General features: G+C 50.4%; 106 protein-coding genes, 3 pseudogenes, 1 riboswitch and 1 other annotated feature (2 of these 111 running past the window's edge). Of the genes and pseudogenes, 71 read left to right on the forward strand and 38 right to left on the reverse strand.

What is annotated here, in order from left to right; genetic code table 11:
* Positions 1-1,001, reverse strand: partial view of an MdtB/MuxB family multidrug efflux RND transporter permease subunit gene (locus tag HV311_RS08670; protein WP_155574504.1) — the 5' end (the start) only. The gene continues 2,122 nt to the left of window position 1, outside the view; 1,001 of the gene's 3,123 nt are visible here — the first part of the coding sequence; its start codon is at positions 999-1,001; its stop codon lies beyond the left edge, outside the window.
* Positions 1,001-2,248 carry an MdtA/MuxA family multidrug efflux RND transporter periplasmic adaptor subunit gene (locus HV311_RS08675; RefSeq protein WP_191220974.1) on the reverse strand — a complete coding sequence of 416 codons (1,248 nt, stop codon included), beginning with the start codon at positions 2,246-2,248 and terminating at the stop codon, positions 1,001-1,003. The genes HV311_RS08670 and HV311_RS08675 overlap by 1 nt, the downstream gene beginning before the upstream one ends.
* Positions 2,249-2,527: 279 nt before the next feature.
* Here HV311_RS08675 and HV311_RS08680 point away from each other — a divergent pair, with 279 nt between their 5' ends.
* The gene (locus HV311_RS08680) at positions 2,528-2,587 is read left to right on the forward strand and encodes a type I toxin-antitoxin system Ibs family toxin (RefSeq protein ID WP_109017525.1); all 60 of its coding nucleotides are present in this window, start codon (positions 2,528-2,530) and stop codon (positions 2,585-2,587) included.
* A gap of 99 nt (positions 2,588-2,686) precedes the next feature.
* Here the strand turns inward: HV311_RS08680 and yegD (HV311_RS08685) are convergent.
* The 3 genes and pseudogenes from yegD (HV311_RS08685) to yegD (HV311_RS08695) form a co-directional block, all read right to left on the reverse strand.
* Positions 2,687-3,433, reverse strand: a pseudogene (gene yegD / locus HV311_RS08685) (molecular chaperone); the annotation flags it as partial.
* A gap of 96 nt (positions 3,434-3,529) precedes the next feature.
* Entirely contained in the window at positions 3,530-5,203 is a 1,674-nt protein-coding gene (ltrA, locus tag HV311_RS08690; RefSeq protein ID WP_191220975.1) for a group II intron reverse transcriptase/maturase, read from the reverse strand.
* A 589-nt stretch (positions 5,204-5,792) separates the two neighbouring features.
* A pseudogene (gene yegD / locus HV311_RS08695) lies at positions 5,793-6,398 on the reverse strand (molecular chaperone); the annotation flags it as partial.
* 136 nt (positions 6,399-6,534) lie between these two features.
* On the opposite strand from yegD (HV311_RS08695), the gene alkA reads away from it, so the two are divergent.
* A complete protein-coding gene (alkA, locus tag HV311_RS08700; protein ID WP_191220976.1) occupies positions 6,535-7,404 on the forward strand; it encodes a DNA-3-methyladenine glycosylase 2 in 870 nt (289 codons plus the stop codon).
* On the opposite strand, the gene HV311_RS08705 is transcribed toward alkA, so the two are convergent.
* On the reverse strand, positions 7,372-10,701 hold the full coding sequence (locus HV311_RS08705; protein ID WP_075848513.1) for a diguanylate cyclase: 3,330 nt from the start codon (positions 10,699-10,701) through the stop codon (positions 7,372-7,374). The two genes, alkA and HV311_RS08705, sit on opposite strands and share 33 nt — an antisense overlap.
* A 315-nt stretch (positions 10,702-11,016) precedes the next feature.
* On the opposite strand from HV311_RS08705, the gene udk reads away from it, so the two are divergent.
* The 3 genes from udk to asmA all read left to right on the forward strand — a co-directional run bounded on the left by udk (position 11,017) and on the right by asmA (position 14,207).
* Positions 11,017-11,658, forward strand: coding sequence for a uridine kinase (gene udk / locus HV311_RS08710; protein WP_003036776.1), 642 nt, complete (start codon positions 11,017-11,019; stop codon positions 11,656-11,658).
* Positions 11,659-11,749: 91 nt separating this feature from the next.
* Positions 11,750-12,331, forward strand: a complete 582-nt coding sequence (gene dcd, locus HV311_RS08715) for a dCTP deaminase (protein WP_016153598.1) — start codon at positions 11,750-11,752, stop codon at positions 12,329-12,331.
* Between the two features lie 25 nt (positions 12,332-12,356).
* Positions 12,357-14,207, forward strand: a complete 1,851-nt coding sequence (gene asmA, locus HV311_RS08720; protein ID WP_191220977.1) for an outer membrane assembly protein AsmA — start codon at positions 12,357-12,359, stop codon at positions 14,205-14,207.
* Between the two features lie 44 nt (positions 14,208-14,251).
* On the opposite strand, the gene HV311_RS08725 is transcribed toward asmA, so the two are convergent.
* Positions 14,252-15,835 carry a TerC family protein gene (locus HV311_RS08725; RefSeq protein WP_019077138.1) on the reverse strand — a complete coding sequence of 528 codons (1,584 nt, stop codon included), beginning with the start codon at positions 15,833-15,835 and terminating at the stop codon, positions 14,252-14,254.
* Between the two features lie 653 nt (positions 15,836-16,488).
* On the opposite strand from HV311_RS08725, the gene HV311_RS08730 reads away from it, so the two are divergent.
* From HV311_RS08730 to ugd, 39 genes are all read left to right on the forward strand, one after another.
* Positions 16,489-17,628, forward strand: a complete 1,140-nt coding sequence (locus HV311_RS08730; RefSeq protein WP_191220978.1) for a polysaccharide export protein — start codon at positions 16,489-16,491, stop codon at positions 17,626-17,628.
* A 5-nt stretch (positions 17,629-17,633) separates the two neighbouring features.
* The gene (gene wzb / locus HV311_RS08735) at positions 17,634-18,083 is read left to right on the forward strand and encodes a low molecular weight protein-tyrosine-phosphatase Wzb (RefSeq protein ID WP_016156925.1); all 450 of its coding nucleotides are present in this window, start codon (positions 17,634-17,636) and stop codon (positions 18,081-18,083) included.
* Positions 18,080-20,242 carry a tyrosine-protein kinase Wzc gene (gene wzc, locus HV311_RS08740; RefSeq protein WP_191220979.1) on the forward strand — a complete coding sequence of 721 codons (2,163 nt, stop codon included), beginning with the start codon at positions 18,080-18,082 and terminating at the stop codon, positions 20,240-20,242. Before wzb ends, wzc begins: the two co-directional genes overlap by 4 nt.
* 120 nt (positions 20,243-20,362) lie before the next feature.
* A complete protein-coding gene (gene wcaA / locus HV311_RS08745) occupies positions 20,363-21,205 on the forward strand; it encodes a colanic acid biosynthesis glycosyltransferase WcaA (RefSeq protein WP_016153592.1) in 843 nt (280 codons plus the stop codon).
* Positions 21,206-21,207: 2 nt separating this feature from the next.
* Positions 21,208-21,696: a colanic acid biosynthesis acetyltransferase WcaB gene (wcaB, locus tag HV311_RS08750; protein ID WP_191220980.1), complete on the forward strand. Its 489-nt coding sequence runs from the start codon at positions 21,208-21,210 to the stop codon at positions 21,694-21,696.
* Positions 21,693-22,910, forward strand: a complete 1,218-nt coding sequence (gene wcaC / locus HV311_RS08755) for a colanic acid biosynthesis glycosyltransferase WcaC (RefSeq protein WP_191220981.1) — start codon at positions 21,693-21,695, stop codon at positions 22,908-22,910. Before wcaB ends, wcaC begins: the two co-directional genes overlap by 4 nt.
* A complete protein-coding gene (gene wcaD / locus HV311_RS08760; protein ID WP_016153589.1) occupies positions 22,885-24,102 on the forward strand; it encodes a colanic acid polymerase WcaD in 1,218 nt (405 codons plus the stop codon). Before wcaC ends, wcaD begins: the two co-directional genes overlap by 26 nt.
* Before the next feature lie 5 nt (positions 24,103-24,107).
* Positions 24,108-24,854 (forward strand): colanic acid biosynthesis glycosyltransferase WcaE, encoded by a 747-nt coding sequence (gene wcaE / locus HV311_RS08765; protein WP_049270706.1) that lies wholly within the window; start codon positions 24,108-24,110, stop codon positions 24,852-24,854.
* A gap of 9 nt (positions 24,855-24,863) precedes the next feature.
* A complete protein-coding gene (gene wcaF / locus HV311_RS08770) occupies positions 24,864-25,418 on the forward strand; it encodes a colanic acid biosynthesis acetyltransferase WcaF (RefSeq protein WP_016153587.1) in 555 nt (184 codons plus the stop codon).
* Positions 25,419-25,442: 24 nt separating this feature from the next.
* The gene (gmd, locus tag HV311_RS08775) at positions 25,443-26,564 is read left to right on the forward strand and encodes a GDP-mannose 4,6-dehydratase (RefSeq protein ID WP_016156920.1); all 1,122 of its coding nucleotides are present in this window, start codon (positions 25,443-25,445) and stop codon (positions 26,562-26,564) included.
* 2 nt (positions 26,565-26,566) lie between these two features.
* Positions 26,567-27,532, forward strand: a complete 966-nt coding sequence (gene fcl, locus HV311_RS08780; RefSeq protein WP_016156919.1) for a GDP-L-fucose synthase — start codon at positions 26,567-26,569, stop codon at positions 27,530-27,532.
* A 2-nt stretch (positions 27,533-27,534) separates the two neighbouring features.
* Positions 27,535-28,014 carry a GDP-mannose mannosyl hydrolase gene (locus HV311_RS08785; RefSeq protein ID WP_019077132.1) on the forward strand — a complete coding sequence of 160 codons (480 nt, stop codon included), beginning with the start codon at positions 27,535-27,537 and terminating at the stop codon, positions 28,012-28,014.
* On the forward strand, positions 28,011-29,237 hold the full coding sequence (gene wcaI / locus HV311_RS08790) for a colanic acid biosynthesis fucosyltransferase WcaI (protein ID WP_109017420.1): 1,227 nt from the start codon (positions 28,011-28,013) through the stop codon (positions 29,235-29,237). The genes HV311_RS08785 and wcaI overlap by 4 nt, the downstream gene beginning before the upstream one ends.
* Complete coding sequence (cpsB, locus tag HV311_RS08795) at positions 29,237-30,673, forward strand: mannose-1-phosphate guanyltransferase (RefSeq protein WP_191221185.1); 1,437 nt, start codon at positions 29,237-29,239, stop codon at positions 30,671-30,673. The genes wcaI and cpsB overlap by 1 nt, the downstream gene beginning before the upstream one ends.
* Before the next feature lie 127 nt (positions 30,674-30,800).
* The gene (cpsG, locus tag HV311_RS08800; RefSeq protein ID WP_181633506.1) at positions 30,801-32,171 is read left to right on the forward strand and encodes a colanic acid biosynthesis phosphomannomutase CpsG; all 1,371 of its coding nucleotides are present in this window, start codon (positions 30,801-30,803) and stop codon (positions 32,169-32,171) included.
* A 54-nt stretch (positions 32,172-32,225) separates the two neighbouring features.
* A complete protein-coding gene (wcaJ, locus tag HV311_RS08805) occupies positions 32,226-33,620 on the forward strand; it encodes an undecaprenyl-phosphate glucose phosphotransferase (RefSeq protein WP_191220982.1) in 1,395 nt (464 codons plus the stop codon).
* A gap of 1 nt (position 33,621) precedes the next feature.
* Positions 33,622-35,100: a colanic acid undecaprenyl disphosphate flippase WzxC gene (gene wzxC / locus HV311_RS08810; RefSeq protein WP_019077129.1), complete on the forward strand. Its 1,479-nt coding sequence runs from the start codon at positions 33,622-33,624 to the stop codon at positions 35,098-35,100.
* Between the two features lie 23 nt (positions 35,101-35,123).
* Positions 35,124-36,404, forward strand: a complete 1,281-nt coding sequence (wcaK, locus tag HV311_RS08815) for a colanic acid biosynthesis pyruvyl transferase WcaK (RefSeq protein ID WP_101700040.1) — start codon at positions 35,124-35,126, stop codon at positions 36,402-36,404.
* Positions 36,401-37,621 (forward strand): colanic acid biosynthesis glycosyltransferase WcaL, encoded by a 1,221-nt coding sequence (wcaL, locus tag HV311_RS08820; RefSeq protein WP_191220983.1) that lies wholly within the window; start codon positions 36,401-36,403, stop codon positions 37,619-37,621. The genes wcaK and wcaL overlap by 4 nt, the downstream gene beginning before the upstream one ends.
* 11 nt (positions 37,622-37,632) lie before the next feature.
* Positions 37,633-39,027, forward strand: a complete 1,395-nt coding sequence (gene wcaM / locus HV311_RS08825; protein WP_191220984.1) for a colanic acid biosynthesis protein WcaM — start codon at positions 37,633-37,635, stop codon at positions 39,025-39,027.
* A gap of 165 nt (positions 39,028-39,192) precedes the next feature.
* A complete protein-coding gene (gene galF / locus HV311_RS08830; protein ID WP_103283994.1) occupies positions 39,193-40,086 on the forward strand; it encodes a GalU regulator GalF in 894 nt (297 codons plus the stop codon).
* A gap of 399 nt (positions 40,087-40,485) precedes the next feature.
* Positions 40,486-41,574, forward strand: coding sequence for a dTDP-glucose 4,6-dehydratase (rfbB, locus tag HV311_RS08835; RefSeq protein WP_181599280.1), 1,089 nt, complete (start codon positions 40,486-40,488; stop codon positions 41,572-41,574).
* A gap of 18 nt (positions 41,575-41,592) precedes the next feature.
* Positions 41,593-42,459 carry a glucose-1-phosphate thymidylyltransferase RfbA gene (rfbA, locus tag HV311_RS08840; RefSeq protein WP_181633686.1) on the forward strand — a complete coding sequence of 289 codons (867 nt, stop codon included), beginning with the start codon at positions 41,593-41,595 and terminating at the stop codon, positions 42,457-42,459.
* A gap of 28 nt (positions 42,460-42,487) precedes the next feature.
* Positions 42,488-43,378: a dTDP-4-dehydrorhamnose reductase gene (gene rfbD, locus HV311_RS08845; RefSeq protein WP_191220985.1), complete on the forward strand. Its 891-nt coding sequence runs from the start codon at positions 42,488-42,490 to the stop codon at positions 43,376-43,378.
* A 4-nt stretch (positions 43,379-43,382) separates the two neighbouring features.
* Positions 43,383-43,931: a dTDP-4-dehydrorhamnose 3,5-epimerase gene (gene rfbC, locus HV311_RS08850; RefSeq protein ID WP_181633511.1), complete on the forward strand. Its 549-nt coding sequence runs from the start codon at positions 43,383-43,385 to the stop codon at positions 43,929-43,931.
* Positions 43,932-43,933: 2 nt separating this feature from the next.
* On the forward strand, positions 43,934-44,863 hold the full coding sequence (locus HV311_RS08855; RefSeq protein WP_191220986.1) for a glycosyltransferase family 2 protein: 930 nt from the start codon (positions 43,934-43,936) through the stop codon (positions 44,861-44,863).
* A 33-nt stretch (positions 44,864-44,896) separates the two neighbouring features.
* On the forward strand, positions 44,897-45,727 hold the full coding sequence (locus HV311_RS08860; protein WP_317985460.1) for an ABC transporter permease: 831 nt from the start codon (positions 44,897-44,899) through the stop codon (positions 45,725-45,727).
* Positions 45,717-47,078: an ABC transporter ATP-binding protein gene (locus HV311_RS08865; protein WP_181633513.1), complete on the forward strand. Its 1,362-nt coding sequence runs from the start codon at positions 45,717-45,719 to the stop codon at positions 47,076-47,078. The genes HV311_RS08860 and HV311_RS08865 overlap by 11 nt, the downstream gene beginning before the upstream one ends.
* A gap of 43 nt (positions 47,079-47,121) precedes the next feature.
* The gene (locus HV311_RS08870) at positions 47,122-51,462 is read left to right on the forward strand and encodes a glycosyltransferase (protein ID WP_191220987.1); all 4,341 of its coding nucleotides are present in this window, start codon (positions 47,122-47,124) and stop codon (positions 51,460-51,462) included.
* On the forward strand, positions 51,462-53,285 hold the full coding sequence (locus HV311_RS08875) for an HAD family hydrolase (RefSeq protein ID WP_191220988.1): 1,824 nt from the start codon (positions 51,462-51,464) through the stop codon (positions 53,283-53,285). Before HV311_RS08870 ends, HV311_RS08875 begins: the two co-directional genes overlap by 1 nt.
* Positions 53,286-53,716: 431 nt before the next feature.
* On the forward strand, positions 53,717-55,123 hold the full coding sequence (gene gndA, locus HV311_RS08880) for an NADP-dependent phosphogluconate dehydrogenase (protein WP_191220989.1): 1,407 nt from the start codon (positions 53,717-53,719) through the stop codon (positions 55,121-55,123).
* A gap of 155 nt (positions 55,124-55,278) precedes the next feature.
* On the forward strand, positions 55,279-56,394 hold the full coding sequence (locus tag HV311_RS08885) for an FAD-dependent oxidoreductase (RefSeq protein WP_191220990.1): 1,116 nt from the start codon (positions 55,279-55,281) through the stop codon (positions 56,392-56,394).
* A 19-nt stretch (positions 56,395-56,413) separates the two neighbouring features.
* On the forward strand, positions 56,414-57,424 hold the full coding sequence (locus HV311_RS08890) for a glycosyl transferase family 2 (protein WP_191220991.1): 1,011 nt from the start codon (positions 56,414-56,416) through the stop codon (positions 57,422-57,424).
* A gap of 14 nt (positions 57,425-57,438) precedes the next feature.
* Positions 57,439-58,224 (forward strand): NAD(P)-dependent oxidoreductase, encoded by a 786-nt coding sequence (locus tag HV311_RS08895; RefSeq protein WP_191220992.1) that lies wholly within the window; start codon positions 57,439-57,441, stop codon positions 58,222-58,224.
* Positions 58,221-59,033, forward strand: coding sequence for a sugar phosphate isomerase/epimerase family protein (locus HV311_RS08900; protein ID WP_191220993.1), 813 nt, complete (start codon positions 58,221-58,223; stop codon positions 59,031-59,033). The genes HV311_RS08895 and HV311_RS08900 overlap by 4 nt, the downstream gene beginning before the upstream one ends.
* 15 nt (positions 59,034-59,048) lie before the next feature.
* Positions 59,049-59,405, forward strand: a complete 357-nt coding sequence (locus tag HV311_RS08905) for an EamA family transporter (protein ID WP_181633519.1) — start codon at positions 59,049-59,051, stop codon at positions 59,403-59,405.
* 14 nt (positions 59,406-59,419) lie between these two features.
* Entirely contained in the window at positions 59,420-60,220 is an 801-nt protein-coding gene (locus tag HV311_RS08910; protein WP_191220994.1) for a glycosyltransferase family 2 protein, read from the forward strand.
* Positions 60,217-62,565, forward strand: coding sequence for a hypothetical protein (locus HV311_RS08915; protein WP_191220995.1), 2,349 nt, complete (start codon positions 60,217-60,219; stop codon positions 62,563-62,565). The genes HV311_RS08910 and HV311_RS08915 overlap by 4 nt, the downstream gene beginning before the upstream one ends.
* 840 nt (positions 62,566-63,405) lie before the next feature.
* Positions 63,406-64,572 (forward strand): UDP-glucose 6-dehydrogenase, encoded by a 1,167-nt coding sequence (ugd, locus tag HV311_RS08920; RefSeq protein ID WP_191220996.1) that lies wholly within the window; start codon positions 63,406-63,408, stop codon positions 64,570-64,572.
* A gap of 46 nt (positions 64,573-64,618) precedes the next feature.
* Here the strand turns inward: ugd and hisIE are convergent, their stop codons facing one another.
* The 9 genes from hisIE to hisL all read right to left on the reverse strand — a co-directional run bounded on the left by hisIE (position 64,619) and on the right by hisL (position 71,849).
* Positions 64,619-65,230 carry a bifunctional phosphoribosyl-AMP cyclohydrolase/phosphoribosyl-ATP diphosphatase HisIE gene (hisIE, locus tag HV311_RS08925; protein WP_191220997.1) on the reverse strand — a complete coding sequence of 204 codons (612 nt, stop codon included), beginning with the start codon at positions 65,228-65,230 and terminating at the stop codon, positions 64,619-64,621.
* On the reverse strand, positions 65,224-66,000 hold the full coding sequence (gene hisF, locus HV311_RS08930; RefSeq protein ID WP_019077116.1) for an imidazole glycerol phosphate synthase subunit HisF: 777 nt from the start codon (positions 65,998-66,000) through the stop codon (positions 65,224-65,226). The genes hisIE and hisF overlap by 7 nt, the downstream gene beginning before the upstream one ends.
* A complete protein-coding gene (hisA, locus tag HV311_RS08935; protein ID WP_191220998.1) occupies positions 65,982-66,719 on the reverse strand; it encodes a 1-(5-phosphoribosyl)-5-[(5-phosphoribosylamino)methylideneamino]imidazole-4-carboxamide isomerase in 738 nt (245 codons plus the stop codon). The genes hisF and hisA overlap by 19 nt, the downstream gene beginning before the upstream one ends.
* Entirely contained in the window at positions 66,719-67,309 is a 591-nt protein-coding gene (gene hisH, locus HV311_RS08940) for an imidazole glycerol phosphate synthase subunit HisH (protein WP_003030129.1), read from the reverse strand. The genes hisA and hisH overlap by 1 nt, the downstream gene beginning before the upstream one ends.
* Positions 67,309-68,376: a bifunctional histidinol-phosphatase/imidazoleglycerol-phosphate dehydratase HisB gene (gene hisB / locus HV311_RS08945; RefSeq protein ID WP_016153556.1), complete on the reverse strand. Its 1,068-nt coding sequence runs from the start codon at positions 68,374-68,376 to the stop codon at positions 67,309-67,311. The genes hisH and hisB overlap by 1 nt, the downstream gene beginning before the upstream one ends.
* Entirely contained in the window at positions 68,373-69,452 is a 1,080-nt protein-coding gene (gene hisC / locus HV311_RS08950; protein ID WP_016156893.1) for a histidinol-phosphate transaminase, read from the reverse strand. Before hisC ends, hisB begins: the two co-directional genes overlap by 4 nt.
* Entirely contained in the window at positions 69,449-70,753 is a 1,305-nt protein-coding gene (gene hisD, locus HV311_RS08955) for a histidinol dehydrogenase (RefSeq protein WP_191220999.1), read from the reverse strand. The genes hisC and hisD overlap by 4 nt, the downstream gene beginning before the upstream one ends.
* Before the next feature lie 5 nt (positions 70,754-70,758).
* Positions 70,759-71,658, reverse strand: coding sequence for an ATP phosphoribosyltransferase (gene hisG, locus HV311_RS08960; protein ID WP_003834191.1), 900 nt, complete (start codon positions 71,656-71,658; stop codon positions 70,759-70,761).
* A gap of 45 nt (positions 71,659-71,703) precedes the next feature.
* Positions 71,704-71,826 (reverse strand) — a sequence feature (His leader region).
* Positions 71,802-71,849: a his operon leader peptide gene (gene hisL / locus HV311_RS08965; RefSeq protein ID WP_100250077.1), complete on the reverse strand. Its 48-nt coding sequence runs from the start codon at positions 71,847-71,849 to the stop codon at positions 71,802-71,804. (Overlaps the previous feature by 25 nt.)
* A 174-nt stretch (positions 71,850-72,023) precedes the next feature.
* Between hisL and HV311_RS08970 the strand changes: the two genes are divergently transcribed.
* The 4 genes and pseudogenes from HV311_RS08970 to plaP all read left to right on the forward strand — a co-directional run bounded on the left by HV311_RS08970 (position 72,024) and on the right by plaP (position 75,449).
* A complete protein-coding gene (locus tag HV311_RS08970) occupies positions 72,024-72,848 on the forward strand; it encodes an SDR family oxidoreductase (RefSeq protein WP_016156891.1) in 825 nt (274 codons plus the stop codon).
* Positions 72,849-72,888: 40 nt separating this feature from the next.
* Positions 72,889-73,873: pseudogene (locus HV311_RS08975) on the forward strand (LysR substrate-binding domain-containing protein).
* A 162-nt stretch (positions 73,874-74,035) separates the two neighbouring features.
* Positions 74,036-74,098 carry a membrane protein YoeI gene (gene yoeI, locus HV311_RS28220; protein ID WP_099045591.1) on the forward strand — a complete coding sequence of 21 codons (63 nt, stop codon included), beginning with the start codon at positions 74,036-74,038 and terminating at the stop codon, positions 74,096-74,098.
* Positions 74,088-75,449 (forward strand): putrescine/proton symporter PlaP, encoded by a 1,362-nt coding sequence (gene plaP, locus HV311_RS08985; protein ID WP_016153551.1) that lies wholly within the window; start codon positions 74,088-74,090, stop codon positions 75,447-75,449. The genes yoeI and plaP overlap by 11 nt, the downstream gene beginning before the upstream one ends.
* A 60-nt stretch (positions 75,450-75,509) precedes the next feature.
* On the opposite strand, the gene sbcB is transcribed toward plaP, so the two are convergent.
* A complete protein-coding gene (gene sbcB / locus HV311_RS08990; RefSeq protein WP_019077110.1) occupies positions 75,510-76,934 on the reverse strand; it encodes an exodeoxyribonuclease I in 1,425 nt (474 codons plus the stop codon).
* Positions 76,935-77,331: 397 nt separating this feature from the next.
* Between sbcB and phsA the strand changes: the two genes are divergently transcribed.
* The 7 genes from phsA (at position 77,332) to HV311_RS09025 (ending at position 84,583) form a co-directional block, all read left to right on the forward strand.
* Positions 77,332-79,605: a thiosulfate reductase PhsA gene (phsA, locus tag HV311_RS08995; RefSeq protein ID WP_191221000.1), complete on the forward strand. Its 2,274-nt coding sequence runs from the start codon at positions 77,332-77,334 to the stop codon at positions 79,603-79,605.
* Between the two features lie 14 nt (positions 79,606-79,619).
* Positions 79,620-80,198: a thiosulfate reductase electron transport protein PhsB gene (gene phsB / locus HV311_RS09000; RefSeq protein ID WP_016153548.1), complete on the forward strand. Its 579-nt coding sequence runs from the start codon at positions 79,620-79,622 to the stop codon at positions 80,196-80,198.
* On the forward strand, positions 80,195-80,962 hold the full coding sequence (gene phsC, locus HV311_RS09005; protein ID WP_032319018.1) for a thiosulfate reductase cytochrome B subunit: 768 nt from the start codon (positions 80,195-80,197) through the stop codon (positions 80,960-80,962). The genes phsB and phsC overlap by 4 nt, the downstream gene beginning before the upstream one ends.
* A 138-nt stretch (positions 80,963-81,100) precedes the next feature.
* The gene (dacD, locus tag HV311_RS09010; RefSeq protein ID WP_032931656.1) at positions 81,101-82,273 is read left to right on the forward strand and encodes a serine-type D-Ala-D-Ala carboxypeptidase DacD; all 1,173 of its coding nucleotides are present in this window, start codon (positions 81,101-81,103) and stop codon (positions 82,271-82,273) included.
* A 123-nt stretch (positions 82,274-82,396) separates the two neighbouring features.
* Positions 82,397-82,864, forward strand: a complete 468-nt coding sequence (gene sbmC, locus HV311_RS09015; protein WP_049270736.1) for a DNA gyrase inhibitor SbmC — start codon at positions 82,397-82,399, stop codon at positions 82,862-82,864.
* Between the two features lie 86 nt (positions 82,865-82,950).
* A complete protein-coding gene (locus tag HV311_RS09020) occupies positions 82,951-84,009 on the forward strand; it encodes an FUSC family protein (protein WP_016156885.1) in 1,059 nt (352 codons plus the stop codon).
* A 238-nt stretch (positions 84,010-84,247) separates the two neighbouring features.
* Positions 84,248-84,583 carry a DUF496 family protein gene (locus HV311_RS09025; protein WP_003834176.1) on the forward strand — a complete coding sequence of 112 codons (336 nt, stop codon included), beginning with the start codon at positions 84,248-84,250 and terminating at the stop codon, positions 84,581-84,583.
* A 40-nt stretch (positions 84,584-84,623) separates the two neighbouring features.
* Here the strand turns inward: HV311_RS09025 and HV311_RS09030 are convergent, their stop codons facing one another.
* The 21 genes from HV311_RS09030 to pduA form a co-directional block, all read right to left on the reverse strand.
* Positions 84,624-85,490, reverse strand: a complete 867-nt coding sequence (locus tag HV311_RS09030; RefSeq protein WP_101700018.1) for a GHMP family kinase ATP-binding protein — start codon at positions 85,488-85,490, stop codon at positions 84,624-84,626.
* A gap of 92 nt (positions 85,491-85,582) precedes the next feature.
* Positions 85,583-86,797 carry an acetate/propionate family kinase gene (locus tag HV311_RS09035; RefSeq protein WP_191221001.1) on the reverse strand — a complete coding sequence of 405 codons (1,215 nt, stop codon included), beginning with the start codon at positions 86,795-86,797 and terminating at the stop codon, positions 85,583-85,585.
* A complete protein-coding gene (gene pduV / locus HV311_RS09040) occupies positions 86,782-87,234 on the reverse strand; it encodes a propanediol utilization protein PduV (RefSeq protein ID WP_191221002.1) in 453 nt (150 codons plus the stop codon). Before pduV ends, HV311_RS09035 begins: the two co-directional genes overlap by 16 nt.
* 4 nt (positions 87,235-87,238) lie before the next feature.
* Positions 87,239-87,589, reverse strand: a complete 351-nt coding sequence (gene pduU / locus HV311_RS09045) for a propanediol utilization microcompartment protein PduU (RefSeq protein WP_016156881.1) — start codon at positions 87,587-87,589, stop codon at positions 87,239-87,241.
* A complete protein-coding gene (gene pduT, locus HV311_RS09050; protein WP_046275683.1) occupies positions 87,589-88,143 on the reverse strand; it encodes a propanediol utilization microcompartment protein PduT in 555 nt (184 codons plus the stop codon). Before pduT ends, pduU begins: the two co-directional genes overlap by 1 nt.
* 2 nt (positions 88,144-88,145) lie before the next feature.
* The gene (pduS, locus tag HV311_RS09055; protein WP_191221003.1) at positions 88,146-89,501 is read right to left on the reverse strand and encodes a cobalamin reductase PduS; all 1,356 of its coding nucleotides are present in this window, start codon (positions 89,499-89,501) and stop codon (positions 88,146-88,148) included.
* Complete coding sequence (locus HV311_RS09060) at positions 89,498-90,610, reverse strand: 1-propanol dehydrogenase PduQ (RefSeq protein WP_049281920.1); 1,113 nt, start codon at positions 90,608-90,610, stop codon at positions 89,498-89,500. Before HV311_RS09060 ends, pduS begins: the two co-directional genes overlap by 4 nt.
* A 10-nt stretch (positions 90,611-90,620) precedes the next feature.
* On the reverse strand, positions 90,621-92,006 hold the full coding sequence (gene pduP, locus HV311_RS09065) for a CoA-acylating propionaldehyde dehydrogenase PduP (protein ID WP_046275686.1): 1,386 nt from the start codon (positions 92,004-92,006) through the stop codon (positions 90,621-90,623).
* Positions 92,003-93,010 (reverse strand): two-domain cob(I)yrinic acid a,c-diamide adenosyltransferase PduO, encoded by a 1,008-nt coding sequence (pduO, locus tag HV311_RS09070; RefSeq protein ID WP_191221004.1) that lies wholly within the window; start codon positions 93,008-93,010, stop codon positions 92,003-92,005. The genes pduP and pduO overlap by 4 nt, the downstream gene beginning before the upstream one ends.
* 8 nt (positions 93,011-93,018) lie before the next feature.
* A complete protein-coding gene (locus HV311_RS09075; RefSeq protein ID WP_003030211.1) occupies positions 93,019-93,294 on the reverse strand; it encodes a EutN/CcmL family microcompartment protein in 276 nt (91 codons plus the stop codon).
* 3 nt (positions 93,295-93,297) lie between these two features.
* Complete coding sequence (gene pduM, locus HV311_RS09080) at positions 93,298-93,789, reverse strand: microcompartment protein PduM (RefSeq protein WP_016156875.1); 492 nt, start codon at positions 93,787-93,789, stop codon at positions 93,298-93,300.
* Entirely contained in the window at positions 93,786-94,418 is a 633-nt protein-coding gene (locus HV311_RS09085) for a phosphate propanoyltransferase (RefSeq protein ID WP_016153533.1), read from the reverse strand. The genes pduM and HV311_RS09085 overlap by 4 nt, the downstream gene beginning before the upstream one ends.
* Positions 94,418-94,882, reverse strand: coding sequence for a BMC domain-containing protein (locus HV311_RS09090; protein ID WP_016153532.1), 465 nt, complete (start codon positions 94,880-94,882; stop codon positions 94,418-94,420). The genes HV311_RS09085 and HV311_RS09090 overlap by 1 nt, the downstream gene beginning before the upstream one ends.
* A gap of 24 nt (positions 94,883-94,906) precedes the next feature.
* Complete coding sequence (pduJ, locus tag HV311_RS09095) at positions 94,907-95,182, reverse strand: propanediol utilization microcompartment protein PduJ (RefSeq protein WP_001057752.1); 276 nt, start codon at positions 95,180-95,182, stop codon at positions 94,907-94,909.
* 19 nt (positions 95,183-95,201) lie between these two features.
* Positions 95,202-95,552 carry a glycerol dehydratase reactivase beta/small subunit family protein gene (locus HV311_RS09100; protein ID WP_191221005.1) on the reverse strand — a complete coding sequence of 117 codons (351 nt, stop codon included), beginning with the start codon at positions 95,550-95,552 and terminating at the stop codon, positions 95,202-95,204.
* Positions 95,542-97,374, reverse strand: a complete 1,833-nt coding sequence (locus tag HV311_RS09105) for a diol dehydratase reactivase subunit alpha (protein ID WP_019077098.1) — start codon at positions 97,372-97,374, stop codon at positions 95,542-95,544. Before HV311_RS09105 ends, HV311_RS09100 begins: the two co-directional genes overlap by 11 nt.
* A 15-nt stretch (positions 97,375-97,389) precedes the next feature.
* Positions 97,390-97,908 carry a propanediol dehydratase small subunit PduE gene (pduE, locus tag HV311_RS09110; protein WP_049040279.1) on the reverse strand — a complete coding sequence of 173 codons (519 nt, stop codon included), beginning with the start codon at positions 97,906-97,908 and terminating at the stop codon, positions 97,390-97,392.
* Between the two features lie 14 nt (positions 97,909-97,922).
* Complete coding sequence (gene pduD / locus HV311_RS09115; RefSeq protein WP_003844241.1) at positions 97,923-98,597, reverse strand: propanediol dehydratase medium subunit PduD; 675 nt, start codon at positions 98,595-98,597, stop codon at positions 97,923-97,925.
* Between the two features lie 10 nt (positions 98,598-98,607).
* Positions 98,608-100,272 carry a propanediol dehydratase large subunit PduC gene (pduC, locus tag HV311_RS09120; RefSeq protein WP_003030249.1) on the reverse strand — a complete coding sequence of 555 codons (1,665 nt, stop codon included), beginning with the start codon at positions 100,270-100,272 and terminating at the stop codon, positions 98,608-98,610.
* Positions 100,273-100,290: 18 nt separating this feature from the next.
* Positions 100,291-101,103 carry a propanediol utilization microcompartment protein PduB gene (gene pduB, locus HV311_RS09125; RefSeq protein ID WP_016153528.1) on the reverse strand — a complete coding sequence of 271 codons (813 nt, stop codon included), beginning with the start codon at positions 101,101-101,103 and terminating at the stop codon, positions 100,291-100,293.
* Positions 101,103-101,384, reverse strand: coding sequence for a propanediol utilization microcompartment protein PduA (gene pduA / locus HV311_RS09130; RefSeq protein ID WP_003030255.1), 282 nt, complete (start codon positions 101,382-101,384; stop codon positions 101,103-101,105). The genes pduB and pduA overlap by 1 nt, the downstream gene beginning before the upstream one ends.
* Before the next feature lie 525 nt (positions 101,385-101,909).
* On the opposite strand from pduA, the gene pduF reads away from it, so the two are divergent.
* The 16 genes from pduF to HV311_RS09210 all read left to right on the forward strand — a co-directional run.
* Complete coding sequence (gene pduF, locus HV311_RS09135) at positions 101,910-102,719, forward strand: propanediol diffusion facilitator PduF (protein ID WP_016153527.1); 810 nt, start codon at positions 101,910-101,912, stop codon at positions 102,717-102,719.
* Positions 102,720-102,920: 201 nt separating this feature from the next.
* Complete coding sequence (gene pocR / locus HV311_RS09140) at positions 102,921-103,832, forward strand: transcriptional regulator PocR (RefSeq protein ID WP_016153526.1); 912 nt, start codon at positions 102,921-102,923, stop codon at positions 103,830-103,832.
* 332 nt (positions 103,833-104,164) lie between these two features.
* Positions 104,165-104,339, forward strand: a riboswitch (cobalamin riboswitch).
* An 88-nt stretch (positions 104,340-104,427) separates the two neighbouring features.
* Positions 104,428-105,807: a cobyrinate a,c-diamide synthase gene (locus tag HV311_RS09145; protein WP_181630394.1), complete on the forward strand. Its 1,380-nt coding sequence runs from the start codon at positions 104,428-104,430 to the stop codon at positions 105,805-105,807.
* Entirely contained in the window at positions 105,804-106,763 is a 960-nt protein-coding gene (gene cbiB / locus HV311_RS09150; protein ID WP_047357938.1) for an adenosylcobinamide-phosphate synthase CbiB, read from the forward strand. The genes HV311_RS09145 and cbiB overlap by 4 nt, the downstream gene beginning before the upstream one ends.
* 10 nt (positions 106,764-106,773) lie before the next feature.
* Entirely contained in the window at positions 106,774-107,406 is a 633-nt protein-coding gene (locus tag HV311_RS09155; protein ID WP_008785140.1) for a cobalt-precorrin-8 methylmutase, read from the forward strand.
* Complete coding sequence (gene cbiD, locus HV311_RS09160; protein WP_016153523.1) at positions 107,403-108,539, forward strand: cobalt-precorrin-5B (C(1))-methyltransferase CbiD; 1,137 nt, start codon at positions 107,403-107,405, stop codon at positions 108,537-108,539. Before HV311_RS09155 ends, cbiD begins: the two co-directional genes overlap by 4 nt.
* The gene (locus HV311_RS09165) at positions 108,533-109,138 is read left to right on the forward strand and encodes a cobalt-precorrin-7 (C(5))-methyltransferase (RefSeq protein ID WP_191221006.1); all 606 of its coding nucleotides are present in this window, start codon (positions 108,533-108,535) and stop codon (positions 109,136-109,138) included. Before cbiD ends, HV311_RS09165 begins: the two co-directional genes overlap by 7 nt.
* Positions 109,128-109,697 (forward strand): decarboxylating cobalt-precorrin-6B (C(15))-methyltransferase, encoded by a 570-nt coding sequence (locus tag HV311_RS09170; RefSeq protein WP_016153521.1) that lies wholly within the window; start codon positions 109,128-109,130, stop codon positions 109,695-109,697. Before HV311_RS09165 ends, HV311_RS09170 begins: the two co-directional genes overlap by 11 nt.
* The gene (locus HV311_RS09175) at positions 109,690-110,463 is read left to right on the forward strand and encodes a cobalt-precorrin-4 methyltransferase (RefSeq protein ID WP_003030275.1); all 774 of its coding nucleotides are present in this window, start codon (positions 109,690-109,692) and stop codon (positions 110,461-110,463) included. Before HV311_RS09170 ends, HV311_RS09175 begins: the two co-directional genes overlap by 8 nt.
* A complete protein-coding gene (gene cbiG / locus HV311_RS09180) occupies positions 110,444-111,499 on the forward strand; it encodes a cobalt-precorrin 5A hydrolase (protein ID WP_016156866.1) in 1,056 nt (351 codons plus the stop codon). The genes HV311_RS09175 and cbiG overlap by 20 nt, the downstream gene beginning before the upstream one ends.
* Entirely contained in the window at positions 111,499-112,224 is a 726-nt protein-coding gene (locus tag HV311_RS09185) for a precorrin-3B C(17)-methyltransferase (RefSeq protein WP_003030278.1), read from the forward strand. The genes cbiG and HV311_RS09185 overlap by 1 nt, the downstream gene beginning before the upstream one ends.
* Complete coding sequence (locus HV311_RS09190; RefSeq protein ID WP_047357942.1) at positions 112,221-113,006, forward strand: cobalt-precorrin-6A reductase; 786 nt, start codon at positions 112,221-112,223, stop codon at positions 113,004-113,006. The genes HV311_RS09185 and HV311_RS09190 overlap by 4 nt, the downstream gene beginning before the upstream one ends.
* A gap of 10 nt (positions 113,007-113,016) precedes the next feature.
* Complete coding sequence (gene cbiK / locus HV311_RS09195) at positions 113,017-113,811, forward strand: sirohydrochlorin cobaltochelatase (RefSeq protein ID WP_019077091.1); 795 nt, start codon at positions 113,017-113,019, stop codon at positions 113,809-113,811.
* The gene (locus tag HV311_RS09200) at positions 113,808-114,521 is read left to right on the forward strand and encodes a cobalt-factor II C(20)-methyltransferase (RefSeq protein ID WP_016156863.1); all 714 of its coding nucleotides are present in this window, start codon (positions 113,808-113,810) and stop codon (positions 114,519-114,521) included. Before cbiK ends, HV311_RS09200 begins: the two co-directional genes overlap by 4 nt.
* Positions 114,518-115,255, forward strand: coding sequence for a cobalt ECF transporter S component CbiM (cbiM, locus tag HV311_RS09205; protein ID WP_016153516.1), 738 nt, complete (start codon positions 114,518-114,520; stop codon positions 115,253-115,255). The genes HV311_RS09200 and cbiM overlap by 4 nt, the downstream gene beginning before the upstream one ends.
* 2 nt (positions 115,256-115,257) lie before the next feature.
* Positions 115,258-115,343, forward strand: partial view of an energy-coupling factor ABC transporter substrate-binding protein gene (locus tag HV311_RS09210; protein ID WP_006683999.1) — the 5' portion only. The gene runs 196 nt beyond the window's last position; the window shows 86 of its 282 coding nt (coding positions 1-86); it begins with the start codon at positions 115,258-115,260; its stop codon lies off the right edge, out of view.

The raw sequence follows: 115,343 nt of genomic DNA on the forward strand, positions 1-115,343 counted from the left end.
GTCGTACGATCCGAAAGCACGCTGACCTTAACTGATTTGGGCAGGCTTTCGGTGAGCTGCGGCAGCATTTGACGGATACTGTCTGCCGTGGAGATGATGTTCGCCCCAGGCTGGCGCTGAACATTCATTACAATGGCTTGTTGCTTATTGGCCCATGCACCCAGCCAGCTATTTTCTGCCCCTTGTTCGACGGTGGCGACATCGCCCAGACGAACCGGCGCACCGTTTTTATAGGCCACGATGAGCTGGCGATATTCGTCTGCGGACTGCATCTGGTCGTTGGCGGAAAGGGTGACAGCACGCGTTGGGCCATCAAGACTCCCTTTTGCCGAATTGACGTTAGCCCCGGTAATGGCTGTACGGATGGTTTCGCTGGTCAGACCGAGTGCGGCAATAGCCTGTGCGTTAAGCTTCACGCGGACCGCCGGCCGTTGCCCGCCGGAAAGTGTTACCAGACCGACACCGGAAACCTGAGAGATTTTCTGCGCGACGCGGGTTTCGACCATATCTTCCACCTGCGTCATCGGCATGGCGCTGGACGTGACCGCCAGCGTCATGATCGGTGGATCTGCCGGGTTTACCTTGCTGTAGACCGGCGGATTGGGCAGATCGCCCGGTAATAAATTGGTGGCGGCGTTAATCGCAGCCTGAACTTCCTGCTCGGCAACATCCAGCGGGAGTGTCAGTTGAAACTGCAACGTGACGACCGATGCGCCGCCGGAACTTTGCGAGGACATCTGTTTTAAGCCGGACATCTGTCCGAACTGACGCTCAAGTGGCGCGGTTACCGCCGAGGTCATGACGTCCGGGCTGGCGCCCGGGTACAGCGTAACGACCTGAATCGTAGGGTAATCGACTTCAGGTAAGGCAGCGATCGGCAGGAAACGATAACCGATAATACCGGCAAGCAAAATCGCGACCATCAGCAGCGTGGTGGCGACAGGTCGCAGAATAAACAGGCGTGATGGCCCGCCTGTGTTGTGCGGAGGTAACACCTGCATCAGGAGTTAGCTCCTTTTTTGCCGTATCCGCGGGGCGCTGTTTTCTCGTCCTGAGCAGAGGCGTCATGCGCCTCTACGACTTCTACTTTTGCGCCTTCCGTCAGGCGGTCAATACCGTCGGTTACGACCCGATCGCCTGCGGACAACCCGGCGGCGATCACTACTTTTTGGCTATCCTGAATACCTGGTTTAACCAGATGTTTGCTCACTTTATTCTCGCTGTTTAGCACCCAGACAAAATGGCCCTCATTGCCCATCTGCAGGGCGGCCGTTGGGATCACCACGGCATTTTGTTCCGTGTCGACCAGCATGCGGGCGTTAACGAACTGGTTAGGGAATAAAGCATCATCCTGATTGTTAAAACGGGCTTTAACTTTGATGGTTCCGGTCGTGGCATCAATCTGATTGTCGAGACTGAGCAGGACGCCTTCGCTCAGTTTTTGCGAATTGGTTCGGTCCCAGGCTTCGACCTTTAACGGAGTCCCCGATTTTTGCGCCCGCAACACGGTGGCAATGTCGTTTTCAGGCAAGGTGAATATCAGGTCGATAGGATGGGTTTGCGTAATGACGACGATTCCGGTGGTATCGCCGCTGGAAATTTGGTTACCGACATCGACCTGTTTCAGACCGACACGCCCCTCTACAGGCGCGGTTATCCGGCTCCAGTCAAGCTGCAATTGGGCGCTGGCGACGCTGGCTTCATCGGCTTTGATTGTCCCTAATGTTTCATTTACCAGCGCCTGCTGGGCATCCAGCTCCTGGCGGGAGACCAGATTAGTTTTCACCAGCTGTTGATAGCGGGCAAGGTCGCGACGGGCATTTGCCAGCGTGGCTTTATCTTTTGCCAGTTGGCCCTGCGCCTGAGCCAGAGCAACTTTGAACTGGCTGGGATCTATCTCTGCCAGCAGGTCGCCGGCTTTTACCTGCTGTCCTTCCTCGAAGTGTAAGGCAATGAGCTGACCATCCACCCGGCTACGTACCGTGGCGGTATTTGCGGCAGTAATGGTACCCAGTCCTGTCAGGTAACGCGGAACGGCTTCCATGGCGGCGGTGGCAGCCTGAACGGGAGCCAACGGCCCGGAGCGCATTCCACGCCGTCCCGAACCTGGCGTGTGCTGCGCTGGTTTGGTCGCGCCCGGTGCGTTTTCCTGGGCGTTGTTACGGCTTTGCCAGAACCAGATGGCGGCGACGGTGGCCACAACGATCGCGATTGCTATCACCCAGCGGGATTTTTTACTGCCTTTCATTGTTATAAGTTTCTCATCCTGAAACGATTCGCGGAATGATACTAGTTTAGCCAGCGAACAAGGGAGAAAAATGGAGGAATTATGAAACACTGTCGGGATTCGTCTGAATGCCGATGCGGCTTTGCGAAGCGTTACGCAACAATCGGTGGTGAAGATAGCGAATACGTGATTGTGCGTTAGAGTGCTGACAAGGCAAAAAGGAGGAGAGCCAGAGATTCCAGCGGGACGCTGGAACGGAAAAGCCCCTCCCGAGGAAGGGGCCAAAATAGGGAAAGGGTTATGATGAAGCAGGTCATCATCCTGGTGATACTCTTAGTGATTAGCTTACCGGCTTACTAAGACACCAGGAGGAGGGGAAGCCCTCCCTAACCCTCATTCCTGTAAATAAACCACAGCAATGGTGATGTCAATACGCGTACTTTTCAGCATGCGAGCCGCTTAGCGGAAAACAACGTCAGCCCAGCGGGCCAGTCCGGCAGTAACGGAACCGAAATCATCGCCCCCCGCGATCGGAATCCCGGGAAGTTGCTGGGCGAGGGCTTTTTTAATCAGCGGCGAACGCGCGCTACCGCCGGTCAGGTAAATCACGTCCGGTTTTTCCTGCGCGTTTTCAAGCGCCAGTTGAACCTGCTCCAGAATGCGCGCCAGGGGCTGATTGAGCGCAGCTTCCAGCCCGTGTTGACTGATATCGGTTGCCAGCGTGTTGCTGATAAACGGTATCGCCGCCGTCACAATGGTCTGATCGGAAAGCGCGATTTTGCTCTCTTCAGCGCTGCGCACCAGGCGATAGCTCAGACGCTCGCGCCAGACTTTAAGCAGTAGGGCGACTTTATCGGCTTCTTTCGCGTCGCGGACAAGATCGTTGAGCAAGCGACCGTTGGCGCTACTGTAGAAGTCACTTTGCGCGGGAACATCGTTGATCGCGACCGCGTTCCACCAGGGCAGAATAGGTAAGGCGATCCCTTTTTCCGTTTCTCCCCCCATACCGAGCAGCGGCATCAGATGTTTAAACGCCAGCGCAATATCCAGATCGTTCCCGCCAACGCGGCAGCCGCTATGCCCCAGCAGGCTGTTTTCGCGATCGGCGCGCTGATGCCATTGCGGCCCCATCAGCAGCAGTGAACAGTCGGTTGTACCCCCGCCAATATCCACCACCAGCACGCGTTTTTCTTCCTGCAGCGTGGCTGTCGGGTAGCAGCAGCACATTACTATGCCACCGCCCCCTAAGAACGGTACGTGCGAGTTTCCCCGCATACCGCTCAAGCCTTTGAAAGCCCTCTTTCAACTGGGGCCGACTTCATTACTGTGTAGTTGTCGATGGCAATTTGGATGCAGCAGGACTAGGTTTTCCAGATTGTCACTTCCGCCAAGAGATTTCTTGAGGATGTGATGTATGTTCCATCCAGTCTTTCGAGTTATAGGTTGTTCACACAGAGGGCAGCGTGATCCTTGTTTTCTCCATATTACGAGGATCTTCTTCTGACCTTGTCGGGATTCTCTCCAAGAGTAGTCTAGTCTCTTTTCGAAATATTCTTCCCATTCAGGATCATACGAATTTGCAGCACCCTTGATTTTCACATGGTGGTACATATTCACGGCGCCTGCCCGTTGGAGAACGTATTTTCGTCCATCAGGGTCGACGCCATAAAACATCCCGTTCCGCCTTTTGATAGTCGTATGGTATTTACGAAATATCCATCGGCGGCTTCGTCCGGGATGCCTTCTCGCGCACCATTGCCATATTTTCCGCCAGATTTGATGATCAGCATTGTTGAACGCTTTTGCCGAGGCCACATGTCGATGATAATTCGCCCACCCTCTAATCAAAGGGTTTAGCTTATAGATCAGCAACCATGCAGGAACGGTTTTATTATCTTCAATAATACCTCTGACCTTACCGAGGAAGGATTTCACGTTTTTCTTCGCTGGTCTGATAATAAGCTTCCTATCAAAGCGTCGAATGTGTTGCCCCAGAAAATCAAATCCATCAGTGATATGCGTGATGACTGTTTTCTCATCCGATAGTGTCAGTCCTCGCTTACGCAGGAAGGATTGCACTAAAGGAAGCACCTCATTTTCCAGAATTTCTTTTGAACATCCGGAAATGATGAAGTCGTCCGCATAACGAACCAGGTGGACTTTATTCTTCCATGATTTCTTGGAGCGTTTCTTTCCAAAACGAATTTGAAGTTCTCCCTCCAGCCCATCCAGGGCCATATTTGCCAGCACCGGAGATATAATCCCTCCCTGTGGCGTTCCGGAGAGCGTTTCGCTGAAAGTACCTTTCTCGATGGTTCCGGCTTTCAACCACTTACGAAGTATGCGCTTGTCCATAGGGATATGTTCAAGTAGCCATTCGTGATTGATGTGATCGAAGCAACCTTTAATGTCACCTTCCAGCACCCATTTCGATGCGTATCGGGAGCTGTACATATTGCATACCTGTTGAATGGCGTCAGCCGTGCATCGCGCAGGTCTGAAACCATAACTGTTGTGGTCTGCAAGTGTCTCCGATACGGGTTCGAGTCCGGATAGGTGTAAGGCCTGCATTGCCCTGTCCAGCATTACGGGAATTCCTAATGGCCTTGTTTTGCCATTAGGTTTTGGTATATGGACTCTCTTGAGTGGTCGGGGTCTGTACCCCTTACTTTCGAGTCTAAACACCGCAGCCCATTTTGCTTCCGGGGTGTTCCAGATTTGTCCGTCAACTCCGGGTGTATTACGCCCGTTGTTTTCAGTAACTCTTTTCACTGCCAAAGCTCTGGCACTGAAGGAGCGAACCAACAATCGCTGCAATCTTTTGACTGTGCGCCATTGCTGGTTACATGTTGCCTTCGCGATCCTTGACTGAATAGTCTTAACGTGTCGGTGGGCTTGTTTCCAGTTGATGGAATGCCATCCGGTATCGTTGATGGCCGCAGTTACGCTTTTCGTCGTAATTTCCTTACCTGCCATCCCTGAAGACCTTCTCAGATGTCACGCGAACAAAGACCCGATGGAAGTCTGCCCGGTTTCCCGATGAGGCAAATTTTGAACCTCTATCCACACGATTACAGTATGGCATTCGCTTTCTCCATCCTCCTTTACCTGCATCCACATCAGGTTATCTTACGATTTCCCTGCCCATAGGGCGTAAATACAGGCTTACCAAGTTCCGAACAACATATAAACGAACGGGTTAGATTCTGTCTATCCGCCGGGGGAGTTATAGTCCATGTATTCCCACTACGAACAGGAATAACCATACCCCTTACCTTTTGGTGCAAGCCTGACAGCATCTTTGGCTTGTTTCATGTCACGACGTTTAAACGACAGTTCACTGTGTTAATCGTACCGTTCAGCCTAGCGCCTTCGCCGCACGATGCTAGCAGCGATCAGTTCCTCTCGCGATTTACTGAAGCAATGTTTGCTAAGCTACATTGTTCCAAGGGCTTCAGACAGAGCCGTTGCCAGCTTTTCCTGCCTCGGTAGGCTACAACTAATGGAATAGTTGGTTTTGTATAAATATCTATCAAAACAATATGTTGAACGACTTCTTGTCGCACTCGTAATCCAGACCAGCCGCTACCGGCTCGTACTGGAAGACGACATCCTGAAAACCGGCGCGTTTGGCCGCACGTTCAAGAATACCCTGCGCCTGGGCGTTGGCATCATCGCCCCCTAACCCCTGGAAGTTGATGGGACGACCAATAACGGCCTGGGTGATGGCTTCCGGCAACTGATTTTGTGCCTGGTTGCGGATGTGCAGCATCATCGCGCAGACCAGATCTTCAAACAGCGCAACCTGCTGCGGCTTCAGACCGCTGGCACCCAAAAATGATTTTGGCGATTTAACGAAGTACACCTCTTCCGGGTCTTCAATATATTGACCCAGCGATGCCAGACCGAACTGCACGCTGTTGGCGTTAACGTCGATGTCTTCTTCGCGGTTATAGCGCATCGCGCGGCGAAGCAGCGCCTGCGTTTCGTCGTCCGTGGTTGGGATGTCGTGATGGCGATACAGCCACTCGCTGACCGCTTCGCGCGTTGGCGCGCACAGCATTGAAGGCAGAAGCGTGCTGTTATTTTCCATTTTGAGCAGGTGAGGCTGCCCGTCACGCATAACGGCCACTGAACAGTTTGCCGTACCGTAGTCAAAACCAATAAACACCGTAAAAATCCCCATGCCAGTGAAGAAGGGGCGTGACTTTAACGAAATGTTGACGCTCCGACAACTGGAATGTGAAAGCAAGGCGCATCGATTGAATACCGTTTATGCTGTAGGTTTGCATAAAAAGGAAAACTGAATGTTCACGCTGAGCTGGCAACCGCCTTATGACTGGCCCTGGATGCTGGGATTTCTTGCCGCCCGTGCGGTTGACGGTGTCGAAACGGTGGAGGAACTGAGTTATACCAGAAGCCTGTCCGTAGGGGAGCATCGGGGTCTGGTGCGCGTCGTACTGGATTTGCACGCCAATGTGCTACACGTGACGTTAAGTTCGGGATTACAACCCGCCGCCCCCGAGTGCCTGGCGAAAATAACCCGTTTGTTTGATCTTACCTGTTGCCCGCAGCAAATTGTCAGCGCGCTGGGAAGCCTTGGTGCGGCGCGTCCGGGACTGCGCCTGCCGGGATGTGTCGATGCTTTTGAGCAAGGGGTACGGGCGATTTTAGGGCAGTTAGTCAGCGTGGCTATGGCGGCAAAACTGACGGCGAAAGTCGCGCATGCTTATGGCGACACGCTGGAGGATGCGCCAGGGTATGTTTCTTTTCCCACGCCTGAAGCGCTTGCTGACGCCGAACCGTTGCACCTGAAAGCGTTAGGGATGCCGCTCAAACGCGCTGAAGCGTTGATTCACCTGGCGCGTGCAACGCTTGAAGGAACGCTTGCGACAGTAGCGCCTGACGATATTGAGCAAGGCGTTAAGCAACTACAAACGTTTCCCGGAATAGGGCGCTGGACCGCCAACTATTTTGCGCTGCGTGGTTGGCAGGCGAAGGATGTTTTTCTACCGGATGATTATCTGATTAAACAGCGTTTTCCCGGCATGACGCCAGCCCAGATCCGGCGCTATGCAGAGCGTTGGAAACCCTGGCGCTCCTATGCACTCTTGCATATCTGGTACACGGATGGCTGGCAACCGTCAGTTGATGGCGAAATTACTGGTATTCAGTAGCAGATCCAGCGGTTGGGCGTTGGCAATAATGTCGCCATAAATCATATCAATACCGATGCCGGAAAGCGCATCCATAATAAGCGGCAACTGCACCGGACCGGCGATGCTTTTAATGTCCAGACGCTGGGCATGGCCCTGGATAATGGACACCCACATCTCGTCAATCAGGTCTCCGTGAGCGCTGGCGCTTAGCTCGCTGTCAAGCAACAGGTAATCGACAATGTGGTATTTCAGATTGTCAAAAAGCTCTAAATCACGACCGACCTGACTTAACACAATTCGACAACCGAACTGACGTAGCCGATGCAGGGCGGATATCGCCTGCGTTGGATTCGTTTTGATGACGCTGGCCGGAACGGTCAGGTGCAGCAGCCGTGGCGGTAACGGGCTATGTTGCAATTGTTCCAGCAGCTCATCAACAAGTTCTGAATTGAGCAGCCCGGCGGCGGAAAGGGGGAGCGCAACACTGAGACCCTTGCTGGCGACTGCCGGGGCAGCATTCTGGAAGAATTCGCTGAATACCCGACGGTCGAGCGCTTGATTCAATGTGGGATCGACCAGCCCGGTACGGAATGTTTGCTCTTCAATCACTTCGCCTTCAGCGGTCCCTAAGCGTAGCGATATAAGCCAGAAGCTAAACGTCTCAGGTATACGTGGAGAAGCCACGCCTCTGGCGATCATCAGCATGGGGCTGTGCATAATGGTATGCTTTTGTTCGTCCAATGACAGTTGGCTACGCGCGGCATGCGCCTGGCTTTGCTGGGGTTCATAGACGCAGACACGCCCACGTCCGCTGTTTTTCGCCGCGTAGCAGGCGATATCCGCCTGAGACATGACGTCAGTCGCAACATGGTTTTTGTCATCAATCAGCGTAATTCCCGCACTGGCGCCAATGCGGTGCAAGCGGCCATCCCACATGAAGTGGTAATCGTTAATAGCACTGATGATGCGACCTGAGATGAAGCGGGCGCTTTCGATATTACAATCCGGCAGCAACAGACCAAACTCGTCGCCGCCAAGGCGCGCCAGCATATCGCTGGACCGCAGCATGCTTAGCATCAGTGAAGAGAGTTCGCGCAGCAGGGCATCGCCTGCGGCATGACCTGCGCTATCGTTCACCGCTTTAAAACGATCAAGATCGATAAAAACAAGCACATGACTCTGGTGCGCGTCGTGCACCGTATGCAGCAACTGTTTGAGATGGTTTTCAAAGCTGACCCGATTGGCCAACTGCGTCAGGTCGTCATGCGAAGCGCTGTAGCTAAGCTGGCGCAGCATCTTACGTGACTCGGTGACATCCTGAATGACCAGCACCGAGCCAATGCTGCCGCCATCAAGGGTGCTGAGGGGCGTGATGCTGTACTGAATGTCATAACTGTTGCCGTTGCGACAATGCAGGACGACTTCTTGTTCCATTGCCTTACGCGACATGTCGGCGCTGTAGATATTTTCCATCAGCGGACCGTTATCGCCGAAAGTAATACGCAGTACCGTCAGGAGCGGAATGCCAATTGCGTTTTCCTGCTGCCAGCCGCTCATTTTCTCAGCGACCGGATTCATAAAGGTCACATTCATGTCGACATCAATACAAATCACCGCCTCGCCGATGGAGTCCAGTGTAATATGCAAACGCTCTTTTTCTTGAAACAGCGCTTCGTTGAGCTGCTTCACCTCGGTCATATCCATATTGATGCCAAGTAAGCGTTCAACTTCACCGTCTTTATTCAGTACCCGGTTGGCCAACGAGCGGATATGCCGTATGCCACCTTTTACTGCGATACGAAACTCAAGCTTAAACGGGGCTCGTGCGGCCAGCGAATCGCGAATCACATTTTCGGCGTGTTCGCGATCTTCAGGCACAACGCATTCATACCAGACTTGCCAGCTGGGCTTGATATGTGCCGGGACTTCGTAGAGATCGAACATACGCTTATCCCAGCTGATCACATCAGGCTGCAGTTCCCATTCCCAAATGCCGATCCCCCCGGCTTCATTAGCGAGCGTAATGCGCTCCATCAGCCGTTTGTTCATCCACTCGGTGTGCTTCAGATCGTTAATATCCTCAATCTGCGCAATAAAGTAGAGTGGGGTGGTGTCGCTATGGCGCACCAGCGAAACGGCCAGCAAAGCCCATACCACCTCGCCCGCGCGCGTGTAATAGCGTTTCTCCATGGAATAGCTGTTAATTTCCCCGCGCGCCAGCATGTTTAACTGTTCGAGGTCATTGTTCAAATCTTCCGGCCAGGTTAATTGCTGGAAGGTGAGCGAACGTAGCTCCTCCTGGCTATAGCCCAGAAACTGGCACAAGGCTTTATTGGCCTGTAGCCATTGCCCCTCGGTCCCGACCAGCGCCATGCCAATTGCGGAATATTCCATAGCATTGCGAAAGCGCGCTTCGCTTTCTGAGATGTGTTTGCGTTCTGCCCGAAACGCGTACATCACCATGGTCATCATATTGGCTGGCAACAGGATCATCAAAAACGGCAGCCACGGTATGCTGGTCATCATGTTCTGTTTGGGGGTGTAGAGCAGCGAAGGGTCAGCGGCCAACATCAGCGAAACCATCATCACGGTGCTGAGGAAAATTAAAAACGCCTCCATACGCGGCAGACGGACAGCGCTCCACATCAACAGGACAATAACGCAAGTAAACGGCCATGGAATGAACATCATCGACAGCCAACTGAACGTTAACGTCACCAGAAGCGTAATCAGAGTTTCAAGCAGTAATCGCGGATTGCGGTGGCGCAGCAGATAATGTGGCTTAAACAGTAAACCTAATGGTACCAGCGCCAGCGCGCCGATGGATTCTGACAGCACCCAAATGAGGAAGGTATTTAACGACGTTTCTTGCGGTAATAATAACCAGAGTAATACGCCGCCCAGCAGCGGAGGGACCACTGCGCTGCCGAATGCCAGGCGCGCCCAGTCGTTGAGATTTTGTAAAGGATTGTACCAGGGCAGCAGTTTGCGCAATAACATTGCCCCCACGACAGCCTCAATAATGTTGATGGCCGTGTAGGTAAAGCTAAGCGACTCGCCGGGGAAGAAGAGCAAAGAACCCGCGATGTTACCCAATGAGCACGCCAGCGCGATCCCCGGCCACATTTTTCCCGCATGACGGTAAAAAGCCACCATCATGATTGAGGTCGGAAACCACAGCGGCGCCAGCTGCGCACCGAAACGAGACAGTTCCAGCGAGAACAGCGTAAAGATGAAAGCCACCAGACCTAAACTGGCCAGGCGCAGTAGAGGATGAGGTAAGGTAACTAAAACATGTTGGGATTGTTTACTCATTACCACTCTACCCAAATAGCCGTTGTCGCCCAGTAGAGATGCCGGACGCATCACATTTAATCTGGGTTTATGCTAGTACAAATAATTTACAATTTATACGCCAGCTGCTCATAAATTAACACTCTCAAGCTATTAATTACTAAGGCTGGCGAATAAATGTAGCGCATGCTTTAAATATGACCGTTTTAATTTGCGACAGGGAAGGCATTGGTGCAGCCTGGGCTGGCGTCGCGCCGCTGAAATCCCTATAATTGCCGCGTTTGGCGTTTCGGCGCCGCCCTTCCTAACATCCAGGTTAATCAGGTCGCTAAATTTATGACTGATCAGTCCCATCAGTGCGTCATTATCGGCATTGCCGGCGCATCGGCTTCCGGCAAGAGTCTTATTGCCAGTACTCTTTATCGCGAATTGCGTGAACAAGTCGGTGACGAACATATTGGCGTTATTCCCGAAGACAGCTATTACAAAGATCAAAGCCATCTATCGATGGAAGAGCGTGTAAAAACCAACTACGACCATCCGAACGCGATGGATCACAGCCTGCTGTTCCAACATCTGCAAACGCTGAAACGCGGTAGTGCCATTGAGCTGCCGGTGTACAGCTACGTTGAGCACACGCGCACGCAAGACACTATTCATATCGAACCCAAGAAAGTCATCATCCTGGAAGGCATTTTGCTGCTGACGGATGCGCGTTTGCGTGATGAGATGAACTTCTCTATTTTTGTTGATACCCCGCTGGATATTTGCCTGATGCGCCGTATCAAGCGCGATGTGAACGAACGTGGTCGTTCAATGGATTCAGTGATGGCGCAATATCAGAAAACCGTCCGTCCAATGTTCCTGCAATTTATTGAGCCTTCAAAACAATACGCCGACATCATTGTGCCGCGCGGGGGTAAAAACCGCATCGCCATCGATATTCTGAAGGCTAAAATCAGTCAGTTCTTTGAATAAGTTCAGCGAATTGTGTACCGTTCAGTGATAACCTGGTTCACCCTTAATGCACCTGGCATTAAGGGGTTGAAGCACGAAAGGAGAAAGTGCCATGCGTTTATGTGACCGAGATATTGAAGCCTGGTTGGATCAAGGTCGTCTGTCGATCAATCCACGCCCTCCTGTCGAGCGAATCAACGGCGCCACGGTAGATGTGCGCCTTGGCAACAAATTCCGTACGTTCCGCGGGCATACGGCGGCGTATATCGATCTGAGCGGACCGAAAGATGAAGTCAGCGCCGCGCTGGATCGCGTGATGAGTGATGAAATCGTCCTCAAAGACGGCGAGGCATTTTTCCTGCATCCGGGCGAACTGGCGCTGGCAGTGACGTTCGAATCCGTGACGCTGCCTTCCGATCTTGTGGGTTGGTTAGATGGCCGTTCTTCGCTGGCGCGTCTGGGACTGATGGTACACGTCACCGCACACCGTATCGATCCGGGCTGGTCTGGCTGCATCGTACTGGAGTTTTACAACTCCGGAAAACTACCGCTGGCCCTGCGTCCTGGCATGCCGATTGGCGCATTAAGCTTCGAACCGCTTTCCGGTCCGGCGGCGCGACCTTACAACCGTCGTCAGGATGCAAAGTATCGCGATCAGCAGGGCGCCGTTGCCAGCCGGATCGATAAAGACTGAGTATTTTCAGTCCATTGGGGATAGCATGAGACGATTTCTGACGACGCTGATGATCCTACTGGTCGTGCTGGTGGCCGGTTTTTCTGCGTTAGTACTGTTGGTTAATCCGAATGATTTCCGCGCATATATGGTCAAGCAGGTTGCTGCGCGTAGCGGATATCAGCTGCAGTTAGATGGCCCTCTGCGTTGGCACGTATGGCCACAGCTGAGTATCCTCTCGGGGCGCATGGTGTTAACGGCTGAAGGCGCCAGCGAACCCCTGATTCGTGCCGACAATATGCGTCTTGACGTCGCGTTGTGGCCGCTGTTGAGTCACCAGCTCAGTGTGAAGCAGGTGATGCTCAAAGGCGCGGTGATTCAACTGACCCCGCAAACTGAAGCGGTGCGCGGCGAAGATGCGCCCGTTGCCCCAAAAGACAATACCTTGCCCGACCTGGCTGAAGACAGAGGATGGTCGTTTGATATTGCCCGCCTGCGTGTTGCCGATAGCGTTCTGGTATTCCAGCATGAAGACGATGAACAGATCACGGTTCGCGATATTCGTCTGGACATGGAACAGGATAATCAGCACCGCGGCACGTTTGATTTCTCCGGGCGCGTTAACCGCGATCAGCGTGACCTCGCATTATCCTTCAACGGCAGCGTTGATGCCTCCGACTATCCGCATAACTTATCCGCGAATATTGAGCAGCTAAGCTGGCAACTGCAGGGGGCCGATCTACCGACGCAGGGGATCAAAGGTCAGGGACAGTTTCAGGCGCAGTGGCTGGAAGAGAAAAAACAGCTCGCGTTTAGCCAGATTCATTTGACCGCTAACGACAGCTCTCTCGCCGGGCAAGCTTATGTGACATTGTTGGATAAACCAGAATGGGCCGTCGACCTGAAGTTTGGTCAGCTCAATCTGGACAATCTGCTCGTACAGCGTGAGGCTGTGACGACGAACGGTGAGGTTCAGCAAGGTCAGAGTCAGTCAACGCTGGCGCGCCCCGTCATTGCTTCCCAGGTTGATGCCGTTTCGTATCAGGGACTGAAGGGATTTTCGGCAGACATCGCGTTGCAAGCTGACAAAGTGCTGTGGCGGAAAATGGCGTTTGACAATGTCTCGGCAAAAATTGACAACCAGTTCGGCTTGTTGAATGTTACGCAGTTGCAGGGGAAAAGTGACGGTGGGCTGGTGTCGCTTCCTGGTATGCTGGATGCCAGAAAAGGACAGCCGCGAGCGGTCTTCCATCCGCGCCTGGAAGGCGTAGAAATTGGTACTATCCTGAAAGCCTTCGACTACCCCATCGCCCTCACCGGTAAGCTGTCACTGGCAGGGGATTTCTCTGGCTCAGATATTGATGCCCAGGCGTTTCGTCATAGCTGGCAAGGGCAGGCCCATGTCGAAATGAGCGATACGCGAATGGAAGGAATGAACTTCCAGCAGATGATACAACAGGCCGTCGAACGTAGCGGTGGGGATGTTAAAGCTCAGCAAAACCTGGATAACGTGACCCGGTTGGATCATTTTGTAACCGATATGACGCTGGATAACGGCGAGGTTACGCTGGATAACATGGCGGGTGAGTCGGCGATGCTGGCGCTGACCGGCAAGGGAACGCTGGATCTGGTGAAGCTGAATTGCGACACGCTGTTTAACATTCGCGTGCTGGGCGGCTGGGATGGCGAAAGTAAGCTGATTAACTTCCTGAAGGCTACCCCGGTTCCTCTCAGAGTCTACGGACAGTGGCAGGCGCTAAACTACAGTCTGCAGGTCGACCAGATTTTGCGTAAGCATTTGCAGGATGAAGCGAAACGTCGCCTTAACGACTGGGCCGATCGCAATAAAGACTCCCGCAACGGTAAAGATGTTAAAAAGTTGCTGGATAAACTCTGATTCATATTGCCGGATGGCGGTTGATGCCGCCTCCGGCTCGTGATTTACACCTCGTAATCCATCTCTTCTTCACTGTGCAGCGGTATCAGTTGGACTTTTTGCACGCGATGATTTTCCACCTGCAGGGTTTTTAGTCGATAGTCGCCGACCTGAACTTCCTCCCCGGTTTTCGGGATGCGCTGCAAATACTCCATTAACAGTCCGGCAATGGTGTGATATTCACGCTTATCATCTAACGGGATAGGCACGTACTGCACCAGATCTTCCAGCGGCATGTGTCCGTTTGCGGTCCATGAACCATCCGCGTTTTTCTGAATGTCATGGCGGGCGTCAATCTCCTCTACCTCATTTGGCAGGTTACCGGCGATGGTTTCCATCACGTCACTGAGCGTTACAATCCCTTCAACTGACCCAAATTCATCGGCCACAAAAGCGAAGTGCGTCCGGGCGTTACGGAACTGTTCAAGCGCCGGAAGCAGCGGTAGAGTTTCCGGGAACACCAACGGCTGGCGAATCAAGACGCGTAAGTCGAGCGGCTCGCCGCGAAGAGATTGCTGCAACAGGTCGATGACATGCACCACGCCCAGCAAGTCTTCCTGCTCATCTTCGCCGGTGACCACCAGACGCGTATGCTGGTTTTTTTCCAGCAAAGCGCGGATTTCTGTTTCCGGCGCATTGAGGTCGATGTGCTCAATATCATGGCGCGAGGTCATGATACTGCTGACCGTACGCTGGTTAAGGTTCAGCACACGTTCAATCATCCGCCGTTCCTGAGGGGCAAAAATTTGGCCTTCATGATGGTCTGCCAGCATGGCCGCGGTTTCGGCATCCAGTTCGGCGTCTTCTTTTTGCCCGCTCAGCAGTCGCATTACCGCCTCGGCGGTGCGCTGGCGCAGGGTATGGTTGGCTGACAGGAAGCGACGACGGTTAAAGATAGCCAACTGGTTCAATGCTTCTATCATGACCGAGAAGCCGATGGCGGCGTACAGGTAACCTTTCGGAATATGGAAACCAAACCCATCGGCGACCAGACTGAAACCAATCATCAGCAAGAAGCTCAGGCACAGAATGACGATAGTGGGATGGCTGTTGACAAAGCGCGTCAGCGACTTGCTGGCAAGCACCATCAGGCTGATGGCAATAATCACCGCAGCCATCATTACCGCCAGGTGATCGACCATTCCCACGGCGGTAATGACGGAATCCAGGGAGAAGATAGCGTCCAGCACGACTATTTGCGCGACGACGCCCCAGAACTTAGCGCCTTTACGCTGGGTCGGGTTCTCGCTGTCTTTGCCTTCCAGCCGTTCGTTTAGCTCCATGGTGGCTTTAAACAGCAGGAAGAAACCGCCGAACAGCATGATCAGATCGCGCGCGCTGAAGCTCAGGCCGCGAATGCTGAACAGCGGCGTGGTCAGCGTTACCAGCCATGATATTGATGCCAACAGCAGCAGGCGCATGACCATCGCCAGCAGTAGCCCGGTAATACGCGCCTTATCCCGCTGGGCAGGAGGCAGTTTCTCCGCGAGGATGGCAATAAAAACAAGATTATCAATGCCAAGAACAAGTTCGATCACGATTAGCGTGACGAGTCCGGCCCAGATTGACGGATCGGCAATCCATTCCATAGTAAATGCTATACCCATAGTTGTATGACAATTGTCACAATTCGATCATGGGTAAAACTGGCGAAAAATGCAATGGCGAGGAGGGATTTCTCTGTAGCCTATTACAACCAGGTACGGGATATTAGCCTTAATGTAACTACAGGAAATAATATTATTAATCCAAAGCTCTTTAAGAAATATCGCAGGTGGGATATTTCTATATTAATGTTGTCAATATCAATAAAATCCTAAAAATATACAAATTCAACGCTTAATATTAATCTTAAAAGCAAGTTGTCGGTAACTTGTTACCTTGCCTGATATTCGCTTAGCTGCAACAATTCCTCCGGTAATAATCAAAAGATAAATATTTCCTTATCAACCAGCGGCGCTATTCCTGATGCGTTCCCGCTATGAATGTGATGAAAATAAAGGGGAAGATAAAATTTATATTAATCAGTGCATTGGTAGCTAATAAGCCAGGGGCGGTAGCGTGTCTGGTCGCCTGAGATGAGCCTAAATTATTCTGTCAAGAGACCGCAGATGAATTCATTTTTTTTTAGGATAGATGCCAGTTAAATTCCTTTTCAATTAACGGCAAGGTAAATGCGTACAGGCGAAGTCGCTATTTAGATCGCACGTGATAATTACTCTGCCAAAGTGATAAATAATCAATGATGAAATCCAAACTTAAATTGATGCCTGTATTGGTATCGGTAATCTTGATAAACGGTTGTACCGTGCTTCCGGGCAGCAATATGTCTACGATGGGCAAAGATGTGATTAAACAGCAGGACGCTGATTTTGATATCGATCGCATGGTGAATGTTTATCCACTCACCCCACGACTGGTCGAACAATTACGTCCCCGACCAAATGTTGCGCAGCCTAATATGTCTCTCGACCAGGAGATTGCCGGGTATCAGTACCGGGTCGGCCCGGGCGATGTCCTGAATGTCACCGTCTGGGATCATCCTGAACTCACCACGCCGGCCGGGCAGTATCGTAGCTCAAGTGATGCCGGCAACTGGGTGCAGCCTGATGGCACCATGTTTTACCCCTACATCGGCAAAGTTAGCGTGTCAGGGAAAAAGTTGGCCGAAATTCGTAGTGATATTACCGGGCGCTTAGCGAAGTACATTGCTGACCCGCAGGTGGACGTTAATATCGCCGCTTTCCGTTCGCAGAAGGCCTATGTCTCCGGGCAGGTGAACAAATCCGGCCAGCAGGCCATCACCAACGTGCCGCTTACCGTTCTCGATGCCATTAACGCCGCAGGCGGTCTCACCGAGGCGGCAGACTGGCGCAACGTTGTACTGACTCATAAAGGGCAGGAGCAACGTATTTCACTGCAAGCGCTAATGCAAAATGGCGACCTGAGCCAGAACCGTCTGCTCTATCCTGGCGACATCCTGTTTGTTCCGCGTAATGACGATTTGAAAGTCTTCGTGATGGGGGAAGTGAAAAAACAGAGCACCCTCAAAATGGACTTCAGCGGCATGACGCTCACCGAAGCGCTCGGCAACGCGGAAGGTATCGACCTGACCACCTCCAACGCCAGCGGCATTTTCGTTATTCGTCCATTGAAAGGCGAGGGCGGGAACAACGGCAAGATCGCCAATATCTATCAGCTTGATATGTCCGATGCGACATCGCTGGTGATGGCGACGTCATTCCGACTCCAGCCATACGATGTGGTGTACGTCACTACCGCGCCGGTTGCTCGCTGGAACCGTTTGATCAATCAGTTGCTGCCGACTATTAGCGGTGTTCGCTATATGACGGACACGGCCAGCGACCTTCACAACTGGTAATCGTCATGTTTAACAAAATCTTAGTTGTCTGTGTGGGGAACATTTGCCGCTCTCCGACGGCAGAGCGCTTGTTAAGGCAATTTCACCCGGCGCTGACGGTCTCTTCTGCCGGTCTCGGGGCGTTGGTAGGCAAAGGCGCGGACCCGTGCGCCATCAGCGTGGCGCAGGCGCACAACTTGTCACTGGAAAATCATTGTGCCCGGCAGATCTCGGGACGAATGTGCCGGGAGTATGACCTGATCCTGACCATGGAAAAACGCCATATCTCTGCCCTGTGTGAAATGGTGCCGGAGATGCGCGGCAAAGTGATGCTGTTTGGTCACTGGGACAGCGAGCGCGAAATTCCCGATCCGTATCGTAAAAGTCGTGATGCGTTTGACGCGGTGTACGCATTACTTGAACGGTCTGCACGCCAATGGGCTCAGGCATTGAACGCAGAGCAGGGAAAACAATGACAGAAAAAGTAAAACAGTCTGCTGCGCCGGTAACGGGCAATGATGAAATCGATATTGGTCGTCTGGTGGCAACGGTGGTGGAAGCCCGCTGGTGGGTGCTTGGTATTACTGCGGCATTTGCATTATGCGCAGCGGTCTACACGCTATTTGCCACTCCCATTTACAGTGCGGACGCGCTGGTGCAAATTGAGCAAAATACCGGAAATTCACTGGTGCAGGATATTGGCTCGGCGTTGTCGAACAAACCTCCGGCCTCTGAAGCGGAAATTCAGCTCATCCAGTCACGGCTGGTATTGGGGAAAACGGTAGACGATCTCAACCTGGATATCGCGGTTACCAAAGATACGTTCCCCATTTTTGGCGCGGGTTGGGATCGGTTGATGGGTCGCCAGAACGAAACGGTTAACGTGACGACTTTCACGCTGCCAAAGGCAATGAATGAACAGACCTTCACGCTAAGCGTGCTGAATGACAAAAGTTATCAGCTGGTGAGTGACGGAGGTTTTAGCGCCCAGGGGCAGGTTGGGCAGGTGCTGAAACATGACGGCGTGACGATGCTGGTCGAGGCGATCCATGCCAGCCCTGAGAGCCAATTTACCGTCAGCAAATTCTCCACGCTGGGCATGATCAACACCTTGCAAAATAACCTGATGGTGACGGAAACCGGCAAAGACACTGGCGTACTGAGCCTGACCTTTACCGGCGAAGACCGCGAGAAAATCCGCCAGATCCTTGACAGTATTACCCGCAACTACCTGCAACAAAACGTGGAGCGTAAATCTGAAGAGGCCGCCAAAAGTCTGGCGTTTCTGGCAAAGCAGTTGCCCGAGGTACGTAACCGGCTGGACGTTGCCGAAAACAAGCTGAATGCCTTTCGTCAGGACAAAGACTCCGTGGATTTGCCGCTGGAAGCCAAAGCGGTGCTGGATTCCATGGTGAATATTGATGCGCAGCTTAATGAGCTGACCTTCAAAGAAGCGGAGATTTCCAAGCTGTTCACCAAAGCGCACCCTGCGTACCGCACCTTGTTGGAAAAACGCCAGGCGCTGGAAGATGAGAAAAGCAAGCTGAATGGGCGCGTAACGGCGATGCCGAAAACGCAGCAGGAAATTGTCCGCCTGACGCGTGACGTGGAGTCCGGCCAGCAGGTCTATATGCAACTGCTGAACAAGCAGCAGGAGCTGAAGATTACCGAGGCCAGTACGGTCGGAGATGTACGCATCGTCGATCCCGCGATTGCCCAGCCAGGCGTGCTGAAGCCGAAAACGACGCTGATTATTCTCGGCAGCATCATTCTTGGTTTGATGCTTTCAGTGGTGGGCGTACTGTTGCGTTCCCTGTTTAATCGCGGCATTGAAAGCCCACAGGCGCTGGAAGAGCATGGTATCAGCGTGTATGCCAGCATTCCGCTATCAGAATGGCAAAAAGCACGCGATAACGTGCAAACCATTAAAGGCGTGAAACGCTACAAGCAAAGCCAGTTGCTGGCAGTGGGGAATCCGACGGATCTTGCGATAGAAGCGGTCCGCAGCCTGCGTACCAGCCTGCACTTTGCCATGATGCAGGCGCGCAACAACGTCTTGATGCTGACCGGCGTCAGCCCGTCAATTGGTAAAACGTTTGTCTGCGCCAACCTGGCGGCGGTCGTTAGTCAGACCAACAAACGCGTGCTGTTGATCGACTGCGACATGCGCAAAGGCTATACCCACGAGCTGCTGGGGACCAATAACGTTAACGGTCTGTCTGAGATCCTCATCGGCAAGGGGGATATCTCATCCAGCGCGAAACCGACATCGATTCCACATTTTGATCTGATCCCTCGCGGACAAATTCCCCCCAACCCCTCCGAACTGCTGATGAGTGAACGCTTTGGCGAACTGATTGCATGGGCCAGCTCGCACTATGACCTGGTGCTGATCGATACCCCGCCAATACTGGCGGTGACCGACGCGGCTATCGTGGGGCGTCACGTTGGAACCACGCTGATGGTGGCGCGTTACGCGGTCAACACGCTGAAAGAGGTGGAAACCAGCCTGAGTCGCTTTGAGCAAAACGGCATTCAGGTGAAAGGGGTGATCCTGAACTCGATCTTCCGCCGCGCCAGCGGGTATCAGGATTACGGTTACTACGAATACGAGTACACCTCGGATACGAAATAGGTTACGAACATTGCCGGATAGCGGCCCACAAAAACATATTTATACCCTAAATAATTCGAGTTGCAGGAAAGCCAACGCAGATGCAACTCGAAGTATGACGGGGATATCTGGGAAACGAAAATGACGACAGACAACCCGCTAATTTCAATTTATATGCCCACCTGGAACCGTCAGCAACTGGCCATCCGGGCGATTAAATCGGTACTGCGCCAGGACTATCCTCACTGGGAGATGATCATTGTGGATGATTGCTCTTCCTCGTATGAGCAACTGCAGCAATTTGTTGAAGAGCTCAACGATCCGCGTGTGTCGTATACGCGTAATCCCACTAACTCCGGAGCCTGTGCGGTGCGTAATCAGGCCATCATGCAGGCCAGTGGGCAATATATTACGGGTATTGATGATGATGATGAATGGACGCCGAACCGCCTGAGCGTATTTCTCAATTATCGCCATCATCTGGTGACGCGGGCGTTTCTGTATGCCAATGACTATGTCTGTGAAGGCGAAGTATATTCGCAGCCGACCAGTTTGCCGCTCTATCCGAAGGCCGTTTATTCACGCCGTAAATTTTATAAGCGCAATATTATTGGTAATCAGGTATTTACCTGGGCCTGGCGGTTTAAAGCATGCCTGTTCGACACCACGCTGAAAGCGGCGCAGGATTATGACATTTTCCTGCGCATGGTGGTGGCGTATGGCAAACCGTGGAAGGTAAAAGAGGCAACGCAGATCCTGCATGTGAATCACGGTGAAATGCGTATTACCTCATCCCCGCATAAATTCTCCGGCTACTTTCAGTTCTACCGTAAGCACAAAGGCAAATTTGACCGGGCCAGCAAGAAATATCAGCTGTTTACCCTCTACCAAATCCGCAATAAACGGATGAACTGGCGCACGTTGCTGACGCTGCTTTCTGTTCGCAATAGTAAGCGCCTGGCCGACGGACTGCGAGGACGCTAAGTATGCTGGAAGATTTACGCGCGAACGGCTGGAGTCTGCGACCCTGCTGCATGGTGGTGGCCTATCGGATTGCCCATTTTTGCTCCGTCTGGCGTAAAAAAAATGTCTTGAACAACCTGTGGGCGGCGCCGGTGCTGGTGATGTATCGCCTTATCACTGAATGCGTGTTTGGCTATGAAATCCAGGCCGCTGCATCTATTGGTCGTCGTTTCACCATCCATCATGGCTATGGGGTGGTGATCAATAAACACGTGGTGGCGGGGGATGATTTCACCCTGCGCCACGGCGTCACCATCGGCAATCTTGGCGGCAACGATCTGTCCTGTCCGGTCATCGGTAACGGCGTTGATCTGGGGGCCAATGTCACTCTGCTTGGCGGCGTTGCCATTGGCGATAACGTGACGATTGGCGCCGGGAGCGTCGTAGTGGATAGCATCCCGGACAATACGCTGGTCGTGGGCGAGAAGGCACGGGTGAAGGTAATAAAATGAAGATATTACAGTTTAATGTGCGGCTCGCAGAAGGCGGGGCGGCAGGCGTGGCGTTAGATTTGCATCTGAGGGCGCTGGAAAAAGGGCTGTCATCGCGTTTTGTCTACGGCTATGGCAAAGGCGGTAAGAAAAGCGTCAGCCATGCGAATTACCCGCAGGTTATCAAACATACGCCGCGTCTGACGTCGGCGGCGAACATTGCGCTGTTTCGTTTCGCGAACCGCGACATGTTTGGCAATCTCGACAAGTTGTACCGTACGGTAACCCGCACTTCCGGCCCGCTGGTACTGCATTTTCATGTGTTGCACAGCTACTGGTTGAATCTGGAAGAGGTGGTCGCCTTTTGCCAAAAAGTAAAGGCGCATAAACCGGATATCACCTTCGTCTGGACGCTGCACGATCACTGGAGCGTGACCGGGCGCTGTGCCTTTACCGATGGCTGCGAAAGCTGGAAAACGGGCTGTCAGAAATGTCCAACGCTCAGTAACTATCCGCCGGTAAAAATCGATAAAGCCCATCAACAGTTGCCTGGTAAACGGCAGATGTTTCGCGCCATGCTGGCGCTGGGCTGCCAGTTCATCTCGCCCAGTCAGCATGTGGCCGACGCATTCAACAGTCTGTATGGCGCCGGTCGTTGCCGCATTATTAACAACGGCATCGATGTGGCAACGGAAGCCATTCTTGCCGAACTTCCCGTTAAGCATGAGGAAAGCGGCAGACCGAAAATCGCCGTGGTGGCCCATGACCTGCGCTATGACGGAAAAACCAGTCAGCAACTGGTGCGAGCGATGATTGCGCTCGGAGACAAAATTGAGCTGCATACCTTCGGCAAATTTTCTCCGTTTGTCGGGGATAACGTCATCAATCACGGGTTTGAGAGCGATAAGCGCACGTTGATGAGCGTGCTTAACGAGATGGATGGGCTGGTGTTCAGCTCGCGCGTTGATAACTACCCGCTGATTCTGTGCGAAGCGCTTTCCATCGGCGTACCGGTGATTGCTACGCACAGCGATGCCGCGCAGGAAGTACTGGCGAAATCGGGCGGCAAAACGTTCAGCGAAGCGGATGTTTTGCACCTGGTGCAACTGAAAAGATCAGACATTGCGCAGGCGGTATTTGACACGTCGCTTGCCGCGTTCAGCCAGCGCAGCCGGGTGGCATACAGTGGGCAACAGATGCTGGAGGAGTATGTCTCGTTCTATCAGAATCTGTAGCTATCTGGTGCTACCGCTGCTTTATCTGCTGGTTAACGTCAAACTCGCCCAGCTTGGCGAGAGCTTCCCGATAACTATCGTCACGTTCTTGCCCGTTCTGCTGTTGCTGTTTGTCGAGCGCATCAATATTAAAAAATTAATGATTGCGCTGGGCGTGGGGGGCGGACTGACGGCGTTTAACTATCTGTTCGGACAATCACTGGATGCCAGCAAGTACGTGACGTCCGCAATGCTGTTTGTCTATACCGTGGTGATTATCGGTATGGTGTGGAGTATTCGCTTCAAAACCATTTCGCCGCATAACTACATTAAGATCTTGCGTTTTTTCTGGCTGGTTGTGGGCCTGGTGGTGGGGTTAGCTGCGGTGGAAATGGCGCAGATAATTCTTAGTGGCGGCAGCAGTTTAATGGAAGTTATTTCGAAATATCTTATTTACAGTAATAGCTATGTTCTGAACTTTATTAAGTTTGGCGGGAAGCGCACTACTGCACTCTATTTCGAACCGGCATTCTTCGCTCTGGCGTTAATCTCAATTTGGCTCAGTATCAAACAGTTTGGTATCAAAACGCCTAAGTCCGATGCTATGATTCTGGCAGGGATAATATTATCAGGATCGTTTTCAGGGGTAATGACATTTATTTTGTTTTACCTCCTGGAGTGGGCGTTCCAGTATCTGAATAAAGATGCGATAAAAAAGAAGTTGCCGCTGGCGATAATCTCATTAAGCGTGTTTGTTGTTGGTGTGATATTTGCGTTTCCGTACATCGCGACACGGCTTGGAGATTTAGGAACTGAAGGCTCATCATCGTATTATCGTATCGTGGGACCATTAGTAATGGTCGGTTATTCATTACTTAACGTTGATGGGGTAGTGAGATTCGGCTCACTTTATGAATATGTTGCGTCATTCGGAATTTTTAACGGTGCAGATGTTGGTAAAACGATAGACAATGGCTTGTATCTGCTGATTATTTATTTCTCATGGTTCGCGGTGATATTAGCCCTGTGGTACATGGGGAAAGTCATGAAGATGATGATCAATGCGTTTGGTGATAATCAGAATTATCGGGTGCAGCTTTATCTTTTTACGCCGCTGTCGCTGTTTTTTACAGGTTCAGTATTTAGTCCGGAATACGCATTTTTAATTGTATGTCCGTTTATTTTGCGCAAGGCGCTGAATATAGCGAGGTAGAACGCATGCTGCTCAGTATTATTACCGTCGCCTTTCGTAATCTGGAAGGGATCGTCAAAACTCACGCGTCGTTAGCTCATCTGACGCAGGCGGGTGATATCAGTTTTGAGTGGATTGTTGTTGATGGCGGCTCTTCTGACGGTACCTCGGCCTTTCTTGAAGGGCTCAGTGGAGAGCACCGGTTACGGTTTGTCAGCGAGCCGGATAAGGGCATCTATGATGCAATGAACAAAGGTATCGCTATGGCGCGCGGGCGGTTTGCGCTGTTCCTCAACTCCGGGGATATTCTGCATGCAGATGCGGCTCATTTTATCCGCCAGCTAAAAACGCAGAGCGATAAAGCGATGGTCATTGGCGATGCGTTGCTGGATTTCGGTAATGGTAACAAAATTAAGCGGCGGGCCAAGCCGGGTTGGTATATTTATCACAGCCTTCCCGCCAGCCATCAGGCAATCTTCTTTCCTCTCTCTGGACTGAATGTCTGGCGCTATGATTTGCAATATAAGATATCGTCTGATTACGCGCTGGCAGCCAAATTATACAAGTCAGGTTACGCGTTTAAAAAGCTGAGCGGGCTGGTGTCAGAGTTTTCCATGGGTGGGGTGTCAACGACGAATAATCTGGAATTGTGCCGGGATGCAAAAAAGGTACAGCGCCAGATATTACACATGCCAGGTTTTTGGACCGGGTTGTCAGAATATTTACGTCTGCGCACAACTGGTAAAACAAAAACCTTATATGGAAAAGCGTAAGGGTACATTATGCAGGATTTAAGCGGCTTCAACGTGCCGGGAGGTTTTCGCGGCGGCGGTGCCATTAAAGTGCAATTATGGTGGGCAGTGCAAGCCACATTATTTCGCTGGTCCCCGCAGGTAATGTATCGCTGGCGTGCGTTTTTATTGCGAATGTTTGGCGCAAAAATAGGAAAAAACGTAGTTATTCGACCTTCAGTAAAAATTACTTATCCGTGGAAATTAACCCTGGGAGATTATTCCTGGGTGGGTGATGACGCGGTTTTATATACGCTGGGTGATATTACGATTGGTGCGCACGCGGTTATTTCGCAAAAAAGTTATTTATGCACCGGGAGTCATGATTATGCCAGTCAACATTTTGATATTAACGCCACACCAATTGTAGTTGGTGATAAATGCTGGCTGGCGACAGATGTCTTTGTCGCGCCTGGCGTGACGATTGGCGATGGCACCGTCGTCGGAGCACGCAGCAGTGTATTTAAATCGCTGCCAGCCAATGTCGTTTGTCGGGGAAATCCCGCAATAGTTACACGCGAACGCGTCGAGAAAGTTACTCCCTGAGGGGATCATTTAAGAGGTAATAACATGTCAAAAGTCGCTCTCATCACTGGCGTAACCGGGCAGGATGGTTCTTACCTGGCAGAGTTCCTGCTGGAAAAAGGGTATGAAGTACACGGTATTAAGCGCCGCGCTTCATCATTCAACACCGAACGTGTGGACCATATCTATCAGGATCCGCATTCGGGCAATCCCAAATTCCATCTGCACTATGGCGATTTGACGGACTCCTCCAACCTGACCCGTATTTTACAGGAAGTGCAACCGGATGAGGTCTATAACCTGGGCGCCATGAGTCATGTCGCGGTGTCGTTTGATTCACCGGAATACACCGCGGATGTCGATGCTATCGGCACCTTGCGTTTGCTGGAAGCTATCCGCTTCCTCGGGCTGGAAAAGAAGACCCGTTTTTATCAGGCTTCCACCTCTGAACTGTACGGTCTGGTACAGGAAATCCCGCAGAAAGAGAGCACGCCGTTCTACCCGCGCTCGCCGTATGCCGTTGCCAAGCTGTACGCCTACTGGATAACCGTCAACTACCGCGAATCTTACGGTATGTATGCCTGTAACGGCATTCTGTTTAACCACGAATCTCCGCGCCGCGGGGAAACCTTTGTCACGCGCAAAATTACGCGTGCGATCGCCAACATCGCGCAGGGGCTGGAGTCTTGCCTGTACCTGGGCAATATGGATTCGCTGCGTGACTGGGGGCATGCCAAAGATTACGTCAGGATGCAGTGGATGATGCTGCAGCAGGACAAGCCGGAAGATTTCGTGATTGCCACCGGCGTGCAGTATTCCGTGCGCCAGTTTGTGGAAATGGCCGCCGCTCAGTTGGGGATTAAATTGCGCTTTGAAGGCGAGGGCGTGAATGAGAAAGGCATTGTGGTTTCCGTAACCGGACACGACGCGCCGGGTGTAAAACCTGGGGATGTCATGATTGCCGTCGATCCGCGCTATTTCCGTCCGGCAGAGGTGGAAACGCTGCTGGGCGATCCGGCCAAAGCACATGAAAAACTGGGCTGGAAGCCGGAAATCACGTTGCGCCAGATGATCTCGGAAATGGTTGCCAACGATCTTGAAGCAGCGAAGAAGCATTCCCTGCTGAAGTCGCACGGTTACGAGGTCGCCATCGCGCTGGAGTACTGAGGATGAAGACACAACGTATTTTTGTGGCGGGCCATCGCGGGATGGTGGGGTCCGCCATCGTCAGACAATTGTCGCAGCGAGATAATGTCGAGCTGGTGCTGCGTACCCGCGACCAACTTAACCTGCTGGACGCAAGTGCGGTGCAGGCGTTCTTTGCCACTGAACGTATTGACCAGGTTTATCTGGCGGCGGCTAAAGTCGGCGGGATCGTGGCGAATAATACTTATCCTGCTGATTTTATTTATGAAAACATGATGATTGAGAGCAACATTATTCATGCTGCGCATTTGCATAACGTGAATAAACTGCTGTTCCTCGGATCATCCTGTATTTATCCAAAGCAAGCCACCCAGCCAATAGCCGAAAGCGAGCTGTTGCAGGGGCAGCTGGAACCGACCAATGAGCCGTATGCGATTGCCAAAATTGCCGGGATCAAGCTGTGCGAATCGTATAACCGCCAGTATGGCCGCGATTATCGCTCGGTGATGCCGACCAATCTGTATGGGCCGCATGACAACTTCCACCCGAGTAATTCGCATGTGATCCCGGCGCTGCTGCGCCGCTTTCATGACGCTCGCGAGCACAATACGCCGGATGTGGTGGTGTGGGGAAGCGGGACGCCAATGCGTGAATTTCTGCATGTTGACGATATGGCAGCGGCCAGTATCCACGTGATGGAGCTGGCTCAGGAAGTCTTGCAGGAATATACCCAGCCGATGCTGTCGCATATCAACGTGGGCACCGGCGTGGACTGCACCATCCGCGAACTGGCGCAAACCATCGCGCAGGTCGTGGGTTACAAGGGGCGCGTGGTGTTCGACGCCAGCAAACCGGATGGAACGCCGCGCAAATTGCTCGACGTTACGCGTCTGCATCAGTTGGGCTGGTATCACGAGATATCACTGGAAGCGGGGCTTGCCAGTACCTGGCAGTGGTTCCTTGAAAACCAGCAGCGCTACCGGGGGTAAGCATGTTTTTACGTCATGAGGATTTTGCCACCGTAGTACGTTCAACTCCGCTGATTTCCATCGATTTGATCGTGGAAAACACCCACGGTGAATTTCTGCTCGGTAAGCGTCTCAATCGTCCGGCGCAGGGTTACTGGTTCGTGCCCGGCGGTCGGGTGCAAAAAGATGAACCGCTGCACGTGGCCTTTGAGCGGCTTACCGAAACGGAGCTGGGGTTACGTTTACCGCTGTCCGCTGCGGAGTTTTACGGTGTCTGGCAGCACTTCTATGACGACAACTTTTCTGGGGATGATTTCTCAACGCATTACATCGTGCTGGGATTTCGTCTGCGGGTGTCGGAAAACGACTTGCAACTGCCTGATGTTCAACATGATGCGTACCGTTGGATGGCGGCTACACAGATTCTGGTCAGTGACCACGTGCACGACAACAGTCGGGCTTACTTCTGTAAAACAAGTCAGGCCGGAGTACCCGGGCTATGAAGATCCTCGTGTATGGCATCAACTATTCGCCGGAGTTGACCGGTATCGGCAAATACACCGGTGAAATGGTGGAATGGATGGCGCAGCAGGGGCATGACGTTCGGGTGATCACCGCGCCGCCTTATTATCCCCAGTGGAAGGTAAACGGCAGTTATTCATCCTGGCGCTACCGTCGTGAAGAGGGTGACGCCCTCGTCTGGCGTTGTCCGCTGTATGTGCCTGAGCAACCCTCAACGCTCAAGCGCCTGCTGCATTTAGGCAGTTTCGCCCTGAGCAGTTTTTTCCCGCTACTGGCGCAACGTCGCTGGAAGCCGGATCGCATTATCGGCGTGGTGCCGACGCTGTTTTGCACGCCGGGCATGCGCCTGCTGGCAAAGCTTTGTGGCGCGCGTACGCTATTGCACGTTCAGGATTACGAAGTCGATGCCATGTTGGGGCTAGGAATGGCGGGCAAAGGCACGCGCGGTATGGTGGCAAAACTGGCCAGCGCCTTTGAGCGCAGTGGGCTGTTGAATATGGACCATATTTCGACGATTTCCCGTTCCATGATGCACAAAGCCATGGAAAAAGGCGTTGCGCCGCACAAGGTTATTTTCTTTCCGAACTGGTCAGAAGTGACGCGCTTTCGTGATGTGAGCGACGCCGATGCCCTGGCGTTGTCTAGGCAACTGGGATTGCCTGCCGATCAAAAGATCGTTCTTTACTCAGGCAATATCGGTGAAAAGCAGGGGCTGGAGAGCGTGATAGACGCAGCGGTCGAGTTGAGCGAACACCCCTGGCTGTTTGTGATTGTCGGGCAGGGCGGTGGTAAAGCGCGGCTGGAGAGCATGGCCTGCGAACGCGGCCTGAATAACGTGATGTTCTTTCCGCTGCAATCATATGACGCGCTGCCAGCGTTGCTCAAGATTGCGGATTGTCATCTGGTCGTGCAAAAGCGTGGTGCGGCTGATGCCGTACTGCCCTCCAAATTGACCAATATCCTCGCTGTTGGTGGTAACGCAGTTATTACTGCCGAACCTGAAACCGAGCTGGGTCAGCTTTGTGACGCTCACCCTGGCATTGCGGTGTGCGTGGAGCCGGAGTCGGTAAACGCGCTGGTTTGCGGTATTAAACGGGCGCTGATGATGCCAAAAGTAAACACGGTGGCACGTGATTATGCCGAACGCACGCTGGATAAAGAAAACGTGCTGAGTCAATTTCTTGCAGATATACGGGGTACATGATGAGTCAAAGCAAACTCTTTCCGGTGGTGATGGCCGGTGGCTCGGGTAGCCGTTTATGGCCACTGTCCCGCGTGCTGTACCCAAAGCAGTTCCTGTGCCTGAAAGGCGATCTCACCATGCTGCAGACGACGATTTGCCGTCTGAACGGCGTGGAGTGCGAAAGCCCGGTGGTTATCTGTAATGAACAACACCGTTTTATCGTAGCGGAACAGTTACGACAGCTGCACAAGCTGACTGAGAACATCATTCTCGAACCTGCCGGGCGTAACACGGCACCGGCGATAGCGCTGGCCGCGCTGGCGGCAAAACGTCAAAGTCCGGGTGAGGATCCGCTGCTGCTGGTCTTGGCGGCCGATCACATGATTGCCAACGAAGAGGCATTCCGCGAGGCGGTTCGCAATGCGATGCCCTATGCCGGAGCGGGTAAGCTGGTGACGTTCGGTATCGTGCCGGACCAGCCGGAAACCGGCTATGGCTATATCCGCCGGGGGGACGTCTCGCCGACGAATACCGACGCTGTGGCTTTTGAAGTGGCACAGTTTGTTGAAAAGCCCAATCTGGAAACCGCGCAGGCTTACGTGACGAGCGGCGACTACTACTGGAACAGCGGCATGTTCTTGTTCCGGGCCGGACGTTACCTGGAAGAACTGAAAAAGTATCGTCCCGACATTCTTGAAGCCTGTGAGAATGCCATGAGTACGGTCGACCCCGATCTCGATTTTATCCGCGTTGATGAACAGGCATTCCTCGCCTGCCCGGAAGAGTCTGTGGACTATGCGGTAATGGAACGTACCGCCGATGCGGTGGTGATGCCAATGAACGCAGGCTGGAGCGATGTTGGCTCCTGGTCATCGCTGTGGGAAATCAGTGCCCATACCGCTGAAGGCAATGTGCATCACGGCGACGTCATTAGCCATAAAACGGAAAACAGTTACGTGTATGCCGAATCCGGCCTGGTGACGACCGTCGGGGTGAAAGATCTGGTGGTGGTGCAGACCAAAGACGCGGTGCTGATAGCCGATCGCAACGCGGTGCAGGACGTCAAAAAAGTGGTAGAGCAAATTAAGGCTGACGGGCGTCATGAGCATCATATTCACCGCGAAGTTTATCGTCCGTGGGGCAAGTACGACTCAATTGATGCCGGAGAGCGTTACCAGGTGAAGCGAATTACCGTCAAGCCTGGTGAGGGATTGTCTGTGCAGATGCATCATCACCGGGCTGAACACTGGGTTGTGGTTGCCGGTACCGCGAAGGTGACAATCAATGATGATATCAAACTGCTTGCTGAAAACGAGTCTGTCTATATTCCGCTGGGGGCGACCCATTGTCTGGAGAACCCCGGGAAAATCCCGCTCGATCTGATTGAAGTGCGCTCCGGATCTTACCTCGATGAGGATGATGTGGTGCGGTTTGCGGATCGCTACGGGCGCGCGTAACACAACATCATCGTTGCCGGATGGCGGCGTGAACACCTTATCCGGCCTAAAAACTAACGGCTAGTCATTTTGTGAAAAATATCTCCAGTCAGGAGAGGGCTAACTGTTGCCTGAAGAAGGGTAAATCATGACGAAATTAACCTGTTTCAAAGCCTACGATATTCGCGGCAGGCTGGGCGAAGAGCTGAATGAAGAGATTGCGTGGCGAATTGGCCGCGCTTACGGCGAGTTCCTGAAGCCAAAATCTATTGTTCTGGGCGGCGATGTGCGTCTGACCAGCGAGACGCTGAAGCTGGCGCTGGCGAAAGGGCTGCAGGATGCGGGGGTGAATGTGCTGGATATTGGCATGTCGGGCACCGAAGAGATTTACTTCGCCACCTTCCACCTTGGCATTGACGGCGGTATTGAAGTGACCGCCAGCCATAATCCGATGGATTACAACGGCATGAAGCTGGTGCGGGAAGGGGCGCGGCCCATCAGCGGTGATACCGGTCTGCGCGACGTGCAGCGCCTGGCGGAAGCCAACGACTTCCCGGCGGTTGATGTGACAAAACGTGGCCACTACCAGCGTATTACTACCCGCGATGCCTACATCGACCACCTGCTGGGTTACATCAATCCCGGCAGCCTGAGACCGATGAAGCTGGTGCTTAACTCCGGCAACGGTGCGGCAGGTCCGGTGGTTGACGCCATTGAAGCCCGTTTTAAGGCGCTGGGGGTGCCGGTCGAGTTCATCAAAATTCACAATACGCCGGATGGCAATTTTCCCAACGGTATTCCTAATCCTCTGCTGCCGGAATGCCGGGCCGACACGCGCAATGCGGTGATTGAACACGGTGCGGATATGGGGATTGCCTTCGACGGTGATTTTGACCGCTGCTTCTTGTTCGATGAAAAAGGTCAGTTCATTGAGGGCTATTACATTGTGGGCCTGCTGGCGGAAGCGTTTCTGGAGAAGAATCCGGGGGCGAAAATTATCCACGACCCGCGCCTGTCCTGGAACACTGTGGACGTGGTGACGGCGGCAGGCGGTAAACCGGTGATGTCAAAAACCGGGCACGCGTTTATCAAAGAGCGCATGCGCCATGAAGATGCCATTTATGGCGGTGAAATGAGCGCGCATCACTATTTCCGTGATTTTGCTTACTGCGACAGCGGAATGATCCCGTGGCTGCTGGTGGCGGAACTGCTGAGTCTGAAAGGACAGTCGCTGGGTGAACTGGTCCGTGACCGGATGGTGGCCTATCCGGCGAGTGGGGAAATCAACAGCACGCTGGCAGAGCCGGCGGCAGCGATTGCGCGTGTGGAGCAGCACTTTTCCCGTGAGGCGCTGACGGTGGACAGAACGGACGGTATCAGCATGGCGTTTGTCGACTGGCGCTTCAATTTACGCTCTTCCAATACCGAACCGGTGGTGCGCCTGAACGTGGAATCGCGCGGAAATATTCCGTTGATGGAAGCGCGAACGCGCACTCTTCTGGCGTTACTGAATCAGTAATGCCGGTGCTTCCTTTGCCCGCTTATGGGCAAAGGGTGACTAACAGGAACCACGATGACACATCTAAAAAAGCGCGAACGCGCCAAAACCAATGCGTCGTTAATTTCGATGGTGCAACGCTTTTCAGATATCACCATCATGTTTGGCGGGTTGTGGGTGATCTGCGAATTAAGCGGTTTGCCTTTCCTGTATATGCACCTGCTGGTGGCGCTGATCACGCTGGTCGTTTTTCAGATGCTCGGTGGCATAACGGATTTTTATCGCTCCTGGCGCGGCGTCAAAATTTCCACTGAGCTGGTGCTGTTACTACAAAACTGGACGCTGAGTCTGATTTTTAGCGCAGGTCTGATCGCCTTTAATAACGATTTCGATAACCGTCTCGCCGTCTGGCTGGCATGGTATCTGCTTTCAAGCGTCGGCCTGGTGTTGAGTCGTTCGTTTATTCGCTACGGTGCGGGGTGGCTGCGTAATCGTGGTTATAACACCCGCCGGGTGGCGGTGGCTGGCGACCTGCCCGCCGGACAAATGCTGCTGGACAGTTTTCGCCATGAACCGTGGCTGGGATTTGAAGTGGCGGGGGTCTATCACGACCCAATCCCTGGAAAAAACTCCCGCGACTGGGCCGGTAATCTGCAACAACTGGTGGACGACGCCAAAGCTTCACGCATTCATAACGTTTATATCGCCATGTCGATGAGCGATGGCGCCAGCGTAAAAAAACTGGTGCGTGAGTTGGCCGACACCACCTGCTCGGTGATCCTCATTCCTGATGTCTTTACCTTCAATATTCTGCATTCACGGATTGAAGAGATGAACGGCGTTCCGGTAGTGCCGCTGTATGACACGCCGCTTTCGGGGATTAATCGCCTGTTAAAGCGCGCGGAAGATATCGTGATGGCTTCACTGATCCTGCTGCTTATTTCCCCGGTGCTGTGTGGTATTGCGTTGCTGGTAAAACTGACCTCCAAAGGTCCGGTGATTTTCCGCCAGACCCGCTATGGCATGGACGGGAAGCCGATCAAAGTCTGGAAGTTTCGCTCGATGAAAGTGATGGAGAACGACGCGGTGGTAACGCAGGCGACGCAAAACGATCCGCGCGTTACCCCTGTGGGAAATTTCCTGCGCCGGACGTCGCTCGATGAACTGCCGCAGTTTATTAACGTCCTGACCGGGGGGATGTCTATCGTCGGGCCACGTCCGCATGCGGTGGCGCATAACGAACAGTACCGTCAACTGATCGAGGGCTACATGTTACGCCATAAGGTAAAACCGGGCATTACCGGCTGGGCGCAAATCAACGGCTGGCGCGGTGAAACCGATACGCTGGAAAAAATGGAAAAACGTGTGGAGTTTGACCTCGAATACATTCGCGAGTGGAGCGTGTGGTTCGATATCAAAATTGTTTTTCTGACGGTATTCAAAGGCTTTGTGAACAAAGCGGCGTATTAACATGAGCTTACGAGAAAAAACGCTTAATGGCGCAAAGTGGTCGGCGATTGCTACGGTGATCATTATTGGTCTGGGGCTTATCCAGATGACTGTCCTGGCACGGATTATTGATAACCACCAGTTTGGGTTGTTAACCGTGTCGCTGGTGATCATTGCGCTGGCCGATACGCTGTCGGATTTCGGTATCGCCAATTCAATTATTCAGCGCAAAGACATCGGTTATCTTGAGCTGACGACGCTGTACTGGCTCAACGTTGGGCTGGGTATGGTGGTATGTGTGGTGATGTTTCTGCTTAGCGGGACGATTGCCAGCGTGCTCAATAATCCCGAACTGGCGCCACTCATCAAAACCTTATCGCTGGCGTTTGTGGTGATACCGCACGGGCAGCAGTTTCGCGCGCTGATGCAAAAAGAGCTGGCCTTCAACAAAATTGGCATGATTGAAACCAGTTCGGTGTTGGCCGGTTTTACCTTTACCGTGGTCAGCGCCCATTTCTGGCCGCTCGCGCTGACGGCCATTCTCGGGTATCTGGTGAACAGTACGCTACGAACGCTGCTGTTCGGCTATTTTGGTCGCCGGATTTACCGTCCGGGACTGCATTTTTCGCTGGCATCTGTTTCGTCGAATCTGCGTTTTGGCGCGTGGCTGACGGCAGACAGTATTATCAATTACCTCAATACCAACCTTTCCACGTTGGTTTTAGCCAGAACGTTGGGCGCAGGTGTGGCGGGCGGATTCAATCTCGCCTGGAACGTGGCGGTTGTTCCCCCGATCAAACTGAACCCGATTATTACCCGTGTCCTGTTTCCGGCGTTTGCCAAAATTCAGGACGACAGTGAAAAGCTACGGGTGAATTTTTACAAGCTGCTGTCGGTGGTTGGGATCATCAATTTCCCGGTACTCCTGGGATTGATGGTGGTGTCGAACAATGTGGTGCCGCTGGTATTTGGCGAGAAGTGGAACGGTATTATTCCCGTCTTGCAACTGCTGTGCATTGTTGGACTGCTGCGCTCTGTGGGGAATCCGATCGGTTCACTGCTGATGGCGAAAGCACGGGTCGACATCAGCTTCAAATTCAATGTGTTCAAAACCTTTCTGTTTATTCCCGCCATTTTCATCGGTGGTCATCAGGCCGGGGCGATTGGCGTGACGCTGGGCTTTTTGCTGGTCCAGGTGATTAACACGATCCTCAGTTACTTCGTGATGATCAAACCTGTTCTTGGCTCCAGCTACCGCCAGTACATGCTCAGTCTGTGGCTGCCGTTATATCTCTCTTTACCTACCCTTGTGGTGAGCTATGCGCTGGACGTAATGCTGCGCAGCCAACTGTCGCCAGGTGCGTTGCTGGGGATCCAGGTAGCGGCAGGAGCGCTGGCGTTTGCGGCGATGATTGTGGTGTCGCGCCATCCGTTAGTGGTGGAAATAAAACGCCAGCTCTGCCGCAGTGAAAAAATGAAAACCTTGCTCCGTGCAGGATAAGAACAACGCTTTAAGAGGTCATAATGAAACTATTAATTTTAGGCAACCATACCTGTGGGAACCGTGGGGATAGCGCGATTCTGCGCGGTTTGCTGGATGCCATTAACGCGTTGCGTCCTGAGACTGAAGTGGATGTTATGAGCCGTTATCCGGTGAGTTCTTCGTGGTTGCTGAACCGCCCGGTGATGGGCGATCCGCTGTATTCGCAGATGAAGCAACACAATAACGCCGCGGGCGTTATGGGACGCGTGAAGAAAGTGCTGCGTCGTCGCTATCAGCATCAGGTGCTGCTCTCGCGTGTCACCGATTCCGGTAATCTGCGCAATATCGCGATCGCCCAGGGGTTTACCGATTTTGTTCGTCTACTGTCGCACTACGACGCCATTATCCAGGTCGGCGGATCGTTTTTTGTCGATCTGTATGGCGTACCGCAGTTTGAACATGCCCTGTGTACGTTTATGGCGAAAAAACCGCTGTACATGATTGGCCACAGCGTGGGGCCATTTCAGGATGAACAGTTTAATCAACTGGCAAACTACGTTTTTGGACACTGTAATGCATTGATTTTGCGTGAATCCGTCAGTCTGGATCTGATGAAGCGCAGTGCAATAAACACGGATAAAGTCGAAACCGGGGTAGATACCGCCTGGCTGGTAAATAACCATGATGAGGATTATGAGCCTGGTTATGCCGTACAGCACTGGTTACACATGGCGGCAAAACAGAAGACCGTTGCCATTACTCTGCGTGAGCTGGCTCCTTTTGATAAGCGTCTGGGGACAACGCAGCAGGCCTATGAGCAAGCTTTTGCTGGGGTAGTGAACCGCATCCTTGATGAAGGTTACCAGGTGATAGCGCTGTCAACCTGTACCGGTATTGATAGTTACAACAAAGATGACCGCATGGTGGCGTTGAACCTGCGCCAGTATGTTAACGACCCGGGCCGTTATCACGTGGTGATGGATGAACTCAACGACCTGGAGATGGGGAAAATTTTGGCTGCATGCGATCTGACGGTGGGGACTCGTTTACACTCGGCCATCATCTCGATGAATTTTATGACGCCAGCCATCGCCATTAATTATGAGCATAAATCGGCAGGGATCATGCAACAACTGGGGTTAGCAGAGATGGCCGTCGATATTCGCCATCTGCTCGATGGCAGCCTGGAAGGGAAGGTCGCCGATGCTCTCGGACAGCTACCTGAGCTGAACATACGTCTCGGCGACGCGGTTAGGCGTGAGCGTGAACGTGGGGTGAACATGGTGCAATCGGTTTTAACGCGTATTGAGGGGGAAAAATGAAGGTTGGCTTTTTCCTGCTTAAATTTCCGCTCTCCTCCGAGACCTTTGTACTCAATCAGATTACCGCATTTATCGACATGGGCTACGACGTGGAAATTGTCGCGTTGCAGAAGGGCGATCTTGAAAATACGCATGCCTCATTTAATACCTACCGGCTGGGTGAAAAAACGCGCTGGTTACTGAATGAGCCGAACAGCAAACTGGCGAAGCTTAAGTATAGGGCAGTGGCGGCCCTGCGCGGTATTACCCGCGCAGGCACCTGGAAAGCGCTGAATGTTTCACGCTATGGCGATGAGGCGCGCAATCTGATTTTGGCGGCCATTTGTGGCGCGAACCCGCGGGCGTTTGAAGCGGATGTGTTTATCGCTCATTTTGGACCCGCAGGCGTAACGGCCGCCAAACTGCGTGAGCTAGGGATGATTCGCGGCAAAATCGCCACGGTATTTCACGGCATTGATGTTTCGCATCGGGATGTGCTTGCCCACTACACCCCTGAATATCAGCAACTGTTTGAACGTGGGGATTTGATGTTACCTATCAGCAACCTCTGGGCCGGACGTTTAAAAAATATGGGGTGCCCGCCGCAGAAAATCGCGGTCTCGCGCATGGGAATCGATATGACGCGCTTTACGCCCCGCGAGTTGAAATCGCCAGCCGCACCGCTGGAGATTATCTCTGTCGCCCGGTTAACTGAGAAAAAAGGACTGCACGTTGCCATCGAAGCCTGTCGTCAGTTGAAAGAGCAGGGCGTCGCATTCCGTTATCGCATCCTTGGCATAGGCCCCTGGGAGCGTCGTCTGCGTACGCAGATCGAGCAATATCAACTTGATGATGTGATTGAGATGCCAGGCTTTAAACCCAGCCATCAGGTGAAGGAAATGCTTGAGCAGGCCGATGTCTTTTTGCTGCCCTCAATTACCGGAAGGGATGGCGATATGGAGGGGATCCCGGTGGCGCTGATGGAGGCGATGGCGGTGGGCATCCCGGTGATTTCCACCGTCCATAGTGGGATCCCTGAACTGGTCGAGTCGGGCAAGTCTGGCTGGCTGGCACCGGAAAACGATGCGCAGGCGCTGGCAGAGCGATTAGCGGCATTTAGCCTGCTCGACAGTGAGCAGGTGCAGCCGATTGTGCAGTGCGCGCGAGAAAAAATTGCAAAAGAATTTAATCAGTTAGCGATCAATAAACAGTTAGCCAGTCTGCTGCAAACGATGTAAATCGAGGTTGTATGTCAGAGAAAAAACTCTCACGCCGTACTTTTCTGGCGGCAGGCTCTGCGCTTGTCGTGCTGCATTCTCCCGTTGTTCGGGCGCTAGAATCATCGGGCAGCGTCAACATTCAGGATTACAACCCACAGGATTGGGTGGCCTCTTTCAGGCAGGCGTTCAAAGAAGGACAAACGGTCGTCGTACCAACAGGGCTGGAATGTAAGGATCTCAATACCGCCATCGTTATCCCGCCAGGCAAAACGCTATTCCTGCAAGGGCGAATAAGCGGCAATGGCCGTGGGCGCTTTGTTCTGCAGGATGGATGCAAGGTGATGGGCGAGCAGGGCGGGAGCCTGAGGAACGTTACCCTCGATGTGCGGGGGTCGGACTGTGTGATAAAAGGGATTGCCATGAGCGGTTTCGGTCCGGTGACGCAAATCTATATCGGCGGTAAAACCTCGAGGCTGATGCGTAATCTGATTATCGATGATATTACCGTCACGCGCGCTAACTATGGCATTTTGCGTCAGGGTTTTCATAATCGAATGGACGGCGTAAAGATCACGAACAGCCGTTTTAGCGATTTACAGGGTGATGCTATCGAGTGGAATGTAGCGATAAACGACAGCAACATCCTCATTTCTGACCATGTCATTGAACGTATCAACTGTACCAACGGCAACGTGAACTGGGGCATTGGCATCGGTCTGGCGGGGAGTACCTATGACAATACCTATCCCGATGAACTGGCGGTAAAAAACTTTGTGGTAGCGAACATCACCGGTAGCGACTGCCGACAGTTAGTCCATGTGGAGAACGGCAAACACTTTATTATTCGTAATATTACCGCGCGAAATATCACCCCGGATTATAGCAAGAAAGCGGGCATTGATAATGCGACGGTCGCTATTTACGGATGTGATAATTTCGTAATTGATAATATCAATATGGAGAATAGCGCAGGTATGCTCATTGGTTACGGCGTAATCAAAGGGCGTTATTTATCCATTCCACAAAACTTTAAGTTAAATAATATCCATCTGGATAATACGAAACGTGAATACAAATTGCGCGGTATTCAGATCTCCTCTGGTAATGCGACTTCATTTGTGGCGATTACCAATGTGGAGATGAAACGTGCCACGCTTGAGTTGCATAACCAACCACAGCACCTTTTTTTACGTAACATCAAGGTGATGCAGCAATCCGCGACGGGACCCGCGCTTAAGATGCACTTCGATCTCCGTCAGGATGTGCGCGGCAAGTTTATGGCTAAACAGGACACATTACTCTCGCTGGCGAATGTCCATGCGGTAAACGAAACCGGGCAAAGCTCAGTTGACATCGACCGGGTAAACCATCAGGTGGTGAATGTCGAAGCGGTGAATTTTCGACTCCCGGGACGGGAGAGGTAACTTTGCGACCATTCCTGGCTAAAGTGACACCTCCATGGGATTAAGATTACTGCATTGCGAAGTTAAGCGGCGTAACATACGCTGCATCGGAGTAATGTAATTCATACTGGCTAAAACAAGCTAAAAAGCTATAATTCAGCAACAATTGAATAGGTGAATGACTTAATGATTAATTTGAAAGCAGTTATTCCGGTAGCAGGTCTGGGGATGCACATGTTGCCTGCCACGAAGGCAATCCCTAAAGAGATGCTACCGATCGTAGACAAGCCGATGATTCAATACATTGTCGACGAAATTGTAGCTGCAGGTATCAAAGAAATCGTGCTGGTGACTCATGCGTCTAAGAACGCGGTTGAGAACCACTTCGACACCTCTTACGAACTCGAATCGTTGCTTGAGCAGCGTGTTAAGCGCCAGCTATTAGCCGAGGTGCAGTCTATCTGTCCTCCTGGCGTGACTATTATGAACGTTCGTCAGGCTCAGTTACTGGGCCTGGGTCATTCAATTCTTTGTGCTCGCCCAATTGTTGGGGATAACCCGTTTGTCGTCGTATTACCTGACGTTGTTCTTGATACAGCGAGCGCGGATCCGCTGCGCTACAACCTGGCTGCCATGGTTGCTCGTTTTAATGAAACCGGGCGTAGTCAGGTGCTGGCTAAGCGTATGGAAGGCGATCTGTCTGAGTACTCTGTTATTCAGACCAAAGAGCCTTTAGATAACGAAGGCAAAGTCAGCCGTATTGTTGAATTCATTGAAAAACCAGACCAGCCGCAGACTCTGGATTCCGATCTGATGGCAGTAGGGCGCTACGTGCTTTCTGCTGATATCTGGGCAGAACTGGAGCATACCCAGCCCGGTGCCTGGGGGCGTATTCAGTTGACGGATGCTATTGCTGAGCTGGCTAAAAAACAGTCGGTTGATGCGATGCTGATGACGGGTGACAGCTACGACTGCGGGAAGAAGATGGGGTATATGCAGGCGTTTGTTAAGTACGGGCTGCGTAACCTGAAAGAAGGGCCGAAGTTCCGCGTAAGTATTGAAAAGTTGCTCACTAAGTAGTCATAAATAAGACGTGCAAGAATTTGCTTACTGTAAAGGCAGTTGAGGACAAAAGAAGAGATAATAGGCTTCAGTCGTCTTCACTGCTTTTTATTTTTGGCTAATTGACTCAGTGATTAAGGTTGAAATTTGTACCTTCGGAGCTGGTTAACAGTGCGAGATTTTTCTTGTTTCCCTGTAGGTTTGAGCAGAAAATAGATGTAACATTTTGTGCTTGGTAACGATTTTCAACTACGTTATTCTACGCGCTTTCACAGAAATTGACGGTAGTTGTATCTAGTACGCTGGTAGCTATAGAGCCAGGGGCGGTAGCGTGCCTTGATAAAGCATGTTTTTCGCTCATCTTATAGTCTGCCCGGTGCGTTATTTAAATTAGCAAAAGTAAAACGGAAGATTCACGTGAAAATATTGGTCACTGGTGGGGCAGGGTTTATTGGATCTGCTGTTGTTCGGCACATCATAAATAATACGCAAGATGCTGTTGTTAATGTTGATAAATTAACCTACGCAGGTAATCTTGAGTCTTTGGCTGAGATTTCCAGTAATAGCCGTTACGTTTTTGAACGTGCGGATATTTGTGATGGTGACGCAATGGCGCGCATTTTCGCAGAACATCAACCGGATGCGGTGATGCATCTTGCAGCTGAAAGCCATGTGGATCGCTCTATTACTGGGCCAGCTGCGTTTATTGAAACCAACATTGTTGGAACCTACGTACTGCTTGAAGCCGCGCGAAAATACTGGTCGCAACTGGATGATCCCCGTAAGGCTGCGTTTCGTTTCCACCATATTTCAACTGATGAAGTGTATGGTGATTTACCTCATCCTGATGAGGTTCCTGCCGGTACAGAATTGCCACTGTTTACAGAAAAAACGCCTTATTCCCCAAGCAGTCCTTATTCCTCTTCCAAGGCATCCAGCGACCATTTGGTTCGCGCCTGGCGCCGTACTTACGGCATGCCAACGCTGGTGACCAACTGCTCCAATAACTATGGTCCGTACCATTTCCCGGAAAAGCTCATTCCACTAATCATTCTGAATGCACTGGCCGGTAAACCTCTGCCGGTGTATGGCAACGGTGAGCAGATTCGTGACTGGCTGTATGTGGAAGACCACGCGCGTGCGCTGTATAAAGTCGTGACCACTGGTGTGGCGGGTGAAACCTATAATATTGGCGGCCACAACGAGCGTAAGAATATCGAAGTGGTCAACACGATTTGTACTATTCTCGATGAGATTATTTCTAACAAACCTGATGGAATTAGTAGCTATTCACAATTAGTTACTTATGTCGCCGATCGCCCCGGCCACGACCTACGTTATGCCATTGATGCAAGCAAAATACAGGATGAGCTAGGCTGGGTTCCTGAAGAGACCTTCGAGTCAGGCATCAGAAAAACTGTTGAATGGTATCTCAACAATCAGGGGTGGTGGAAACGTGTAATGGATGGTTCTTACGCAGGCGAACGTCTGGGTCTGACGGATTAATAATTACAGGACATAATGATGAAAGGCATTGTATTAGCGGGTGGTTCCGGAACCCGTCTGTATCCTATTACTCAGGGGGTGTCGAAACAGCTGTTACCCGTTTACGACAAACCTATGATTTTTTATCCCATTTCTGTGCTGATGCTGGCTGGGATACGTGACATTTTAATTATTACAACACCGGAAGATATGCCGTCATTTCAGCGTCTGCTGGGAAATGGTGAGCAGTTTGGGATCCGCCTCTCCTATGAGGTGCAGCCGTCCCCGGATGGCCTGGCTCAGGCTTTTATCATCGGCGAAGAGTTCATTAACAATGAACCTTGTGCGCTGGTACTCGGTGACAATATCTATTTTGGTCAGAGTTTTGGTAAAAAACTAGAAGCTGCCGCGCAGTTAACCAACGGGGCAGTGGTCTTCGGGTATCAGGTCCAGGATCCCGAGCGTTTTGGGGTGGTTGAGTTTGATGGAAATAACAAAGCTCTCTCTATCGAAGAAAAACCGCTGAAACCTAAATCCAACTGGGCGGTCACCGGCCTCTACTTTTATGACAGCAACGTAGTGGAAATGGCGAAACGTGTTAAGCCTTCCGCTCGTGGCGAACTAGAAATTACTACCCTGAACCAGATGTATCTTGATCAGGGGGATCTGCAGGTTGAACTGCTGGGGCGTGGCTTTGCATGGCTTGACACTGGTACCCATGACAGCTTGGTAGAAGCATCCCAGTTTATACATACCATTGAAAAACGTCAGGGTATGAAGGTTGCTTGCCTGGAAGAGATTGCATATCGTAAAGGCTGGTTAGCTAAAGCCCAGGTTGCGGAACAGATTAAGAAACTCTCCAAAACGGATTACGGTCGTTATCTACAGATGTTGATTAACGAATAAAAGTGAATGCGCTGTGGCCGGAAAAACAATGAAAATTTTATTAATAGGTAAAAATGGTCAGGTTGGCTGGGAATTACAACGCTCTTTGTCAACATTGGGTGAAGTTATTGCTGTTGACTTTTTTGATAAAGAATTATGCGGTGATTTGACTAATCTGGAAGGTATTGCGCAGACTATTCGTCAAGTCAAACCGGATGTAGTGGTCAACGCTGCAGCACATACTGCAGTAGATAAAGCTGAAAGCGAACGTGAACTTTCACAGTTATTAAATGCAGACAGCGTGGAAGTGATCGCGAAGGAATCTGCTCTTCTGGGAGCGCTGCTTGTACATTACTCCACTGACTATGTTTTTAATGGGGAAGGTACACATTTCCGTCTTGAAGATGAAGACACCGGTCCATTAAATACCTATGGCGAAACCAAGCTAGCGGGTGAAATTGCAGTTGCTTCAAATAACCCACGTCACTTTATCTTTCGTACGAGTTGGGTTTTTGCAACACGTGGCGCAAACTTTGCTAAAACCATGCTGCGTTTGGCGAAAGAGAAAGAAGAGTTGTCGATCATTAACGATCAGTTTGGAGCTCCAACAGGCGCGGAGTTGTTGGCTGATTGTACGGCAATAGCTATCCGTGCTGCGGTGACCAATCATACGCTTTATGGCACTTATCACTTGGTCGCCAGTGGAGAAACAACCTGGTACGATTATGCTCAGTTTGTTTTTGATATTGCTCGTGATCTCGGTGAATCGCTGGTTATTAGCAATGTTAAAGGCATTGATACATCAGCATATCCTACTCCGGCAAAGCGCCCGCTTAATTCGCGCTTATCAAACCTGAAATTCCAAAGAGCGTTTGCTACAGTAATTCCAGATTGGACCGTAGGCGTCAAACGTGTTGTAACTGAAATACTTGGAAAGTAAATAAATGAATATCATTAAAACTGCAATTCCGGAAGTTCTTATTCTTGAGCCAAAGGTTTTTGGTGATGCACGTGGATTCTTCTTTGAAAGTTTTAGCCAGAAGGGTTTTGAAGAGGCTGTAGGTAAGAAAATCGAATTTGTGCAAGACAACCATTCACAGTCACAAAAAAGCGTGCTACGTGGATTGCACTACCAATTGGAACCAAATGCCCAAGGTAAGCTTGTTCGTTGTATTGAAGGTGAAGTCTTTGATGTTGCAGTCGATATTCGCAAACATTCAGCCACTTTCGGTCAATGGGTTGGTGTGGTTTTAAGTGCTGAGAATAAGCGTCAGTTTTGGATTCCGGAAGGATTTGCTCATGGTTTTTTAACCCTGAGCGACACTGCCCAATTTGTATATAAAGCAACAAATTACTACGCTCCTCAGTCAGAACGCTGTATTATCTGGAATGATCCGCAAATTGATATCAAATGGCCAGCCACCTCTCAAATTCAGCTCTCAGCTAAAGATGAGAAAGGGCTATTATTATCAGATGCGGAAACCTACCTCTAATCATGAAGAAAGATGAGAGAGTCGCTATTCTTTTGTGTACTTACAACGGAATTAAGTTCTTACACAAACAGCTTGACTCAATTATAAATCAGACGTACCAGAATTGGGTTGTTTTCGTATCTGATGATGGTTCAACTGATGGTACCATTGATATCATCCATGAGTATCAGCAAAGCTATGGGCAGGATAAGATTGTCCTGATTGGTGGCCCTAATAAAGGCTTTGCATGGAACTTTATATCCGCGCTCGAGTATTGTGGAGAGGGATTTGATTATTTTGCATTCTGCGATCAGGATGATGAATGGCTTGATGAGAAGTTGACTTGTGCATTAAATCATTTGACTTCTAAGGCTGGTCAGGTGCCAGCTGTGTACTGTGGTAGAACCATTCTGACTGACGCAGTAGGGCGAGAAATTGGTTTATCGCCCTTATTTACGAAAACACCATCTTTCCGCAATGCTTTGGTTCAGAGTATTGCAGGTGGTAATACAATGGTAATGAACAAACCTGCCAGGGATATTGTCATAAATACACCGAAATGGCAGGAAATAATTTCACACGATTGGTGGGTTTATCTTTTGATTACAGGTTGTGGGGGGAGTGTTTATTATGATCGTTCACCTACAATAAAGTACCGGCAACACCAAGAAAATATCATCGGGTCAAATCTAACAATTTTTGCTCGGTTTCAGCGAATTAAGAAATTAATGGGTGGGCATTTTAAACGTTGGAATGATAAAAATATTGAGCTTTTAAAACCATTCAGAGAACAACTAACTACTGAGAATGCTAAAGTCTTACGCAGTTTCGAGAATAAAAGAAATGCTGATATTTTTAGCAGGATCAAGATGATTTACGAATTGCGCTTATATCGACAAACTTTGTGCGGAAATATCGCTCTAATTGTCGCCATTTTTCTTAACAAAATTTGATGTTGGAAAGGTAATTTTTTTTGAGGTGAAGATGTGAGTGTGAAAATAAATGCGGCTTCCTTAAGTTCACTAACTAACTCGCTATGGCTGAATCGAAGTCTTATTTTTCAAATGACAAAAAGAGATATTCTTAGTAAGTATAAAGGTTCTGCGATTGGTGTTGTATGGTCTCTAATTAATCCCATTCTCATGCTTATGATATATACTTTGGTTTTTTCTGTAGTATTTAAAGCTCGATGGGGAGCCGCTGCTGTTAATGAACCGAAAACTCAGTTTGCAATTATACTATTCGTTGGTTTGATAATGCATTCATTCTTGGCTGAATGTTTATTAAGAGCACCAAACTTGATTTTGCAGTATTCGAATTATGTTAAAAAGGTTGTATTTCCTCTGGAGATATTACCTATTGTTATTGTACTTTCTGCGGTATTTCAGAGCTTAATCAGCAGTGCAGTTTTGATCATGGCTTTTTTTATATTTAACGGCTTTGTTAACTGGACAATAATTTTCGCTCCACTGGTGTTTTTACCATTAATAATTTTATCTCTTGGGCTTACTTGGCTCATTTCCTCTTTAGGGGTTTACATTCGTGATATTGGTCAATCAATCGGGGTCATTGTTACTGTGCTGATTTTCTTATCTCCCGTTTTTTACCCTCTTTCTGCGTTACCTTCTGGAATGCAACATATTGTACTTCTTAATCCGTTGACATACATAATCGAACAATCCCGGAGTGTGATTGTTTGGGGACAATTACCCGACTTCGTGGGACTGAGCATTTATTCATTTGTCTCTTTATGTCTTACTTATTTTTGCTATATCTGGTTTCAGAAAACCAGAAAGGGATTTGCTGATGTCATCTGATTTGTATGCAATCGAGATTAATAATATCAGTAAATGTTACCAAGTCTATGATAACCCACTAAAACGCTTAAAAGAGTTTGTGGTACCTAAAGTTCATCATCGATTGGGTAAGGTATCACGATTATATCATGATGATTTTTGGGCCTTGCAAGACGTAAGCTTCCGCCTAAAAAAAGGTGAGACTGTAGGCATTGTTGGTAAAAATGGATCCGGTAAATCCACACTTTTGCAAATTATAGCTGGCACGCTAACACCTACAAGTGGGAATGTAAAATTAAATGGTCGGGTTGCCGCGTTACTTGAATTGGGGGCAGGTTTTAATAATGATTTCTCTGGCCGTGAAAATATATACTTGAATGCAGCTTTACTGGGACTTAGTCGAACTGAAATAGAAGAAAAGATCGATGATATTATAAGTTTTGCTGATATTGGTCATTTTATAGAGTCGCCGGTACGTTCCTATTCAAGTGGAATGTTAGTCCGCTTGGCTTTTGCTATTCAGGCACAAATTGAGCCTGAAATATTGATCGTTGATGAAGCACTCGCTGTAGGGGATGCTAAATTTCAAGCTAAATGTTTTGCTCGATTGAAACAGTTGAAAGAAAAAGGAACGTCGATCCTGTTCGTATCACACGCGACTGAACAAATTGTGACCCACTGTGATTCTGCCATCCTAATAAACGATGGCGTCTTGCTTATGGAAGATACGCCACGCATGGTGGTCAATAAGTATCTTGATCTCTTGTTCGGTAAGACGGATGAAAAGAAGGTTGCTGAACAGGAAGTCGAGTCGAGTATAGAGCAACTACTGTCGGAAGAAAAACTGCAAGATGACGTGGCGCAAGACAGCTGGATAAAAAATAGTATTGGTTATGAATTAAGGCCTAACTACAATGCTTCTGAATATCGTTGGGGCGATCGAAAAGCGGAACTTGTTGATTACCGCCTGATTCAGGATGACAAAGAATATCCACTGGTTATCGAAGGTGAGCGTGCAATTCATCTGGATTTTTATGTAAGGTTTACAGAGGCGGTGTACCGCCCTATTTTTGGTTTTGCTCTTAAAACCAAGGAAGGGATAACAATTTATAATACTAACAATGAATTTCAGAATATTGATATATCAAAACCTTTTAATCCAGGTGATATTATGCATGTTTCTTTGACAATGCCTGTCAATCTGGCCACCGGAGATTATTTCATCTCCGTAGGTATTGCTAGTTGTAATGAGGGTGGCTCTGTAGTGCCACATGACAGGCGTTATGACTCTATACATTTGAGTGTGACTAATCGTGTGCAGTTTATCGGTTTAGTTAACTTAGGCACTCGAATCAGTTTCAATGAATTATGACATCACTTTGATTATAAGAGATATGTCGAACACAGGTGGTTTTATGTTTCAGCTCGAAAGTCTTGGATATTTTTTAGACAAAAACCTCAATGTATGGAAGCGTGAGGACTACACCAACATTGGTTATAATGACGGTGATGCCGCAGAAAACCATCTTGCAAAGATTATTAGAAATGCACATGACATTAGCCTTTTTTCATCTGAACTCCGCGATCAGTGCTCTGACTGGCAAACTTTGTATCATCTCAGTTCCCAACGCGGAAATGTTCTACGCCCCTTTGCACACTTATTAAGAGGGGATGTTCTAGAAATTGGGGCTGGATGTGGCGCTATTAGTCGTTTTCTTGGCGAAAATGGTGGAAATATCCTCGCTCTGGAAGGGAGTCAACGCCGTGCTTCAATAGCTGCGAGTCGTACCCGTGATCTGAAAAACGTTCAGGTGGTTGCCGAGCGCTTTGATTGTTTTAAGCCTGACCGCCAGTTCGATGCGATTACCTTGATTGGTGTGCTTGAATACGCAACAATGTTTGGTGATGGTGACCATCCTGAAAAAGATCTTCTAATTCAGATTCGAAAGTTACTCAAACCTGGCGGGTTCTTGTTTATCGCGATTGAAAATAAGTTAGGTCTCAAATATTTTGCTGGTGCACCAGAGGACCATATACGTCAGTCGATGTATGGCATTGAGGGGCGTTATAAATCCGGAGAACCAAAAACATGGGGTTATGAAGAGCTAACTAATCTTCTTACTCAAACTGGCTATAACAATTCGGATGTTATGCTCCCTTTCCCGGATTATAAGCTACCCATGTCAATTATTACCCCAAAGGGGAGTAATTCAACTGTATTTGATGCTTCTGCGCTTGCGGTGCAAAGTGTATTCAGTGACCCTCAGTTACCAACGCATTTGACATTTTCGCTGGCAAAATGCTTTCCTGAGATATTTAATAATAAGCTTGGTGTTTCCTTGGCTAACTCGTTCATATTTGTTGCGAGTGTTGATGGTGACGTGCTGATTGATGATTCTGTACTTGCCTATCATTATAGTACGCAGAGGAAAAAAGAATATTCGAAGGAAACCATTTTCCGTGAAAATGAAAATGGTGAGATTAATATATCATATCAATTTTTTCAGAAAGATTTTGTCGAGTCAGATAATATAAAATATACACAGATAAGAAGAAATAACGACCATTATTATAAAGGTGTGCTGCTTGGGCAAAAATTTATTAATACTCTCAGTACAGATAATTGGGATTTTAATAATTTTATAGGGTTAATGAAAGAATGGCTGTATGCGCTTAACAGTTTCATCCAGAAAAGTAATTCAGTTGTTCAGCCTTTAGTAATAGAAACCAACTACCTTTTGCCAGGATCTTTTATTGATGCCATACCGCAGAACATCATAATACAGGATGAAGGCCCGGTGTTGTTTGATTTAGAATGGCAACATTCCGATGGAATTGAGCTTGGCCACCTATTATTTCGAGGGATCATTCTTGTATTAAATCAAGCCCAGGTACGATCACCTACAGGTAATGAATTAATTACTAGAAAAGAATTTATAAAGTATGTTTTTGAGAATTTGGGAATGCATCTCAGTGATAAAGATTTACACAATTATATGCAAAGAGAAGCAGAGTTCCAACACCAAGTTACTGGTCGCAGTGTCGGTGAATTGCTTAATTGGAATGGAGAAAAAAACTTATCACCTGTGAATATAAAACAGAATATAGCATGTATTTATTATGCTTCGCAGGAGACGGAGTTCACAGAAGATAAAAAACAATATTCTGTATTATCCAGTGGGAGAAATATAATTCGCTGGAAAATAAAAAATGATATTCAGTCTCCGCAGATTAAACTTCGCTTCGATCCTGTAGACAGTCGTATCTGGTTTATTCTACATACATTTATTATTAAAAATGCTGATGGGGAGGTTGTTTGGCAGCTTAGAAATGAACATGATTATGCTGAGTACATTGATATTTTGACCATAAAAAATAGCGAGTTCAATCAAATTTATTATTCAATATCTGACGACCCTCAAATTTTACTTAAACAACTCCCTTTACTCCCGGAAATAATTATCGAAGCTGAAATAGAAATTATCAAGAATGATTCGTTAATTACAATTTTTCAAAATAACGAGAAACATGAGATGGAAACCATTAGGGAGCAATTGAACGCAACCACTGAAAAGTTGATTACTACGACAGCGCAATTTGAAACAGCGATGGCGCAGTTGGATGTCATTACTGCACAGTTAGAAAACTCAAAAGCTCAACTATCTACAACTAAGGCGCAACTTGAACATACGAATAATCAATTTACTGGTGCGATGAGCAGAGTCAATGCCCTTGAATCATCATCAAGCTGGAGAATAACTGCACCACTGCGACGTATTGGAATGGTTAAGCGCCGCTGCAAGATTTTAACCTCCCTAACAAGACGATTATATAGCCAACATGGACTTAAAAAAATAGTTTCACGTGGAATGCAAACGTTGCGCGATGAAGGGGTAAAAGGTGTTATTGCCCGTCTGCGCCATCAAAGAATTATCCAAATGATGCATACTTCAGCAAACCTTAATACGCCTGTACAACCCATCCCCGCCAATTCTGCCGAAAGCAATATATCTTCGGGTATTCAGCAAGTGTCGGGTATGTTAAATTCCTCAATAACATACAACCGCAGTGAAGGTTATAGCTTGAAATCAGGTAGGGCGGAGTACTGTTATGTTACACCTGCGCAGCCTGAAGATTTAAATCACATTATCGCTGAGATGGTTGTAAAACCATTATTTTCAATTGTTGTTCCGATTTATAATACACCACTGGATCTATTACAAGAACTTATAGAGTCAATTGAAGCACAGTGGTATCCCAAGTGGGAATTAATTCTTGCCAATGACTGCAGCACAGACCCTGAGTTGTATGATGCTCTTGAAAATATTATAAATCCACAAATTAAAATTGTTCATCTAAAAACGAATAGCCGTATTTCTGGAGCGACTAACGTAGCTATTGAAAATGCTTCTGGTGATTATATCGTCTTTACGGATCATGATGATCTTTTAACACCCGATTGTTTGTATGAGATGGCTCTTTGCATTAATAACGAAGATCCAGACTTTATATATAGCGACGAAGATAAAATTTCAGAAGAGGGTTGCTACGTTCAGCCTCATTTCAAACCAGATTGGTCACCAGATACAATGATGAGTACGATGTTTACTTGCCATGCCTCTTGTGTCAAGGTATCTCTTTTGGAAAAAACAGGTCTGCTGCGTTCTGCTTTTGATGGCTGTCAGGATTGGGACTTCGTCCTCCGTGTCGCGGAACAAACTACTAAAATTAGTCATATTGCTAAAGTGCTTTATCACTGGCGTATTATTCCTCAATCTATCGCATCAGATATTTCTGCTAAAGATTATGTCCTTGAAGCCTCAAAAAAAGTCCGAGAAGAGGCGTTAGTTCGTCGTGGTCAATCCGGCTGTGTTGAGTCTGTTTCTGGATATCCTGGTTATTTTCGTGTTAATTATTTCCCGGTGGGTGATCCACTGGTGAGTATCATTATACCTACTCGCGATAATTATCACGTGCTCCACCGGTGTATTGAATCGATTAAAAATACAACACGCTACAACCATTATGAAATTATTATTCTTGATAACGGCTCTGTTGCGGCTGATACACTTGAATACTTCAGCTCTCTTTCAAAAGACAATGTTGTAAAAATTATTCGTCACGATCATCCTTTCAACTTTTCTGAGCTCAATAATGTTGGGGTAGCGCAGTCTCACGGTGATGTCCTTCTGTTCCTTAACGACGATACTGAAGCCATTCATGCCGATTGGCTTGAGCGTATGGTTGGTTATGCGCAACTCCCACATGTGGGTGCTGTTGGCGCTAAGTTGCTTTACCCGCAAACTAATCGAATTCAACATGCTGGTGTATTGAACCTTGCAGATGGTCCTGGTCATGCTTTCATTAATACTGAGCGGCATCATCCCGGTTATTATATGCGTAATATTCTTGAATATAACTGGCTGGCTGTCACAGGTGCGTGTTTGATGATGGAAAGGACTAAATTTGAACGTATTGGCCAATTCGATGAGACGTTCCCTATAGCGTATAATGATGTGGAACTTTGTTTCCGCAGTGTAGATGCAGGCTATTTCAACGTAGTCTGCCAGGGGGTTGAACTTTACCACCACGAGTCAGTTAGCCGGGGCGTAGATCATTTGGATGAAGAAAAAGTGCGACGTTTACTAACTGAAAAACGTAGGCTCAACGAAAAACACCCTCTTTATTATCAATACGATCCGTTCTATAACATTAATTTACATCCTAACGGTATTAATTTTGAGATTGGTTGCTGATGCTTATGAAAACAATTTTGGGCCCTGAGTATACACGTTATTCTCAGGCGATAAACTCCTTTAAAAATCTATCATTGACAGTTTTAAATGATGCTGAAGTTATTTCTTTCGATTTCTTTGATACGATATTTACCAGGCCCATAGCGGATCCCGAAGATGTCTTTGAAATTTTAGGGCGGAAACTTAATATCGATAATTTCAAAGTTAAGAGGCAGCAAGCTCAAGTTGAGGCCTTCCGCCAAATGACAGCTAGAGGAAAGAAAGAAATTACAATTGATGACATTTATGCTGCTTTCACTGATAACACTATCCCTGCTGAAAAGATGATTGAGGCAGAATATCAACTTGAACTTGCACTCGTTGAGCCTAATAAAATCATTTTCGATTTATTCAAGCGACTAAAGGCGGTTGGTAAAACTGTTATTGTTACATCTGATATGTATTTACCAGCTCGCTTCTTTGAACAGGCACTTGATAAATATGGAGTCACGGGCGTTAAAGTTTTTAGTTCCGCTGATGAGAACGCCACCAAGCGTGATGCTGGTATTCTTTTTGATGTTATAGCAAAAAAATTAAACGTTAGGCATGACCATATACTACATGTTGGTGATAACGAAGTATCCGACGTAATCCGTCCACGTGAAAAAGGCCTGCAGGCATTCCATTATCGCTCGCATTATCTTGGAACTATCAGTAAAGGTTTGCCATTAGCGCTGTCTTTTGCACAGGGTATGCTGAAAAATCATGAGGGATATCATTCTCTGCAAGAATACAAAAGCCTTGGGTTTGCTTATGGCGGTGCGGCATCTCTTGGTTTTTTAAAGTGGATCAAGAATCAGGCTGCTATTCAAGAGATTGATCATGTTTTCTTTTTAGCTCGTGATGGCTACATCATGCAAAAAATGGTTGAGCGTGGTGATATTGGTACTTTCCCCGATTCAACTTATTTTTACGGTTCTCGTACAAGCTTGACACTTGCAACCATCAACGATCAAAACTTTGTTCAATACATTCCATTTTTGTTGTCTGGTTCAGAAGGTCTTCAGCCACGTGAAGTTCTCGAACGCATCGGTGTGACACCTCCCGCACCTGAGGTTATGGCCTCTTTTGGATTATCGGACGAGACCCCACTCACCTCATCGTTGTTCCCATTAATGAGCAAGTTTTTATATGCCTGGCGATGGCAGATTTTGCAAGTTTGTCGGAAAAATCGTCGTGGTCTTTTTAATTATATCCAGAAATTAGGAATCAAACAGGGCGAAAAAATTGCACTTGTTGATGTAGGCTGGAGTGGGACCACTCAGGAAGCCTTTTACCATGCTTTAAAACAGTTTATCGACATTGATATCTTTGGCTATTATTTCTGTCTGTCGAATACGACTGAGAAATTAAGGCGCAAATCATTCCTTAAAATGTTTGCGATGTATGAAAGTGATAATGCAGATGCTTCTCTTATAGACACAATTTATGAGAACCGCGTTGCCGTAGAGTTATTTTTTTCCGCACCACATGATTCTATTATTGGGTATGATGCAATCACTTCTGTACCTGTTGGAGATAAGGGACGAGGATTGCAATCTGACATATCACAGTCAGTCCGTGATATCTGTGATGGTGCATTATTATTTAGTTTGAGCTACCAACAGCTTTGTCAAAAGTTGAATTTTGATTTAACGCCTTATGAGTTAACATTGGGGATGTTAAATTTGGTGCAGAATAATAACTGGAAAAAATTTTCTGCGATTACTGAGGTTTCTAATTTCGATGCCTGGGGTAGTTCACGGCTAAAATCTCTTTGCGTTAAAGACTATCTGGTAAGCTAATTATACAGTTGCCATCTATTTTAAGTGAAATTTTTCGTTTAGATTTAGTAGGTTAGATATTCTATACTTAATTGAATATATTTGTGCACAAGATTAGTCTCAAATTTTTTGTGAGCTCAATGATTAATGGGTGACACTAAGATGTTAATTTAATAGTGTATCCGTTAATTGCTTCTCAAAAGAGCGATGTAATTTAATGTTTATGTTCTTGTGAATGATTTTTTCTGTAATAACAAGTCGTTATTATCTAAATGTAGAGGCTTTTAACGTCTGCCAATTTTGGTATTATTAAATGTCACGTTGACATTCTGTTGTGTGTTTGATGAAAACTCACGGGTACCAAGGTTGTAGCATCTGCATTACTATCTTTGTTTACTTAAAGCCCAATGGCCTCGTTGCCGCTGGGTTACCACACCTGACAGGAGTTTTACATGTCCAAGCAACAAATCGGCGTCGTTGGTATGGCAGTGATGGGGCGCAATCTGGCGCTCAACATCGAAAGCCGTGGTTATACCGTGTCCGTTTTCAACCGCTCGCGTGAAAAAACGGAAGAGGTTATCGCCGAGAATCCGGGGAAAAAACTGGTTCCTTACTATACGGTAAAAGAGTTTGTTGAATCCCTTGAAACGCCTCGTCGTATCCTGTTAATGGTGAAAGCAGGCGCTGGCACTGATGCTGCTATCGACTCCCTGAAGCCATATCTGGATAAAGGTGACATCATTATTGATGGCGGTAATACGTTCTTCCAGGACACTATCCGTCGTAACCGTGAGCTCTCAGCTGAAGGATTTAACTTCATCGGTACCGGCGTCTCCGGTGGTGAAGAAGGTGCGCTGAAGGGGCCATCTATTATGCCTGGTGGCCAGAAAGAAGCTTACGAGCTGGTTGCCCCAATCCTGACCAAAATCGCCGCTGTTGCAGAAGATGGTGAACCGTGTGTGACGTATATCGGTGCCGACGGTGCTGGTCACTATGTGAAGATGGTACACAACGGTATTGAGTATGGTGACATGCAACTGATTGCTGAAGCCTACTCATTATTGAAAGGTGGTTTGAACCTAAGCAATGAAGAACTGGCTAGCACCTTCACCGAGTGGAATAACGGCGAACTGAGTAGCTACCTGATCGATATCACCAAAGATATCTTCACTAAAAAAGATGAAGATGGTAAATATCTGGTGGATTTCATCCTGGATGAAGCGGCGAATAAAGGGACGGGTAAATGGACCAGCCAGAGCTCTCTGGATCTCGGGGAACCACTGTCTCTGATTACTGAGTCTGTGTTTGCACGTTACATCTCGTCACTGAAAGATCAGCGTGTTGCTGCCTCTAAAGTCCTGTCCGGTCCTAAAACTCAGCTTGCGGGTGATAAGGCAGAATTTATTGAGAAAGTACGTCGTGCGCTGTACCTTGGTAAGATCGTGTCTTATGCTCAGGGCTTCTCACAGCTGCGTGCCGCATCTGACGAGCATAATTGGGATCTGAACTACGGCGAGATTGCAAAAATCTTCCGTGCGGGCTGCATCATCCGTGCGCAGTTCCTGCAGAAAATCACAGACGCCTATGCTAAAAACGCTGGTATCGCGAACCTGCTGCTCGACCCGTACTTCAAAAACATTGCTGATGAATACCAACAGGCACTGCGCGATGTTGTAGCGTATGCCGTGCAGAATGGTATCCCGGTACCGACATTCTCTGCGGCTGTCGCTTATTACGACAGCTATCGTGCAGAGGTGTTACCTGCAAACCTGATTCAGGCCCAGCGTGATTACTTTGGTGCGCATACTTATAAACGTACTGATAAAGAAGGTGTGTTCCATACGGAATGGCTGGATTAATTAACAGCGTTTTATATCTTCTGTTTTAACAATAAGACCATCCGAATGGATGGCCTTATTGCATGTAAACCTTTTATAGCATTAGAGTTGTCTCTTGGTTTTAATATCTGAAGAGAATAACATAAATGCGTTCTACTTAAGGCATTAATGCAATCATGCGTAAAAATATAATAATTGTGGGCGGTGGTTTTTTTGGTATGTACCTCGCTGAGCAATTTTCTCTTTTAGGACATGGAGTGAAACTTTTCGAAAAAGAGAAGAATTACATGTCCCGCGCATCATATAACAACCAGGCGCGTGTGCATAATGGCTACCACTACCCCAGAAGTATTTTGACTGCTTTACGTTCACGTATCTCTTTCCCACGTTTTGTTGATGAATTCCGTGACTGCATTGATTCCGACTTTGATAAATACTATTTAATCAGCGAAATGTTAGGCAAAGTGTCTGCCAGCCAGTTTCGCATGTTCTGTGACCGCATTGGTGCTGATTGTGATTATGCGCCAGCGAAAATCCAGAACATGGTAAATCCAAAAATGATTAATGCCTGTTTTACGGTTAAAGAATTTGCGTTCGATGCCTTTAAGCTCCGTGAACTTATGTTAAAGAGGCTGGATAGTTCAAATGCTGAATTCTACTGCGGCTATTCCGTTGATAAAATCGAAAAACTGGAAAATGGCATTAAAACTCTGGTCAGAGATATAAGCTCCGGTGAAGTGCAAGAATATGTTGCTGATCACGTGTTCAATTGCACTTATTCACATCTGAATTATCTTCTGGATAATTCAGGGATTGAACTGATCCCCTTGAAGCACGAGATGACCGAAATGTGCCTGGTTGATGTGCCGGAAGTGTGCAAAAAAGCTGGTTTTACCATCATGTGTGGCCCGTTTTTCTCCGTGATGCCATTCCCATCCGTTGGATTGACTTCATTTAGTCACGTGCGTTATACACCTCATTATGAGTGGCACGATAAGCCCGGTGAAAAGTACCTCGATTCACATGAGAAATTTGATTCCGATACGAGAACTAGTGCCTGGCAATATATGATTAAAGATGCCTCACGTTACATGCCAATTTTGAGTGAGTGCCGTTATGAGCGCTCTCTGTGGGAAGTGAAGACACTTCTCCCACGCAGTGAAACAGATGATTCCCGCCCGATTCTCTTTAGGCCGAATCACGGAATGCAGGGTTTTCACTGTATTATGGGGGGCAAAATAGATAACGTATACGATGCCTTTGAAGCCATTAAAAATATGAACGTTATTTAAAAATAAAGAGACTACTCAAGTGAAAAGTGAATCTTTTGTTTCGGTCGTTTTAAATACGCACGACCTATCGAATGAATTAACAAATAAATTGCAGCAGATCCAGTCCTTACTCGACGATAATTACACCGACTACGAAATTTTAATTGTTTCTAAAGGACCGTATCGTGATGTACCAAGAACCTCTGCGATCGACAACATTTTACAAACCATTCCGAGCGTGCGTTTTCTGCAACTGTCGGGCTGTGTTCATGATGATGTGGTGTGGGCTGCAGGTCTTGAGAATGCGATTGGCGACTTTGTGGTTCTATATGATCATCTGACTGATCCTGTTGATGTCATTCATCGCGCCGTTGAAGAGTGTAAGTCCGGCTACGATGTTGTTGTGGGGGTCTCAACTCAGTCTCTTCCGTGCGCATACCGCATTATGCGTGATACGGCATCGCGTATTTTAAAAGCGATCGATTACCATATCCCTAAAAACTCAACAGGTCTTCGTTGTCTTAGCCGTCGTGCGGTGAATGCGGTAACGGATACTGGTCGTTTTCACCATCAGTTCTATATGCGCATTCAGAAAACGGGCTATCCCGCCAGCGAACTGACTTATCAGCCGGTTAGTGAAACGCATGTTAAGCGTTCTATCACATACGGTTTTCGTAATTTAGTGCGTCTGATGGTCTTCAACTCTTCTCGTCCGTTGCGCTGGATGTCAATTGTTGGCACCGTAGGTAGCCTAAGTGCGCTGCTTTTTGCGGTTTATAGTATCATCGTAAATCTAATCAATGGACATGTTGTGGAGGGTTGGACCACCACGGTTTTGTTTATGTCCATTCTGTTTATGCTGCAATTTATTATGTTGGCTTTTTTCGGGGAATATCTCAGCCGTTTGCTGGATGACCGAAGTGAACAGGCAGCATATTCCGTCGTGTTTGAGAAAAATAGTGCTGTCATGGTTAACCAGGACCGCGTTAATGTGTTAAATGATGCGACTGTCGAAAAGGCTAATCTGGTGCAAACCGGACGCGACCGCTAAATACTGGAGAGATCATGACTAAGGCTTTGATTGGTTATACCGGGTTTGTAGGCACGACGCTCTTAAAGCAAACCAAATTTGACGATTTTTACCGTTCCACGAATATTAATGATATTAAGGGTAAAAAATTTGATCTGGTGGTCTGTGCCGGTGCTCCAGCGAAAAAATGGATCGCAAATGCTGATCCCAAAGGTGATCAGGAAATTATTGATTCGCTGATTGACTGCCTGGATAGTATTGAGTGTAAAACATTTATCCTCATCAGTACGGTGGATGTATTCAAATCACCCAATGGCGTTGATGAGAATTCCGTGATCGAAACGCAGGAACTGCATGCCTATGGTCTGAATCGCTATCGGCTTGAGCAATTTGTTTCAAAGCGGTTCCAACAGCATCTGATAGTCAGACTTCCTGGTTTAGTTGGTCCGGGGCTACGTAAGAATATTATTTTTGATTTTCTTAATGAGAATAACGTTGAGAAAATCGAAAGCCGTAGCATCTTTCAATTCTATCCTATGGTGAACCTTTGGTTCGATATTAAGATTGCGCTTGAGAAAAAAATTAATCTTGTTCACCTGACAGCAGCCCCGGTTTCGGTGGCGAAAATTGCTCGAGATGGTTTCAATATTAATTTTGATGTGCAGCAGGCCGCACAACCTGTTACCTATGATATGCGCAGCGTGTATGGTCCACTGTATGGGGGCAGTGAGCATTACCAATATTCGGTGAAAGACACGGTGCAGGCTGTCAGACATTATGCGCAATCAGAGCCCAAAAAAGTGCAGGAATATAATAAATGAGAATATCAATCTCCAACCTTGCTTGGGACGTTAAAGAAGATCCAGAAGTTGCTAATTTATTGAACTTATTTAACGTTGATGCGATTGATATTGCACCAGGTAAATATTTCCCTGAACCTGCTAGCGCGTCAATAGCAGATATTCATGCAGTTAAAGATTGGTGGCAGGAGCGAGGCATTGACATCATTGGCATGCAGGCACTGTTATTTGGCACTATAGGTCTGAATGTATTTGGTAGTGAATCTATCCAGAAAAAACTACTCGATCACTTGGCTGCAGTTTGCCGTATCGGAGCAGGACTAGGGGCTTCGCGACTGGTATTCGGTTCGCCCAAAAATCGGGATTGTTCTGGTCTATCAGTTAGCCAGGTGCAGGAGATATCTCGATTGTTTTTTCGTCAGCTTGGCGATATCGCCGCTGACTATGGAGTTATTGTTTGTCTTGAGCCAAATCCGAGTGTTTACGGTGCAAACTTTATGACAACCAGCCTCGAAACCTGCAATGTTGTTAATGATATTGATCATCCAGCAATCAAAATGCAGCTTGATACCGGGGCGGTTATTATCAATCAGGAAGATATTTCTGCTGTAGTGACACAAGCAAAAGATGTGATTGGTCATGTGCATATCAGTGAAGCGCAGCTTGCGCCACCAGGGGATACTTATTCGCACCATGAGGATATTGCTGCGCTAATCACATCTCAATTTCCTGCGCATCCTGCCACAATTGAAATGCTGGCAACCCAAAACGAGCCACATTTAGTTTCTATTCGTCGCGCGCTTCAACTTGTGACTTCTCTTTATCGTTAATCAGGTGCATTTACCTTGAAATGGCTAATTCTTATTCTGGGCATTGCATGTAATGCCTCGGCTAGCGTTCTGATCAAAATGGCAATGATGCCTCCGCGTAAATTTCCTTCCTTCGCGGATCCATTAGCGTCGTTGAGTAACTGGCCCTTCTGGCTGGGTTTGGCACTTTATGGTGGAGCATTCTTATTCTATGCTGCGGCATTAGCCGTTTTCCCTTTGAATATTGCACATCCCGTTTTGACAACCGGAGCGGTTGCCGCAGTGGCGGTTTTATCCGTCCTTGTTTTTAATGAAACCTTCCACTGGACGACTATTGCTGGCGTGGTATTTGTCATCGTCGGTGTAGCGCTAATTACTTCAAAGGCTGCTTAATAATGGATTTATCAATGAAAAATGAAAAAAATTGGGAAGTCCCAGCTTGCGATATCACCCTGTGGACTAATAAAAAGCATGAAGCATGTGTCGTGATCCCGGTTATTAATGAAGGTAACCGAATCCTCAGCCTGCTCACGAAAATGAGTAATCTGAAAATTAATGATATCGCTGATATTATTATCGTCGATGGTGGTAGTACTGATGGCTCCCTTGAAAAAAAACGATTGCTATCTCTAGGGGTTTCTGGATTGATACTTAAAACAGGCCCAGGAAAGCTGAGTGCGCAATTACGTTGTGGTTATGCGTTTGTGCTTGAGCAGGGATATAAGAATATCATTACTATTGACGGTAATGACAAAGATGATCCTTCACCGATTCCTGAATTCCTCAACGCCCTGGAAAAAGGCTATGATTTTGTCCAGGCTTCACGTTTTGTTAATGGCGGCGTTGCGGTGAATACACCAAAATCACGTGACTTCGCGATTAAATATATTCACGCACCGGCCCTAAGTTTAGCATCTGGATTTCACTGGACCGATACCACACAAGGATTTCGTGCCTACAGCAGCAGATTGCTGTTAGATGAACGTGTAGCACCTTTCCGTAATGTTTTTATGACCTATGAACTGTTAGCCTATCTTTCTTACATCGCCCCTAGATTGGGCTTCCGCTGCATCGAATTACCGACCTCCCGTATTTATCCAGAAGGTGAAGTCCCAACCAAGATCAGCAGCTTTAGCGGCAATCTGGTAGTACTGAAGATTTTATTTAAAAGCTGTTTTGGCGTCTACAATGTTAAGAGGGTAAAATGAAAGGGACTCTTTCAGCACTACTATCTCAACGTTTAGTGACTAAAAAATTTTCTTCTTTTATCGTTGTTTGCTTAGCATTACTACCTTTTCTTAGTTTGTTTGCGACCGGACCAGTAAAGAGTTCGATTGATAATGCGGAGCACTGGGTCAATTTAACAAATGCCATGTTTATCAATGGGCAAAATTTTATTTTCAGTTATGGCCCATTGTTTTGGTTAGTAGGGGGGGTAAGTGAGTACTACAATACGAGTACCTATTATATCTCCATTATGTTCGTTTGGGGCATTTATGCGGTTATTGTATGGGCAACGCTCCTACTAATGTATAAATCACGTGGGTATTTGTTTTTTTTACTTATTGCAGTTTGTTTTTTTTCTTTCTACTATCTTAAGGTTTTGATTTTTCTTTGGCCTCTGGTTTTTTTATTTTATCGCCAGTTTTCTGAAAGTAAACAATACTATATTAATGTTAGTGTTTGTCTTTTATTTGGGGTGTTGGCTGGTTTTGTTTTATACATCCGTTTCTTTTATGGACTAATAACTATCGCAGTTTTTGGTGGATATCTTGCTGCTCAGTTTTTGCGAGATTTTCGATTAAAACAAACGGTCTGTTTTATTATCTCGTTTGCAGTATCTTCATTTGTCATTGGTATATTGGTTTACGGTGATGCAAATTTGGTACTGAAATATTTCACTACGAATATTCAGCTTAGCTATGGTAACGGTGTCGATATGACTCTCGATATCGTAAATTATCCTTTTGCATATGTATGTTCCTTTATAGTTTTGGGCTGTTTTATTGCCTATGGTATATTCAAGCGTCAATTATTCATATTGCCATTGCTTGTAACTTGGTTATTATTGTTTAAACTAGGATTCGGACGAGCAGATCATTATGTAACCTATTTTGTTGTGCCATGTGCCTTTATCATGTTACTTATTTCTTTTGATAAAGGAAAGTTTGTGAAAGGCCTGTTCTTTATTTCTTTTTTTAGTTTGTATTATCTTGGTACGCATTCTGCGTATCAGAACTCACCAAAACTTGGACTCGCGTTTTCCACCATAAATATCCCTTCGATGAATAACCCATTTAAATTACCATTTGCTGCGGGGATGTCATATCAAGATCGAATGGCTCAGGATTACGAACAGTATAAACTCGATGATGATTTTGTCAGGGAAATTGGTGAATCAACTATTGATGTATATCCATATAATAATGAGTATATGTATGCTAATAAGCTCAATTATAAACCGCGTCCGCTTTTTCAAAATTACATGACATTAACTCCAGCACTCGATCTGGCGAATGCAGAGTTTTTGAACAGCCCCGAGAAACCGCAAAAGATCCTCTGGAATGGCGGTCTTGCATGTGGAAGCGTAGATTGTAATACTTTCACTGGTGTTGATAATAAATTTCTTCTTAATGAAGACCCATTGACATCTATGGCAATTCTTGAGAATTATAGCCCCAGTGGTTTTGTTCTCGGCAGAAATGATGAACCTATGCTGTTATTTTCTGCGCGAGATCAAAAACAAGTTGCTAATTTTGTGCTCAAAAAATCGGAGCGAATGAAGTTTGGTATGTGGTATCCAGTACCTGAGGCTAAACAAAATATTGTTAAGATATACCCTGATTTTAAAATTACAACTATAGGAAAACTTAAAAACTTCTTTTTTAGAGGGAATATTGTAAAAATAAGTTACAAACTTAAATCAGGTGAGCACCGGCAGTATCGTTTAAATATTATAAACGCTCAAAGTGGCGTTTGGGCCTCACCGCTTCTCGATGGTCTTGAGCCTCTTGGTTTCAGCGGAGAAGATGTAGCCGAAGTGATGTTCGAAACAGATTCTGATTACTATTTCGAGCCTGAGTTTGAGGCAAAGTTTGTCGCAACAGAAACTCCACTAATCACATACCAGCGGCGTAAAATCAACTACAATGAGCCAGTTACGTTGCCTGCTACGGTACGTTCAACGGATATCGATTGTGAAGGCAGTATTGATCAGGCTATTGATCCTATTAGAGGAGAAGATTATTCACTTCCACTTAGCGTTAAGGGCTGGCTAGCTAAATCGACCGCGCAGGGTGTATTATTTGACGCCATATATGTTACGCTGACGGATAAAAACCACCATAAACGGTATTTCACTAGTAACAGAAATAACCGCGGTGATTTAGTGGCTGTGTTCGGAAGGGAGGAACTTAACAATGCCGGTTTTATATCAACTATTGATACTTCTTCACTCGATGGGGAGTTTTCGGTTACGCTAGCAGGGCGCACCGGAGATGAAACATTCATTTGCCGTAATCTGCAAAGGCCTTTAAATATTAATAGGAATTGAATGCTTTAGCTGAAAATTGAATGCTATCCTCTCTATCAAATTCGTTTTTTAAACACCTTGATAGAATAAAAAACCCGGGACATAACCGGGTTTTTTTGCATAAATAGCGTCATTCCATGAATGTGAATAATAACAGACTGGAACTATCAATAATGTTACTCATGGGGAAATGAGAATCTGATACCCATATAACTGATAGTAATTTAATCATAAGTAAATCTCAGAAAGCATCTTAAATTTTTTGGTGCTGTCAATATCATATTGTATGGTCGCTCAAGAACAGACTTCACATCTTGAAAAAATGTCGGTAAACCGACCGCAATACTTTCAATTTCATGTGTAATAGGTAATTTGAAAAGCAAAAAGCCACTTCTTTCATTCAGTAAATGCCCTTACTTGCAAATGATCGAACTATAGGGAATTATTTTGAGCCCAATGCTGCGGCGTTGATATCGTAAATATAAATCTAAGAAATGATTATAGAGTATTTGATATATCAATAAACTCATGATGTTGAAGAACATTGGTACATATTACATAAAGAGTTCAGGAAAAGCTCTCTGAGACTGAGACTGAGACTGAGACTGAGAGTCGGTCTCAGTTTTGTCCCGCGGGGGAAATCGATGCCACCTGCGATGTAGATGATTTTTCCTTTCAAATCTTATTGATTTAAGTTGATTGCTTAATCTTTACTTAATATTTCTAGCGTACACTGATAAAGAAAATCTGAATTGTTTTAACCTTCGTTGACACAATATTCAACAAAACGTTAAAACATTATTCTCTTATCAGGATGTACGACATCATGATTAATTATTAAGATAATACTGAGAGCATGAAATGAAAATCACCATTTCTGGTACCGGATATGTTGGCCTGTCAAATGGTCTTCTTATCGCCCAACATCATCAGGTCATTGCTCTGGACATAGTTCCTTCCCGTGTCGAGATGCTAAATAATCGGATATCTCCGATAGTTGATCAAGAAATTGAACAGTATCTGCAATCAAAAGATATAACATTCAGCGCTACCCTGGATAAGCACAAAGCTTATCAGAACGCAGAATTTGTCATTATTGCTACCCCAACAGATTACGATCCCAAAACTAATTATTTCGATACTAGCAGCGTCGAGTCAGTTATACAGGATGTTATTAAAATAAATCCAGATGCAGTAATGGTAATAAAATCGACTGTTCCTGTCGGTTTTACTCAATCGATGCGTCAAAAGTATAGCTCAGACAATATCATCTTTTCCCCAGAATTCCTGCGAGAGGGTAAAGCGCTATATGACAATTTGTACCCTTCACGCATTGTAATTGGTGAACGATCTTCCCGTGCAGAAACGTTTGCTGCACTGCTACAGGAAGGGGCTCTGAAGAAAGATATTCCGACCCTATTTACCGACTCAACCGAAGCCGAAGCTATCAAGCTCTTTGCAAATACCTATCTGGCGATGCGTGTTGCCTATTTTAACGAACTTGATAGCTATGCAGAAACCCTGGGGCTTAATGCTCGACAGATCATCGAAGGGGTTTGTCTGGACCCGCGTATTGGTAACCATTACAACAATCCCTCATTCGGTTACGGTGGATACTGTCTGCCAAAAGACACTAAGCAATTACTCGCCAACTATAAATCTGTACCAAATAATATTATTTCAGCAATCGTTGATGCTAACCGGACGCGAAAAGACTTTATTGCTGATGCAATTATTTCACGAAAGCCAAAGGTCGTCGGTATTTACCGATTGATTATGAAAAGTGGCTCAGATAATTTCCGGGCATCTTCTATCCAGGGTATTATGAAGCGTATTAAAGCGAAAGGTATCCCGGTCATAATCTATGAGCCTGTATTGCCAGATGATAGTTTTTTCAATTCGCGGGTTGAGCGTGATCTGACTAAATTTAAAAGCGAGTCCGATGTTATAATCTCTAACCGGATGGCCGAAGAACTGTTGGATGTAGCCGATAAAGTCTATACCAGAGATTTATTCGGAAATGATTAAACGCTCAGTTAAATAAAGATACCGGCATAGTGCCGGTATCTGTCTATTACTGATGTCTTTTGCGTAAATTCTCAATCACCGTCGTCAGATCCAGGTCCTGGTCCTGCAGCAGAACCAGCAGGTGATACATCAGATCAGAGGCTTCATTGGTCAGTTCGAAACGATCGTTCACGGTTGCGGCCAGCGCGGTCTCTACGCCTTCTTCGCCTACCTTCTGGGCAATACGTTTAGTGCCGCTGGCATACAGCTTCGCAGTGTAGGAGCTTGCCGGGTCAGCGGTTTTACGTTCGGCCAGTAGTTGCTCCAGTTGATACAGGAACAGCCACTGGTGGCTGGCATCGGCAAAGCAGCTTGAGGTGCCTTTATGGCAGGTCGGGCCAATCGGGTTAACCAGCACCAGCAGGGTGTCGTTGTCGCAGTCGGGCGCGATGCTCACCACGTTCAGGAAGTGACCGGAGGTTTCTCCTTTGGTCCACAGACGCTGCTTGGTCCGCGAGAAAAAGGTCACTTTGCCGCTTTCAAGCGTTTTATCCAGTGCTTCCGGGTTCATATAACCCAGCATTAGTACCTCACCGGAAACCGCATGCTGCACGATGACTGGCATCAGTCCATCGGTTTTTTCCCAGTCCAGCTCGCGGCATTGTTGCTTCGTTAACATATCCTGATCTCCACGCCCTGTGTTGCCAGGTACGCTTTTAATTCGCCAATATTAATAATTTGCTTGTGAAAGACGGAGGCGGCAAGCGCGCCGTCAACGTCTGCGTCCCGGAAGGCTTCAAGGAAGTGTTCCATGGTGCCCGCGCCGCCGGAGGCAATCAGCGGTACGTGGCACACGTCGCGCACTTTTTTCAGCTGTTCCAGATCGTAGCCGTTGCGTACGCCGTCCTGGTTCATCATGTTCAGGACGATTTCGCCTGCGCCGCGTTTTTGTACTTCCTGCACCCAGTCCAGCGTTTCCCACTGCGTGACGCGGGTACGGCTTTCATCCCCGGTATATTGATTAACATGATATTTGCCGGTTTCGGCGTCATACCAGGTATCAATGCCTACCACGATACACTGCACGCCAAAGCGGTCAGCCAGACGAGTGATAAGCTCCGGTTCGGCCAGCGCCGGGGAGTTGATAGAGATTTTATCCGCCCCGAAGGAGAGGATGCGCGCCGCATCGTCGATGGATTTAATGCCACCGGCAACGCAGAACGGAATATCGATCACTTCCGCCACGCGAGATACCCAGCTTTTATCCACTACGCGGCCATCGCTGGAGGCGGTGATATCGTAGAACACCAGTTCATCTGCGCCTTCATCGGCATAGCGTTTTGCCAGCGGGACAATGTCACCAATAATCTCGTGATTGCGAAACTGGACGCCTTTTACCACCTGTCCATCACGAACGTCCAGACAAGGAATTATGCGTTTTGCCAGCATTGAATGGCCTCCTCAACGGTGAACTTACCTTCCAGCAGGGCGCGTCCGACGATCACGCCGCGTACGCCGGTTCCACGCAGGGCTGCTACGTCCTCGATCCCGCCAATGCCGCCAGATGACTGGAATGCTACCTGCGGATATTTGGCGCACACTTCTTCATAAAGCGCGACGTTTGAGCCAGCCAGCGTACCGTCGCGGGAGATATCGGTGCACAGCACGTGCTTCAGGCCGACGGGTAAATAGGTCTCAACCAGTTCTTCCAGATAAACCCCGGAATCTTCCTGCCAACCGCTAACCGCTACCTGTTTATTACCGCGCTCGTCAATACGAACGTCCAGCGCCAGCACCAGCGCGTCGGCGCCAAAACGGGCAAACCAACTCTTGACTACCTCGGGGGATTTTACTGCCGTCGAACCTACCACCACGCGCGCCACGCCTGCGTCAAGCAGCGCCGCAACGTCCGATTCAGTACGCACGCCACCGCCAACCTGTACCGGAACATTGACACCTGCGACCAGCGTTTTAATCAGCGGGATCTGCCGCTGCGCCGGGTCTTTCGCGCCAGTTAAATCAACCAGGTGCAGTACTTCGGCACCCTGAGCTGCGTAATCCTGTAAACGGGGGAGAGGATCGTTGCCATAATCACGTTGCGTTGCGTAATCGCCCTGATGAAGACGCACCACCGTGCCGTCGATTAAATCTAATGCCGGAATAATCATTACATCTCCAGAAAGTTTTTCAGCAACTGCGCCCCAGCCGCGCCCGAGCGTTCAGGGTGAAACTGCACGCCAAAGAAATTGTCCTTTTGTACTGCCGCGGTAAATGGTTCGCCGTAATGGCACTGGGCGATGGTCCACGGGTTCACCGGCATAGCATAGCTGTGTACAAAGTAGAAATATGCGCCATCTTCAATGCCCTGGAACAGACGATTTCCCGCCTGCGGATAGACGCGATTCCAGCCCATATGCGGCAGCGGCAGACCGAAATCGGTCATCTTCGGAACGTCCTGCTCAATAATGCCCAGCAGAGAGACACCGTTACTCTCTTCGCTGCGGCGGCCAAGTAGTTGCATGCCTAAGCAGATCCCCAGTACCGGTTGCGTACAGGCTTTAATCAGTTCAATCAGTTCACGCTCGTGCAACTGGTCCATAGCCGCCTGAGCGGTACCGACGCCCGGCAGAAACAGTTTATCGGCACGCAGCACCACGTCCGGGTCACGGCTGACAACCGGGTCGTATCCATGGCGTGCGACGGCGGATTTCACCGAGTGCAGGTTGGCGCAGCCGGTATCAAGGATCACCACGTTCATTACAGCACTCCTTTTGAGGAGGGCAGCGTATCGCCTTCTACGCGAATAGCCTGACGCAGCGTACGACCAAAGGCTTTAAACAGGCTCTCCACACGGTGGTGGTCATTTTTCCCTTTGGTTTTCAGGTGCAAGGTGACACCCATGGTGTAAGAGAGTGAACGGAAGAAGTGTTCAATCATCTCTGTGCTCAGATCGCCAACGCGCTGGTAGGTAAACTCCGCGCGGTATTCCAGGTGCGGACGCCCTGAGATATCCAGCGCGCAACGTGCCAGGCACTCGTCCATCGGCAGCACAAAACCAAAACGGTTGATACCGCGTTTATCGCCTAATGCCAGCTTTAAGGCTTCACCCAGCGCCAGACCGGTATCTTCAACGGTGTGGTGATCGTCAATATACAGATCGCCTTTGACGGCTATTTCCATGCGAAAACCGCCGTGGGTGGCGATTTGATCCAGCATGTGGTCAAAGAAGCCAACGCCGGTATTGATTTTGCTACGGCCTTCGCGGTCCAGCCAGACTTTGACGTCAATCTGCGTCTCTTTGGTATTGCGCTCAACGTGCGCGTAACGGTCTCGTTTGGTCAACTGCTCGCCGATCATCGCCCAGTTCAGGGTGTCACGGTGGTAGCGTAATCCGCTAATGCCCATGTTTTCTGCGAGCTGAATATCGGTCGCCCGATCACCAATGACGTAGCTGTTTGCCACATCCATGGCCTGTTCAACCAGATACTGCTCAACCAGTTTCACTTTTGGCTTACGGCAATCACACGCGTCCGCTGGCAGGTGCGGGCAGATCAGCACCTCATCGAATGCTACGCCCTGAGAGGTGAATATTTGCATCATCAGGTTATGCGGACCGTCAAAATCGGCCTGCGGGAAGCTCTGCGTACCGAGTCCATCCTGGTTAGTAATCATCACCAGCTTAAAGCCGGCTTTTTGCAGCTTCAGCAAAACGGGAACGACGTCCGGCTCGAAGGCGAGTTTGTCAAAGCGATCGACCTGAAAGTCACTTGGCGGTTCGGAAATCAGGGTTCCATCACGGTCAATAAAAAGATACTTCTGGCTCATACTTGCTCCGCACGTAAGGCGTCAATGACGCGCTGGCTCTCTTCGCGGGTTCCGACAGTAATTCGCAGGCAGCCGCTTAATGAAGGTTGTTTATTCTGATCTCGTAAGATAATGCCCTGATCCCACAAAGATTTAAATACGCTGCTTGATGCGGTGAAGCGCGCCAGAACATAGTTAGTTTCAGAGTCAAAAACCTGCTCTACACAGCGAATGGTTTTCAGGTTCTCCACCAGATACTGACGCTCTTGCAGGATCTGCTCTACGCGTTGGCGCATGGCGGAAATCCCTTGTGGCGTCAGCGCCTGGGCGGCGATATCCGCTACCGGGGTAGAAAGCGGGTAGGGGGCAATCACCTTTAACAGCAGATTGATAACCTCTTCATTCGCCAGCGTAAATCCGCAGCGTAAACCGGCGAGAGCAAACGCTTTGGACAGCGTGCGTAATACTGCCAGATGCGGATACTCAGACAGCCAGCCTGCCAGCGTAGCCTGCGGACAAAACTCAATATAGGCCTCATCAGCGACCACGATGGCTTTACCCTGCGTCATTTCGAGCAGTGAACGTAGGTCCTGCGGATTTATCAGCTGGCCGGTCGGGTTATTGGGGCTGCATACGTAGACCACTTTCACGCCATCAAGCTTGTCCGCGATACCTTGTAAATCCAGCTGCCAGTTATCCAGGGTCGGGACGGTGCGGCATTCAACGCCAATCGTTTCGGCGCTGACGCTGTACATGCCGTAAGTCGGCGGACAGTAGAGAATGGCATCTTTACCGGGTTCGCAAAAAGCGCGCACCAGCAGTTCGATCCCTTCATCTGCGCCGCGGCTGACCAGCACCTGTTCTGGTTTGACGCCAGCATATTGCGCGTAATTCTCAATTACGGCTTTCGGCTGACACTCCGGATAGCGGTTCAGCGTCTGCTGGCGTAGCTGGAACTCAACGGCGGTTGGGTACTCATTCGCGTTGAGCCACACGTCCCCGTTACCGCCAAGACGACGGGCAGACTGATAGGGCGTTAACTCGCGAACATTCTTACGGGCTAAATCAGTGACGCTGAGAAAGTTGTCAGTGCTCATGCTTGCTCCTTCAGGGCGTTAACGCGCAGGGTGACGGCATTTTTGTGGGCAGTCAGTCGTTCAGCCGCGGCCAGTGTTTCAATGGTGGAGGCCAGGGCAGAGAAACCTTGGGGAGTTAATTCCTGTACCGTCATCCGTTTCTGGAAATCAGCCAGCCCAAGGCTTGAGCAGGTTGCGGTATAGCCGTAGGTCGGAAGAACGTGGTTGGTGCCGGAAGCATAGTCACCAGCCGACTCAGGAGACCAGTCACCCAGGAATACCGAACCAGCGCTGGTGATATCGTCAACCAGTTCACGCGCGTTACGGGTCTGAATAATCAGGTGCTCTGGGCCGTAGGCGTTAGAGATGGCCACGCATTGCTCAAGATCTCTGGCGACGATCAGTCGACTGGCGGCGAGCGCCTGACGTGCGGTGTCGGCGCGGGAAAGCTCGGCAAGCTGGCGTTCAACGGCTTTGGCCACGCCTTCGGCAAGCGTAGCGTCTGGCGTCAGCAGGATAACCTGCGAGTCGGGGCCGTGTTCGGCCTGAGAAAGCAGGTCGGAAGCAACAAAGTCAGGCGTTGCGCCGCTGTCGGCAATAACCAGCACTTCAGACGGGCCCGCAGGCATGTCGATAGCCGCGCCGTCAAGACGTTGGCTGACCTGACGTTTGGCTTCGGTCACATACGCATTGCCTGGCCCGAAGATTTTATCGACCTTAGGAATAGATTCGGTACCCAGCGCCAGCGCGGCAATGGCCTGCGCGCCGCCCACGTTGAACACCTCTTTTACGCCACACAGTTGCGCGGCGTAGAGGATTTCATCGGCAATCGGCGGCGGTGAGCAGAGCACCACTTTTTTGCAGCCAGCGATACGCGCCGGGGTCGCCAGCATTAATACGGTCGAGAAGAGCGGTGCCGATCCCCCAGGAATATACAGGCCTACGGAGGCGATAGGGCGAGTAATCTGCTGGCAGCGCACGCCAGGCTGAGTTTCAATATCCACTGGCGGCAGAATTTGCGCGGTGTGGAACGCATCAATATTACGCACCGCCGCCTGCATGGCTTGTTTCAGCTCGGCGCTCAGGCGGCTACTGGCTTGCTGAATTTCTTCTTCGGTGACGCGCAGCGCGCCGACCTCGGTTTTGTCAAACTTAGCACTGTATTCACGCAGCGCCCGGTCGCCGTTATTTTTGACGTTCTCAAGAATCTCGGCCACCGTGCGGCTGATGCTTTCAGAGGCGGATATCGCCGGGCGCATCAGCAGTTCGCGCTGCTGCTCGGGGCTACGGCTATTCCAGTCGATCAGGGTATTGAAGCTCATGGCTATCACTCCATCATCTTCTCAATCGGCAGCACCAGAATGGAGCTGGCGCCGAGCGCTTTCAATTTTTCCATCGTTTCCCAGAACAGGGTTTCGCTGCTGACCATGTGCATGGCTACGCGCTGTTGGTCACCTGCCAGTGGCAGAATGGTAGGGCGCTCAGCGCCTGGCAGCAGGGCGATGACTTCGTCCAGACGTTCGCTCGGCGCGTGCATCATGATGTATTTTGATTCACGAGCCTGAATAACCCCCTGAATACGGGTCAGCAGTTTGTCGATCAGTTGTTGCTTGGCTTCGGCCATTTCGCCGTCGCGCTGAATCAGGCAGGCTTTAGAGCGGTAAATCACTTCCACTTCACGCAGACCGTTGGCTTCAAGCGTGGCTCCGGTTGACACCAGATCGCAAATCGCATCAGCCAGACCTGCGCGGGGAGCGACTTCTACAGAGCCGTTTAACAGACAGGATTTAAACGACACCCCTTTTTGATCAAGATAACGTTTAAGCAGGTGTGGGTAAGAGGTAGCGATACGCTTACCGTTCAGCGCTGCCGGGCCATCCCAGGCTTCATCAACCGGGGTAGCCAGCGAAAGACGGCAGCCGCCGAAGTCCAGACGACGCAAGGTAAAATAGCGTGGATCTTCACCCTGGGCCCGGCGGTTGAGCAGTTCCTCTTCGAGAACGTTTTCCCCGATGATGCCGAGATCTACGACGCCGTCCATCACCAGACCCGGGATATCATCATCACGCACGCGCAGAATATCGATCGGCATATTCTCAGCCATCGCGATCAGGCGCTGGGTGTGAAGATTAATTTTAATGCCGCAACGGGCCAGCAATTCGCGTGAATCATCGCTTAAACGACCTGATTTCTGCATAGCTATGCGTAAACGGGTGTTATCTAACATTCTTTATTCCTCGTTATCCTGTCTGAATCAGTTTGGGTCACGCACAAAAAAAAGCCCCCGGAAGAAATCTTCCGGGGGCTTTCTCATACGCTCATGCTCCGCTGGAAGATTTAAATGTCTCCCAGCACACATCGCCTGAAAGACTAGTCAGGATGATGGTGATGATGGTGTTTGAATTGAGCGCGTGTCATAAATTTTCTCGATGAATGTTTATTCATTTGATGTCTTTTAACCTAAACCACTTTAGCTACGGAAAGCAAGGGCTTTTTTTGATCATTAATTCATTTCATATTGATACTATGAATTGTCAGCCACTGTGGGCTAGCGTAGCCTTGCGTTATAGGCCAAAAGTCAGGAGAGAAGGCATGAAAAAGGTCGCAATTGTCGGTTTAGGTTGGTTAGGCATGCCGTTAGCTATGTCGCTGGCGGCGAGAGGCTGGCAGGTTACCGGCAGCAAAACCACATTGGATGGGGTGGAAGCGGCCCGCATGAGTGGTATAGAGAGCTACTCGCTGCGCCTGGAGCCTGAACTGGTCTGTGAGACAGACGATCTCGACGCACTGATGGACGCCGACGCGCTGGTTATTACGCTACCTGCGCGCCGTAGCGGTCCGGGGGAGACATTTTACCTGCAGGCTATGCAGGAGCTGGTCGACAGTGCGCTGGCGTACCGTATCCCGCGGATTATTTTTACCAGTTCGACGTCGGTCTATGGCGATGCACAAGGCATCGTGAAAGAAGGGACTCCGCGTAACCCGGTCACGGCAAGTGGTCGCGTTTTGAAAGAACTTGAAGACTGGTTGCACAATTTACCCGGCACTTCGGTGGATATTTTGCGCCTGGCCGGACTTGTCGGCCCGGGAAGACATCCCGGTCGTTTTTTCGCTGGCAAGACGGCGCCAGATGGACACCATGGCGTCAATCTGGTGCATCTGGATGATGTGGTTTCCGCCATCTCTTTGCTGCTGCAAGCGCCAAAAGGGGGACACATCTATAATATATGTGCGCCTATGCATCCGGCGCGCAATGTGTTCTATCCACAGATGGCCCGCCAGTTGGGGATGGAGCCGCCGGAATTTCGTGGCAATGAGGATAACGGTAAAGGTAAAGTCATTGATGGCAACCGTATTTGTAACGAGCTTGGGTTTGAGTACCAGTATCCTGACCCGCTGGTGATGCCGATGGAGTGACAGACCAGCAGAGTGCCGCTGATACCGCCAGGGGGCGAGTATGAAACCACTGCTGGACGTTCTTATCATCCTCGATGCGTTGGAAAAAGAGGGCAGTTTCGCTGCGGCGTCGGCAAAATTGTTTAAGACGCCGTCTGCGCTTAGCTACACCGTCCATAAGCTGGAAAGCGATCTTAATATTCAGCTACTCGATCGCAGCGGACATCGGGCTAAGTTTACCCGTACCGGGCAGATGCTGCTGGAAAAGGGGCGGGAGGTGTTGCACACCGTCCGCGAACTCGAAAAGCAGGCGATTAAACTTCACGAAGGCTGGGAGAATGAACTGGTTATTGGCGTAGATGATACGTTTCCCTTTTCGCTGCTGGCCCCACTCATCGAATCTTTCTATCAACACCACAGTGTGACGCGCCTGAAATTTATCAATGGCGTGCTGGGCGGCTCCTGGGATGCCCTCACTCAGGGGCGGGCGGATATTATTGTCGGCGCCACACATGAGCCGCCTGCCGCGAGCGAATTTGGCTTTGCGCAGCTAGGGGTTCTGGAGCAGGTGTTTGTGGTTGCGTCGCATCATCCGCTGGCGCAGGAACAGGAGCCGTTGAATCGTCGCACTATTCGGCGTTTTCGCGCGATTGTGGTGGGCGACAATGCACAGCATGCCAACGTCTCGGGCTCTCAGGTGCTCGACGATCAGGAAGCCATCACCGTTTTTGACTTCAAAACCAAGCTGGAACTGCAAATCAGTGGTCTGGGATGCGGCTATATTCCGCGCTATCTGGCGCAGCGATTTCTGGAGAGCGGCGCTCTGATTGAGAAAAAGGTGGTCGCACAAATTATCTTTGAACCCGTGTGGATAGGTTGGAATGAACAGACTGCCGGGTTGGCCAGCGCCTGGTGGCGGGATGAGATTTTAGCAAATAGTGCTATTGCGGGGGTGTATGTTAAAACGGCTGCTGATAAATCAATCAGTTAAGAAAAAATATTCTTTTGTAGTAGCTTCAATCTCTTGTTATTTCTCTCCAAATTAGTGCAAAATACGCCGCTTGCAAAAAATGACATTAACCGACGTTTTAATACGCGTCGGTTATTTTTTTGCATCAAACCAATCATTCATAAAAGAGGCCGGGCTTCGTACCGGATAGATACTTACTTAAAAATCGACAGTTGTTGTCGCTGAGGATTAACAAAAAATGGGGCAATTTTTTGCTTACGCGACGGTTTTCGCCGTAATGGGGGATAACCATGTCGCATAACGCTACTCCAAACACCTCTCGCGTGGAATTACGTAAAACGCTTACGCTGGTTCCGGTTGTCATGATGGGCCTTGCCTATATGCAGCCGATGACGCTGTTCGATACATTCGGTATCGTATCAGGAATGACCGATGGTCACGTCCCGACAGCTTACGCCTTTGCACTGATCGCCATCCTCTTTACCGCACTGAGCTACGGTAAACTGGTGCGTCGCTATCCGTCTGCAGGCTCTGCCTACACTTACGCCCAGAAATCCATTAGCCCGACCGTTGGCTTTATGGTGGGTTGGTCATCACTGCTGGACTACCTGTTCGCACCGATGATCAACATTCTGTTGGCGAAAATTTATTTTGAAGCTCTGGTGCCGTCGATACCGTCATGGATATTCGTGGTGGCGCTGGTGGCCTTTATGACTGCCTTTAACCTGCGCAGCCTGAAATCTGTTGCGAATTTCAACACCGTCATCGTGTTGTTGCAGGTAGTGCTGATTGCAGTGATCCTCGGCATGGTCGTTTATGGCGTGTTCGAAGGGGAAGGTGCCGGTACGCTGGCGAGCAGCCGTCCGTTCTGGTCAGGTGATGCGCATGTGATCCCGATGATCACGGGAGCGACTATTCTGTGCTTCTCGTTCACCGGTTTTGACGGTATCAGCAACCTGTCTGAAGAAACCAAAGACGCTGAACGTGTGATCCCGCGGGCGATTTTCCTGACCGCGCTGATTGGTGGCCTGATCTTTATCGTCTCCACCTATCTGTTGCAGCTGTACTTCCCGGATATCTCACGCTTCAAGGATCCGGACGCTTCGCAGCCGGAAATCATGCTGTATGTCGCTGGTAAGTTCTTCCAGGTTGGCGCGCTGATTTTCTCTACCATTACCGTACTGGCGTCAGGTATGGCGGCGCATGCAGGCGTAGCGCGTCTGATGTATGTGATGGGGCGTGACGGTGTGTTCCCGAAAAGTTTCTTCGGTTATGTCCACCCGAAATGGCGTACTCCGTCCATGAACATCATTCTGGTTGGTGCGATTGCTCTGCTGGCAATTAACTTCGACCTGGTGATGGCGACGGCGCTGATTAACTTCGGTGCGCTGGTGGCGTTTACCTTCGTTAACCTGTCGGTGATCTCCCAGTTCTGGATCCGTGAGAAGCGTAACAAGACGCTGAAAGACCACTTCCAGTATCTGTTCCTGCCTATGTGCGGTGCGCTGACCGTTGGTGCGCTGTGGGTGAACCTGGAAGAGAGCTCAATGGTTCTGGGGCTGATCTGGGCCGCTATTGGTCTGATTTACCTGGCTTGCGTGACCAAAAGCTTCCGTAACCCGGTGCCACAGTACGACGAAGATATCGCGTAATAGCTGTATTTAGATAAAAAAAACCGGAGACATGTTCTCCGGTTTTTTTATACGTGAGAGTTATACAATCTCTTGCGCATACTGCCAGAGTGACTTCAGCAGCATCAGTTTCTCTTTGTTATCTGCATATTGCTGGCTCAGCATCTGCAATTCATTGGCGTAATTTTGCAAAAACTCCGGCGTGAATATTTGACGACGATGGTCCAGCCAGCGCTGCTGTTCGGCTTCATCCAGCGTTCCGGGAAAGTTACGTGCGCGGTAGTTAAACAGCAGCTTTTCAATGCGCTTATCGACAAAGGAGATATCCAGCGCCGGTAAATTGCGCGGCTCAGTTTCCAGGACGATTTTCATTGCGGCACGGTCAGCATCGCTGAAAAAACCATTGTACAACTGTGCGTCTACGTTATCTGATGGCGTAAAGGGTTCCGCATCGGCGAAGATGGCCACCACTTTGTCGCGTACCTGCGGATTTTCGCGCAGTACTTTGAGATTATCCAGACAATGCTGGCGGTTAATGCCAAGGCGATCGGCATCTTCCGGGCGCAAGGTATTCGCCTGTGCCAGTACCGGGCATTTGTTGATGTGCACCAGTTTAACCGGCACGGCTGGGTTATCTCCCAGATCAGCCTTAGCAGTGTAGAGCCGCTCACGCAGCGCGTCGCTGTCCAGTTCGAGCAGCGGTGAAATATCACCGGCTAAGTCGACCATAATCACCGCGTTGCGATTCTCAGGATGCCAGGCTAATGGCGCCACCCAACTGGTGTTGCCGCGCCATGCGCCGAACATCCCCGAAACATGGACCAGCGGCTTCATTTGCGGGACATCAATCAGTGCGGCCAGCTTGTGCTTATTGCGATGGCTGTAGAGATAATCAAACAGGCGCGGCTGGCGCGACTTCACTAATTGCGCCATGGCAATTGTGGCGTATACATCGGCCATCGCATCGTGGGCATTGGCATGTTCAATACCGTTGGCTTTGGTCAAATGCTCCAGGCGAAAGCTGGGTAAGCCGTCGTCGTTTTCCGGCCAGTTAATTCCTTCAGGACGCAAGGCATAGCAGGCGCGCATCACATCCAGCAGATCCCAGCGTGAATTATCGTTCTGCCAGCTCCAGGCGTAGGGATCGTAGAAATTGCGATACAGGATGTTGCGCGTCACTTCATCATCGAAGCGCACGTTGTTATAGCCCAGGATACAGGTTTTCGGCACGGTGAACAGGGCGTGGATGCGCGCAGCAAAAGCGGCTTCATTTTCTCCTTTTTCACGCGCTTCTTGCGGTGTGATACCGGTTATCAGCACCGCCTCAGGTTGCGGCAGATAGTCGTCTGCGGGTTTGCAATAAAAGACTTCAGGTTCACCGATGATGTTGAAATCGCTATCTGTTCGGATAGCCGCAAATTGCGCGGGTCTGTCCAGCGCCGGATGGGTACCAAAGGTCTCGTAATCGTGAAAGAGAAAACCAGGTTGCTGCTTGCCGTCATTCATTGTTCAGTTATGTCCGGGATCAATTTAGCGCTCGTCCAAGAATACCAAAAAATAGCGAGGTAATCAGCAATGCGATTATCAATGCTGAATGATGTACGCAATAAAATTGAGATGAACAGGCTTTAATAGAATTGATTAATAAATTTTGCACTGTTAAGGGAAATTACTGGAATAAATTTTCTGAAATCTATGAGCTGATAAATAATATAAATGAGAACCATTATTGTTATTTAGTGCTGATTTGTTGTGTTCTGGAAATTTTAAAATTCTTTTATAAACAATGGGTTTTTATTTTGGCGGTTAGCTGCTCTATATTCTAATGAAATGTGAGTGAGGTTAAAAATTAATAATTTAAACACCATATAATAATTGGATATATCTAATAACAGGAGGTTATATGAGCATTAGTCGGCGTAATTTTTTGCGAGGAGTGGGTGTCGGTTGCTCAGCCTGCGCGATAGGCAGTTTTCCGCCAGGCGCACTGGCGCGAAATTCTCCAGAGAGCATTAAGGGGAAAACATCTCTGACGCCAAGCTTGTGCGAAATGTGTTCTTATCGTTGCCCAATACAGGCACAGGTAATTAATAACAAGACGGTTTTTATTCAGGGGAACCCTAATGCGCCTCAACAAGGCACGCGTGTCTGCGCGCGCGGAGGCAGTGGTGTTAGCCTGGTCAACGACCCGCACCGTATTGTTAAACCCATGAAACGAACAGGGCCTCGCGGCAGCGGAGAATGGCAGGTTATTAGTTGGGAACAGGCTTACAAAGAAATTGCCGAAAAAATGACGGCAATAAAAGCGCAGCATGGTCCTCAGGGGGTCGTATTCTCTTCCAAATCCGGTTCGCTTTCGGGTCATTTATTTCAGCTGGCAACGGCGTTTGGATCGCCAAACACCTTTACGCATGCGTCGACATGCCCCGCCGGAAAATCGATTGCCGCCAAAGTGATGATGGGTGGCGATTTGGCTATGGATATCGCCAATACCCGTTATATGGTCTCTTTTGGCCACAATCTCTATGAAGGTATTGAGGTTGCCGAAACGCATGAACTGATGACCGCGCAGGAAAAGGGCGCAAAAATGGTCAGCTTCGATCCCCGTTTGTCAGTCTTCTCCAGCAAGGCGGATGAATGGCATGCGCTCAAGCCGGGCGGCGACTTGCCGGTGTTAATGGCCATGTGTCACGTCATGATTAATGAACATCTGTATGACGCGGACTTCGTAGCGCGCTACACCACAGGGTTTGACCAACTGGCAGAAGCAGTACAAGAGACCACGCCGGAATGGGCGCAAAAGCAGGCTGACGTGCCTGCTGATGTCATTGTTCGGGTCACCCGCGAAATGGCCGCCTGTGCGCCTCATGCTATCGTCAGCCCTGGCCATCGCGCGACGTTTTCGCAAGAAGAAATTGATATGCGGCGTATGATTTTCCCCCTCAATGCGCTGCTGGGAAATATTGAGCGTGAAGGGGGCTTGTACCAGAAAAAAGCCGCGGCAACCTACAATAAGCTGGCCGGAGAGAAGGTCGCTCCGGTGCTGGCAAAACCTGATGCCAAATTGCCCAAGCCAATGGCGCAGCGCATCGATTTGATTGCCCCACAATTCAAATACATCGCGGCGGGCGGCGGCGTGGTGCAAAGCATCATCGATGCCGTGTTAAACCAGACGCCGTATCCGGTGAAGGGATGGATTATGTCCCGCCACAATCCTTTCCAAACCGTGACCTGTCGGCCTGATCTGGTCAAAACCGTCGAACAACTCGATCTGGTGGTCAGTTGCGATGTCTATTTAAGCGAAAGCGCGGCATATGCCGATTATCTGTTACCCGAATGCACCTACCTTGAACGCGATGAAGAAGTCTCTGACATGTCGGGCCTGAATCCGGCCTATGCCCTGCGCCAGCAGGTTGTAGAGCCGATAGGGGATGCGCGTCCGAGCTGGCAAATCTGGAAAGAGCTGGCCGTGCAGTTAGGTCTTGGGCAGTTCTACCCCTGGCAGGATATGCAGACGCGGCAGCTGTACCAGCTTAATGGTGATCATGCGCTTTCCGCTGAACTGCGTCAGAAAGGATATCTGGAGTGGGGGATTCCGCTGCTGCTGCGGGAACCTGAAGCAGTGCGTCAGTTTGTGGCGCGTTATCCGGGCGCGGTGGCGGTTGACGGCGACGGTACCTATGGCGAGCAACTGCGCTTTAAATCCCCGTCTGGAAAAATTGAACTGTACTCTGAAGAGCTGGAAGCACTTTTGCCTGGCTACGGTATTCCGCGCGCCCGCAATTTTGCCCTCAAAGGCGACAATGAACTCTATTTTATTCAGGGAAAAGTGGCGGTGCATACCAACGGCGCGACGCAATATGTACCGCTGCTGAGTGAGCTGATGTGGGATAACGCGGTGTGGATCCACCCGCAAACGGCCCGTGAAAAAGGCATCAAAAACGGCGATGAGATTTGGCTGGAAAATGCGACCGGTAAGGAAAAAGGCAAAGCGCTGGTTACTGCCGGAATTCGACCCGATACGCTGTTCGTTTATATGGGATTTGGCGCCAAGGCGGGAGCCAAAACCGCGGCGACGACGCACGGTATTCACTGCGGTAATTTGCTTCCGCATGTTACCAGTCCGGTTTCCGGTACGGTGGTGCACACCGCTGGCGTCACGCTTCGTCGGGCATGAGAAAGGAGAACATCATGAATCAATCAACAAACCCTTATGTCATGCTGCATGACGAGAAACGCTGTATTGGCTGTCAGGCGTGTACGGTTGCCTGCAAGGTACTGAATGACGTGCCGGAGGGATTTAGTCGCCTACAAGTGCAGATCCGTTCACCCGAACATGAACCCGAGGTGCTGTCCCACTTCCAGTTTGTTCGCGTTTCCTGTCAGCATTGTGAAGATGCGCCGTGCGTCAGCGTCTGTCCTACCGGCGCTTCATTTCGTGACGAAAATGGCATTGTGCAAGTGGATAAGTCTCGCTGTATTGGTTGTGACTACTGCGTTGCCGCTTGCCCGTTCCATGTCCGCTACCTCAACCCACAAACGGGGATTGCCGACAAATGTAACTTCTGCGCCGATACTCGCCTGGAGGTCGGACAATCGCCAGCCTGCGTTTCCGTTTGTCCGACGGATGCGCTGAAGTTTGGACGTCGCGATGACCCGGAAATTCAGCACTGGATTAATCAAAAAGAGGTTTATCGCCAGCAGGATACGCGTAGCGGCCCGGTAAGTGTCTATCGGCGTAAAGAGATCCATCAGGAGGGTAATGTATGAATTCTATCTGGGGAGCAGAGCTTAACTATGCGCCGGACTACTGGCCGCTGTGGCTCATTTATGCAGGCGTTATTATTGTGCTGATGATTGCGGGCCTGGTAACGCACGCGCTGTTACGTCGGATGCTGGCGCCCAAAACGGCAACCGGCGAAGAGCATCGGGACTACCTTTATTCGCTGGCGGTCCGCCGCTGGCACTGGGGTAATGCGCTGCTCTTTATCCTGCTTCTGCTGAGCGGCCTGTTTGGCCACTTTTCTGTCGGACCGGTGGCCTTAATGGTGCAGGTACATACCTGGTGTGGCTTCGCATTGCTGGCCTTCTGGATTGGCTTTGTGTTAATAAACGCAACCAGCGGCAACGGCTGCCATTATCGCGTGAAATTTAGCGGGTTGATATCACGCTGCCTGCTGCAAACACGCTTTTATCTGTATGGCATTATGAAAGGTGAGCCGCACCCGTTTGCCGCAACAGCAGAGGACAAATTTAACCCGCTGCAACAGCTGGCCTACCTGGCCATCATGTACGCACTGGTTCCACTACTGATCATCACCGGGTTGCTATGTCTCTACCCGCAGGTGGTAGGGGCGGGGCCGGTGATGCTGGTGCTGCATATGGCGTTAGCGATTGTGGGCTTACTGTTCATCTGCGCGCATATTTACCTGTGCACGCTGGGTGACACGCCAGGGCAAATTTTTCGCAGTATGATCGATGGTTATCACCGCCATCGCAGTCATCATGCAGAGACCGCGCCGCGTAAAGGGTAGCTCCGGCGAGGTTTGTCTCTGAAACCCTTTCCTGATAGCAAGAAAATGTGCCTTATGTCACATTTTCTTGCAATTTATCCATGTTTGTTCGACAGAACTTCCGTAAAAAGAACGGCTATTTCTCCCTTTCCTGAGGACATGCTGTTGAAACGCCGTTTGTTTATTGCCGCTTCACTATTAACTATGAGTTTTTCGCCCGCCTGGGCGAGCGATGCCGTGAGCTTCGCCCCACAACCTCCTGCGATTACTGCCGGGGCATGGGTGTTAATGGATTACACCACGGGCCAAATCCTGACAGCCGGTAATGAACACCAGCAGCGCAATCCTGCCAGCCTGACGAAACTGATGACTGGCTATGTTGTCGATCGCGCAATTGACAGCAAGCGTATTAGTCCGACAGATATTGTGACCGTCGGGCGCGATGCATGGGCAAAAGATAATCCGGTATTTGTCGGTTCATCCTTGATGTTCCTGAAAGAAGGGGATCGCGTTTCGGTACGTGACCTCAGCCGTGGGTTAATTGTTGATTCCGGTAATGATGCCTGCGTGGCACTGGCGGATTACATCGCCGGAGGGCAGCCGCAGTTTGTCGCGATGATGAACAACTATGCGCAAAAACTGAACCTGCAGGACACCCATTTTGAAACGGTACATGGTCTGGATGCGCCGGGTCAGCATAGCTCGGCGTACGACCTGGCCGTGCTGTCCCGCGCTATCATCCACGGGGAACCGGATTTCTACCATATGTACAGTGAGAAAAGCCTTACCTGGAACGGCATCACACAGCAAAATCGTAACGGTTTGTTGTGGGATAAAACCATGAACGTAGATGGCCTGAAGACAGGGCATACGTCCGGTGCCGGGTTTAACCTGATTGCTTCCGCCGTCGATGGTCAGCGCCGCCTGATTGCGGTGGTGATGGGCGCGGAGAGTGCGAAAGGGCGCGAAGATCAGGCGCGTAAACTGCTGCAATGGGGGCAACACAACTTCGATACAGTGCAGGTTTTGCGTAGCGGTAAGCAGGTTGGCACTGAACGGATCTGGTATGGCGATAAAGAAAAAATCAGCCTCGGAACCGAGCAGGATTTCTGGATGGCCCTGCCTAAAGCAGAAGTCCCTAACATCAAAGCAAAATATGTCCTTGATAAGAAAGAGCTGGTTGCTCCCATCGCTGCGCATCAACGTGTGGGGGAAATTGAACTCTACGATCGGGATAAGCTGGTGGCGCATTGGCCTCTGGTTACGCTGGAATCCGTCGGCGAAGGCGGCGTTTTCTCGCGCCTGAGCGACTATTTCCACCACAAGGCGTAGTTTTTCCTGATGCGTCTGACTGGCAAGAGTGCGAATCTGCTCACATAATAATCACTATTTCCTTGTGGCCGACATAACCAGAAATTACACTGTATATAAATACAGTGTAACAGTGGAGGTTGTATGGAGTACGAGATAAAGCTGGTCGATAAACGCATGATTGCCGGTTTCCATATGGTTGGACCGTGGGAACAAACGGTGAAGCAGGGGTTTGAGCAATTAATGAAGTGGGTCGACGGAAAACAGATTGTACCGTTGGAATGGATAGCTGTTTATTACGACAACCCTGATGTTGTTCCTGCGGAAAAACTGCGCTGTGATACCGTGGTTTCTGTGCCTGAAGGTTTTGAAATCCCGGAAAACAGCGAAGGGGTGATCCTCACCGAACTGGCGGGTGGCGACTATGCTGTCGCCGTTGCGCGCGTTGAGAATCACGATTTTGCGACGCCTTGGTATCAGTTCTTCGAGCGCCTGTTGCAGGATACGACTTATGCGATAGCCGCTAAACCCTGCTTTGAAGTTTATATGAACAATGGCATGGAGGACGGTTACTGGGACATTGAAATGTACGTGCCAGTGCAGACGAAGTAACTGTTTGGGGTGTAAATCAGGATGATCTTTTCACGCTAAAAACAGGTACAATTCGCTTCTTTGCTATTCCCTGACGGAGTGCATGAGTGCGTGCAGACAAATCGCTGAGTCCTTTTGAAATTCGTTTGTATCGTCATTATCGTGTGGTGCATGGTATTCGCATTGCGCTGGCGTTTCTCCTTACTTTTCTGTTGGTACGCCTGTTAAACATTCCCGAAGGTACATGGCCTCTGATCACGCTGGTGGTGATCATGGGGCCAATATCTTTTTGGGGTAACGTTGTTCCCAGGGCCTTTGAACGTATAGGCGGCACGATCCTGGGCTCGGTCCTGGGACTGGTTGCCCTGCGTCTGGAACTCTTCTCGCTGCCGTTAATGCTGATATGGTGCGCGGTAGCGATGTTTCTCTGCGGCTGGCTGGCGCTGGGTAAAAGGCCGTATCAGGCGCTGCTGATTGGCATAACGCTTGCCGTGGTCGTGGGTGCGCCTGCCGGAGATATGAATACCGCGTTATGGCGCGGTGGTGATGTTATTCTGGGGTCGTTACTGGCGATGCTGTTTACCGGCATCTGGCCGCAGCGGGCATTTATACACTGGCGTATCCAACTGGCGCATTGCGTAACGGGGTACAATCGGGTGTATCAGGCCGCGCTATCCCCCAATCTGCTCGAGCAACCGCGGCTGGAAAAGCATTTACAACAACTGTTGAGCGACGTTGTCAAAATGCGTGGGCTCATCGCTCCTGCCAGCAAGGAAACCCGCATTCAAAAATCGATCTTTGAGGCTATTCAGACGGTGAATCGCAATCTGGTCTGCATGCTCGAGCTGCAAATTAATGCGCTGTGGGCCAGCCGTACCAGCCACTTTGTCATGTTGAATGCGCATACGCTGCGTGAAACTCAGCTCAGGACCCAGCAGGCACTACTGACAATAACCCACGCCTTGTATGAAGGTAATCCGCAGCCAGTGCTTGCCAATACGGAAAAGCTCAATGACACCGTAGCAGAGCTGCGTCAGCTTATTGCTGAGCATAAAGGCGATAATGTCGCAGAAACGCCCATTCACGGCTACGTTTGGTTGAACATGGAGATGGCTCGACAACTGGAGTTACTTTCACATTTAATCTGTCGCGCACTGCGCAAATAAAGAGCAGATGAGGGGATTGGTTCTACTGCTGCTTCGATTCAGCAAAGATTAGAGGTATGATACTGAAAAAGGCTAAAACCATTGGTAACTGCAATGGCTTTACCCTCGATAACTCAGGTTTCAACCATGCATTGTCGATGCAGATGCAACTTGAAGTATGGCGGGCATGAAAGTAATGTTGACCCACTTTAGCCGTTGTTTTAACGAATCCGAATCTCACATTATCAGGGGTGTAAAAATGGAAACTACCAAGCCTTCTTTCCAGGACGTGCTGGAATTTGTTCGTCTGTTCCGTCGTAAAAACAAACTGCAACGTGAAATCCAGGACGTTGAGAAAAAGATCCGTGACAACCAGAAACGCGTTCTGCTGTTGGACAACCTGAGCGACTACATCAAGCCTGGTATGAGCGTGGAAGCGATTCAGGGCATCATTGCCAGCATGAAAAGCGATTATGAAGATCGTGTTGATGACTACATCATCAAAAACGCCGAGATCTCTAAAGAACGCCGCGATATCTCTAAAAAGCTGAAAGCCATGGGCGAAGTGAAAAACGGCGAAGCGAAAGCCGAGTAACGATTTTATGCTTGTCCGGGTCGCTGCCGTGCGGCGACCCTTATTGCAGTTCGACCCCGCCTGTTACCATGCGTAACAAATGCTGTTCTGGCCAGTGAATCGTAAGTTTTTTCTGCGTCAGCATCCATTTAATGTAATCCACATCATGACGATTTCTGTCCAGCATCAGTCCGACTACGCTGCCGCTGTGCGCGACGTTGACGCCGTATAAATCACATTCTTCCACCAGTGCTAATAGTGAATCAAAATCCGGCTTTGGTAACAGCAGTTGGCTGGCGATTGCGCTAAGCGTAGCCGCTTCTCCCAACCGGTAAGGATTTTGGCTAATACAGGCTTCCTGTACTTTTTCCCATGCCCGTTGGAGGGCCGCAGCTCCCGCCTGCAAGCCGGAATGACGTGGAATACGGTGATAATCCGCGGTACGCAATGTTTCAGGGCTTTCGAGAACCAGCAGATCGAGTTGAGGCTGAGCTTCACAACCAATTTGCGTGGAGGCGTTGTTATGATCGAAAAGAGTAAGCTTACGAAAAACGGTGCTGTCGGTCGGCTCCAGCGAAACGCAAAGCTGTGCCAGTGTTGGCTCGTCCAGCTGATGGCCCAGATAATGCGCCGCGGCGATGGCCGTGGCGGCAATATCCGCAGTGCTGCTGGCCATTCCTTTCGCGATGGGAATGGTTGACTGAACATCTATCCGGATATCCTGACTGAGAAGCGCCGGGTACTGCCAGTGCTGTAATAACCTGTCAACCATTGCCCGAGAAAGTGGACGTTCATCTGTCAGCGGTGAGCCTGAAGTGACCTCAACGGTGCTATACCATTCGACCGGGCAGGAGACCAGTTTCTCACTGCCCAGAATCCAGCCCTGGATAAGTTCTCCGCACGATGCGGGACATTGCGCAACAGCCACGTCTTCACCTTTGTGTTCAGCAATCCTCGGCGCATAGTGTCATGGCGATCGCGCTATTACCATGATTTGCCGCAATTTGCGGTGCGGCAATATCAGGCGGGAATGCCCAATGTCACAGTTTCTGATATCGCTAAACGCATAACGTCCTGGGCTATCATCAGCTCTTCATTGGTATTAATCACCGCCACTTTAACTACCGCATTTTCCGTCTGAATAAAGGTGGCGTTACGCTGATTTTTTTCTTCATCAACGGCCAGACCTAAGAAATTCAGGTTGTGGCAAATCGCGGCGCGAGCACGCGCTGAATTTTCACCAATTCCCCCGGTAAACACCAGCGCATCCAGACCACCCATCTGCATAATATAACTGCCAATAGTGGCGCGAATCCGCTCGGCAAAAAGCGTCAATGCCAGTGCAGCCTGGTGATTGCCCGTATCTGCGGCATGTTCAACATCCCGGTAGTCGGGTGAAACACCAGAAACTCCGAGTAATCCGGACTCATTGTTGAGCAATTGGTTGAGCTGCTGCGGGGTTTTTCCTTCACGCAGGGCAATCCACGGCAGAATGGATGGATCAATATCGCCACTTCGCGTGCCCATCATTACGCCAGACTGCGGCGTAAAACCCATGGAGGTATTCACCGAGTGTCCGCCTTTGATAGCGCAGATGCTGCTACCGTTGCCCAGATGACAACAAACAACCCGCAGGGCGCTGAGCGGCACGCCCAGCTTTTCAGCAAGCTGAGCGCTGACATACTTGTGGCTGGTACCATGAAAACCATAACGACGAATACCCAGCTCTGAATAGTAGCGCCAGGGCAGGGGATAGATGAAAGAAGGCTCATCAAGGGTCTGATGAAAAGCCGTGTCAAAAACCGCAACGGCCGGCGTTTTCGGCAGTAGCTGGCGAAATACCGCAATCCCCAACGCATTAACCGGGTTATGAAGCGGTGCCAGTTCCGCAAGGCGTTCGATTTCCGCCAGTGTTTCATCAGTTATCCGCGCGGAATCTTTGAAGGATTCTCCACCGTGTGCGACGCGATGGCCAACGCCGTCGATCTCTTCCAGACTGCTGATAATATTGTGGCTGAGCAGTTTTTCCAGTAGCAGCGTTACTGCTTCACGGTGATCGGCTACGGGCAAAGTCTCCTGCCATTTTTGCGCTGGTGCTTTTAGGGTGACCTGCGCATCAGACATACCGATACGCTCGATCAGTCCCTGGCAAATCATTTCACCCTGCGGCATCGCCAGAAGCTGAAACTTAAGCGAGGAACTACCTGCATTAATGGCCATTATTTTGTGAGACATGAAGGTTCCTTTGCATTCAGAAAAATGAACATCTCATCGACCCCGGTATTCTCCAGCGCGCTGGTGACAAATACTTTTTGCGCGCCAGCCTGAACTAACCAACTCTCCACGAGAGAAATACGCTGCGGGCTGGCTAAATCGGCTTTGGTGACGAGGCCGATAACGGGTCGGTTCATCGGGCCAGTAAAACCTGGAGAAAAAGGTGACCACGGCGCGTCAGCATTGAGAACCAGCGCGATGATGTCTGCTTCACAGGCGCTGGCCAGCAGCGCGCTGTACAGGCAGCGGTTTTCGAGATACTCACCCGGTGTGTCTATCGTTGTGGGAGACCAGACAATGGCCTGGGTCTTCTGATAATGAAGCGCCTCTCCCTGCATGCACTGTGTAAGTGACGTTTTACCGCACTGGCTGGGGCCAATTAGCATTATGCGTTTCATGAGATTATGTCCGGGTGATGGGACAGGCGGTAAAACGCATCATTTCGCCCAGCGTCCGGGTTACCTGTTTCAGCGCGTACTCAACGGCGGAAACATCGCCCGTCAGTACCACAGCGCCGGTAAAACGGTCGAGAAAACCAATCTCTACCGCCCCGGATTTCGTGGCGATATCACAGGCGATGATTGAGGCTTCGCTGGGGGTAATCGTCAGAATACCGATTGCGGAAACCGACTCTGGTAATCCCAGTTTCTTGAACAAATCTTTACCCGGATTAGCGATAAGATGCGCCAGCGTAACCTGCTTGCCAGGAACATATTCCTGAATCATACGATCCGTGGTGGGTTGTCTTTCCATTATCCCTCCACCATCTGTCGCCACATGCTTTCATGCGGACGAGGGATGACTGAACGGTAAACCAACAGACCTTTTTCACCTGCACTTTCACTGGCAACTGTCACTGCGTTATTCACATCAGACACATCGCCAGCGACAACCATGTAGCACTTGCCGCCAATACCAAATGCCATATGGACGCGTACCAGCGTGACATTGGAGGCTTTAACCGCACGGTCGGCGGCGCAGATGCAGGCCGCAACGCTCCATGTTTCAACAATGCCAACGGCCTGACGCTTATCCACGCTGTTAAGTCCACTGATCGCAGGAAGTACGCTGGCGTGAATGTTGGGTAGTACCAGACTATCAACGAGCATATCGCCAGCAAGAGAAGTTCCGGTGGCGATCGCCTGTTGTATTGCGCCTACGTCACCACCGAGCATGAGCAGAAATTTGCCCGGGCAGATGGTCTTGCTGACCAGTAAATTCACATTCGCGCTTTTTAACATGGCATCGCCCGCTTCCATTCCTTTGGCAATGCTGGTGAGTTCTAAAATCCCTATAGCCTGAGACATGATTAACCTCTTATTACCGTGATGGATTGCTCAGTAATTTCGCTGACAATACCGTCAATACTGGCGTGGACAGGTGCGCCTAATGCACCGGACGGCACATCGGCAACGCATTGACCGCGAACAACGTGTTCGCCCTGCTGTACACATGGGATGGCGCTGGCACCAATATGCTGGCGTAGCAACAGCGTCGTTTTATCCGTGGGATAATCAGTCTCAGTCAGTGGCGCATCGTGATACCAGTCGCTAAGGCCCAGTTTGGTAATAAGGCGCTTCACCGGAATAAGCCGATACTTCGCCATTTCATCCTCAGGATTTAACGGCCCTTCATAACGATGGTTGAGCGCCCGTAGCTCGCGTTTAAGCATGCGGTTAATTCGCATCGGTGAAATCCCAACCGGACAGGCTACGCTTTCACATACATTGCATTCTGAACAGGTCAGGGCCGTGAGCAGTAACTGCGGAGTGGCCGCCTGCTGATAATTAACCGCGCGAACCAGCAGGTGCGGCGATAATTCATGGCCGATCAAATGCCTTGGGCACAAATCCGTACACAAACGACACTGCTCGCAAACGGTTTTTGCGACGGAAAGCACGGTGCGTTCATCCTGCATCCGCCGCTGAATCAACGCATGAGTCTTTGGTAAAACCAGCAGTCCCCCGGTGGTCTTGCTGACTGGGGTATCCAGTGAGGTAATCAGGCCGCCCATCATCGGACCACCGTTAATAAAACCGGGATCGTCAACGGTAACACCACCGGCCAACGCCAGAACCTCACGTAAAGACATTCCGATAGGGACGGTAAGAGTGATTGGTCTGGCGACCGCGCCGTTAACGGTCAGGGTACGGCGCGTAACCGGATACTGCTGCTCAACGGCTCTGGCGATGTTGAGCACCGTCTGGACGTTATTGACCACCACGCCGACGCTGACCGGCAGCGCGGCAGGCGGAACTCTCCGGCCCGTTGCCATCCAGATGGTCAAAACCTCGTCACCAGCCGGGTAGACATCAGGCAAAATATGTAAGCGGATCCCGGCAGGCAGAAGGGGCGTTAACGCATTGATAGCCTTTTGATATTTCTCTTTGAGCGCAATAATACCGGCCCTGGCCCCGGTAGCCGTCATGGCATATTGAACGCCACGGATAAGTCGCTCAGCCTGAACGGCCATCAATTGCTGGTCAACTTTCAGCATCGGTTCACATTCTGCCGCATTGACCAGAAACGTATCGACCTGCGCCTGTAATTTTACGTGAGCAGGAAAGCCTGCGCCTCCGGCCCCGACAACACCCGCTGCGCGAACGCGTTCGCGAATTGTCTGCGCATCATAAAGCGTGGACTCTGCCGTCATGGTTGTCTTCATAATAATTCCTCAAGCAGTTCCTGCATGGCGCTGGCGTCGGCAACACGAGGATTGGTTTGCAGCGTGACATCAGCCAGCGCGGCCTGAACCATCGACGGTATACGTTGTGACCAGACTTGCTTTCCGTCTTTAAGCGCGTCAGCAAAAGAAGGTAACGCACACTGTTTTTTGAGTAGCTCTATATGACGAATTAGCGCATTCAGTGCCGCCGTATCGTTCGCGTTATCCGGGCATAGGTGGCAGGCTTTAGCGAAACGGGCATAGCGCTTCGCAGCCCGCGGATCGCGGGCATTAAAATGAATGACATGGGTCAGCAGCAGCGCATTGGCAAGTCCGTGGGGCAGATGAAACTGGCCGCCCAACTGATGGGCAATCGCATGATTGATACCCAGACCAGCCTGACTGAATGCCATTCCCGCGAGTGTTGACGCGTTGTGCATTTTTCCTCTGGTTGCCAGGCAGTCGCCTTTGCTGACGGCGACAGGCAGGTACTGGAAGACGATTTGTGCCGCTTTTTCAGCCAGCGCATCGGTGAAGTCGCTGGCCTTCGTGGATACGTAAGCCTCCAGCGCATGCGTTAATACGTCCATGCCGGTATTCGCGGTTATGGCTGGTGGAACGCTGACGACCAGCGTCGGATCAAGGATGGCCATGTCCGGATAAAGCGCATTATTAAATAATGGATACTTAATGCCTTTATCCGGATCGCTAATCACGCAGGCGCTGGTCACCTCCGATCCCGTGCCGCTGGTGGTGGGAATTGCAACGCAGGTTTCAATCTCAATACCGAACTGTCGGCTGAACCAGACGATGGCTTTTGCGGCGTCCAGTGCAGAGCCACCGCCAAAACCAATTACGACGTCCGGTCGTAGGGACTGCATTTGCGCAATCCCTTGTACTACCGTGCTAATGGTGGGATCGGGGGTGATATCGCTGAAAATGCTGATGCGGTTATCCGCTGGCAGCGCGTCGCGCAGCTTTTCAATCAGGGGAGAACGCGCGAGAAAACCATCGCAGATAATCCAGATATGCTTATTCGTGAAGCGCTTAAGCACATCCAGGCTTCCCTGGCCGCTGTACAATCGAGTTTGCAGTGAAAAGCTTTTCATAACGGCCCCATTAGCGAATAGAAAAACCGTTTGTCAGCACGCAACGACGAGAGCGTGCGAAAGTGCGCGCAGATGTCGTTCCTTCACCGGTCGGCGTTGCGATGGTGAAGGTGGTAAAGCCTTCACCACCAACGCCAATCCCAGCATAAGAGGGGCCATTTTTCACAAAAATGGAGGTCTGAAGCGTGCGCGCGGCAAGGTTCAGACGTGACACATTTTGCGAATGCATAATGGCGGTGTGATGCAATCCCTCTTCAACCTTCAGGGCCAACGTTAACGCGCTGTCAAAATCGCTCACCGTTACGATGGGGAGCATTGGCATCAGTTGCTCGCTGGTAACCCATGGGTCGTCAGCCTTGACGATACCTATCAGTAATCGAGGTGCTTTTGCCGGAACCGGTATTCCCGCGGCTTCCAGTAAGGTTGCCGGGCTTTTCCCTACCAGTTGTTTATTGGCTATTCCTTCTGGCAGACAAACTGCGCGCAGTTTGTCTGTCTCTTCGCTATTGAGTCGCATTGCGCCAAAAGACTGCATTTGTTGAACCAGTCGTTCGGCAACGGCATCAACAACAATCAGGCTCTTCTCAGCAATGCAGGGGAGGTTGTAATCAAAGGATGCGCCATTGATGATATCTTCTGCCGCCTTAACCAGGTCGGCTGTTTCATCAACAATGCAGGGAGGATTGCCTGCGCCTGCGCCAATGACTTTTTTCCCGCTTTTCATGCCCATAGCAACAATGCCTGGACCACCGGTAATCGCCAGAACTGCGATTTTAGGGTGCGCCATCATCTGCTGGGTAGCCTCAAAAGTGGGTTCTGTGACCGTGACGACAAGATTCCGAATCCCGCAGCAGCGAAAAGCAATATCTTCAATCATGGTAATCAGCTTCAGTGAGACCGCTTTTGCACCTGGATGTGGGCTAAAATAAACGCTATTTCCCGCAGCCAGCATACTGATGCTGTTGTTAATAATGGTTTCCGTCGGGTTGGTGCTGGGGGCGACGGAACCAATCACGCCAAAGGGTGAATACTCGAATAACACCATGCCGCCGTCACCGGTAAGCGCCGTAGTGGTGAGATCTTCGATACCCGGGGTATTATCCAACGCAGCTTTATTTTTAAGGAACTTATCCTCTTTGTTGCCCATTCCCGTTTCGGCAGCGCTTTCAGCAGCCAATGAAGCAAGGTGAGGCGTCAGCTCTTCTCGCAGGGCGTTAATGATGGCGCTGCGGGTTTTCAATGGACATTGCTGATAACGCAGAAAAGCCTGATGAGCGGCATCGATCGCTTCGCTAACGGACGGAAAAATTCCATTACCCTTAACTTCTGCTTTTGCCGGGGCAAGTTGCTCACTCAAAATGTTACGAATAAGGGTTTCAAGTTCTGAAGTGTTCATTGATGTGTTCTCACGTTAATTGCCGCAATGGCCGTTTCTGCAATGTCCATATCCTGCTCAACGCTTCCCCCGCTGATGCCAAGACCCCCAAGGAGTAACCCCTCACGCCATAATGCGTACCCGCCACCGAAGGTGACGACTTTTCCCTGCATATGGCTTTCCAGACCGTAAAGCGCGGCGCCTGGCTGCACTGCCGATGTCAGCTTATGCGTGGCGGTTTTCATTGCCACGGCGGTCCAGGCTTTTTTCGGTGCCAGTTCGCTACTGACGAGTAATGCGTCAGGCATGCGCCAGGTCACCGTTTGGGTCCCATTCGCATCAACAATGCTGATGACGACCGGAACCTGAAGTTCTTCTGCTCTCGTTACCGCAGCGCGAGTGAGTTGGTGGAGTTCCTGAAAAGACAGAGACATAGCCGGCTCCCTGGTGGCTGATGTACGGATGGCTGCGAGATAACGCTCCGCCACTTTCTGAATAATGTTGTTTTGATGGGCGTCATGATCTTCTGCTCGTGCAAGCGCATATAAGCAGTCGGAGAGGCGATTGATATAACGCATCAGCACGTGTCTGACGGAAATCTCAGTGGAGAGTTCGACCAGTCGCCTCTCTGCGCGGCGGGCCAGCGTGCGGGCAAAGTGCAGACGGCTGGCGGCTTCGCTGCGGCCAGGTAAAATAAAGCTGCGTAGGGGGGGCACTCTCCCCATCGCGGTATCAATGGCGGCTTCCAGCGCGGCAATTTCTTCTGAGCTGATGTAGCGCTGCTCTGGCGCTGGCTGTTCGCTTTCGCTTGCCAGCTCGGCGCTGAACCAAAAAAGCTGCAGTTGAATGTTTTCGAGTAACTGGCGGTGCTGCGGGTTTTTCGCTGCGCAAACACACAGGCTAAGCGCCGCATTAAGTTCGTCCAGCGTACCGTAAGCCTCGACGCGCGGGTGCGTTTTGCTCACGCGTTGCCCGGTAAAGAGGGCCGTTGTGCCGGCATCGCCAGTGCGGGTATAAATCGCCATAGTTCCTCCTAACGAGAAAGCGTGTCGACAATGCCGACGATAGCCAGATCGATGGCCTCATTAGGGCCGGAAAAAACGTGTCTGGCGCTGGAGCCACTGCTGAGTAATACCAGTTCTCCAGTTCCAGCGCCGACAGAATCAACCGCGACTTCATCTCCACTCACAGGGGACGCGGGAAGTTCTCCGTCCGCACTCACCCGACGTACCAGCAACAGTTTCTTCCCCACCAGTGATGGGGATTTTTGCGTGGAAACCACAACGCCTGTAACCCGTGCCAGATGCATAGCTCACTCCTGCTTAATTAATTGGACATTTCGCGTACCGACGGCGTCCTGAGCCAGAGCCGTCACGACACATCGACGACGTAGCACCAGAACGCCCCCCTTCAGTTGGGCGACGTCGGCATAGCTGAGAAGTTTGTCAGGATGCAAAACGATGATTCGCCCCAGCTCGTCACTGAACTCCAGAGGCAGACGCGCAAGTTTTCTAACGGGGATTGCGGGTAACAATCGGTGTTGTAGTGAAATTTTCACGCGGACTCCGCATGCCAGCGCTTCGTGGATCGTTACCACCGATATGTTGTCTGCGCAGCCCTCGGCAATTTGCTCCAGCAATGGCAGGTCCGCCTGCAGGAGGTGGAGCGACGAGTACTGGCAGCACAATGTCCGTGGTTCGATTTCTCGTAACTGCGCGACGCTAAGCGAGAGCGTGCTTTCCGCGCGTTTTTTTAATCGGGAAACAACCTCCTCGATAATGCGTTGCAGCAGTTCGTTGTTCATCGTGGGCTCACCAGTGTGGCAAATGCCTGCGGATTATCAGCGCCCGCAGCATTGGCTTCGTCGGTATCGATATGCATCTCAAGGCGCATATCCGGCGAAACGCGTACGGCGACGTTATCGAAAATCAGTCGACGTTCATCGCCATTAATGGCAACAGAGACTTTATCGCCATGGGAAACGCGCAGGATTAGGGCATCGAGCGGCGACATATGGATATGGCGTTGGGCGACGATTACCCCGGATGCTAAGTCCAGTTCAGCAAATGGACTGATAAGGCGAACGCCTGGCGTGCCCTCGATGCTGCCTGACATCCGTAGTGGAGCAGCAATTCCCAACGTACGAGCGTCGGTACGAGAAATTTCGACCTGACTGGTGCTACGCAGTGGGCCGAGTAAGCGCACATTTTTTAACTGACCTTTTGGTCCCACCAGCGTGACGGTCTGGTCTGCTGCATATTGTCCGGGCTGCAGCAGCTCTTTTTTCTCACTAATAGGGTGATTAGGAAACAAGCGGTCGTAATCTTCAGCGCATAGATGAATATGACGATTAGAGATCCCTAGCGGAATCGGGCGCTCACGCATTTCATCCAGAACTTTGGTGACCGTTGTCTCCAGTTGCTGTTTATCCATCACGCTTCACCTCGTTTGCCTGAGTGCAGACAAAGAGAGCGCGGCTCGCCTTTTTGACGGGGGCAGGCAGGGTCAAGACACAGATTGCAGCTAATCAACTCTGCATCTTGCGGCGCTTCGGGCGCTGCATGGTCCTCAGTCATCTCTTCATGTGGTACGACCGGTGTTGGGGCGGGCGTTGGCTCAGACTCCGGGGTGACGCTATGTGACAGAATGCCATCCCCTGGCCTGGATATGACCTTATGAGCCACCAGTCCATCTCGCTGGTCAGCGAAACTGACACCGGTGGAAATGGCCGCCTGGACGGAGGCCACATCCCCGATTATCTTGATCACCATCCAGCCTGAACCGTTGGTTTTTTCGAGGCCCACCAGCGTGATGGAGGCGGCTTTCGCCATGACGTCCGCGCAACTGATGGCTAATGCCAGACCACTAACTTCAAGTAATCCCAGTGATTGCTTCACGCTGTGCTCCTTGGTTGCAACGACTTATGCGGATTTAGGTAAAATGGCTTCAACGTCGCTGTGCGGACGCGGGATAACGTGGCAGGATTTCACCTCGCCAACGGCGCTTGCTGCAGCGCTTCCTGCATCTACGGCAGCTTTCACTGCGCCGACATCGCCGCGAACCATAACGGTGATAAGGCCTGAGCCGATTTTTTCGTAACCAACCAACTGCACGTTTGCGGATTTCACCATGGCATCAGCGGCTTCAATAGCGCCGACGAGCCCTTTTGTTTCAACCAGTCCCAGTGCGTTATTCATACTGCTTTTCTCCTGTGGGTTATGAGTGGCATTCCCGAAACGGAATGCCTTTAACCAGCCGCGCAGCGTTATTACCAATGCTGCGTCGGGCATGGTTATCTTGTTGATACGTCAGCGTAAATAGTGGCGCTGATGTGGGTAAGTTTTTATAGTGCACGACCAGTTTTTCGCGACTGCAGCCAATGCCAACCAGCAGCGGCGAGTGGCAAGCCGCCAGCCATGCGTTGTGGATAACGTCAGTTGACGGGCTCTCCTGAATCACAAAGGGGATCCCTTCTTCTTCAATACCCAGCAGCACATCACTCCAGACGTTAGTGCATCCAGCAGTGGCGAAGATAACGATGGCTGGCGTGGTGAGATTACTTTCCATGAGCGAATGCCTTGTACCAGGAGAGAATCAGCCCTGTCGCGACCGCGTTGCGCGGACCTTCGGTGCCACGAATGTTGCCGCGCCCGGCAACCAGGCGATAGTGTGCCAGCGCATCGGTGACCAGTTGCGGAACTTCAAAGTCCAGGGATGAGCCGCCAACCAGCACCACAAAGGGAATATCCCGAATGTTCCCGGTCGGACTCACCTGACGTAGCGCTCTGAGTGCGTTGGTGACGAAAACGCGTTCCTTAGCGCTGCGGCGAATGGCCCGGACTTTCTCCAGCGCCAGTTCGCCTGGCAGTGGCACCAGTTCATCGGGTTTTACTACGCATACGCGGGCAAAAACCGTTGGTGGGAGAGGTGTAGGGAAGAACTGGACGCTGCCATCTTCGTGGCGAAGATGGAACAAGCTCTCGACTTTCGCCAGCGGGTACTTTTTGATCTCTTCAGCGAGATAACGGTCTTCCAGCCCCAGTTCACGGGCAATAATCATCGTGACCATATCGCCCGCACCCGCCAGGTGCGTGGCAATAATTTCGCCTTTCGGGTTGATGATGGAGGCATCGGTCGATCCTGCACCGAGGTCCAGAATAGCCAGTGGCCGCGTCGTGCCGGGGGTGGTTAAGGCCCCCAGAATGGCAGCTTCGGCTTCGGCGCCGCCAACCTGGACGTCAATGTTGAGCTTTTGCGTGATTTCCTGAGCAATCATCGCCATTTGCAGGCGGTCTGATTTCACCATGGAAGCAATGCCGACAGCCTGTTCCAGCGAGAACTCACCGGCTAGTCCGCCGGTCACGCTGACGGGAACCGAGGTATCGACTGCCAGCAGGTCCTGAATAAAAATTTCGTGGCTGGGTTTGTTGGTTAATTCAGCCATTGTCTGGCGCACATGCTCCAGCATGCCGCCAATATTGGTGCCAGCCTCTCCGGTGACGTTATCCAGTTTCGGGCATTCGCCAACCGCTTTCATAATCGCTTCAGCGCCAGCTGCAACGTCGACCCGTACGGTACGACCCTGCGACTGTAGCTCCAGATTTCCGGCAGGAATGGCTCGTGCTTTCACATCACCTGATGGCGTTTTAACGACCACGGCAGAACGGTTGCCGATCAGCGCCCGCGCCATCGGGACAATGTTTTTAGTCTCGTCGGCGTTGAGGCCAAAGACGGTCGCAATCCCGTAAGGGTTAGAAAGCGTTTCAATGACTTTTCCTGGAATCGCGACCTCAATGGCAGCCAGCATACCTAACGGGATGCGGTCGATATGAAGGACTTCATCCACGATAGGCAGGGGGTGAGTCAGACGATTACTGACCAACACGCCATCGTCCTGCTGCAAAATAACGCCAGTTAACTGGTATCCGGCGCGGACGGAGGCATTAATCATCGTGGCGACATCGGCGAAATCAAAGGCCGATGACACCACCAGAATATAGGGCGTATCCGCCGGACGGCTGAGCAGGTCTTCCGGCGTAATAGTGACGCCAACGCCTAATCCGACGCCGCCCGGCGTTTTAGGGTTATGGCCGATCATGGTGGATTCAGTGATGATGGTTTCGGTTATCGTTTCCATCGCGACGTCACCAATGACCGGGGTGGCTTCGTTAATACGGATGAGCGAAATATCGCTGACATTGATACCGGCATTTTTTGCTGCCAGCGAAAGTGCCTCCTGAATACCAAACACATTACGTAATGTGCCTTTAATTCCGGTGGTTTCTGCCAGCGCGCTGCCGGTGATGCTCAGTGCGCCAGACTCATCGAGGGTAGCCAGAGCGACTTCCGTTGATGAGTTGCCTATGTCAATGCCAGCTATATATCGCATGATCCTGTCCCTGAGTTAGTCGTCGCCTTTGAGTTTTTTACGCTCAACGTACAGCGCTGCCGCTTCACGAACGAAAGCTGCACAGATCTTTGCCTGATAACGATTTTCGAGATCGTCAGCGATAGCCATCAGCTCGTCTTTCGTTGAGCGGTATGGGCGCAGCGCGTTGTAGATCTCAAGAATGCGATCGTCAGGTACAGCGGTTAGCTCAGCTGCACGCTCGAAGTTCATCGCCAGTCTGTCACGTCCGGCATCTTTGGCGATTTCCGCCTGAAGGCGCAGCGTTTCAGGGGTGATGCGCATGTCCTGCGCCGTCACTTTGTTGCTCAGAACATTTTCGAGAGTGAAGTCATCCAGAGTTTTGTTGGTTGCGGTTTTTACCCACTCAGGATGTTTATTCGCGAGAGGGTAATCCGTGACTTTCGCGGTATGTGCTGATGAACTCGCCGCGACCGGCGTCGCCGGCTCGCCTTGCAGGCTGTTCATCCGGCTCAGCACATCCCGAACCATCGATTCAATTGCGTCGGTATTCATGGAGTTATCCTTTATCAAAGCGCCACGCGCAGTTCCTGCGGGTTTTTGCCCGTCACGACGTATTTGGTCTCTTTAATGTGCAGAATGGCCGATTTCGCCTGGTACTTAGGACGAGCCATCTGGTCATTCAGAGTAGGGACCGGTTGCGGAGATTCACGCTTGGCATAACGCGCGGCGTTTTTACCGATCTGACGATAGGTTTCCAGCGTCAGAAGTGGTGCCTGAGGGAACAGCTCCAGGTTAGAAAGCGGCGGTAACCCCTGCTGGTGGATTACCGTGGTGCCTTTTGACTGGATGCCGATAGAGATCCCGGAACCGCTCAGACGGTTACCTTCCACGGCGACAAACGCCACATCGGAGGATTTAAAGCAGCGGATAACGCGCGCTTTAATGCCTTCTTCTTCAATACCCGCAATCACTTCGCGCAAGATGTTCTTATGCGGGATCCCTACGATATTGACGGTTTGCGACAGTCCAAACGCGGGACCTACGGCAATAATCACTTCGTCCTGCTGCTGGCCTTGTTTGGCTTCGCCAATCTCGGTCAGAAAGCTGTCGCCCTGCGCCGCTGCAGCCTGTGGAGCGCTAGCCGCTGTCGATGCACGGAATGAGACGGGTTTGTCGCTGGTTTGCATTTCAGACAGTACGTCTTCAATTATCTGGCGCAGCAGCTTTTCATTGATTTCCATTTTTCACCCCTTAGCCAAGTTCGTTGGGATCAAGTGCGCCAGGGATGTTTTTGATCTCTTCCCAGCGTTCGCCTTGTAGGCGATAACCTGTTGCCGGACCGGCATAGTCATTGACGTCATTTACTGCGGATAGCACCTGTCCGTCGCCAACGATAATGGCGGAGGTATGCAGATAATCCCCGGTTAACTTGGCTTTCTGGATGTTGAGCATGTCCTGAGCGACATCGGTAAACCCGCCCTGAGCAAGGGCTTTCACCACTTCCAGACCGTTACGGTTTTTATTGATGATCTCTTGCGCAAACTTGATATCTTCAACGATGTTTCGCTCCGGCATATCTTTCGAACCGTGGGCGTAAGTCGCCGCTTCCACTTCTTCATCAGTGATTGGCGGTAATCCCATCCCGGCAAAGACGGCCTGCAGTGCACGTGCCGCTTTATTACGAATGGCGATAACGTCTTCTTCACGAACCGGACGCAGACCCCCATCTACCTTGAGGTCTCGCTGGAGAACGTTGTAGTCGTCAAAATCTTCGGCATCCTCGTTCGAACCCGCAAACATGTTGTCGTAGTTCGGTACAGCGGAATAACCGGAAGAGATGAAGTCAGTACCCGGCAGGAACTGCATCAGCAGGCGGGCAGTACGACGCATATCCGAGTGGGTAAAGGTTTGGTCGTTGCTGGAGGCACACTCCAGATCCAGGGAGGAACAGATCAGGTTTTCAGCTAACACCGCACGAATGCCTGACGGCACAGCGGAAGGCACGCCGATGCAGCTTACTGAACCATTTTGTAAACCCTGTACGCCAGCGGCTTTGGTGATGTAAATACAGCGGGCTTCAAGGTAAAGCATCGATTTACCTTCGGCGTAACCCATCTGAACTTCTGAGCCAGAACCGGAGGTAAAGCGCATTTTCAGACCGCGTGAGGCGTAGGAAGAGGCGAGGAAACCTTTCGACCATGGCGTGTCATCGCCATCGGTAAAGACGGGTTCAGTACCATAGACAGAGATGGTTTCCGCGTAACAGGTGTGGCCTAACATACCGAGTTTAAGTTCTGTCGCCTCTTCCAGCGAGCACTGGGTTAATACGCCAGGGCGCCCAACCTGTGAGCCGACTAACAGCGCAATGGCGTTAAAGGGTGCATAACGCGCAACGGCAACCGTCGTTTCTTGTTCGTCAAATCCGCGCCAGGCGCCTTCAGCCGCATCAGCGGCAATCTGCACCGGATTATCTTTAACGTTAGTGACGTGCGCCTGCTGAGACGGTGTACGACGAGCACGCATTTTCTGCATGGCCATCATCATCTCAACGACGTTCATATGGGACACCACTTCGACAATTTTTGCCGGGGTCATTGCGGTGGTCAGCGGCACAATGTCTTTGCGCTTCACGTTAGGATCGCAAAGCATATTGGCAAGTTTTACTGAGTCCATCGCCATGACTTCTTCAGCGCGCGCCAGGTTAATGCCATAGCGGGCAATGAAATGGTCAATTAAGTCAAATTCACTGGCGGATTTGCCGTCCAGTTCTGTGACTGTACCGTTGACGATTTTAATCGACGGTTTAGGGTCGTTCGGGCTTTCCATTGCAATGAAGCCTTCTTCGATCCACTCCTTAACGAAGCCATCCTGATTCACAGGGCGCTTCGCCAGTGCTTCAAATCTTTTCGATCTCATGAATCAGCCTCACTGATATCAGATGTAGGACGGACGATCGTTTTTCGGTTCTGAGCCGAGGGTCCCGAGTACGGTTTTACCGATTTCGCGGGCGGAGATAACGGCCTGACGCACAGCGCCGGAATCGCCTGAAATGACCAGAATGGCTTCGTTACTGAAGCTGGTGCCATGGGCAGGGGAGCTGTAGGCCACAACTTCCACGTTGGCGGATTTCAGCGCAGTATCAGCCATCAGGACACCAACGGATGCCGGGGCGCCGACAATCACGCCACAGGCACGGCCAATCGGTGCACCAAAGGCTTTTTCCAGCGCGTAGCTGGCGCGTGCGGTGTATTGCATTTCGATGTGACCGGCTTCGTTGGCATACACATCGCCAAAGGTGCGATCCAGTTCTTTCAGCGCAACCTCAATTCCGCGTTTCACGTCGGAAACATCGTTGCCGCCGAGAATAATCAGCGAACCGTGACCCGCGCCGCCTTTGGTATCACGTGGCAACTCAATACTGACGACTTCAGTATTGGTGGCTTTTACCGCTTCATCTGCGGCCATGATGTGCGGGCCTGCACCAGTACGCGCGCCAAGGATGCCAATGGAGCGATACCGTTTTTCAAGTTTCATTGCGTCCAGTAGGGCGCTGTCCACGTTGGCGATTACCAGACCGACGGTGTCGCCAATCGCAGTACCGACAAACTCCGTTAAACTGCAGCTTTTCTCTGCCATAGCCGTTTCTCGTGTTGGAGGATTATTTTCAGGGATAGCCTGCTGTTCCGGCGTTGCCACGCGAGCAATCACCTGCGCCATGATCTGATCAACCAGCTCATTGCTGCTCATTAGCTAATTCCCTTCGGTAAGATTTTTTCTACATCGGTATGAGGGCGTGGGATGACGTGTACGGCTTTCACTTCTCCCACATTACGTGCTGCGGCGGCACCTGCATCTGTTGCTGCTTTGACTGCGCCAACATCGCCGCGGACAATGACTGTTACCAGCCCCGAACCAATTTTTTCGTAGCCGACCAGCATTACATTGGCTGACTTCACCATTGCATCTGCGGCCTCTATGGCTGCAGTCAAGCCTTTGGTTTCTACCATTCCTAACGCTTCTTGTTGCATAAAGACCTCGTCTGGGTTGTCCCGATGTTCATGACTATAAAAAGAAGCGAGGAAAAAGAATGGCTGACTTGAAATTGAGAGTGAAAAAATAATAGAGGTAAGGTGATATAAAATTGCCATTAATTATTTTAACTTGTTGTTTTTAATGGGTATATTAAATATTATTGATGTGATTATTTAGTTATGTCAGTTCCACATTTACACTTTTTCTGGTGACATTATAAATATCATTTGCTATGCGAAAAAAATGAAATTGTGATGGTGGTTTGAAAACGGATTTCTGCTAATAGCAATATTTTATTGTTTTGAAAATGTCCGTGTAATACGCGAAATCCCGATTGTCTCTAATGTTTTAATAAAGTGCGTAGCAAGAATTTGCTATTGCGCCACGATTTTAAAGGGCAAGCTATCCGCAGAATGCCAACAATTTGCTGATACGGCCTTTTATAGTAAGCCTCGAAGTATTCTACTTGCCAGTAAGGAGTCCGCTGGTAAAGACACGAACTCTGCTTAGAAGGTGTCACAATGAACGATTCACTAAAAGCGCAATGCATTGCTGAGTTTTTGGGTACCGGGCTATTTTTGTTTTTTGGTATTGGCTGCCTGAGCGCTCTGAAAGTCGCAGGTGCCAGCCTGGGATTGTGGGAAATCTGCATCATTTGGGGTCTGGGGATCTCGCTTGCAGTCTACCTGACAGCCGGGATCTCTGGCGCGCATCTCAACCCTGCTATCACCATCGCACTGTGGCTGTTTGCCTGTTTTCCGGGGCGCAAAGTTTTACCTTACACTGTGGCGCAGGTCGCGGGGGCCTTTGGTGGCGCTTTGCTGGCTTATTTGCTCTACGGCAGTCTGTTTACCGAGTATGAGTCGGCCCACCAGATGGTGCGCGGCAGTCTGGAAAGCCTGCACCTTGCCAGTATTTTTAGTACTTATCCTGCGGCGGCGCTCAGCGTCTGGCAGGCAGCGTTGGTCGAAGTGGTGATTACCTCCATTCTTATGGGGATGATCATGGCACTGACTGACGACGGTAACGGCGTTCCTAAAGGTCCGTTGGCGCCATTGCTGATTGGTATTCTGGTTGCTGTTATCGGCGCATCCACCGGTCCGCTAACCGGATTTGCGATGAATCCGGCGCGTGATTTTGGTCCTAAATTGTTTGCCTGGATGGCCGGGTGGGGAGATGTTGCGATGACCGGCGGGCGTGATATCCCTTATTTCATTGTACCGATTGTGGCCCCTATCATCGGCGCGTGCGCGGGTGCAGCAATTTATCGTTATTTGATTGGCAAAAATTTACCCTGTAATACGTGTAAGCTGGACGAAAATGAGAGCTAGCTTCACAGAAGAAGTTTATTTTTGAAAAGTAAAAACTGTTTTCGTGATCCGGTATCCTGAACTGCCCAAAAAGTCTCCCAAGAATGGGAGACTTTTGTTATGTTCAATTACGACTTTCATCAATGCTCAGGATGGCTGGGTGAAAATGAATGTGAATAATATGTTTTATTTATAACAATAAATTAACTGAGAGGTTTTATCATGATTTCTGCGAGTGCCCTGAACTCAGAACTCATTAATAAAATCGCACAGGATTTTGCGCAGGCCACCAGTCTGGCCGTTGTGGTTGTCAATATTCACGGTGATGAAATTTCTGAGCTTTTTAATTTCACCCCTTTTTGCCAGTTGATGCGTCAGCATCCTCAGCACAGTACCCGTTGTCGTATGAGCGATCGCTGTGGAGGGCTGGAAGCCTCTAAATCCGATCAACCCTGCATCTATCGCTGTCACGCCGGACTTACCGATTTCTCAATTCCGCTGGTCATTGCGGGGCACCTGGTAGGGTTTGTGCTTTGTGGCCAGGTACGCTTAAGTAACGATGTTGGTTTGGTTGATATTCTGAATGTAGATGACCGCTGGCAAGCCGATCCCGAACTGGTCAACGAGTTTCGTAATGTACCGGAAATGGATTATTCGCGAGTCATCGCCTCAGCGGATCTGCTGAAGCTCATCGTGGAAAATTGCCTTAAGAAACAACTTAATTTTGTGGTTATCAAAGATAACCCGCAGCAGTCAGAGCCGGTACGCGCTAACCGCAGCACCAATCCTCATGACAGCAAAATGAAAAAAGCACTGCGTTATATTGATGCGCATTTATCAGACGAATTGCGTCTGGAGGATGTCGCCTCTCATGTTTACCTTAGCCCTTACTATTTCAGCAAATTGTTCAAAAAATATCATGGTATCGGTTTTAACGCATGGGTAAACCAGCAGCGAATGGCCAGTGCAAAAGAGCTGCTTTGCCACAGTGACTGGAGCATAGCCAGCATTGCGCGTAATTTAGGATTTTCGCAAACCAGTTATTTTTGCAAAGTTTTTCGTCAAACGTATCAGGTCACGCCGCAGGCATTTCGCCAACAAATAAATGTCATTTCACGTGGCGAATCCGCTTAAATGGCAATATTTTGCTATTGCCGATTTTTGATATAGGGCGCTATGCCAGTCATTATAAAATGAAAAGTAGCGACAGCAGTCAATAAATTGTCATAGCGCAACAAAATATTAGTATTAGAGGGATAAACTGCACCAGTTTTTATTTTTGTGATGAGATACAGTGTCTCTGTGAATGACTTTCTTTATTCTTTGTTGGCACTTTCACTCAGAATGCGAGCATATGAATAAGTGGGTTTATGCCAGGTAATTGGTTGAATGAACCCGGCAAGATATTAAATTGAATTATTGTCATGAGGTCGTGAATTTACCTCATAACAGAGAGCTTAATTAATCAGGCTCTTGAACTGACAGGTTTGCCACATTTGTGGTAGGGAAGGGGGTGAGAATCCCCCGCAGCCCCCGCTGCTGTGATGCTGACGACCCCGTATTGACCACTGATCGCAAGATTGGGAAGGACGGGTGAGGATGACGCTAAGCCAGAAGACCTGCCTGTCAGTGACTACCAACAACTTCGGTGGGAAGTGGGTGGTTCAGATGCATACAGTCGAGAGACTGGGTATCTTTACACCCCTACCACCCTGAACAGGATCAGGGTATGGCGGCCAATTTTCACGCTTTTGTTCTTGCAGGTACCGGAAGCGGCTGTGGTAAAACCACGGTGACGCTGGGCTTGTTGAGCTTGTTGAAAAAACGCGGTTTACGCGTCCAGCCTTGCAAAGTAGGCCCCGATTACCTTGATACCGGCTGGCATACCGCGGTATGCGGCACTGCTTCCCGCAATCTTGATAGCTTCATGCTTCCCGTCCCCACCCTGAATGCTTTATTTCGCGAGCACATGCAACATGCGGATATCGCCGTTATTGAAGGCGTTATGGGGTTGTATGACGGATACGGCACCGACCCAAACTACTGCAGCACCGCCGCGATGGCCAAACAGTTAGGCTGTCCGGTTATCCTACTGGTTGATGGCAAAGCCGTTTCCACCTCGATCGCCGCGACGGTAATGGGGTTTCAGCATTTTGATCCAACCCTGAATATTGCCGGCGTTATTGTTAACCGGGTTAACAGCGAAACGCATTACCAGCTCCTGAAAGTGGCGATTGAGCGTTACTGCGCTGTACCCGTCTTAGGCTACGTTCCCCGTATGGAAGGCGTTGCGCTTCCTGAGCGTCATCTGGGTTTGGTTACCGCGCGTGAGTCGGTTATCAACCAGCAGCCGTGGCAGGCGTTTGCCGCGACGCTGGAGCAAACCCTTGATATCGACGCGCTGTTGAGATTAAGCCAGTTAAACACGCTTCCTGCGGGTGAATGGCCAGCGCTGCCCGCCGCAGACGCCGGGGCAGGGCTAACGCTTGCCATCGCCGATGACGAAGCGTTCAATTTCTACTACCCGGACAACATTACGCTACTGGAGCGCACGGGGCTTAAGATTGTCCGTTTTAGCCCGTTGCACGACACCTGTTTACCCGACTGTCAGATGATCTGGCTGGGGGGCGGATATCCTGAGTTACATGCTGCGGCGTTGGCCCGTAATATTGCAATGCTTAACCAACTGCGGGCGGCGCACCAGCAGGGTGTCGCGATTTATGCCGAGTGCGGGGGGCTGATGTACCTCGGCAGTTCGCTGGAAGACAGCCAGGGTGATACCTGGCTGATGGCGGATATCATTCCCGGTCACAGCAAAATGGGAAAACGTCTGACCCGATTTGGCTACTGCGAAGCGCAGGCCGCGCAGCAAACGTTGTTAGCTGCAGAAGGCGAAGTGCTGCGCGGACATGAATTCCACTACTCCGATTTTACCCCTGAAACCTCCGCGGTGATGAACTGTCGCAAAGTGCGCGATGGCAAAACGCTGCAAGCCTGGTCCGGCGGCTGGCAGGTGGGAAATACCTTTGCCAGCTATCTACACGTTCATTTTGCTCAACGTCCGCAGATGCTTAACCACTGGCTGGCAGCCGCGAGGAGCGCACTATGACCATCCTCGCGTGGTGTGTTGCCTGGCTGCTTGATTTTATCATCGGCGATCCGCAGAACTGGCCGCATCCAGTGCGCTGGATTGGCAATCTGATTTCTGCAGTGCAGCGAGTTGTTCGGCGTTACTGCCATAGCGACCGTGCGCTACGCATCGGTGGCGCGGTGATGTGGATTGTGGTGGTTGGGCTGACCTGGGCTGTGTCCTGGGGAGTACTGGCGCTGGCGCACTCTATTCATCCCTGGCTTGGTTGGGTGGTTGAGGTCTGGATGATCTTTACCGTGCTGGCCGGGCGCTGCCTGGCAAACGCCGCGCAGGATGTCGAGCGTCCGCTACGTGCCGGTAACCTTGCTGCAAGTCGGGAAAAGCTGTCATGGATTGTGGGACGCGATACCTCGCAATTACAGCCACAGCAGATCAATCGCGGCGTAGTGGAAACCGTGGCTGAGAACACCGTTGATGGCATCATTGCGCCGCTGTTCTTCTTGCTCCTCGGCGGTGCGCCTCTGGCGATGGCCTACAAAGCGGTAAACACCCTTGACTCCATGGTGGGCTACAAACATGAAAAATACCGCGCTATCGGTATGGTCAGCGCTCGTCTGGACGATGTCGCAAATTATATTCCCGCGAGACTAAGTTGGCTGCTGCTGGGCGCAGCGGCATTTTTATGTCGCCAGGACGGCGCGCGTGCTTTGCAGATTGGCTGGCGCGATCGCTACAACCACAGCAGCCCCAACTGCGCGTGGTCAGAAGCGTCCGTTGCCGGGGCATTAGGAATTCGTCTGGGTGGTCCTAATGACTACTTTGGCGAGCGCGTTGAGAAACCGTGGATCGGTGATGCACAACGCGACATTTCGGTAGACGACATTTCCCATACGATTCGATTGATGTGGGTGGCATCGATGCTGGCACTGGCGCTGTTTATTGCGCTGCGGTGGCTGCTGGTCGGTGTGGCCTGAGGACAACACAATGCAATATATCCAGCAACCCCAGGCGATTGAGGCCAAAAGTTTCGACATTATTGGCGAGATCATCCGTGAAACCCGCCCGGACTATCAGTTTGCCAGCCCGTTACATGAAGCCATTATCAAGCGGGTCATTCACACGACAGCGGATTTCGACTGGCTGGACATTCTGTGGTTTTCCAGTGATGTGCTGGAGCAGTTCTGTGCGGCGCTTAGCCGTTCGAGCGTGATTTATACCGATACCACTATGGCCCTTTCCGGGATTAATAAAACGCTGCTGGCAAAATTCGGTGGCGAATGCCGCTGCTACATCAGCGACCCGCGGGTCGTGCGGACGGCAAAAGAGCAGGGCATTACCCGGTCAATGGCGGCCGTTGACATTGCGGTGAAGGAAGAGGGTGAAAAGCTGTTTGTTTTTGGCAACGCGCCGACAGCGCTGTTCCGCCTGCTTGAGCATGATGTGGCCGTCAGTGGTGTCGTTGGCGTACCGGTTGGGTTCGTCGGTGCAGAAGAGTCGAAAGATGCACTGACCCAAAGCAATCTACCCGCCATTGCTGCGTTAGGTCGTAAAGGGGGAAGTAACGTCGCCGCCGCGATCGTCAACGCCATGCTTTATCACATGCAGGGGGCGCGATGAGCGAGTCCTTCGATACGCCTGTGTGGCACAACGGTAAAGCGCTGCGTAAAGGATATACCACGGGATCGTGCGCGACGGCGGCGGCAAAAGTGGCGGCGCTGATGGTATTGCGCCAGCACCTGATCCACCAGGTTTCTATCGTGACGCCATCAGGTGTGACGCTGTGTCTGAACGTAGAGTCGCCGCATATCGAAGGACAGCAGGCGATAGCCGCCATCCGCAAAGACGGTGGCGATGATGTGGATGCCACCCACGGCATGCTGATTTTTGCCCGCGTGACGTTAAACGATAGCAAAGAGATAACCCTTCAGGGCGGGGAAGGCGTCGGCACGGTAACCCGCAAAGGGATCGGCCTGCCGGTGGGCAGTTCGGCGATTAATCGCACACCTCGCCAGACCATTGAGTCTGCGGTTCGTGAGGCGATTGGTCCGAATCGTGGGGCGCAAATTGAAATTTTCGCGCCGGAAGGCGAAGAGCGGGCACAAAAAACCTACAACTCCCGCCTTGGCATTCTGGGCGGCATTTCGATCATTGGCACGACTGGGATCGTCACGCCGATGTCAGAAGAAAGCTGGAAACGTTCACTGTCGCTGGAGCTGGAAATTAAGCGAGCGGCGGGGCTGGAGCGTGTCGTACTGGTGCCAGGAAACCACGGCGAACGTTTTGTGCGTGAGCAGATGGGGATCGACACCCAGGTTGTGGTCACTATGAGCAATTTTGTCGGCTACATGATTGAAGAAGCCGTACGCCTGGGGTTCCGACAAATTGTGCTGGTGGGACACCCTGGTAAGCTCGTCAAAATTGCGGCGGGGATCTTTCATACCCACAGCCATATTGCCGATGCTCGCATGGAAACGCTGGTGGCCCACCTCGCGTTACTGGGTGCGCCGCTGGAACTGCTCACGCTGGTCAGCGACTGCGATACCACCGAGGCGGCGATGGAACACATAGAAGCATACGGTTTTCAGCACATTTACAACCATCTGGCTAAGCGCATCTGTATGCGCGTCCTGCAAACGTTGCGCTTTACCAAAAATCCCCCGACCTGTGACGCCATCATGTTCTCTTTTGATAATCAGGTACTTGGAAGTAATCGCCCGGTCGCAGAGATTGCTGAGGAGATGCAATGTTAACCGTTGTAGGGATGGGACCAGCCGGTTTGCATTTGATGACGCCTGCGGCGCGCGAAGCGGTCGCAACGGCTGATGTTCTGATCGGTGGAAAGCGACATTTGCAGCAATTCCCGGATTTTACCGGTGAACAGTTTGTTCTCGGCGCCAATATTCTCGAACTCTTGAACTGGATTTGCGCGCACCAGGAGCAACGCGTTGTGGTGCTGGCATCTGGCGATCCGCTGTTTTACGGCATCGGGACGCGCATGGTGGCGCATTTCGGTATTGAAAATGTGCGCATTATTCCCGGTATTAGCGCGGTGCAGTACCTGTGTGCGCAGTCCGGTATTGATATGAACGATATGTGGCTGACCAGTAGCCATGGTCGCAGCGTCTGTTTCGATGAACTGGCGCGACATAACAAGGTGGCGATGGTGACAGATGCGCAGTGCGGCCCGCGTGAAATTGCGCAGCAGCTCATTGCACGAGGCAAGGGACATCGCTGGATGGTGATTGGCGAAAACCTGGCAATGGAAAACGAACGGATCCATTTCCTGCCTGTGAACGAAGTTAACGCCGACTATGACATGAATGCAGTGGTGATCCTTGATGAAAGATGAGCTGTTTTTACGTGGAGAGAAAGTGCCGATGACCAAAGAAGCGGTACGTGCACTTGCCCTCTCAAAACTTGAATTACACCGCGCCAGTCACCTGATTGATATTGGCGCGGGAACCGGCAGCGTGTCGATAGAAGCCGCGCTGCAATACCCTGGATTGCGCGTGACGGCAATCGAGCGTAACCCGGCGGCGCTCAGGTTGCTGGATGAAAACCGCCAGCATTTTGCCTGTGCAAACATCGACATTTTTCCCGGTGTTGCGCCGATGACCATCGCTGAAAAAGCCGATGCCATTTTCATGGGCGGCAGCGGTGGCCATTTGACTGAACTGATTGACTGGTCAATGCGTCAATTGCATCCCGCAGGGCGGCTGGTGATGACATTCATCCTCCAGGAAAACCTCAACACCGCGCTGGCACATCTGGACCATCTTGGCGTACCGGGAGTGGATTGCCTGCAGCTACAGGTTTCCTCGCTTACCACGCTTGGCAGTGGTCACTATTTCAAACCGAATAACCCCGTATTTGTTATCGCCTGTCAGAAGGAAGGAAACCATGTCTGAGATTTTTGATCCCCGTAGCGTGTGGTTTGTTGGCGCAGGTCCTGGCGATCGCGAGCTGATTACCCTCAAAGGTTACCGGTTGCTACAGCAGGCGCAGGTTGTTATCTACGCCGGATCGCTGATTAACACCGAACTGCTGGAATATTGTCCTGCTGGTGCTGAATGCCACGACAGCGCTGAACTGCATCTGGAGCAGATCCTTGATCTGATGGAAGCCGGAGTGAAAGCGGGTAAGACCGTGGTGCGTCTGCAAACCGGCGATGTTTCGCTGTACGGTTCCGTGCGCGAGCAGGGCGAGGAACTGACCAAACGCGGGATTGACTGGCAGGTGGTGCCGGGTGTCAGTGCATTCCTTGGTGCGGCGGCGGAGTTGGGCGTTGAGTATACCGTGCCTGAGGTCTCACAGAGCCTGATCATTACCCGCCTGGAAGGACGCACGCCGGTGCCGGAGCGCGAACAGCTGGAGTCATTTGCCAGTCACCAGACATCTATGGCGATTTATCTGTCCGTTCAGCGTATTCATCGTGTGGCCGAGCGTTTGATTGAAGGCGGTTATCCGGCGACCACGCCCGTGGCGGTGATCTACAAGGCAACCTGGCCGGAAAGCCAGACTGTGCGCGGTACCCTGGCGGATATTGGCGACAAGGTTCGTGATGCGGGCATCCGTAAAACGGCCCTTATTCTGGTCGGTAATTTCCTGGGCTCGGAGTATCACTACTCCAAACTCTATGCGGCGGACTTTAGCCATGAATACCGTAAAGCCTGAGTCAATTGCGCTTTTTTGCCTGACCCCGGGAGGCGTTACGCTGGCAAAACGTCTGGCGGCCATGCTGCCGGTCACCTGTTTTACCAGTGAAAAGCTGCTGGAGGAGGGATTTATTCCTTTCGAAAACGGCTTTGCGAATACCGCCCGCGAAGCGTTTGCGAATTACTCGGCGCTGATTTTTATCGGTGCGACCGGCATTGCGGTGCGCGTGCTGGCCCCGCTGGTCAACGACAAATTTTGCGATCCGGCGGTGGTGGTCATTGATGAACGCGCCCAGCATGTCATTAGCCTGCTCTCCGGTCACGCGGGCGGTGCCAATGCGCTGGCGCGGTATCTGGCGGGCATGTTGGGCGCCGATCCGGTGATCACCACGGCGACGGATGTCAACGATATGGCGGCACTGGATACGCTGGCATTTCAACTGAATGCCCGGATGTGTGATTTCCGTTCGGCGGTGAAGATCGTTAATCAGATGCTGGTCAGTAATAAGCGGGTGGGGCTGTGGTGGGATGATGAACTGACGCAGGATGTCAGTCATTGCGACCGGCGCGGATTTATCACGGTAACCGATCTCAATCAGCTTCCTGAACTGGATGCGCTGGTGTGTATCACCTTACGCACCAACTTACCCGATCTGCCTGTTCCGCACTGGAAGCTGGTGCCACAACGTGTTGTGGCCGGAATTGGTTGTCGTCGTGACACGCCGTTCCCGTTGCTGGCCGCGCTGCTTGCCAGGCAACTCGAAGCCCAGCAGCTCGATCCGCTGGCGCTTAAAGCGATTGGCAGTATCACGCTGAAAAAAGATGAACAGGGACTTATCCAACTGGCTTCGTGCTGTCGCGTTCCTTTCGAAACCTTTACTGCTGACGCGCTGCGTGAGCATGAACACCGTTTCCCGGCCTCATCGTTTGTTCGCAAAACGGTGGGTACAGGAAGCGTTTCCGGTCCTGCAGCCTGGCTGCTGAGCCACGGAAAACTGTTAGGCGAGACCCTGCGAGAACAGGGCGTCACTATCACTTTGGGAGTTTCACACTGATGTTAAGCGTAATTGGAATTGGCCCTGGCTCGCAGGCAATGATGACCATGGAAGCCGTTGAAGCATTGCAGGCAGCGGAAATCATCGTTGGCTATAAAACCTACACCCACCTGGTAAAAGCGTTCACTGGCGACAAGCAGGTGATCAAAACCGGGATGTGCAAAGAAATTGAACGCTGCCAGGCGGCGATCGAACTGGCGCAGGCAGGTCACAATGTGGCGCTGATCAGCAGCGGTGATGCAGGGATTTACGGTATGGCCGGGCTGGTGCTTGAGCTTGTCAGCAAGCAAAAGCTGGACGTTGAGGTCAGGCTGATCCCAGGAATGACGGCAAGCATTGCCGCCGCCTCTTTGCTGGGCGCGCCGTTGATGCACGACTTCTGCCACATCAGCTTGAGCGATCTGTTAACACCGTGGCCAGTTATCGAAAAACGTATAGTGGCTGCCGGCGAAGCAGACTTTGTAATCTGTTTCTACAACCCGCGCAGTCGGGGTCGCGAAGGACATCTGGCGCGCGCATTTGAGCTGCTTTCTGCCAGCAAGAGCGCGCAAACGCCGGTGGGTATTGTGAAGTCAGCCGGACGTAAAAAACAGGAAAAATGGTTGACCACCCTGGGTGAAATGGACTTTGAACCGGTTGATATGACCAGCCTTGTGATCGTTGGCAACAAAACAACCTATGTTCAGGACGGCCTGATGATCACGCCACGAGGTTATGTGCTGTGAATTACGGTGATGTGTTGGTCATGGGCGGTACCAGCGATGCGCGCATGCTGTGCCAGCAACTGGACGCAGCCAATGTGGCCTACACCCTGTCAGTTGCGACCCCAACGGGGAAGCAGCTGGCGGGAGATATCAAAGGTCAGGTGCGCTGCGGGCGTCTGGAGCGCGAACAAATGATTGCCTGGCTACAGGAAAATCAGACGCGCTGGGTGATAGACGCCTCGCATCCGTATGCCGAGGTGGTGAGCCGCAACATCATGAACGCCTGCGAAGCGGCGGGGGTACTGCTGAGCCGCTATCAACGTCCTGAGCAGTTGAGCGGTTTAACCCATCCGCAGCTTTATACCGTACAGAGTATTCAGCAAGCCTGCGAGGTTGCGCGCCGCTTCGGTGACCGCGTGCTGCTGACGACCGGTAGTAAAGATCTGGCTATCTGGCGCGAAGGGTTGCCTGAAAAAACGCTGCTGGCGCGCGTCCTGCCTGTACCCGAGGTTATTCAGCAATGCGCGGACCTGGGATTTGGCGTCGGTGAGATTTTTGCATTGTGCGGGCCGTTTAGCGCCGAGTTCAACGCTGCGTTTTATCGCCAGTGTCAGGCTGATGTGGTGATCACTAAGGCATCCGGTGCGGAAGGTGGTTATCAGGAAAAAGTTCAACCCTGTCTGGATGCTGGTATCCCCTGCATCGTGATTACACGTCCGGCACCGTTGGTGACGGGAGAAGAGTTACTGGAAAGTCAGGCCGCCTTTGGGGCGCGTTTAACGCGCTGGCTGGCCGCTGCTTAAGGAGTTAGAGATGAAAAAGGCGCTTCTGGTGGTCAGCTTTGGCACCAGCTATCACGACACCTGTGAGAAAAATATTGTGGCTTGCGAGAGCGATCTCGCAGCCAGTTGCCCTGACCGCGACCTGTTTCGGGCGTTTACCTCCGGGATGATTATCCGCAAGCTCAAGCAGCGCGACGGCATTGAGATCGACACGCCGCTGCAGGCGCTGCAAAAGCTGGCGGAGCAGGGGTATCAGGACGTGGCTATTCAGTCGTTGCACATTATCAACGGTGATGAATACGAAAAAATTGTCCGCGAAGTGCAAAGCATGCGCCCGCTTTTTTCTCGCCTGACGCTGGGTGTTCCGCTGCTGAGCAGCCATGACGATTACGCCCAGCTGATGCTGGCGCTGCAACAGCAGATGCCGGTGCTTGGCGAAAATGAAAAAGTGGTGTTTATGGGACACGGTGCCAGCCATCATGCCTTTGCCGCCTATGCCTGCCTCGACCATATGATGACGGCACAGCGCTACCCGGCGCGGGTTGGGGCGGTGGAAAGCTACCCGGAAGTCGATGTGCTGATTGAAAGTTTGTCTCAGGAAGGGGTGACGGCGGTGCATCTGATGCCGCTGATGTTAGTTGCTGGCGATCATGCCATCAATGATATGGCCTCTGACGAAGAGGATTCGTGGAAAACATTGTTCAATGCGGCTGGGATACCGGCTACGCCGTGGCTCAGTGGTCTGGGTGAGAATCCGGCGGTTCGCGCTATGTTCGTGGCGCATTTACAACAGGCGCTTAATGTGGCGCTGGAGGAAGCAGCATGAGCGGAAAACTGTACGCATTAAGCACCGGGCCGGGCGCTTCCGATCTTATCACCGTGCGGGCCGCACGCACGCTGGGTACGCTGGATATTCTCTATGCGCCCGCCGGGCGTAAAGGTGGCGACAGTCTGGCGCTGTCGATCGTACGTGAATATATCGGCGAGCAGACCGAAGTTCGCTGCTGCCATTTTCCTATGAGTGCTGACAGCGCCGAAAAAGAGGCAGTATGGGATGACGTTGCGGCCGCGCTGGTTCAGGAAGTCGAAGCGGGTAAGCAGGTGGGCTTTATTACACTCGGCGACGCCATGCTGTTCAGCACCTGGGTTTTTTTACTCCAGCGTATTGGCTGTCCTGACTGGTTAGAAATCGTCCCGGGCGTGACCTCTTTCGCTGCGATTGCCGCGCGTTCAAAAACGCCGCTCGCCATGGAGCAACAGTCACTGGCCGTGGTCTCCTGTACCGCGCCGGAAGCGGAAATCCAGCAGGCGTTAAAGCAGCATGACAGTCTGGTGCTGATGAAGGTATACGGTCGTTTTGCGCGCATCAAAGCGCTGCTGCAACAAGAGGGTTTGTTGGGCTGTGCATTGATGATGTCTGAAGCCACGCTGCCGGGTGAACAGTGCTGGCGTCATCTCGATGAGGTGAGCGACGATCAGCCGCTGCCTTATTTCTCGACCATTCTGGTCAATAAACAGTGGGAGTATGCACAATGAAGCTTGAACAACAGCTAAAACAGCTGTCTTTCAGCGGGTTGGCTGCGGCGCTATTACTGATGGTTGTTCCTGAACAAGCGTTCGCCATGCACATAATGGAAGGTTTCTTGCCACCGATGTGGGCGCTGGCCTGGTGGCTGCTGTTTTTACCGTGCCTGTGGTACGGGCTGGTGCGGCTGCGGCAAATCGTGCAGGAAGATAGTCACCAAAAAGTGTTACTGGCTCTGTGCGGCGCGTTTATTTTTGTGCTGTCGGCGCTGAAAATTCCTTCTGTTACCGGAAGTTGCTCGCACCCTACCGGGGTAGGTCTGGCGGTTATCCTGTTTGGACCGGGCGTGGTGGCAATCCTTGGGGCAATCGTCCTGCTGTTCCAGGCGCTGTTACTGGCGCACGGTGGTTTGACAACGCTTGGCGCTAACGGCATGTCGATGGCGGTGATTGGCCCGGTGGTGGGTTACATGGTGTGGAAAATGGCCTGCCGTGCGGGGTTGCGTCGTGATGTTTGCGTCTTCCTGTGCGCGATGCTGGCGGATCTCGTCACCTATTTCGTGACCTCGGTGCAACTGGGCGTGGCGTTCCCGGACCCATCCGCCGGTGCTACGGGTTCAATCATCAAGTTCATGGGGATTTTCTGCCTGACGCAGATCCCAATTGCGATAGCGGAAGGTCTGCTCACCGTAATGATTTATGACCAGTTAACCAAACGGCAGTTGATTACCGCTCAAGGACATTAACGATGAAAAAGACGCTGATTTTGTTAGGGATGGTAGTGGCGCTGGTGATCCTGCCGTTCTTTATCAACCATGGTGGAGAGTACGGTGG

The sequence above is a fragment of the Citrobacter sp. RHBSTW-00881 genome (assembly GCF_013728515.1).
Classification (GTDB): Bacteria; Pseudomonadota; Gammaproteobacteria; order Enterobacterales; family Enterobacteriaceae; genus Citrobacter; species Citrobacter braakii.

Bases quoted from the DNA above. Each gene is read 5' to 3' on its own strand.
- pduE (WP_049040279.1), bottom strand. From the start codon at position 97,908: ATGAATACCGACGCAATTGAATCGATGGTTCGGGATGTGCTGAGCCGG.
- pocR (WP_016153526.1), top strand. From the start codon at position 102,921: ATGATTTCTGCGAGTGCCCTGAACTCAGAACTCATTAATAAAATCGCA.
- HV311_RS09145 (WP_181630394.1), top strand. From the start codon at position 104,428: ATGGCGGCCAATTTTCACGCTTTTGTTCTTGCAGGTACCGGAAGCGGC.
- HV311_RS09200 (WP_016156863.1), top strand. From the start codon at position 113,808: ATGAGCGGAAAACTGTACGCATTAAGCACCGGGCCGGGCGCTTCCGAT.
- hisH (WP_003030129.1), bottom strand. From the start codon at position 67,309: ATGAACGTGGTGATCCTTGATACCGGCTGCGCCAACCTGCACTCGGTG.
- pduB (WP_016153528.1), bottom strand. From the start codon at position 101,103: ATGAGCAGCAATGAGCTGGTTGATCAGATCATGGCGCAGGTGATTGCT.
- phsA (WP_191221000.1), top strand. From the start codon at position 77,332: ATGAGCATTAGTCGGCGTAATTTTTTGCGAGGAGTGGGTGTCGGTTGC.
- cbiB (WP_047357938.1), top strand. From the start codon at position 105,804: ATGACCATCCTCGCGTGGTGTGTTGCCTGGCTGCTTGATTTTATCATC.
- gmd (WP_016156920.1), top strand. From the start codon at position 25,443: ATGTCAAAAGTCGCTCTCATCACTGGCGTAACCGGGCAGGATGGTTCT.
- wcaL (WP_191220983.1), top strand. From the start codon at position 36,401: ATGAAGGTTGGCTTTTTCCTGCTTAAATTTCCGCTCTCCTCCGAGACC.
- hisC (WP_016156893.1), bottom strand. From the start codon at position 69,452: ATGAGCACTGACAACTTTCTCAGCGTCACTGATTTAGCCCGTAAGAAT.
- HV311_RS09155 (WP_008785140.1), top strand. From the start codon at position 106,774: ATGCAATATATCCAGCAACCCCAGGCGATTGAGGCCAAAAGTTTCGAC.
- pduV (WP_191221002.1), bottom strand. From the start codon at position 87,234: ATGAAACGCATAATGCTAATTGGCCCCAGCCAGTGCGGTAAAACGTCA.
- HV311_RS08875 (WP_191220988.1), top strand. From the start codon at position 51,462: ATGCTTATGAAAACAATTTTGGGCCCTGAGTATACACGTTATTCTCAG.
- HV311_RS08910 (WP_191220994.1), top strand. From the start codon at position 59,420: ATGAAAAATGAAAAAAATTGGGAAGTCCCAGCTTGCGATATCACCCTG.
- gndA (WP_191220989.1), top strand. From the start codon at position 53,717: ATGTCCAAGCAACAAATCGGCGTCGTTGGTATGGCAGTGATGGGGCGC.
- pduM (WP_016156875.1), bottom strand. From the start codon at position 93,789: ATGAACAACGAACTGCTGCAACGCATTATCGAGGAGGTTGTTTCCCGA.
- HV311_RS09085 (WP_016153533.1), bottom strand. From the start codon at position 94,418: ATGGATAAACAGCAACTGGAGACAACGGTCACCAAAGTTCTGGATGAA.
- wzb (WP_016156925.1), top strand. From the start codon at position 17,634: ATGTTTAACAAAATCTTAGTTGTCTGTGTGGGGAACATTTGCCGCTCT.
- rfbA (WP_181633686.1), top strand. From the start codon at position 41,593: ATGAAAGGCATTGTATTAGCGGGTGGTTCCGGAACCCGTCTGTATCCT.
- cbiD (WP_016153523.1), top strand. From the start codon at position 107,403: ATGAGCGAGTCCTTCGATACGCCTGTGTGGCACAACGGTAAAGCGCTG.
- hisG (WP_003834191.1), bottom strand. From the start codon at position 71,658: ATGTTAGATAACACCCGTTTACGCATAGCTATGCAGAAATCAGGTCGT.
- wcaI (WP_109017420.1), top strand. From the start codon at position 28,011: ATGAAGATCCTCGTGTATGGCATCAACTATTCGCCGGAGTTGACCGGT.
- rfbD (WP_191220985.1), top strand. From the start codon at position 42,488: ATGAAAATTTTATTAATAGGTAAAAATGGTCAGGTTGGCTGGGAATTA.
- pduC (WP_003030249.1), bottom strand. From the start codon at position 100,272: ATGAGATCGAAAAGATTTGAAGCACTGGCGAAGCGCCCTGTGAATCAG.
- wcaK (WP_101700040.1), top strand. From the start codon at position 35,124: ATGAAACTATTAATTTTAGGCAACCATACCTGTGGGAACCGTGGGGAT.
- HV311_RS09105 (WP_019077098.1), bottom strand. From the start codon at position 97,374: ATGCGATATATAGCTGGCATTGACATAGGCAACTCATCAACGGAAGTC.
- pduP (WP_046275686.1), bottom strand. From the start codon at position 92,006: ATGAACACTTCAGAACTTGAAACCCTTATTCGTAACATTTTGAGTGAG.
- pduT (WP_046275683.1), bottom strand. From the start codon at position 88,143: ATGTCTCAGGCTATAGGGATTTTAGAACTCACCAGCATTGCCAAAGGA.
- HV311_RS09170 (WP_016153521.1), top strand. From the start codon at position 109,128: ATGAAAGATGAGCTGTTTTTACGTGGAGAGAAAGTGCCGATGACCAAA.
- HV311_RS09100 (WP_191221005.1), bottom strand. From the start codon at position 95,552: ATGGAAAGTAATCTCACCACGCCAGCCATCGTTATCTTCGCCACTGCT.
- alkA (WP_191220976.1), top strand. From the start codon at position 6,535: ATGTTCACGCTGAGCTGGCAACCGCCTTATGACTGGCCCTGGATGCTG.
- pduF (WP_016153527.1), top strand. From the start codon at position 101,910: ATGAACGATTCACTAAAAGCGCAATGCATTGCTGAGTTTTTGGGTACC.
- ltrA (WP_191220975.1), bottom strand. From the start codon at position 5,203: ATGGCAGGTAAGGAAATTACGACGAAAAGCGTAACTGCGGCCATCAAC.
- pduD (WP_003844241.1), bottom strand. From the start codon at position 98,597: ATGGAAATCAATGAAAAGCTGCTGCGCCAGATAATTGAAGACGTACTG.
- plaP (WP_016153551.1), top strand. From the start codon at position 74,088: ATGTCGCATAACGCTACTCCAAACACCTCTCGCGTGGAATTACGTAAA.
- HV311_RS08970 (WP_016156891.1), top strand. From the start codon at position 72,024: ATGAAAAAGGTCGCAATTGTCGGTTTAGGTTGGTTAGGCATGCCGTTA.
- HV311_RS08865 (WP_181633513.1), top strand. From the start codon at position 45,717: ATGTCATCTGATTTGTATGCAATCGAGATTAATAATATCAGTAAATGT.
- HV311_RS08785 (WP_019077132.1), top strand. From the start codon at position 27,535: ATGTTTTTACGTCATGAGGATTTTGCCACCGTAGTACGTTCAACTCCG.
- hisIE (WP_191220997.1), bottom strand. From the start codon at position 65,230: ATGTTAACGAAGCAACAATGCCGCGAGCTGGACTGGGAAAAAACCGAT.
- fcl (WP_016156919.1), top strand. From the start codon at position 26,567: ATGAAGACACAACGTATTTTTGTGGCGGGCCATCGCGGGATGGTGGGG.
- pduJ (WP_001057752.1), bottom strand. From the start codon at position 95,182: ATGAATAACGCACTGGGACTGGTTGAAACAAAAGGGCTCGTCGGCGCT.
- phsC (WP_032319018.1), top strand. From the start codon at position 80,195: ATGAATTCTATCTGGGGAGCAGAGCTTAACTATGCGCCGGACTACTGG.
- wcaC (WP_191220981.1), top strand. From the start codon at position 21,693: ATGAAGATATTACAGTTTAATGTGCGGCTCGCAGAAGGCGGGGCGGCA.
- sbcB (WP_019077110.1), bottom strand. From the start codon at position 76,934: ATGAATGACGGCAAGCAGCAACCTGGTTTTCTCTTTCACGATTACGAG.
- hisB (WP_016153556.1), bottom strand. From the start codon at position 68,376: ATGAGCCAGAAGTATCTTTTTATTGACCGTGATGGAACCCTGATTTCC.
- galF (WP_103283994.1), top strand. From the start codon at position 39,193: ATGATTAATTTGAAAGCAGTTATTCCGGTAGCAGGTCTGGGGATGCAC.
- pduO (WP_191221004.1), bottom strand. From the start codon at position 93,010: ATGGCGATTTATACCCGCACTGGCGATGCCGGCACAACGGCCCTCTTT.
- HV311_RS08885 (WP_191220990.1), top strand. From the start codon at position 55,279: ATGCGTAAAAATATAATAATTGTGGGCGGTGGTTTTTTTGGTATGTAC.
- wzxC (WP_019077129.1), top strand. From the start codon at position 33,622: ATGAGCTTACGAGAAAAAACGCTTAATGGCGCAAAGTGGTCGGCGATT.
- rfbC (WP_181633511.1), top strand. From the start codon at position 43,383: ATGAATATCATTAAAACTGCAATTCCGGAAGTTCTTATTCTTGAGCCA.
- hisF (WP_019077116.1), bottom strand. From the start codon at position 66,000: ATGCTGGCAAAACGCATAATTCCTTGTCTGGACGTTCGTGATGGACAG.
- HV311_RS08705 (WP_075848513.1), bottom strand. From the start codon at position 10,701: ATGAGTAAACAATCCCAACATGTTTTAGTTACCTTACCTCATCCTCTA.
- HV311_RS08725 (WP_019077138.1), bottom strand. From the start codon at position 15,835: ATGGAATGGATTGCCGATCCGTCAATCTGGGCCGGACTCGTCACGCTA.
- HV311_RS09185 (WP_003030278.1), top strand. From the start codon at position 111,499: ATGTTAAGCGTAATTGGAATTGGCCCTGGCTCGCAGGCAATGATGACC.
- HV311_RS09075 (WP_003030211.1), bottom strand. From the start codon at position 93,294: ATGCATCTGGCACGGGTTACAGGCGTTGTGGTTTCCACGCAAAAATCC.
- wcaD (WP_016153589.1), top strand. From the start codon at position 22,885: ATGTCTCGTTCTATCAGAATCTGTAGCTATCTGGTGCTACCGCTGCTT.
- pduU (WP_016156881.1), bottom strand. From the start codon at position 87,589: ATGGAAAGACAACCCACCACGGATCGTATGATTCAGGAATATGTTCCT.
- HV311_RS08870 (WP_191220987.1), top strand. From the start codon at position 47,122: ATGTTTCAGCTCGAAAGTCTTGGATATTTTTTAGACAAAAACCTCAAT.
- wcaJ (WP_191220982.1), top strand. From the start codon at position 32,226: ATGACACATCTAAAAAAGCGCGAACGCGCCAAAACCAATGCGTCGTTA.
- cpsB (WP_191221185.1), top strand. From the start codon at position 29,237: ATGAGTCAAAGCAAACTCTTTCCGGTGGTGATGGCCGGTGGCTCGGGT.
- ugd (WP_191220996.1), top strand. From the start codon at position 63,406: ATGAAAATCACCATTTCTGGTACCGGATATGTTGGCCTGTCAAATGGT.
- HV311_RS09025 (WP_003834176.1), top strand. From the start codon at position 84,248: ATGGAAACTACCAAGCCTTCTTTCCAGGACGTGCTGGAATTTGTTCGT.
- phsB (WP_016153548.1), top strand. From the start codon at position 79,620: ATGAATCAATCAACAAACCCTTATGTCATGCTGCATGACGAGAAACGC.
- HV311_RS08895 (WP_191220992.1), top strand. From the start codon at position 57,439: ATGACTAAGGCTTTGATTGGTTATACCGGGTTTGTAGGCACGACGCTC.
- wcaF (WP_016153587.1), top strand. From the start codon at position 24,864: ATGCAGGATTTAAGCGGCTTCAACGTGCCGGGAGGTTTTCGCGGCGGC.
- dacD (WP_032931656.1), top strand. From the start codon at position 81,101: ATGCTGTTGAAACGCCGTTTGTTTATTGCCGCTTCACTATTAACTATG.
- HV311_RS09175 (WP_003030275.1), top strand. From the start codon at position 109,690: ATGTCTGAGATTTTTGATCCCCGTAGCGTGTGGTTTGTTGGCGCAGGT.
- wcaB (WP_191220980.1), top strand. From the start codon at position 21,208: ATGCTGGAAGATTTACGCGCGAACGGCTGGAGTCTGCGACCCTGCTGC.
- HV311_RS08675 (WP_191220974.1), bottom strand. From the start codon at position 2,248: ATGAAAGGCAGTAAAAAATCCCGCTGGGTGATAGCAATCGCGATCGTT.
- wzc (WP_191220979.1), top strand. From the start codon at position 18,080: ATGACAGAAAAAGTAAAACAGTCTGCTGCGCCGGTAACGGGCAATGAT.
- HV311_RS08915 (WP_191220995.1), top strand. From the start codon at position 60,217: ATGAAAGGGACTCTTTCAGCACTACTATCTCAACGTTTAGTGACTAAA.
- hisA (WP_191220998.1), bottom strand. From the start codon at position 66,719: ATGATTATTCCGGCATTAGATTTAATCGACGGCACGGTGGTGCGTCTT.
- HV311_RS09165 (WP_191221006.1), top strand. From the start codon at position 108,533: ATGTTAACCGTTGTAGGGATGGGACCAGCCGGTTTGCATTTGATGACG.
- asmA (WP_191220977.1), top strand. From the start codon at position 12,357: ATGAGACGATTTCTGACGACGCTGATGATCCTACTGGTCGTGCTGGTG.
- cbiG (WP_016156866.1), top strand. From the start codon at position 110,444: ATGAATACCGTAAAGCCTGAGTCAATTGCGCTTTTTTGCCTGACCCCG.
- hisD (WP_191220999.1), bottom strand. From the start codon at position 70,753: ATGAGCTTCAATACCCTGATCGACTGGAATAGCCGTAGCCCCGAGCAG.
- cbiM (WP_016153516.1), top strand. From the start codon at position 114,518: ATGAAGCTTGAACAACAGCTAAAACAGCTGTCTTTCAGCGGGTTGGCT.
- cpsG (WP_181633506.1), top strand. From the start codon at position 30,801: ATGACGAAATTAACCTGTTTCAAAGCCTACGATATTCGCGGCAGGCTG.
- wcaM (WP_191220984.1), top strand. From the start codon at position 37,633: ATGTCAGAGAAAAAACTCTCACGCCGTACTTTTCTGGCGGCAGGCTCT.
- wcaA (WP_016153592.1), top strand. From the start codon at position 20,363: ATGACGACAGACAACCCGCTAATTTCAATTTATATGCCCACCTGGAAC.
- HV311_RS08855 (WP_191220986.1), top strand. From the start codon at position 43,934: ATGAAGAAAGATGAGAGAGTCGCTATTCTTTTGTGTACTTACAACGGA.
- udk (WP_003036776.1), top strand. From the start codon at position 11,017: ATGACTGATCAGTCCCATCAGTGCGTCATTATCGGCATTGCCGGCGCA.
- dcd (WP_016153598.1), top strand. From the start codon at position 11,750: ATGCGTTTATGTGACCGAGATATTGAAGCCTGGTTGGATCAAGGTCGT.
- HV311_RS09035 (WP_191221001.1), bottom strand. From the start codon at position 86,797: ATGTCTCACAAAATAATGGCCATTAATGCAGGTAGTTCCTCGCTTAAG.
- pduA (WP_003030255.1), bottom strand. From the start codon at position 101,384: ATGCAACAAGAAGCGTTAGGAATGGTAGAAACCAAAGGCTTGACTGCA.
- cbiK (WP_019077091.1), top strand. From the start codon at position 113,017: ATGAAAAAGGCGCTTCTGGTGGTCAGCTTTGGCACCAGCTATCACGAC.
- HV311_RS08730 (WP_191220978.1), top strand. From the start codon at position 16,489: ATGATGAAATCCAAACTTAAATTGATGCCTGTATTGGTATCGGTAATC.
- pduS (WP_191221003.1), bottom strand. From the start codon at position 89,501: ATGAAGACAACCATGACGGCAGAGTCCACGCTTTATGATGCGCAGACA.
- HV311_RS09060 (WP_049281920.1), bottom strand. From the start codon at position 90,610: ATGAAAAGCTTTTCACTGCAAACTCGATTGTACAGCGGCCAGGGAAGC.
- HV311_RS08900 (WP_191220993.1), top strand. From the start codon at position 58,221: ATGAGAATATCAATCTCCAACCTTGCTTGGGACGTTAAAGAAGATCCA.
- wcaE (WP_049270706.1), top strand. From the start codon at position 24,108: ATGCTGCTCAGTATTATTACCGTCGCCTTTCGTAATCTGGAAGGGATC.
- sbmC (WP_049270736.1), top strand. From the start codon at position 82,397: ATGGAGTACGAGATAAAGCTGGTCGATAAACGCATGATTGCCGGTTTC.